Genomic DNA, 83,227 nt, shown 5'->3' with positions numbered 1-83,227 from the left:
TTTGGGCGCAGCGGGCTCAGTTCCAGCAACGGGCGGTTGGTGCGCAACCGCCCGTTCGCACATTCTGCCAAATTTTCTGGACACAAGGGCGCAGGGAAGACCGGGTGCGCGCCGCACCCGCGGTCTCGTGTGCGATTTTGATTCCTGGGCTTGACGCGATTTCTGTGCGCGCGGCAAATCAGTTCGTGGAGCCGTAGGGTGCGCAAAGCGGAAGCGCGCCCACCATCATGAAGCGTGCTCGGTGATAGATGGTGGGCACGGCGCTATCGCGCCTTTGCCCACCCTACGCGATCGAACGCATCACCGCATCCGCGAGCAATCCGGCAAACAGCAGCAGCCCTGCGTCGCGGTTGGACTTGAACAGGCGCAGGCACAGGGCAGGATCGCTGATGTTCAATCGCCCGATCTGCCAGGCCAGATGCACAGCGAACGCGATCAGCCCGATCCAGGCCGGCCAGCGCGCGCCGCCCAGAAACAGCGCGATGCCAATGAGCACCACGGCGAGCGAATAAAACACCGAAAGCGCCAGATGGGTGCGCGCGCCGAACAGCCGTGCCGTCGACTTGATGCCGATCAGCGCGTCGTCCTCGGTGTCCTGATGGGCGTAGATAGTGTCGTAGCCGATCACCCAACTGATCGAGCCGGCATAGAGGACGAGCGCGGTGAGATCGATCCGGCCGAACGTGACCGCGAATCCCATCAGCGCGCCCCAGGAGAACGCCAGCCCCAGCACGACCTGCGGCCACCACGTGATGCGCTTCATGAAGGGATAGACCGCGACGATGACCAGCGAGGCGATGCCGGTCAGAATCGCAAAGCGGTTGAACTGCAAGAGCACCGCAAGCCCAATCAGCGCCTGCAGGACCAGGAAGGCGAACGCCTGCGTTACGCTCACTTGGCCGGCGGGCAGCGGCCGGGACCGCGTGCGCTCGACGCGGGCGTCGAGGTCGCGGTCGGTGATGTCGTTCCAGGTGCAGCCCGCGCCACGCATGACGAAGGCGCCGATGAAGAACAGCACGATCACGAGCGGCAATTGCGAGATGTCGCGTGCGACGCCGGCGGCCAGCGCCGCCGACCACCAGCACGGCATCAGCAACAGCCACGAACCGATCGGACGATCGAAACGGGAAAGCCGCAAATAGGGCCGCGACCAGGACGGCGCGCGCGTATCGACCCAGTTGCCGGTCGCGTCGGCAACGCGGGCGGTCGCGTCGCTCATCGGAGCCGCATCATCGCGCGAGAACGTTGCCGTTCAGCGTATCGAAGGTGCTGCCGCCCTTCCTGACCGTCTGCGCCTCGGGGAGCGACGCCGAACCCAGCACCTCGCTGAGGCTCGGACCGGCCGGCCCGCGGGCCTGCGCCTGCTGCGCGACAGCACAGACCTGCTTCTGCATCTTCTCGGTGTTCTTGTGGCCGTTCCGGAGCTGATCGGCGATCTGCGGCGGAATTCCGCATTTGGCCGAATTGGTCTCGACGTACTTGATCATCTTCAATTCGGCCTGGCCGAAATTGCCGATCAGCTTGCAGGCTTCATCCGGCGGCGCCTTGCGGTCGCTCGCGGCCTTGATAAGCTTGCCGCGCCGCTCGGCTTCCTCGCGCAGGGGAACGAACCCCTTCATGCACGCGTCCGCCGGACCGCTGGCCTGCGGCGGCGGACCACTGAATCCGCTGGAAACCGGGGCCGCGCCCTGCGACGGGAACGACGATGGTGCGCCGACCGAAGCCGACGGCGCCGCGCCGTTCACTGGCGGAAACGGCGAATTCGCGGGTGTGGCGCTCTGGTTCGGCAAGGGCGCCGGGAACGCACCTTGCGCAAACACGTGGCCCGCGTGAACGGTCACGATTGCAGCGGTCAGCGGCACAATCAGGCGGCGGATCATCAAGGGTGTATCTCCGGCGAGGTCCAGGCAGCCCCAGCGTTTTCCGAACGAAGCGGATTTGCGGTGGGGCACTTTTTACGATTCCTGCCGACGCTTAACAACCCGTTGATTAGGGCAGCAGCGCGGCGTAACGCCCCGTCGGAACTAAAAATAGCGTCCGGATTCTAGCGCTTTAGGCTAAAAGCGGCGCCGGAAACGGAACATTATCGATGCCCGAACTCGATTTTCGCGCCCCTCGCCTGTTCGTCGATGCCCCGTTGCACGAGGGCGAAAGAATCGCGCTGGAGCGCAACCAGAGCAATTATCTGGGCAACGTGCTGCGGCTCTCGGCCGGCGAGACGATCCTGGTGTTCAACGGCCGCGACGGCGAATGGCGGGCAGCGATCGAAGGCCGCAAGCGGCCCGATGGCCTTGTGATCGCCGCGCAGACGCGGCCGCAGGACCGCCTGCCCGACATCGCCTATGTCTTTGCGCCGCTGAAACACGCGCGCCTCGACTACATGGTGCAGAAGGCGGTCGAGATGGGTGCCTCAAGCCTGCAGCCGGTGTTGACGCGGCACACCCAGGTCTCGCGGGTGAATAGCGAGCGGATGCGCGCCAATGTCATCGAGGCTGCCGAACAATGCGGGATATTGAGCCTTGCGCAGGTTGCCGAGCCGATCGCGCTGGACCGCTTTCTCGACAAGCGCGAAGCCGGCCGCCTGCTGGTGTTCTGCGACGAGGCGAGAGACGTCGCCGATCCCGTGCAAGCGCTGCAAGCGGCGCAGGTGGGCTCGGGGATCGACCTATTGATCGGTCCCGAAGGCGGGTTTGCCGCGGAAGAACGCACCCTACTGCTGCGCCAGCCCAAGATACTGCGGCTGTCCTTGGGTCCCCGCATCCTGCGCGCCGATACGGCGGGCGTCGCCGCACTGGCGCTGGTGCAGGCGGCGTTGGGGGACTGGCGGGATTAGTCAGGGGCGCACTGGTGGGCGGGTTCCCTCCCCCTTGCGGGGTCCGAGACGAGCGAAGCTCGCTCGTGGGTTAGGGAGAGGGGTACCGCTTGCTCCACTCCCAGACGAAGCGTGACACGAGGCTCTCAGCGTGGGCGTGGCGCGCGCAATGGTGCAGGTCAGCCTGATCTCTTCGTTCGAGCACGCGGCTTACCCCTCTCCCCAACCCTCCCCCGCAAGGGGGGAGGGAGCCTGAACCGCGTGCTCACCTCACATGGGTTATGGGCCAACCCCGTCCATTTCAAACCGCCTGGCTGGCCTCCAGCCACCCCGCATTAATTCAGTTGGCCAATCCCTGTCGAAACGCCGCCCCGGCCATGCTAAGGCCTGCGCCAACGAGGCCTCCGGAACTTGGGGGCCGCAAAGAACCCTGGAACCCGGTTTTTCCGGATATTTGGACGTAAGATGACCGCGACCGCTGCCGCCAGAGGTGCTGCCGGGTCCGCCGCCTGGGCGGACGCGCTGCTATTGTCGTTCGCACAAGGCGGCTACGTCCAGGCCCACCCAGCCATCCTGCAGCCGGCGGAGCCGTTTCTCGACCTCTCCGGCGAGGACATCCGTAAAAGCCTTTACCTGACGACCGACCCTTCCGGCGAGGAACTGTGCCTGCGGCCCGACCTCACCATTCCGGTGGCGCGGGACTATCTCGCCTCCGGACACGCCGGAAAGCCGGCCGGGTTCAGCTATCTCGGGCCGGTGTTCCGTTATCGCGGCGGCCAGCCCAGCGAATTCCTGCAGGCCGGCATCGAATCCTTCGGCCGGCAGGACCGCGCCGCGGCGGATGCCGAAATGCTGGCGCTGGCGCTGGGAGCGACCTCGGCCTTCGGATTGAAGGATGTCGAAATCCGCACCGGCGACGTCGCGCTGTTCAATGCGCTGATCGACGCGCTCGATCTCTATCCGGTGTGGCGGCGGCGCCTGATCAAGGACTTCAACCGCAAGCTAAGCCTCACCGAGGACATCGAGCGGCTGACGCTTGCGACAGCGCCCGGCCGCAACGAATATGAGGGCGTACTGGCGGCGCTCGCCGGCTCCGATCGCAAGGCGGCGCTGGCGCTGGTCACCGACCTGATGTCGATTGCCGGCACCACCAATGTCGGCGGACGCACGGTCGACGAGATCGCCGACCGCTTTCTCGAACAATCGACGCTGAAGGGCGGCGCACTGCCGCGCGACGCGCTCGATATCATCAAGCGCTTCCTGGCGATCGCCGGCGACCCCGATGAATCGGTGGCGCAACTGCGCGCGCTGGCCGCAGACGCCAAGCTCGATCTGACGGCGGCGATTGATCAGCTCGAAAGCCGCGTCGGCTTCATGGCCGCGCGCGGCATCGACACCAAGCTGACGCGCTTCTCCACCTCGTTTGGCCGCGGGCTCGATTATTACACCGGCTTCGAATTCGAGTTGCATGCCAAGGGCAACGGCGTCGAACCGCTGGTCGCAGGCGGACGCTATGATGGCCTGATGACGCAACTCGGTTCACCGACGCCTATCCCCGCGGTCGGATTCTCAGTGTGGATCGAAACACTGATGCAACACGCCAAGCCTGTTTCGGAAGGGAGCGCCACATGAGCGTTCCCTTCGTCCTTGCCGTTCCCTCCAAGGGCCGCCTGCAGGAAAACGCCGAGGCGTTCTTCACCCGCGCTGGCATGACGCTGGCAAAACCGCGCGGCGTGCGCGACTATCGCGGCACCATTGCAGGCCTCGACAATGTCGAGATCGCTTATCTCTCGGCCAGCGAGATTGCTTCGCAACTGGCGCGCGGCATGGTGCATCTCGGTGTCACCGGCGAAGATCTGTTGCGCGAAAGCATCCCCGATGCCGACAAGCGCGTGCTGCTGATCGACAGCCTCGGCTTCGGCAGCGCCAACGTCGTGGTCGCGGTGCCGCAGGCCTGGATCGACGTTCGCACCATGGCCGATCTCGACGACGTCACCACCGGCTTCCGCGCCGAGCATAACCGGCGGATGCGGGTCGCGACCAAATACATCAACCTGACGCGCAACTTCTTCGCCGCCCACGGCGTCGTCGACTATCGCATTGTCGAAAGCGCCGGCGCCACCGAAGGCGCGCCCGCCGTCGGCACCGCCGAGATGATCGTCGACATCACGACGACAGGCGCGACGCTCGCCGCCAACGGGCTGAAGGTGCTCGACGACGGCGTGATCTTGCGCAGCCAGGCCAACCTCGTGGCCTCCCGCGACGCCGACTGGTCGGCTGAGGCACGCGAGACCGCGCGCGTGATCCTCGATCATATTGCCGCGCGGGCGCGAGCCAGCAAATATCGCGAGGTGCGCACACGTTTCGCCGGCTGCAACGAGGCGTTGCTGACCGAGGCGCATAACCGCTTTGGTGTGGTGGCGCCGTTCGGCGGGCCGACATCGTCCGGCATGCTCACGCTGCACTGCCCACCGATGCATCTTTACGCGCTCGGCAGTTTCCTGCGCGAGCACGGCGCCGACACGGTTTCGATTGCCTCGCTCGATTATGTGCTCGACCGCGAAAACCCGCTATTTGCCAGGCTCGAGACGTTCCTGCGGCAATAAGGCTGCCGTTTCGTTCATCGTTGCGACAGCATTTCGCAGGTAACATATATGGTTGGATAATCTGGGACCTGATTGATGACGCTCGGCTCTGACGTTTCCCGCCTGACGACGACCGCAGCCAGCGCCGCGGCGAAAGGCTTGTCGGTTGTCGTGCCGCTGTACAACGAGGCGGCAGGGCTCGCTTTGCTGCACGAGCGATTGATCGGGCTCGCCAAGACGCTGAAGGCGCGCTACGGCCTCATCTGCGAAGTGGTCTATGTCGACGACGGCAGCGCCGACAATACGCTGGCGATCGCGCGTTCGCTCGCCGCCGATGCGCTCGACGTGCAGGTCGTCTCGCTGTCGCGCAATTTCGGCAAGGAGGCAGCCCTGATGGCGGGGCTCGATCATGCCCGCCGCGGCGCTATCCTGTTCATGGACGGCGACGGCCAGCATCCGCCGAGTCTGGTTGAAAAGCTCGTCGCGCACTGGATTGATGACGGCTACGACGTGGTCTATACGGCAAAGGCGCATCGCGACAATGAATCGTTCCTGCGCCGCCAGGCGGTGCACAGCTTCTACGCGCTGATCAATTGGGGCGCACGGCAGAAGATCCCCGAGGACGCCGGCGATTTCCGCCTGCTGTCGCCACGTGCGGCGGCCGCGCTGCGGCAGCTTCCCGAACGCAACCGCTTCTTCAAGGGCCTGTCGAACTGGATCGGCTTCCGCCAGATCCGCGTCGATTACGAGCCGGCGCCGCGGGCGCACGGCGTCACCACGTTCAGCCCGGGCCGGCTGATCGGCCTGTCGATCGAGGGACTGACGTCGTTTTCGGTGGCGCCGCTGCGCTTTGCAAGTTTGCTCGGCGTGCTGCTGGCCATCAGCGCCTTCCTGTTCGGCCTCACCATTCTCTGGGAGGTCTGGACCACCGGCAAGCAGGTCCCTGGCTATCCCTCGCTGATGATCGGGATGATGACGATCGGCGGCGTGCAGCTCATCATGATCGGCATCGTCGGCGAATATATCGGCAAGATTCTCTCCGAGCTGAAGGCGCGTCCGATCTATTTCGTCGCCGAGCACAACGAGAAGCGTGCCGATGGCGAGACGACGGTCAGCGCCGAGCGGACCGCCGCCGAATGAACGATGCCGCGCCGCCGCGCCGGATCTGGCTGTGCGCCGACGATTACGGGCTGGCCGAGGGCGTCAACCGCGCCATCCGCGATTTGATCGGCCGCGGCCGTCTCAATGCCACCTCTGTCATGGTGGTGGGACCTGCGATCGGGCGCGCCGAAGTCGCCGCGTTGCAGGAAGTTGCGGCGAACAGCCCGCGCTGCGCGATCGGGCTGCATGCGACGCTGACCGCGCCGTTTCGTCCGCTGACGATGCATTTTCGCCCCGTTGATGGCGGCCTGTTCCTGCCGTTTCCGAAATTGCTGCGCGCCGGCCTGTTGCGGCGGCTCGAGCCTGAAATGATCGAAGACGAACTCGCAGCCCAGCTTGCAGCTTTCAAGGACCTGTTCGGCCGCGCGCCCGATTTCGTCGACGGCCACCAGCACGCGCAACTCTTCCCTGGCGTGCGCGACGCATTCCTGCGCGCGGTCAAGGAAGCGGCCCCCGGCGCCTGGGTTCGCCAAGGCGGACGCCTCAAGCCATTGAACAAGCTGCTCGGCGCGCCCAAGGCTTTGGTGCTCGACATTCTCAGCGCGCAATTTCGCAAGCGCGCCGCCCATGCAAAAATTCCATTCAACCCGGCGTTCGCCGGCGCCTATGATTTTTCGAAAGAGCCCGATTTCGGCGTACTGATGGCTCAGTTCCTCGAAGGGCTGCCGGAAGGCGGGCTGGTGATGTGCCACCCCGGCTTTGTCGACGAAACGCTCGAGGCGCTTGATCCCCTGACCACACAGCGCGAGGCGGAACACGCATTTCTGGCAAGTGATCGATTCCCGACATTGCTGGCGGCGAATAACGTCACATTGAGGTAGCAAACATCGGCAAAAGCCGCTTGGCGTTTTGTCGCATACCAAAATTTAATTCGGCTTCCCACTACTTGCGACACAAAGCCCTCCTTACATCTTCGGGCGCGTCGATCACGATTCGACGCGAAGGAGAGGGCCATGACACCGCAAGAACGCCAACTGATTGACGATCTTTTTGACCGCCTCGCCAAGCTGGAAAGCGCCAAGCGCGATCCGGAAGCCATGGCGGCGATCATGCAGGGCCTGCGCAACGCGCCCAATGGGGTGTATGCGCTGGTGCAAACCGCGCTGGTGCAGGACGAAGCGCTGAGGCGCGCCGACATGCGCATCCAGGAATTGGAAGCGGCGGCGGGTCAGCAAACTCAATCCGGCGGCTTTCTCGATTCGATGCGCGACGCGATCTTCGGGCAGAGCCAGCCGCAAGGATCGTCGCAGGGTTCGGTGCCCAACGTCCGCGCGCCCGACATGGGCAGCCGTCCGACTTGGAACAGCGGTCAGGTGCTGCAACAGAGCCAGGCGCCTGGACAGTATAATCAGCCCGGCTACGGCCAGCCCTCTGGCGCGCAGCAATCGCCGTTCGGCGGCGGCGGCTCGTTCCTCGGAACGGCAGCGGCTGCCGCGGCCGGCGTGGTCGGCGGATCGCTGCTGGCCAACAGCATTCGAGGGATGATGGGCGGCGGCAACCAACAGGCATTCGGCGACACAGCGAACCACAGCGGCGGCGTCGAAGACCGCAGGCCGTGGAGCGATCAGTCCGGCGGCGATCTCGCGCGCGAGGCCGGCATCAACGACATCGGCTCATCGAGCCGACGCGCCGACAACAATGATGATAGTGGTTCGCGGCAGGGATTTTTTGATCAAGCCTCGCACGATGAAGGCGACGACATGGATCATGATTCCGATGGTTTTGACGGTGACGGCGGTGACAGCGATTACGCGTGACGCGCGTCAGCTATGAAAACGAAAACGGCCGCCCGATCGGGCGGCCGTTTTATTTGGGCATTCTTAGCCCGGATGGAGCGAAGCGCAATCCGGGGACTATCTCACCGCAGCGCGATCTGTCCCGGATTTCGCGGAGCCTGTCATCGGGCGCGCGTTCGCGCGACCCGTTGGCTCCATCCGGGCTACCAGAAACAATCAGATCACCACCACCTTCGCGCCGACACCGACGCGGCCGTAGAGATCAATCACGTCCTCGTTGCGCATGCGGATGCAGCCGGACGAGACGTTGGTGCCGATGGTCCAGGGCTCGTTGGAGCCGTGGATGCGATAGAGCGATGATCCCAGATACATCGCGCGTGCGCCGAGCGGATTTTGCGGGCCGCCTTCCATGTGCCGCGGCAGATCGGGACGGCGCGCCAGCATTTCCGGCGGCGGCGTCCAGGCCGGCCATTCCTTCTTCGCCGAGATCGTCTTGACGCCCGACCACGTGAAGCCGGGGCGGCCGACGCCAACGCCGTAGCGCAGCGCCTTGCCGTCGCCCTGCACCAGAAACAGGAACTTGTTTGGGGTGTCGATCACGATGGTGCCCGGGCTTTCCTTGCCGTGATACTCGACCACCTGCTTTTCATATTTCGGATCGAGCCGGTGCTGGGCGGGATCGACTGCTTCCTCCTCCTCGCGCCGCATCGACTGCTGCGGATCCATCGGCGGCAGCAGCGCGCGCCGCCCGGCATATCCGTAGTCCGGTTGCTGCTGATAGACGGGCTGCTGATAGCGCCCGCCCTGCGGCGCATCGCCGAACAGGAATTCGATGAAGCCGCCGCCCATGTTGGAGCGTTCGGCAGAAGCCATGCGCACCGGCGCCGGCTGGCGGGCGTAGATCACGGTGGGCTCAGTTGATGATGAGGCGTCGATCGCTGCAGCCTCACTGGCGAAGCAAAGGCAAGACACGCTCGCAAAGAGCGCAACAATGATTTTTCCGGACATCGACGTACTCTGTACTGTTCGTCACTTCGGGTTCGCGGGGCGCAACGATGAACGCCGCTGCGCGCGATCAATACAAATCAAAACCTAATCGGTTTGGTAAACAGAAGCCGCGTTTCGATTCACCACGTCGGCAATCGCGCACGGATTTGTCCGGTAGCGTTTATTTTGCGTGAACGCGGTCCCCTCATGGTTAATCGAGAGTGTGCGGCCGTGGGCAAAGCGCCGACATGCGATTTTGCGCCGTGAACCTGACGTTAAATCGCCATGGTTTAAAACACCCCGGCAATGAAGGGGGTGGGAAAAACTCATGTCGGTAAGTCGCAAACGTTTTCGTATCGAACAAGCCATTCTGGGCGATGCGCCAATTGTCATGCCTGCTGTTGAAGGCGGCGAGATCGGCCCGATGCATCGCGAGATCATGGCCGAGTTGCGCTCGATCCGCGCACAGATGGCGGCCTTCGGCCACACTCGCCCCGCAGCGGTCGAGGCCACAGACGTTGCGCGCGGGGTTGCCGAGAACCATGCGCTGCTGGAAACCTATCGCGCCCAGATCGAGCAGTGCGAGAAGCTGAAGGTCGAGCTCGACCTCATTCACGACGCCATCAGCCGCACCAAGCGCGAAATCGCCGTGCTGCACGGCAACAGCTTCAACGGCGAAGAAATGGCCAAGGTCAATGGCGAGCTCGGCGCCGTCGTCGGCGGCACCGAACAGGCCACCCAGCAAATTCTCGAAGCCACCGAAGCGATCGACCAGGCGGCGACCGCGCTTTCCAAGAACATTTCTCCGGATCAGCAGAAACTGCTCAGCGAGGAGATCCAGGAACGCGTCGTCTCGATCTTCGAGGCCTGCAATTTCCAGGACCTCACCGGCCAGCGCATCAGCAAGGTGATGAACACGATGAAGTTCATTGAGCAGCACATCGTCGAGATGATGGAAATCTGGGGTGGCGTCGACGCCATCAAGGCGCACGCACCCCCAATCGTCGATACCCGCGAAGGCGATGCCAAGCTGCTGAACGGTCCGAAGCTGGACGGCGACGACGGTCACGCCTCGCAGAACGACATCGACGCCCTGTTCGATTGATCGGGCTGGTTAACGCGCGCTAAACAAACGCCGGCAGCGATGCCGGCGTTTTTTGTTTCCACGATCGTCATTGCGAGCGAAGCGAAGCAATCCATTCCTCCGCTTGCGGTGCGATGGATTGCTTCGTCGCTTCCGCTCCTCGCAATGACGGTTTGTTGAATCCCGTGGGCCTCACGCCCGCGGCGCGCAGCGGACGTAGACCATATTGCCGTAACGGACCGCGGCATCCTTTTCGATGAAGCGGGTGACCATGACGCGGCCGTCGAACGAGACGATCTCGCGGTCCTGGTCGCCGCCGGCCGGGCCGGGCGGGCCGATATAGTTCTTGCCGCTCGGGCTGCCCTTGAGGCGCAGTTCCTGCGGCGTCGCCTGATCGGCCAGATGCATGACCACGCCACCATTGGCGCCGGCGCCGATCACGTAGGGCTGCTTGCACTGCCCGCGCGCCGCCGCTTCGGTGCGGGCGCGGTCATTGGGATTCTGGAACGAGGCGAGGCCCCAGCGGCCGACGATCTCGTCGGAGCGGATGGTTGCTGGCATTTCCGGCGCGACTTCGGGCTCGGGCGGCGGACTGGATGACAGCGACGGCAGGCTCATGCTGCTGCACGCCGCCAGCAAGATCGAAAGCGCCGACGCGATCGCCAGATTGGCAACCGTACGCGCATTACGTGAGCTGATCATCGCATTCCCCCGAGCAATCACTTGGCCGCTCCCGTCAAGCAGCCAACCGCAAAAAGTCTGCCGGAGCAATGACGTCGGTTAAAATTACGCCGCTGCACCGATTTGGTTTCCGAAGCACCATCCTACATTGGCCTCACCAAGGCTTTAATCCCCTTGTTTGCTTGACAGGATCGGCGCCAAGCCATATTCCCCGGCTCCACGTTTAGCACTCAAATACAACGATTGCTAAGGGTTGTGCTGCCTCGCCCGGGGCGGCGTCGAATACCCGGCATTCCCAGCCATTTTCGAGTGGTACAGACCCGAAACCTAGGCCTCCCAGAGGAACTTCAAGAGGAGACGTCATGGCCAAAACCAAATTCCGTCCACTGCACGACCGCGTCGTGGTCAAGCGCATCGATGCCGAAGAGAAGACCAAGGGCGGCATCATCATTCCCGATAGCGCCAAGGAAAAGCCGTCGCAGGGCGAAGTGATCGCCGTGGGCCCGGGGGGCCGCGATGAGGCCGGCAAGCTGCTTCCGATCGACCTCAAGGTCGGCGACCGCGTGCTGTTCGGCAAATGGTCGGGCACCGAGGTCAAGATCGAGAACGAGGAACTCCTGATCATGAAGGAGTCCGACATCATGGGCGTGCTGACTTAACAGTATGTTTCCTCACCCTGAGGAGGCAGCGAAGCTGCCGTCTCGAAGGGCCCAGCTTTCACAAATTTATCCTTCGAGACGCGGGCGATGCCCGCTCCTCAGGATGAGGACCGTTTTCTAGGAGCAATTCAAATGGCTGCCAAAGACGTTAAATTTTCAGGCGACGCCCGCGACCGCATGCTGCGCGGCGTCGACGTTCTCGCCAATGCGGTGAAGGTGACGCTCGGCCCGAAGGGCCGCAACGTCGTGATCGAGAAGAGCTTCGGCGCTCCCCGCATCACCAAGGACGGTGTCACCGTCGCCAAGGAAATCGAGCTCGAAGACAAGTTCGAGAACATGGGCGCGCAGATGCTGCGCGAAGTTGCCTCCAAGACCAACGACACCGCCGGCGACGGCACCACGACTGCGACTGTGCTGGCGCAGGCGATCGTGCGCGAAGGCGGCAAGGCGGTCGCCGCCGGCATGAACCCGATGGACCTCAAGCGCGGCATCGACATCGCGGTCCACGCCGTCGTCAAGGATATCGAGAAGCGCGCCAAGCCGGTCGCCTCCTCGTCCGAGGTCGCCCAGATCGGCACCATCTCGGCCAACGGCGACACCGCCATCGGCAAGATGATCGCACAAGCGATGCAGAAAGTCGGCAATGAAGGCGTGATCACGGTCGAGGAAAACAAGTCGCTCGAGACCGAAGTGGACATCGTCGAGGGCATGAAGTTCGACCGCGGCTACCTGTCGCCCTACTTCATCACCAACGCCGAGAAGATGACCGCCGAGCTGGAAGACGTTTACGTGCTCTTGCACGAGAAGAAGCTGTCCGGCCTGCAGTCGATGCTGCCGGTGCTGGAGGCCGTGGTGCAGTCGGGCCGTCCGCTGCTGATCATCGCCGAGGATGTCGAGGGCGAGGCGCTGGCGACGTTGGTGGTCAACCGCCTGCGCGGCGGCTTGAAGGTCGCCGCCGTCAAGGCGCCGGGTTTTGGCGATCGCCGCAAGGCGATGCTGGAAGACATCGCGATCCTGACCGGCGGTCAGCTCATCTCCGATGAACTCGGCATGAAGCTCGAAAGCGTCACCATCAACATGCTCGGCCGCGCCGGCAAGGTGGTGATCGACAAGGAAAACACCACGATCGTCAAAGGCGCCGGCAAGAAGAAGGACATCGAGGCCCGCGTCACCCAGATCAAAGCGCAGATCGAGGAGACCACCTCGGACTACGACCGCGAGAAGCTGCAGGAGCGCCTTGCAAAACTCGCCGGCGGCGTCGCGGTGATCCGCGTCGGCGGCGCGACCGAGGTCGAGGTTAAGGAGAAGAAGGACCGCGTCGAGGACGCCCTCAACGCGACCCGCGCGGCCGTGCAGGAAGGCATCGTGCCGGGCGGCGGCGTGGCGCTGCTCCGCGCCAAGAAGGCGGTCGGCCGCATCAACAACGACAATTCCGACGTTCAGGCCGGTATCAACATCGTGCTGAAGGCGCTGGAAGCCCCGGTTCGCCAGATCTCGGAAAACGCCGGGGTCGAGGGCTCGATCGTGGTCGGCAAGATCCTCGAGAACAAGTCGGAGACCTTCGGCTTCGACGCCCAGACCGAGCAATATGTCGACATGGTCGAGAAGGGCATCATCGATCCGGCCAAGGTGGTGCGCACCGCACTGCAGGACGCTTCGTCGGTGGCCGGCCTTTTGGTGACTACCGAAGCCATGGTCGCCGAACTGCCGAAGGAATCAGCGCCGGCGATGCCCGGCGGTGGCGGCGGCATGGGTGGAATGGGCGGCATGGGCTTCTGAGCCCGGCACCGTCTTCCTCAAACAGATCGAAGGCCGCCTCCGGGCGGCCTTCTTTTTTGCGATGACACCGAGGTTGCGAACGCACAGGCCGGCCACCGCAAGGGAGCGACAAGCTGCAATCTCACGTGATGCGGGCACACTGGCAGGGCTCCCTCCCCCCTTGCGGGGGAGGGTTGGGGAGAGGGGTAAGCCGCGCACTCGAACCGAAGGATCGGGCAAACCGGTGCGCGCCGCGGGCCAAGCTGAGAACCTTGTGTCGCGTTCGTCTGGCAGCGGAGCAAGCGGCACCCCTCTCCCTAACCCTCGAGCGAGCTTCGCTCGTCTCGGACCCCGCAAGGGGGGAGGGAACCCTTCCGCCGGTGCGTCCCTGACCAGTGCCAAGAAGCCGTAAGGCGACGTGAGACCGTCATGCAATGTCGAAATGTGAGGTGAGCACGCTCGCCGCGCTCCGTCCCCTTGCCGGATACGAGACGCACAAGCCTCCTCACGGCCTTCTTTTTGGCCGAAGCTAGCGAGGTTTGCTACCTAAGGCGTCTCCGATTCTGTGGTCTTAGGGATTTCTCATGCGCGCGCTCCCCCTTCTCCTGCTCGGTCTGGTGATAGCCTCCCCGAATTTCGCTATCGCCCAGATGAAACTGCAGCCCAAGACCGCGCCCGGTGCGACCGAGACGCGCTATTTCACCGCGATCGACGGGCTGATGGACGGCAATGCCGATGTCATCCTGAAGGAAACCCGCCAGGGCAAGAACGTCACCGCTGCTACGCTCGACGTCTGCTACCCCGCCGCGAAGGGCGCCGACCGCAAGGACCGCTTTGTCGCCAACCTCACCGTCAGCGGCCAGAACCTGACCGGCACCACGCAGAGCTTCGGTGACAAGCTGCCGGTCACGGTCAAGCTGTTGCGCAAGCCTGTCGGCGACACCTTCGAATTCCGCGGCCAGATCAGCATCGGCCAGACCGTGACCGAAGTGACCTCGACCGACAATTCCGATCTCAGCGAGAAGGAATTTTTGGACAACCAGACCAGCGACGACGGCATCACGCCGGCGCCGAAGGATTTTACCGACGTTTCGCCGGAAGCGATCGGCGTGCGGGTCAAGCTCGACGCCGCGTTGGACTTCCTCAAGAGTCTGAAGGGCGAGGCCGTCGAGGTCGGGCTTTCCAGCCTTTCGATCTCCTGCGACGCGCTGCGCGCCGGCGAGCAGACCATCAACCTGACGGCCGATCCGGAGCGCGCCGCCGCGCTGATCGCCAAGGCGAAGGCGGCACCAGGCGTGATCGCCGCGGGATGGACCAGCGGCAGCGTCGAAATGGACCGTACCATCCGTTTTGCAGCGGCCGATTGGCGCGACGGCGACAAGATCAACAGGGACAAAATCGCCTCGGCCATTTCAGGCGTGCTGGCGAAAACGCTTGCCGCCAAGCCGGCGGGCGCCGAGTGGGACGCCAACACCGGAAAACTGACGCTGAGCTTCAAGCGGCCGAGCCCGATCTATCCCGCGCTCGCGCTGACCGAAACTGTCGAGGTCACCGCGCTGGTCTCGCCGGATAAACCGGGCGGCACCGATCGGCTGATGCTGTGGATCTCGAGCCCGGTGATCACGACCGCGGATGAAGGCGCCGGCTCAAAACTGCATTTGTCGGAAGAGTCTACCGGCGACGAAGAAGGCGGCGAACCGAAGGACGACAATGGCTCGCTCGAAGCGCTGGCCAGGGAATTCAAGGGCCAGCGCTGGGACGCGGACAAGTCGGTGTGGAAGTAGAATGTGATAACCGAGCGCGTTACGGAGCCCGATTGTTAAGATTCGATTCAGTTTAAAGGAACATCATCGGCTAGCTGAACGTGGGCCAACGCCATGCACGACCGCGAGCCGAGTACCGTTGAAAGCATGTTGTCCGGGAATGCGGCTGGCGGGCTGGGGCCCGCGCTGCCGGCGAGCCTGTGGAATTCCCTCGATCGCGATGACGTATTGGTGGTGCGGGAGTCATTTCGCGACCGGGCGCGCAGCGCGTTGCTGGTCACCGTGGCCGTGGCGGCAAGCTTTGGGTTGGGATGGGCCGGCGGCCTGAGTTGGCCCGAGTTGGCAGGCATGCTCGGCCTTGAAACTGTTGCGCAGAAGGAAGCGCCCGCGCCGCGCATGGCTGAAGCACGGTCGAGCGGCAAGATTGAAGGCACCCGGAAGACCGCATCCACCTCAGACTCGCCCGCCGTCGTCGGAAGCATTCCCAAGCCGTCCGCCGTGTTGTCGGCCGGTGCACGCCCGTCTGCAGGCCCGGCCTCGCAGGCAAATGTGGGGCCCTCGGCGATTGCGATGCGGCCGCAGCCTTTGGTGGCGGCGCCGGAAACGAAGCCGACCACAATTTCCGGCTGGACAGTTGTCGACGTTCGGGATGGGACCGCCGTTCTCGAAGGTCCCGACGGGATCAGGATGGCCGCGCGCGGCGACACCATTCCCGGAATCGGACGTGTCGAATCCATCGTGCGCTGGGGCGGCCGCTGGGTCGTTGCCACCGCCAGCGGCCTGATCGCGACGCCCTGACCGAACTCCCGACCTAGTTCGTGTTGATGCGGAAGCGCAGCGTCTTCGCGCCGATGAACGACACGAAATCGCCCTGCCGCTTCCAGGTGCCGGCCTCGGCAAGCGCCGCGATCAGCTCATCATCTTGTTGCGCGCGATCCGGCGGACAAGTGCGGTTCTCCATCGCACCGGGAACGAAGATCACGGTATTGCCAGCCACCGAGAACTGGCCCTTGCCGCCCTTGCACCAGAGTTCGAAGATCACCTCGCCCTTGTCGCCGATCTCGAGATTGGGAATCCGCTTCGACCCGCGCTGACGATCCACGTCGAGTGTCATTTCCGAGCCGAACGGAAAGCCGTTATCGGCATTGGCCGGGCTGAGATGAAGTGTGGCGGCGATCAGCAGAATCGATGCCGCCTGTTTCGACATGCGTGCGAATGAAATCATGCAACCTCTCAAACGTCCAACATCGCGCGCCCTTCTATTGAACAACGACGTGATTGGCTAGCTGCCCGGCACTGCGAATTCGGCACTGCCCAATCGCTCACATCCTCGCGAAGTGGTCTCCGGTCCCGTGCCGTTGTGAGGATGCCAGGGTTGACTTCGACACCCGGACACGCCAACGCTGACCGCGGCACCCCGTGTGGCCTAGCCCCGTAAAATCACCAATTGTCCCGATTTTTCAGGCCTTTGAGGCCCTCCCCGGAGACGGCAATCTGTGAAAAACCTTCGCTCGATACTCGCCGCTGTATGGCGTATCTCGGTCCCCTATTTCCGTTCCGAGGACAAATGGGCCGGCCGCGGCTTGCTGGCCGCGGTCATCGCCATCGAGCTTGCGATCGTCGGCATAAACGTCCTGATCAATCAGTGGAACGCCCGCTTCTATAATGCGCTGCAGGAACGAAACTGGGACTCCTTCGTCAGCGAGATCATCTATTTCAGCGTCGTTGTGACCGTTTTTATCGTGCTGGCGGTCTATCAGCTCTATCTCAATCAATGGCTGCAGATCCGCTGGCGGCGCTGGATGACCGCGCAATATCTCGGTGACTGGCTACATCACGCCAATCACTACCGGATGCAGCTTCAGGGGGACGCAGCCGACAACCCCGACCAGCGCATGACCGACGACGTCAAGCTGTTCGTCGATCGCACGCTCAACATCGGCGTCGGCCTTTTGAACTCGATTGTCACCTTGGCGTCCTTTGTCGCGATCCTGTGGGCCCTGTCGAACGCCGCACCGCTGCACCTGTTCGGCCAAGATTACCCGATTCCGGGATACCTCGTCTGGGGCGCGCTTATCTATTCGGTACTCGGCACCATCCTGACCCATCTGATCGGCTGGCCGCTGGTCGGCATCGATTTCCGGCAGCAGCAATATGAAGCGGATTTTCGTTTCAACCTGGTCCGCGTGCGGGAAAATTCCGAGCAGATCGCGCTGTTGCACGGCGAGCAAGCCGAGCGCGAGCGCCTTATGGTTCGCTTCGGACGCGTCGTTGAAAACTGGCTCGCCATCATGAACCGGACCAAGAAGATAACGGCGTTCACGGCCAGCTATAATCAGGCTTCGGTGATCTTTCCCTATGTGCTGGTGGCACCTGCCTATTTCGCCGAGAAGATTCAGCTCGGCGGCATGATGCAAACCGCATCGGCGTTTTCGAACGTTCAGGGCGCGCTTTCGTTCTTTATCACCATCTATCGGCAACTGGCGGAGTGGCAGGCGGTGGTTAATCGTCTCGACGGATTCGAGGCGGGAATAGTGGCGGCGCGCGAACTCGCCGACCGCGACGATCGGATTCACGTCAACAAGGCAGGCGACGGCGCCATCGACCTCAAGGATTTGACGCTACGTCTGCCGAACGGAACGCCGCTTGTGAACGCAGATGGATTCAGCCTTCGCAAGGGCGAGCGTACGCTGGTAACCGGCCCGTCCGGCTCCGGCAAATCGACGCTGTTCCGCGCCATCGCCGGCATCTGGCCGTTCGGCTCCGGCTCGATCACCGTACCTGCCGGGGCGACCTTGATGATGCTGCCGCAACGCCCCTATTTCCCGACCGGAACGCTGCGAGCGGCAGTCGAATACCCCGCAAAGGAAGGGGCGTTCACGCCAGCTCAGATTAGCCAGACGCTCGAGTTGGTAGGATTGCCGAAGCTCGCTTCGCAACTGGACGAACACGGTCATTGGAATCGGACGCTTTCGCTCGGTGAGCAGCAGCGACTTGGATTGGCACGTGCGCTGTTGCATGTGCCGCAATACCTGTTCCTCGACGAGGCGACGGCGTCGCTCGACGAACCTTCGGAAGCGGCGCTCTATCGCCTGCTCGAGGCGAAATTGCCGGCCACTACCATCATCTCGATCGGGCATCGCTCGACGCTCGACGCCTTCCACGATCGCAATGTCGTGCTTGCCCGAGCCGGAGATGGATTCGCGCTGCAGGACAGCAAGAGCGCCACGGCATCGTAGCCATGTAGCCCGGATGGAGCGAAGCGAAATCCGGGACAGTCACTGCGGAGAGACGTTCCCGGATTACGCTCCGCTCCATCCGGGCTACGATTTTCCTACAGCCAGCGCCGCGGCCATGGCTGACGGCGCACCCAGCGGTGCCAGATGTAGGAGAATGCGGTTAGCAGCAGCGCGCCGGCCAGCACCGGCGCCAGCAGGAACGTCCAGGGCAGATTGCCGGAGACCACCAGCAGCGGATTGATGCCCGCCGGCGGGTGAAAAGTCCCGGTGACGTACATCGCCAGAATCGACAGGCCGACGGCGGCGGCCGCCGCCCAGGCCTGCGGTCCCGTCAGCTTCAGCACGGCGAGGCCGACCAGGGCCGACACCACATGACCGCCGATCAGGGCGCGCGGCTGCGCCGGCGCCACGTCAGGCGATCCGATCACCAGCACGATCGAGGTGGCAAACGGAATCACGGCGAGCGGACAATGCAAGGCGAGCGAGAACCACTCCATGGCGCCGATGGCGATCGCGCCGCCGAGGCCTGCGACCGCGCCCGCCAGAACGTTGCGGTGATCGTTGCGGGAGATCGCCCGATACGCCGCGCCGCCAATCCCGTTTCATCTGCGCTACCAAAAGAAAAGGGCGGCAGATTGCCTGCCGCCCCTCGTCTTCGACAGGAAGAAAGATCTTACTTCAGGTTGGTCATCGCGGTCAGGTCAGCCGAGAGCTTGACGATACCGGCGGCGCCGCACCACTTGGAGCCGACGCCAGACGGATTGATTGGGGTGAAGCTGCCGTTGAACGTCGCGGTATGATCGCTCGTGAAGGCGTTACAATCACCCTGCGACAGGTTGGTGTCGGAGTAACGGAAGTCCAGCGTGAACACCTTGTAGGTGAAGCCAATGCCGATGTTCCAGGTGTTGTAATCGGCATAGTTGATGCCGTTCGGGAACGCGGCCACGCCGTAGAAGGAGTCGGAGGTGCCGAGCCACTGACGGCCGAATTCACCGGACACATACATGCCGATGCCGCTGGCGCCAAACCAGGCGCTCGGCGCAATCGCCTTGCCGATGATCGACGCATAGGTGCCTTCGGCGCCGGTGTTCAGGAAGCTCGGCGTATAATAGACGTTACCACCGAGCGAGAAGTTGTCGTTGAAGGTGTAGTTCACCTTGCCATAGACCTCGAAGAAGCTGAGGTCCTTCTTGATGACGTTGCCGTTGAGCAGGGCATTGACCTGGCATTCGTTGCTGAGCGGCACACCCGCAGTGTCCGTTGCCGCACCGTAATGGCAGGTGCCGCCCGGATACATGTAGCCCCAGGCACCGACGTCGAAGGCGAATTGGCCGACCGTCAGGCGGGCGCCGCCATAGGCGTCGATTTCAGCCGCGGCACGGTTCGGGAAGGAGATGCTCGCACCGGCCAGACCGACATAGAGCTGGAAGTCCTTGGTGACGTTGTAGCGCGGCTCGAAATAGACGTTGACCGACGGCTTGTGGTTGGACTGGGTGATGCCGCGGAAGATGTAGTCGTTGGTGATCCCGGCGCCGAAGGCGATATCCCAGGGATCAAAGGCGACCGGCGGCGGCGCCTTGACGGCCTTCACCCGCAGATCCGCAGCGAGAGCCGAACCGGAAACCATTGCCAGCGCCGTTGCCAACAAAGCCACTTTCTTCATGTCGATCCCCATCACCCTTCTAGACAGTCCCGTTCCGGCGCCCCCCAAGGGCAAGCGATAACCGACTGCGGCCAAATGTCTTAACGTGGTCACAGAGTGGGCCGCGGCATCATTGTCGTGAAGCAAAAAAGTCAAGCACGTGCCGCCTTTTTGGGCGTTTGTGACGTTTCACGAAATCTTCTCCGCGTGTGTTGCATTCTCACAACAATTTTACGGGTTCCCGGATCCCCCGGTGGCGTCCTGACCGGAAAGGGCGGCACCGGCGACACACCGGAGGGCGGCTCTCGCGAATCAGCCCGCCCGTGAAAATACCGCTCCAATCACCTGGGCAGTCCTCACGAAAAAGGCCGCAGCGGTGGACACTGCGGCCTTTCGAAATATCGTCTCGGCGAGCGAGTTAGAGCGGGATGACTTTTCTTCGAATCGTCATCCCGCTCTAGCTTTTTGTCTGAGCATGATCTTTTCGGAAAACCGGTACCCGCTTTTCCGGATCATGCTCTAGTGCTGGTCGCCGCCGTTTGAGGAGCTCCACGACGGGTTAGACGGCTCCGGGGAAGCCCAACTCGGAGCAGACGCCGTCGCCTCGGCTTCCGGCTCAGGCGCCGCCGGCTCCGCCTTGGGAGCGGCAGGCTTGGCCGCCCTCTTTTTCTTGGCCGGGCTCTTCTTTGCAGCCTTCTTCGGTGCGGCCTTTGATTTCTTGGCCGCCTTCTTGGCGGATTTCGTCGCCGCTTTCTTGGCGCCCTTCTTCGCCGATTTCTTGGCAGCCTTCTTCGCCGACTTCTTGGCGGACTTCTTCCTCGCTGCTACGGCCTTCTTGGCTTTTTTAGCCTTCTTCGCCTTCTTACTCTTCTTCGCCATCGTAGTCCTCCTGTTGCGCTGTCCATGCTGCCGAGCGCTTCGTTAATCCGCAGGCTAGACCGGGACGACACTTCTTCGAAGTGCCCTCCCGCTCCATCCTTGTCTGGGCATGATCTCGGGCGAGACGCCTAGCGCGCCTGTCCCGAGGAAAACCGGATGCCATCCGCTATCGAGGCGCGGAGCAGGCTTTCCGGATCATGCTCAAGGGCCGATCGATCAATTCAATCCTGGCCTGGGACCTCCCGTCGCCCAATCGAGAAGCTCAATCGTGTGCACCACAGGAACTGATGTACCGCCGGCAATCTGAACCATGCATCCAATATTGCCTGCAGCGATCATGTCCGGTTTGACTGTCGCAATGTTGGCAACCTTTCGATCGCGCAACCTGCTCGCAATGTCGGGCTGGAGAATGTTGTAGGTCCCCGCCGAACCGCAACACAAATGGCTCTCAGGTACATCTTTCACCACGAATCCATTCTTGGAAAGCAATTCTTTCGGAAGGGCTGTGATTTTCTGTCCGTGCTGCAGCGAACAGGCCGAGTGATAGGCCACCGTTACGTCGCCTTTCTGGCTCGATGGCGTGAGCGCGATGCCGGCGAGATACTCGGTGATATCCTTTGCCAACGCGGAGATTTGCGCTGCGGGGCTAGCGAAATCGCGATCCTCGCGCAGCATGAAACCATAGTCCTTGATGACCGTGCCGCAGCCCGACGCCGTGATCAGGATGGCGTCGAGGCCGTCTTGTTCCGCTTCCTTTTTCCACACCTTAATGTTGGCACGCGCTCGCGCCAGCGCGTCGCCGTCCTGCCCGAGGTGGTGAGTGAGCGCGCCGCAGCATTGCTCGTCCTTGACCAGGACGACCTCGATGCCGTGGCGCGTCAGGAGATTGATGGCAGCCTGGTTGATGCGCGGTGCCAGCACCTGCTGGGCACAGCCCTGCAATAGCGCGACCCGCCCGCGCTTCTCGCCCTGGGCCGGAAACACGCTGCCGCCCGAGGGGCCCGGCGGAGGAAGGCGCTTCGGCGCGAGCGCCAGCATCGCCTTGATCCGCCGCATCAGGCCCGGGGTCTCAGCCGCCTTCGCCGGCAGCAGGGCTGCAAAGGGGCGGGCGAGCCGCGCCATGATCATGCTGGCGCGAAACAGCTCTGGCCGCGGCAGCACGAGCGCCAGCACCGCGCGCAAGGCCCGCTCGGCCACCGGCCGCGAATAGTCCCTCTCGATCCGGACCCGCGCCTGATCGACCAGGTGCATGTAATGCACGCCGGACGGACAGGTGGTCATACAGGCGAGGCAGGAAAGGCAGCGGTCGATATGCTTGACCACCTCCGCTGTCGGCGGACGGCCCTTTTCCAGCATCTCCTTGATCAGGTAGATCCGCCCGCGCGGGCTATCGAGCTCGTCGCCGAGCAGCACATAGGTCGGACAAGTCGCGGTGCAGAAGCCGCAATGCACACAGGCGCGCAGGATCTTGTCGGCTTCGGCGATGTCGGGGTCGGCCAGTTGCGTAAGGGAGAACTCGGTTTTCATGACGCAGATACCCTCACCATCCGGCCGCGGTTGAGGATGATTTTCGGATCGAAGCTGTGGCGCACGCGCTCGCTCAGCGCGGCGATGCCGCCGGATTGCGGATGGAAGACGTCGACATTTCGCCTGGTCTCCTCGGACGCGCGGATCAGCGAAGCGTGGCCGCCGGCCGCCTCGACGCGCTGACGCACCATCGCGGCCAGCGCGTCCGGCTTGGGCGGCAGCGCAGCCCAGATCAGGCCGCCGCCCCAATCATAGATCACGTCACCCCCGGTCTCGCGCGCCAGCGCCTGTCCGAGCGCGCCGCCGGACGCCGGTGGACAGACGATTCGCCACACCGGCCAAGCGCCCAGCGCGCCGCTTGCGGCGAAAGGTTCGACATCGCGGATCGCGCTCCAGAGTGTTGCCGAGGCAGCGTCCTCCAGCATTTCCACCGGGCCAAATGGCGCCAGCGTTTTGCCCAGCGAAGTGGCGCGATCCGCGACTGAAGCTGCGATGCCTTCAAGCCGCAAGAGCGTGGCCGCCCGCCCCTGAGAGGCAATATCTGCAAGCGCGCCGGTCGCGGGGCGGAACGCCGAATTCGGCAGGTGCGCCGCGCCCGAGACGTCGAACGGCGAGCCGAGTGCCGCGGTCATCGCCCGGTTCGCGGCCACATCATCGAGCCCGGATAGCACCAGCGTGCGCTCGCTCTCAGGCTTGGGCATCACTTTGAGGGTGACTTCCGTCATCACGGCCAGTGTGCCCCACGACCCCGCCAGGAGCTTGCAGAGATCGTAGCCGGTGACGTTCTTCACCACCCGTCCGCCGGTCTTGAAGCTGTCGCCGAAGCCGGACACCGCATGCGCCCCAAGCAGGTGATCACGGACGCCGCCGGCCTTGATGCGGCGCGGACCGGCGAGACCGGAGCCGATCATACCGCCGATGGTGCCATTGCCGGACACGCCTGTCAGCGCCGACGTATCGATCGGCTCGAAGGCGAATTGCTGGTTCTTGGAATCGATCAGCGACTGCACGTCGGCGAGCGGGGCGCCGGCCTGCACTGTGATGATCAGCTCGTTCGGCTCATAGGCGCTGACGGCGTTCAGCGCCGACACATCGAGCACCGCATTGGTCGCCATCGGCTGGCCGATGCCACGCTTGGTGCCTTGGCCGACGATCTCCAGCGGCTGCTCATTGCCGATCGCCGCGCGCACGATCTCCTCGACGTCCTTGGCGTCACGGACTCTTAACGTGTCCACGGCGCACCTGAATTGCACACGCCGTCTACGGTGTGATGGTGGACCAGGACAAAGCGATCAATTTCGCCGATCCTCGCCCGAGGTTTGCTGATACAGAGTCGCTGCCTGTCTCCCGTCAGCGCCCGGGGCTTACCCCTCTCCCCAGCCCTCCCCCGCAAGGGGGGAGGGAGCCCATCCGCCCGTGCGCCCCTGACGGGCTGCGATTCTCCTGTTCCTCCGCAAGACGCTGAAGCCATGAGGCAAAGTGAGGTGAGTACGCTCTTCGGGCTCCCTCCCCCCTTGCGGGGGAGGGTTGGGGAGAGGGGTAAGCCGCACGGGCGGTGTTCATGAATAAACCGCTCGAATGTGCGCATGACTTTGTTCATCACTAAAATCTCGGAATATCCGGAAACGCCAGTCTGCCGGCGTGAACATGCATGCGGCCGAGTTCGGCGCAGCGGTGCAGCGTCGGAAACACTTTTCCGGGGTTGAGCAGGCCCTGCGCGTCGAAGGCGCATTTCAGGCGCTGCTGCTGGTTGAGGTCGATCTCGGTAAACATCTCGCCCATCAGATCGCGCTTCTCGATACCGACGCCATGCTCGCCGGTGAGCACGCCGCCGAATTCGACGCAGGCCCGCAGGATATCGGCGCCGAAGGCTTCCGCCCGCTCGATCTCGCCGGGCTTGTTGGCATCGTAAAGGATCAAGGGGTGCAGATTGCCATCGCCGGCGTGAAACACGTTGGCGACGCGCAGATCGTATTTCACCGAGAGGTCGCGGATGCGCGCGAGCGCCTTCGGCAGCGCGCCGCGCGGGATGGTGCCATCCATGCAGAGATAGTCGGGCGATATCCGGCCCACCGCCGGAAACGCCGCCTTGCGGCCGGCCCAGAACAGGTTGCGCTCAGCCTCCGACGTCGAAATCTGGCAACTCGTCGAGCCGCAGCCTTGCGCGATCGCCTCGACCCGCTTGATCAATTCGTCGACCTCGACGCTTGGACCATCGAGCTCGATGATCAGAAGCGCCTCGACATCGAGCGGATAGCCGGCGTGAACAAAAGCTTCCGCGGCGTGGATTGCCGGCTTGTCCATCATCTCCATGCCGCCCGGAATGATGCCGGCGCCGATGATTCGTGCGACGCATTCGCCGGCGGCCTCGACCTCGGCAAAGCCGACCATTAGCGCCCGGGCCGTCTCCGGCTTCTGCAGGATTCGCACCGTGATCTCGGTGATGACGCCGAGCAGGCCCTCCGAGCCGGTGATGACGCCCATCAAATCGTAGCCGCAATTTTCGGCGGCCTTGCCGCCGATGTGCAGGATCTCGCCGGACATCAGCACGATCTCGCAGCCCAGCACGTTGTTGGTGGTCATGCCGTATTTCAGGCAATGCACGCCGCCGGAATTCTCCGCGACATTGCCGCCGATCGAGCAGGCGATCTGCGAGGAGGGATCAGGCGCGTAATAAAAACCGGCATGCGCCACCGCCTGGCTGATGGCGAGGTTGGTGACGCCGGGTTCGGTCACCACCACGCGGTTGTCGAAATCAATCTCGCGGATGCGCTTGAACTTGCCCAAGCCCAGTAGCACGCCGTCCACGAGCGGCAGCGCGCCGCCTGACAGTGACGTGCCGGAACCGCGCGGCACCACCTTGATGCCCTGTTCGAAGCAGTATTTCAGGACCTGTGAGACCTGCTCCGTGGTGTCGGGCAGCACCACGACCATCGGCGGCTGCCGGTAGGCTGTGAGACCATCGGACTCATAGGCCAGCATCTCGGCCGCGCTGTCGATCACGCCCTCGCCCGGCACGATCGCGCGAAGAGCGGCGACGATGGCATCCCGGCGTTCCAGAACCGCCTGATCGGAAGCCGGCATCATGATGGCCATGCGAGTCCTCCAGGCCCGGCGAATAACGATTTGTGGTGGCAAATCAAGCACGTCTACCAGGGTTTGGGTAGGCTATCCGAAGGTCGGATTGCCACGCTTAAAATGATCAGTTCTCTCTGGGACAAGTCGGCAATGGTGAAACCTGTCAAAGTTTCGTGGCTTGTCCAATCCAAGCGGGCCTGCCACAAGAAATCCGCCTCCCTGGGAAGAAACGAAGAGCACCACATGAAAACATCGACTTTGAGCGCCCTGGTCGTCGTTACCTCATTGGCCGCGGCATCGGGCGCGCTGGCGCAGGACGTCGCCGCGGGCAAAACCTCGTTCAACAAATGCCTGGCCTGCCATGCGATTGGCGAGGGCGCCAAGAACAAGGTCGGCCCGGTACTGAACGGGCTCGATGGCCGCAAGTCCGGCACCATCGAAGGTTATTCCTATTCGGAAGCCAACAAGAATTCCGGCATCACCTGGGGCAAGGATGTGTTCCTCGAATACATCAAGGACCCCAAGGCAAAAATTCCCGGCACCAAGATGATCTTCGCTGGTATCAAGAACGAGAAAGAGGCCGGCGATCTCTGGGCCTATATCGCCTCCTTCGACAAGGACGGGAAGCAGAAATAAAACCTAGGCCTCATGCTCGTATCCATCGAGCAGCTTTGAGTCAGCCTCTCGTGTCGTCCCACCCTCCCCTGGAGGGGTCCGAGACGAGCGAAGCTCGCTCGAGGGTCGGCTCACATGGAGCGCAGCGGAATGTGAGACGGGGTGGGGTGATCTCTCCACTCGGTCACTGCTGGCTGTGGAGAGACCGTCACCCCGCCCCGCCGCTACGCGGCGACCCACGAGCGAACTTCGCTCGTCTCGGACCCCTCCAGGGGAGGGTGAAGAATGCAGCCCTGCTCTGGTTGCGAGAGTTCCAGCACTCGCACCGTCAAGCCAGCGTGTGCACGATCACCGGCCCGGCCAAGGCGGTCGCCGGCCCGGTCAACAGCGGCGCCAGGTCGTGCTCGATCCACGCCAGCGCGCGCTTGTTGGATTCCTCGGCGGCCGCAAAATTGTTGAACAGGCTGATCGCGATCACGGTGTCGTCGGGCGCATAGACCACGTAATAGCCCATGAAACCTTCGACGCCGCTGATGACGGGAATCGCGCCCTCCTTGATTCTGCGTGTCAGCTCTTCTGCCTTGCCGGGCTTGGCCTTGCCCTGACGAATGGCGGCGTACATGGGGCTCTCCCTTCGAAGGTAAGCTGCCCGATATCGCAACTCCTAGGCTTCATCCCTCGCGGGACGAGCAGCGGAATCCCGCGCACGTTGATCGTATCTCATCCGATGCCGTCGGGCCACGCGCACGCTCAAGGCGCCGCTGCGGCCGCCACACTCGGCGGCAATGCGCCTATCATTGCCTCCAGTTCGGTGATGACGAGATCGGGAACCGCATTCTGAATCATGTGACCCACGCCCGGCAGTACGATCAATTTCACGTTCGGGGCGGCCGCCGCGAACGGCCGTGAGTGGATGTTGATCGATACCGTCTTGTCGGCGTCGCCGGTGATGATGGTGACGGGCGCCTTGATCTCGCCGTAGCGCGGCGCCTGCTCGGCCACCGCCGCTTTCAGCGTCACCAGATCGCGCGCATTGGCGATGAATTCGCGCGGCCGCAGCAACAGCGGCGTGGCGGTGTTTTTGACAAAACCGTCCGGCATGGTTTGCGGCAGGAACACGCCGCGCGCGCCCGAATCCGCCAGCAGCATTCCGAGCGGCAGCGTGATGGTGTAGGCGAACAGCGGTCCGACCACTGGCGTGGCGATCAGTTTGTTGTAGCGCCCGACGCCGCCGGGCCAGGGATAGGCCACCGGCGCGAGCATCACCAAGCCGGCGACCGCCTGTGGGTAGTCCAGCGCGATGCGCGCCCCCAACGCGCCGGCCCAGGAATGCGCCACGAAGATCGCTCGGCCGACGCCAAGCTTGGTCAGCGCCTCCTCGATCATGCGGGCCTGAATTTCGGGCGTGGAGTCCTCAGGGCGGGCGCGGGTGCTCCAGCCATGCCCGGGACGGTCGATCAGGATCACGCGGTGCTTTCTGGCAAGCTGCTCCCCGACTGGCTGCCGCATCACTTCCAGGTTGGAACTGGCGCCGTGCAGCATCACGACCGGCGGCCCCGCTGCATCGCGCGGGCCGATATCGAGAATATGGAGCGCCCCGCCCGCCACCTCGACCATCCTGCCCTGGGCCGGATGGGCCCGCTGCGCGAGAAAAACGCCGGCTTGCGTGATCAGCGCTAGCACCGCCAGCGCCGCCACTAAAATCACCACCAACATCGAGAGTTTCCGGCTGATTTTTTGCACCAGCGAGCTACGGCCCCGACCGGCACGGGATTCGGAGATTGTCCACAGGGGGCCAACCCTGTGGATAGCGGGGTCATACTGACGTCATCAGCAAATTTGTACAGTGACGTTGCCACTTTCGCCACGTGTGCGCGTGCCTGATTAGGGGGTAGCCAAGCGCCTGCACTGTACCCGACATCCACAGGAACAGGGTCGCTCACTACAAATTGTTCCAGCGTATCATCGGAGGACTACCCATGATTTCCGACGCAAGCGAAGCCGCCATCGATCAGATCGTAGCGAGTTGCAATGGCGACATCCGCGGCGCACTCAAGGCACTGCTGCGGGTCAACGAGCAGCTTGAGACGGAGTTGGCGCAAATCTACGCTGCGGTAGGCCTCGACGGTCTGGCCCGCGGCAGCAACGCCATACACTAGGTCTTGTGGGCCGGCGCGTTTTCCAAGCGCAAAACGGCTCAAGAGCACTCTGGTTGGATCAGTGCTCGTTTCCGGCGTCTCTGCGGGCGGCTCGTCCACCGCCGGGCATTGGCTGATGGGTCGAACGGGCCAGCTTGGCAGCGTTGAGCGACTTGTAAGGTCGGGCGCCGAATCTGATCTTTCCGCCGACCTGGGCGTCGACGACGGGATTGCATCGCGCCGGCTAGCAGCAGTGATTTCATCGCTCGCTGTGTCACGCAGTCAGCCATGATAGCGCGCAACGGCGCGACGTTACTGCCTGATGCAAGTTGCGGAAACCGGGGTTAAACCGCGAAGGTCAGATATCGCGGCCTTCGACCTTTTCGGTCAGCGTCTTGACCAGTTCCGGCACCTTCTCGAGATGCGGATTGACGGCCAGCGCCTTGCGGAACGCTTCCAGCGCGCGCTTTTCGTCGCCGATCTCCTGCATGATCATGCCGAGCCCGGCCAGTGCGCCGAAATGCCGGGGCTCGCGCGTCAGCACCTGGCGGATGTCCTCGAGCGAGCGGGTATAGTCGTTCTTCAGGTAGTACAGCGTGGCCCGGCGGTTCCATGCCTCGACGTAATCGGGGCGCAGCTTGACGAGGGAATCCAGCAACTTCAGCGCGACGTCGATCTTCTGCGCGTCCATCGCGGCCTTGGCGCGCAGCATCAACAGTGCAGCCGTGTCGCTCGGCGTCTGCATCCACAGCGCCCAGATCCGCGCCTCGACGTGTTTGGCGCTGGCTTCATCGGGGGCAGCTTTCAGGGCACCGAACAGGAAATCCAGCCCGCGGGTGCGGTCAGCGCCGACCTTGGGAAGCTTGCTCGGCGCTTCCGGCAATTTCTTCTCGGTTTTCGGCGGGGGAATGACCCTGGGGTCGTTCTGGGCAAACGCAGCCACCGGTACGGCTGCCATGGCAGCAGCGAGAACCACAATCCGGCAATTACAGGCGCCCGGGAATCTCAAAACCATGGGACAAGTCTAGACGCACAAAATCGCGCCGCAAAGCAGCAGATCGTCAAAGACCCGTGAAGCGAAGAAAAAAGCCGGCTCAGCGCCAGGATCAACCTTGGCGGGCCTTGAAGCGGCGCTGCACCTTGTTGATCACGTACACCCGGCCCTTGCGGCGGACCAGGCGGTTGTTGCGGTGGCGACCGCGCAGCGATTTCAAGGAGTTACGGACCTTCATGGGACAATCCTGATGCTTTGAAAGGCCGTGCTGGAGGCCCGAACCTGAGCTACCCGAAAGTGGCAAAATGGGATTAATCCCGAAAAGCGGCCAACCGCCCGGGACGGGGCGGTTTCTAGGGCAAGGTGGCACCGGATGTCAATGCGGAAGGGCCGTTTCGGGGCCTCTTGGCTGCAGGCCCCCCGGAAAATAGCCGCCATTCCGGGGCGATGCGCAGCATCGAACATCTCGAGATTCCGGGTCTGGTCCTTCGGGCCAGCCCGGAATGACCGCTGCGGAAGCGGCCCAACACCTGATTCACTGGCAAAACAGATCGCGCGGAAATTCGACCAGAGCCTCGCCGGTCGCGACCTTTTCGCCCGTCTGGTTCTTCACCACCACGTCGATCAACACCCAGCGGGATTTTTCGGTCACCTGCTTGGCCTTGATGATTCCCGTTGGCTGGATGGTATCGCCGGGCCGGACCGGCTTGACCCATCGCGTCTCCAGCCGGCGGTGGATCGCGCCTGCAGGGTACGCCCAGTCGGTGATCATGCGGGAGATCAGGCCGAAATTGTTCATGCCGTGCATGATGATGCCGCCGAAATTGGTCTTGCCGAAACTGCCCTTCATGTATTCGTCGTCGAGATGCAGCGGGTTGTAGTCGAGCGAGGCGTCGCAGAACAGGCGAATGGATTCGCGGCTGACCGCGAAGGCGGGACCGTCGATGGCATCGCTGGCTCTGAGCTTTTCGAACGTCGTGGTCATCGCAACCTCCCGCTCACATCGGCCGAATCGTCCAGCCACGGCCGGAACAGATTACGTCGCCGTTCTGATTAAAGAACACGTTGTCATGCACCACGAACAGCCGCTCGCGCTTGATGAACTTGTCGAGCGCGCGGGCCTGCAGGGTAATGACGTCGCCCGGCCGCGCCGGAATGTTGTAGCTCCAGGACTGCCCAGCATTGACGGTACCGGGCGAGCGCATCCAGTCATCCGCCGGCGTGCAGGAAAACATCAAGAGGATGTGGATCGAAGGCGGCGCGATCAGCCCGCCATAGCGCGTGGTCTTGGCGTAGGCCTCATCGAAATAGATCGGATGGGTTTCGCCGACCGACTTGCAGTACAGCTCGATCGCCTCTTTCGTCAGCGTGTAGGGAATGGTCTTGCGCGGCTCGCCGGGAACGATGTCGTCCCAAACCTTTCTTAAGTTGGCGTCTTTCCAGAAATCGGTCTCGAAGGCCTGCGTTTTGGCCATGCCGTGCTCCCTTATTTTCCGTCTTTTGTTTCTGCCGCCTTGCGGAATTCGTTATATAGTATAATCAATTTTCCACACCCAAAAATCAAGCCGGCGGGAAACCCAGATGCCCAAGCTCAAGCTGCCCGATATCGAGAAAGTCGTCGCGATCGACATCCACACCCATGCGGAAGAGCCCTGCGGCCTGCATGGCGACGACGGCTATGACGATTTTCAGGAGCGCATGGCAGAATATTTCAAATCGCCGCACAAGCATCCGCCGACGGTGCCGGAGACGGCGGCCTATTACCGCTCGAAGAACATTGCGGCGGTGATCTTCCCGGTCGACGCCGAGCGCGAGACCGGCTTCCGCCGCTACAACAACTACGAAATGCTGGAGGTCGCGTCCGACCATCTCGACGTCCTGATCCCGTTCGTCTCCATCGATCCGCACAAGGGCAAGCTTGGCGTACGCGAGGCGCGCAAGCTGATCGAGGAATACGGCGTCCGCGGCTTCAAATTCCATCCGACCATGCAGGGCTTTTACGCCAACGACCGCATGGCCTATCCGCTTTATGAAGCAATCAATGACGGCGGCGCGATCGCGCTGTTTCACACCGGCCAGACCGGTGTCGGCTCAGGCATGCCTGGCGGCATGGGGATGCGCTTGAAATATTCCAACCCGATGTACATGGACGATGTCGCGGCTGATTTCCCCGACCTCAAGATCATCCTCGCGCATCCCTCCTTCCCCTGGCAGGAAGAGGCGCTGTCGGTCGCGACCCACAAGCCCAACGTCTATATCGACCTCTCCGGCTGGTCGCCGAAATATTTCCCGCCGATCCTGGTGCGCTACATCAACTCGATTTTGCAGGACAAGATGCTGTTCGGCTCGGACTGGCCGGTGATCACGCCGGACCGCTGGCTGGCGGATTTTGCCAAGCTCGAGATCCGCGAGGAGATCAGGCCGAAGGTGATGAAAGCCAACGCAAGAAAGATTTTGGGTATATAGTGCGACGTCCTATTGCAGGCGGACTATTGAGCACGAGGATGGTCCGTGGCGAAGCTCGACAAAATCGCTTTCGTCACCGCGCTTCTGATCGGAAGCGCGGCCGATTGCCTTGCGGCTGACAAGCCCGCGATCGTCGTTGAAATCGAAAGCCCGCTTGCCAGCTCACAGCCGCTTCAGGGTTACCTGAGGCAAACCACCGACGCGGGCCCTTCGCCCGCCGTCATCCTGCTGCACAGCTGCAACGGAAACTGGCAGCGGACCGACGAGCGCTGGGGAAAGCGAATCGCGGCGTGGGGCTACGTGACTCTGGCAGTAGATAGCTTGGGTCCGCGCGGCATCGATAGCTGCCACAACACCACTCCCCATGATGTGGACAGGGACGCCTACCGGGCCCTGAAGTTTCTGGTACAACTTCCATCCGTCGATCCCGCCCGCGTCGCGGTGCTGGGTTTCGCGCGCGGTGGCGCGACAGCGCTCAGGGCGGTCGAACATGGCCCCTTCGAAAAGACATCGCCGCACAAGTTCGGGGCGGCTATCGCTTTCTATCCACCTTGCAGCAGCTTCAAAGGCTACATGACTGTGCCGACACTTATTCTGATCGGCGAACTCGATGACTGGACGCCCGCCGAGGACTGCCGCAATATGGTGGACGGCCGTGACGTCTGGGGAATTTCACGGCAGGAGCGCGGCGCCCCGGTCAAACTGATCGTCTATCCCGGCGCCTATCACGCCTTCGATGCGCCTAATCCAAAAATTCCGATCGAAGGGCATCACCTCGAATTCAACCAGTCGGTAATGGATCAAGCGTCCGAGGCACTTCGCGAATTTCTCGGCGCGACGATCGGCACGAAAGAGTTGTTACAGTGACCATCAAAGCCGTTGTCTTCGATGCCTATGGCACGCTCTACGACGTCCAATCAGTGGCCGACGTCACCGAGGATGCGTTCCCGGGCTACGGTGGGATCATCACCCAGGTCTGGCGCATCAAGCAGCTCGAATACACCTGGCTGCGTTCGCTGATGCGACGCTACCAGGATTTCTCGGCCGCCACGCGCGACTCGCTGGCCTACACGCTGCGCAGCCTCGGGCTGCAATATGACGACGATGCTTTCGCGCGCATCATCGAGAAGTATCTGCATCTCGATCTCTATCCGGATGCGCTTGCGGCGCTATCGGCGATGAAGGACCGCAAGCTCGCAATCCTGTCCAACGGCAGCCCCGATATGCTGGGCGCGCTGGTGCAGAACAGCGGGCTCGACCGCGTGCTCGACGCCACCATCAGCGTCGACGCGAAGAAGATCTTCAAGCCCAGCCCCGAGGCCTATGCGCTGATCGAGGAGGTGCTGCACGTGCCGCCTGCCGAGGTGCTGTTCATCTCCTCCAATCCCTGGGACGCCTGCGGCGCCAAGGCGTTCGGGCTCAACGTCGCCTGGATCGAGCGGGTGACGCCGGAAGCGATGGCGCTGGCCTGCCTTGAAAGCGAGACGCTGCCGCCCTTGACGATGTCCAAGATATTGCGCACCCAGATGGATGAGCTGGGGTTTGAGCCCGATCATCGCATCCACAGCCTCTCCGAGCTTCCCGCACTGGTGTCTGCGCAAAGGTCCTGAACAAGATGAGTCTAGAGTCCGTGCGCGCCTTCTTTGCAGAAAAGGCGCCCGAAATCTCCGTCATCGAATCCGAGATGAGTTCAGCCACCGTCGCGCTGGCGGCGGAGGCTTACGGCGTCGAGCCGGCGCGGATCGCGAAGACGCTGAGCTTGCGGATCGGCGACCGCGTCGTCCTGATCGTCGCGGCCGGCACATCGCGAATGGACAACAAGAAGGTGAAGGCACTGTTCGGCGGAAAGCCGAAAATGCTCGGCCTCGAGGAGGTCGCCGAAATCACCGGCCATGAAGTCGGCGGCGTCTGTCCGTTCGGGCTGAAGACGCCGCTGCCGGTCTATTGCGACGTGTCGCTGAAGGCGTTCGACATCGTGGTGCCGGCCGCAGGCTCGACCCACAGCGCAGTGAAGATCACACCTGCGCGCATGGCCGAGCTAACCGGCGCTGAGTGGGTCGACGTCTGCGAGCTCAGGCGGGAGCAGGAAACTCCGGCCTACTGTTCCTCATAATAAGGTGGGGGCTGCATCGGCCGCGGACGTACCACCTGCGGCTGCGGGGCGCGGGCACGTGGCGCGTTTTGTTGCAGCCCGCGCGGCGCCGGCTGCGCGTCAGCCTGCGATTCGAACACCGCACGGCAATTAGGAGAGAGCTGCGGCGTATTCTGCCGCAAGCAGACCACGATCCGGCTGACATCGGGGATCTGGTCACCGCAGAGCCGCCAGACGTCGGGCGTGCAGGCCATCTGCTGTTCCCAGGTTCCGCGATATTCCTGCGAAAAAGCGGGAACGGCAGCGCCGGTTCCGCCGCCGATCGCGAGGACGAGTGCAAGGACGATCCGCTGCGTTTGCATGGACAGGTCCCCTTCTTTTTGATTTTCACAGGCGCGGAAGCTCCGCGCGGCGACGGGCATTGAGCCTGCCGAATGAATGCGGCCACGCGACGTTAGTGCGAACAAAAAAATGTGAAGCGGGTTCCCTACTCCACCTTGCCGATCTTCTTCACCGCCGCGACCAGCCGTGCGCTGTCTTCCGCGACGAATTTTGCAAATTCCGGCGCGTCCAGGTAGGCGACGGGGCTGCCGGCGGTTTCATAGGTCTTGACCACCTCGGGCGCTTTCACCGCTTCCGCCATCGCTTCGCGCAGCCGCGTCATGATCGGAGCCGGCAACGCGCTCTGCGCGAACAGTCCCGCCCAGATGTAGAACTCGACATCCTTGTAGCCGAGTTCGCGGAAGGTCGGCAGATCGGGAAAACTCTTGATGCGCTCGGCGCCCCAATTGGCGAGCACGCGCATTTTGCCGTCGTCAACCTGCTGCTTCAGCGTGCCCGGCGCCGAGGCCACCGCCTGCACGGTGCCGCTCAAGAGTGCGGTCAACGCCGGCCCTGCGCCGCGGAACGGCACGTGCAGCAGTTTGATGCCGGCGCTCGCGGCAAACATCTCCATCGCCACATGCAGCGTGCCGTAGGGACCGGACGAGCCGTACGGAATTTGCCCCGGACGTTTCTTGGCATCGTCGACGAACTCCTGCAGCGTCTTCCACGGCGCGGATGCCGGCACGGCGAGCAGCGTCGGATCGGCGAGCACGCGCGCGATCGGCGCGAACTGCGAGACTTCATACGCCACCGGACGATCGAATAACCGGTCGGCTTCCGGCAGCACGGCGAGCGAGGACAGCGTCATCAACAACGTGTGGCCGTCGGGCTCGGCGCGCGCCGCCGCCGCATTGCCAACCGATCCGCCACCGCCGCCAGCGCGGTTGTCGACGATGACGGGCTTGCCGAGGATCCGCTCCAGCGCCTGCGCGATCGGCCGCGCCGCGAGGTCGGCTTGCCCGCCGGGCGGAAACGGCACGATCATGGTGATGTTGCGCGAGGGATAAGGGCTTTGCGCCAAGGCGTTGTCGGAGAGCGCGGTGTGCGCCAGCGGCAATGCAGCGGCGGCTTTCAGAAGTTCGCGGCGGTTCATGGTAGAAGCCTCCCGATTTATTTTCGTTATTGGGCACAGCCTAGCCGATACAAAGCATATGGCGATAGTGCGCGTCGTCTCACCCTCCCCTGGAGGGGGAGGGTCGCCGCGTAGCGGCGGGGTGGGGTGACGGTCTCTCCACGGCCACAGTGCCAGAGGGGAGAGATCACCCCACCCCCGTCTCACATTTCGCTGCGCTCCATGTGAGTCGACCCTCCCCCTCCAGGGGAGGGTAAGCGCACACTTCACGGCTTCCGCTTCTTCGCCTTCGAAAACTGCTTCATCAAAAACTCCGCCAGCACTTCGACGCGGGCAGGCCTCGGGCCGCCGGGCGGGGTGACCAGATGCACCGCGCCCTCCGGCTGCTTCCAGCCTTTGAGGATCACTTCGACTTTGCCGGCAGCGATGGCGTCGCCGATGATGAAGTCCGGCAGGTCGGCGATTCCGAGCCCTGCGATGACGGAAGGCAACACCGCCTCACCATTATTGACGCGGAGCTGCCCCGCGGGCCGAACACTCGCCTGCTCGCCTGACGCATTGGTGTAGTGCCAGACGCTTGCCGTCGAGAGATAGGCGTAGCCGAAGCATTTATGCTCCGCCAGATGCATCGGATGCGTCGGTCTTCCATGACGCTTGAGATAGGACGGCGCCGCGACCGTGTAGCGCGGCATGGCACACAGCCGCCGCGCGATCAGCGACGAGTCCGGCAGGCGCGCGATGCGCAGACCGGCATCGAAACCTTCGCCGATCAGATCCACCGTCGCGTCGCTCAAATGAAGGTCAATCGAGACTTCCGGGTAAGCCGCGAGAAACTCGGGCAAGATGGGCGCCACCGCCTTCACTCCGAACGTCATCGGCACCGCGAGCCGCACGAGCCCGCGCGGCGCCATCGATTGCGACAGGGCTTCGTTCTCGGCGTCCTCACCATCGGCCAGGAGGCGCGTAGCGCGCTCGGCGAGCCTTTGCCCGGCATCGGTCAGCGCCAGCCGCCGCGAGGTGCGGTTGAACAGCCGCGCGCCGAGCCGCTGCTCCAGCCGGCTTACGGCTTTGGAGACGGTAGCCTTGGACAGCGCCAGCTCGGTTGCGGCCGCTGCAAACGACCGTAATTCCACGACTTTTGCGAAAATCGCCAGCGCCTCGAAATCCGGGAGTTTGGACATCGGCTCGGTCCCTCAGAGCACTTTTTTTGAAACAATGAGTTTCAATAGTTTCTATTTCTATACCACGCCGGGAGACATATCCAATGGTCATCGGAATTCGAGCAACGGAGAAATCCAATGACCAAGAAGCTCTCAGGCAAGGTAGCCCTCGTCACCGGCGGCTCGCGCGGCATCGGCGCGGCGTCTGCCCGCGCCCTCGCGGCAGAAGGCGCCAACGTCGCCATCAGTTATGTCGCTTCCCCCGACAAGGCGGAAGCGGTCGTCGCCGAGCTGAAGACCAAAGGCGTCAACGCCCGCGCCTACAGGGCCGACCAGGCGTCCTCCGCCGACGTCGATCAACTGGTGAAGAACGTCGCGAAGGATTTCGGCCGGCTCGACATCCTCGTCAATAACGCCGGCGTTGCCGTCGGCGGGGCGGTCGATGATCCGAATGCGGATACCGCAGCATTGGCCCGGCAGAGCGCCGTCAACGTCGATGGCGTGATCACTGCAATTCGCGCGGCGGCGAAGCTGATGGGCGAAGGCGGCCGGATCGTCACGATCGGCTCCGATATCGCGACCCGCGCGTCGTTCCCGGGCCTTGCCGACTACGCCGCCACCAAGGCCGCCGTCGTCGGCTACACCAAGGGCGCCGCGCGCGACCTCGGCCCCCGCGGCATCACCGTCAACGTGCTGCAGCCAGGTTCGATCGACACCGACATGAACCCGGATGACGACCGCGACTTCGCCGACCTCCAGCGCAAGCAGCACGCGCTGCAGCGCTTCGGCAAGCCGGAAGAAATCGCAGCCGGCGTCGTGTTCCTCGCGAGCCCCGAAGCTTCCTTCGTGACCGGCACGGTGCTCAACGTCGATGGCGGCTTCGGCGCATAACTCAAATCCAGCGCGGCCGGGCGCATGCCGCCCGGCCCCTTAATTCAAAAACTTTCAACGAAGGAATATCCCATGATCGAACTCAGACCATTTGCAAAACTCGGCAGCGCCGATCACGGCTGGCTGAAAGCAAAACATCACTTCTCGTTCGGCAGCCATTACGATCCCGAGAATATGGGCCATGGCTCCTTGCGGGTGTGGAACGATGACGAGATCGCGCCGAACACCGGCTTTCCCGCCCATCCGCACGCCAACATGGAAATCATCACCTATGTCCGCGAAGGCGCCATCACGCACCAGGACTCGCTCGGCAACAAGGGCCGGACGGAGGCCGGCGACGTGCAGGTGATGAGCGCCGGAAGCGGCATTCGTCACTCCGAGTACAATCTGGAGCCGAGCAAGACCAAGATCTTCCAGATCTGGATCGAGCCGACGACAAGGGGCGGCCAGCCGACGTGGGGCGCAAAACCGTTTCCGAAGTCGGATCGTTCCGGCAAGCTCGTCACCATCGCCAGCGGCATCGAAGGCGACAAGGACGCGCTGCCGATCCGCGCCGATGCGCGGGTGCTCGCCACCACGCTGAAGGCGGGCGAGAGCGCAGCATACGAGGCGGCGAAGGCGCGTCACCTTTATCTGGTGCCGGCAGCCGGTAGCGTCGAAGTCAACGGCGTGCGCGTCAATGCCCGCGACGGTGCTGCGATCCGCGACGAAGCGAAGCTGACGATTACCGCGCTGGAAGATACCGAACTGGTGCTGGTCGACGCGGCGTAAGGCCAAGCCGACACACCCTCCCCGTCATGCCCGGGCTTGACCCGGGCATCCATCCTCCGCGCGAGACTCTTTCGAAGGTCGATGGATTGCCGGGTCAAGCCCGGCAATGACACCTCACAATTCACAACGAACACATCTTCAAAACCGAAGGAACCCCACCATGGCCAAAGTACTCGTGCTCTATTATTCCGCTTACGGTCACATTGAAGCGATGGCGAATGCCGTAGCCGAAGGCGCGCGCAAGGCCGGCGCCACCGTCGACATCAAGCGCGTGCCGGAGCTCGTGCCTGAAGCGGTCGCCAAGGCCTCGCATTACAAGCTTGATCAGGCCGCCCCGATCGCAACGATCGAAGACCTCGCCAATTATGATGCGATCATCATCGGCACCGGCACCCGCTTCGGCCGGATGGCGTCACAGATGGCGAACTTCCTCGACCAGGCCGGCGGGCTCTGGGCCAAGGGCGCGCTGCACGGCAAGGTCGGCGGCGCCTTCACCGCGACGGCGACCCAGCATGGCGGTCAGGAAACCACGCTGTTCTCCATCATCACCAACCTCTTGCATTTCGGCATGACGGTCGTCGGCCTGAACTACGGCTTTGCCGGCCAGATGAAGCTCGACGAAATCACCGGCGGCGCGCCCTATGGCGCCACCACGATCACCGGCGGCGACGGCAGCCGCCAGCCGAGCGAAAACGAACTCGCCGGCGCGCGCTATCAGGGGCGCGTGATCGCGGAGACCGCCAGCAAACTGCATGGCTGATGCGATATGGGCGGCGTTCTCTCTTACGAATGCCGCCCTTTCGCAACTGGCACGCCGGTCGCTGCAGGTCATGGCGCGGCGCTACCCGAAATGCACGAAATCGTGAGGCATGGTTTCTAAACGCCTGTTGAATTCGTGATAGGCCTTCGACCTCCGGTCGGCACGCAAAGGTTCCAGCATGAGCAACAATTCGCAAGTCCCGTGGCCGGAATTGCCGACCGCGGCATGGCGTGACACTTATGCGACGCTACATCTCTGGACCCAGATCGTCGGCAAGATCCGCCTCGCCAAATCGCCATGGCTCAATCATTCCTGGCACGTGGCGCTTTATGTCACGCCGCGCGGATTGACGACATCGCCAGTGCCCGACGGCGCACGAACGTTCCAGATCGATTTCGAACTCATCGACCACCTCTTGCGCATCTCGACCAGCGACGGCGCTCAGCGGCACTTTGCGCTGCCGGGTCATTCCGTCGCAAGCTTCTACACCGCCACGCTTACCGCGCTTAGCGAACTCGGCATTGCCGTTGCCATCGACGAGATGCCGAACGAGCTGCCCGATCCGATAAAATTCTCCGAGGACACCGTGCACGCCTCCTACGATCCAGATGCTGTCGGACGCTTCCTGCAAATCCTCGTCACTAGCGATCGCGTCTTCAAACAGTTCCGCACCAGCTTTCTCGGCAAGACGAGCCCGGTGCACTTCTTCTGGGGCAGTTTCGATCTCGCGGTGACGCGCTTCTCGGGACGCCGCGCGCCACGCCATCCCGGCGGCGTGCCACATTTGCCCGACGCGGTTGCACATGAAGCCTATTCACACGAAGTCAGCAGCGCCGGGTTCTGGCCGGGCGGTGGCGCTATCGATTATCCCGCCTTCTATTCCTATGCCTATCCCGAGCCGCCGGGTTTTCGCGCGGCGAAGGTGCAACCGGACGCGGCGTTCTTCAGCGAAGCGCTAGGCGAATTCATTCTGCCGTACGACGCTGTCCGGACGGCTGCCGATCCCGACAAGGCGCTGTTCGATTTCCTGCACAGCACCTATGAGGCCGCGGCAATCGCGGCAAATTGGGATCGCGACGCGTTGGAATGCGATTCCGGGCAGCCCGGCGTGGTGAGACGGGTTTGAAGCTGCTGTGTAGGGTGGCAAAGCCAACGGTCGCGCGAACGCGCGCCTGATGACAGGCTCCGCGTGCCCGCCATCTTTCTACTTCGCCGAAGATATGGTGGGCACGGCGCAACGCGCCTTTGCCCACCCTACAGAATTCGCGCCCTCAATGCGGCAGTTCCGGCTTCACGACGGTCTGCCGGACTTCGGCGCCGCAATCGGCGCATTCATAGGTGAAGTCAATCTTTGCCTGGTTCCAATGCGGTTCGACGTCCCGAACGAACATCGGTAGCCCGACGCAGCTCGGACAAAGGACGAAACCCGGCTCAATGCCATCATGATGAATATAGGCTGGCATGTTGGCTCTCCCCACGGCAGCAATTCACGAGTAGCCCTTCCACCCGAAGCGCAGCATACGCGCGTGCGGCGAAGCCGATCATCAACTCTCGCGAACACAGCAGGAACGGCTGCACAATCCTGGCATGTGTTGCAGATTTGCACGGCTGTTCCCGTGCGGCAACATTGTGTCAGCTCTTTTCGCGCGACAGTGGCTTTCCGAGCAAGCGCTTCACATGGAGGTCGAGCCGCGGATAATTGCGCAATTCTCGTACCGCGCGATCGCGCAAGGCGTACGGCCATCCGCGCCAGCTCAAGGCGGCGCTGACGTCGATCAGCGGCACGCGCGTGACGCCGAAGCGGCGCTTATAGGCGTAATTGCCGATGGAGAAGTCGAACTGGCGCACGCCGTCTTTGTGCAGAGCTGCCATGGTGCGCTCGATGATCAGCCGGCCCGGCGAACAGTTCGACCATTTCTCGCCGGCATTGCTGATGCGGATCATCACGTAACGTGAGCCGGTCCTGATGCCGAGCAGCGTCGCCACGATTTCGTCGCCGACTGCGAGGGAGGAGACCAGCGCATAGCCGGTGCCGACGCCGTCGCGCACCAGGTTGCGGTAGAACGCCGCGCAGGCTTCGTCATTGAGGATGTAATTCAGCCCGAGGCTCTGCATTCGCGTACCCTGCTGCACCTCGGTGGTCGAGAGAATCCGCAGAGCCTCGTCGGGATCGGTGACGATCGCAAAGGACGCAGCCGGGTCGCGCGTGAACACGCGCCAGCTCCGCTCCAGCTCCTTGCGCACGGTCCTTCCCAGCGAGTGGCGCCAGGCGTCGTAGTCCTCGCCCGTCGTGACGAGATTGCCGTTGAGCGAGCACGCTCCGGCAGCGTCGAGCAAGGCAACAGGATTGGGTTTGCCGTCGAGATCGACAGGCACCTTGCGAAGGCGGATGAGATCGGCCGCGTCGGGCATCCGCTGCAGCGCCGATGAGAGGCTGCGCCACAGCGCGCGCGCCATCTTGGCATCGCGAGGCGCGGCGCTGCCCAGGATCGGCGCGTTGTAATCAGTCAAATCGAGATCGGCGAATTCGACGATGGCGATCTTGCCTTGCTGGCGGCGGATCAACGGCAGCAACGCTGCCGGCTCGCCGCTCGATGCGTCTGTGACAATCGCGATCAACGGCGCCACGCCCTCGGCCGCGGCGAAGGCGCCGTACCAGGCGTCATACCATTGCGGGTGCTGGAACGGCGTCGACGGGCTGATGTCGCGCCAGCGCGCGACGGCCTGTTGCCAGTCGCGCACCAGTTCGACGCGGAATCCGGCCGCATGGCTTGTTGCGCGCGCCGCCAATTGCCCCGCACTGGTCGTCAGCACTGTCATCGGCGTTGTGATCTATGCCGCCTTCGGCAGATCGACGATCTTGCCGGGTTCGTTCGCATCGAGGCGGAAATCGATCGCGCGGCGGGCACTCCGCTCGCGCTTAACCCACTTGCTGTCGCGCACCAGCTTCTGCACCACCTTCTTGGCGAGGAAGGACAGTCCGCGCAGATTGCGGCTCTTCGGCGCGTAACCGAAGCGATGGCGCAGCAGGCCATTGGCGAGATGAATGATCTGGGCGCGACGGATGTCGTCGTTACCGTATGACACCGTCATCGAGATGTTGACGGTGCCGAGATTCTCGACGCGGTGCGGCGCGTTCAGCGGCCAGTTCAGCATCTGGCCGGGCTCGAGGTCGAACACCTGCGCATGCGCGTCGTACCAGGGCGCATAGGGCAGATCGACCTCGACGTCGAACAGCGCGATGTCCTCGAGGTGCTCCGGCTTGAGGAACGGCGGCGTGTTCGGATAGACGTAGACCCGCTTGCGGCCGGCGATCTGGATCAGACCCTGCCCGGGTAAGTCGGCATGATAATAAACCTGCGCGTCCGGCGAGGAGACCAGAATGCCGGCCTGGTGGTGCGGCACTACGAACCCAGGAACCTTGGCCGCGATCTCCCCGAACATCCGGTCGATCAGCTTGCGGTAGCGGCTGTCGACCGCGCCGACATCGCGCATGTTGAGCCAGAGCCCGCCGCGGGAAATCGCTTCGATGACCTGCCGGCCGGAGAGGTTACCGATATCGCCCTCACGCCACACCCGGCTGGAGCCCTTGGCCCCGGTCTTCACCAGGCTGTAGTGCTCGCGTGGATAGCTCTCGATCAGTTGGGCGAGTTCGTCCATCGAGAAGGCAGGCGATTTGTGCATCTCGTGTTGCAGCCGGATCGGCTGATGGCTCCAAAGCTCGGAATGCGTCTCATCCCATGTGCTGAAGATCTTGCCCGTCATCGCCGCGCTCCTGCTGACTTCCTGTTGCCTGGCGCACGGCCTATTCCGGCTGTCCCGAAATCGCGGCTTGGCGCCATGCGTGACCGCCCGATGTCCCGTTATGAGACGGCCGGACGATCTTCACGGTAGAATTGGCAAGAACGGTGCCGGGCGGAGGCCGCCGCTTACCGGAAGCTAATGTCTGGCAGGTATGGCTAACGCCGATAGTCCCTGGAAACCCGCCGCCGCACGATGACTGGAGAAACCCGATATCGGGCGCTGTTTCTCGGCGCAGGACCGCAGATGCATTGCGGCATCGGTCAGTTCACCCGGCTGTTGCAGGAGACGATCGAAAAGCTCGAGCCCGGCGCTAGCGCGACGTTCACCCTGACGCGCAGCGAGGGTTCGCTGACCGAGATCTGGCACGCGGTCGGCGTGGCGCAAAGCGTGGTCTGCAACTTCCCGATCGTGGCCTGGAAACGCGTGATCTTCGCGCCGCTCGTGGCGCTGGCGATTGGCTGGCTGCGCCGGCGCAAAATTATCCTGATTCAACACGAATGGGGCGGGCTGCACTGGCTGCGCCGCATCACCTACATTCCGGCGCTGCTGCTGGCCGACACCATCATCATGTTCTCGCCGCTGGTCCGGCGCGAGCTGGCCGACGATCGCCTGCTCGGCTGGACCGCGAAAAAAATCGTGCTGGCGCCGCTGCCGCCGAACATTGAAGCCCCGGCAGGCATTGAGGACTCGAAATTGCGCCATCGCCTCATCACCGCCAAAGGCGACGGGCGGCTCTTGATCGGTCATTTCGGATCGATCTATCCGAGCAAGCAACCCAATGCGCTGCTCGAGATCGGCGCCATCCTGAAGCAACGCGGGCTCAAGCCGCTGCTCGTCTATATCGGCTCCTTCATTCGCGGCGTCGACAAGGTCGAGGAGGAGTTTCATGCCCGCGCCCGAGAACTCGGCATTGCCGAAGATGTAATCGTCTCCGGCTTCGTCGCCTCCGATCACGAGGTGTTCGGCCTGTTCAGCGAGATCGACGTATTCTGCTATCCGCTTGACGAGGGGATCACCGCGCGGCGCTCCAGCATCCTCGCCTGCGTGCAATCCGGCCATCCGCTGATCGTCGCCGGGCCTGCGCTGCCCGAGGAATTCGACCATCATCCGCGGTTCAAGGAACTGATCAGCCGCGGCGCTGTCGTGCTGGTCGCGCGCGGCTCGGACAACGAGGCCTATGCCGACCGGATTGCCGCGGTGGTAAAGCGGCCGCCGGTGCCATTGCCGTTCGATTTCGACGGCTGGTGGAAGGATGTTGCCGAAGCGGTGCGGGCGCAATTGTGAGCTGCGTTCCCCGGACGCAGCGCAACGCGCCGCCTTTGCGGCGTGGTGCGCTGCTGATCCGGGGTCCAGGAAGTTGCGGGAGGAATGGGTCCCGGCTCTGCGGCGCAGCGCCAAAAGCGCTGCACCGCGTCCGGACACGCCACCATCAAACTCGCGCCCGGAACCGTGCGAGATAATGCAGGCCGAATACCGCCATCAGGAACGTGAACCACAGCGGATCGGAACGGTCTAAGAAGAAGCTTTCCATCGCCGACAGATAGAGCCCGAACAGCCAGATCCGCAGCAGCATCATGGCGAGCGGACCGTTGTTGCCGCCCTCCTCCGCCCGTTGGAAATTCCTCAACGGCAGGATCACCAGCACCAGGATCAGCAAAAGAAGCCCGGGAACGCCCATACCCAGCGCCGTATCGAGATAGCCATTGTGGCTGTGGGCGGCGAAGCTGGCCCACTCTTTGCCTTCGGGAAGGCTTTGAATGGCGCTGCTGCCCCAGAAGGAAGCAAAGCCGTATCCGGTGAGCAATCGTGCCTGCAGCGACTGCAATGCGAACGCCCAGATGTCAGTGCGCCCGGTGAATGTCGAATCGAACGGCAGCAGTTTGGAGATTCCGGCGAGGCTTTCAAACATCACCATGCCGACGCTCAGCAGGTTCAGCAACACCAGCGGTGTAAGCAAGATGGTCGCGCGAAACCAGAATGAACGGATGAAGGAGGTGACCGACGTCAGCAGAAGCACCGCAAAGCACAGCGTCAGCGAGCTCTTTCCGGCCGAATACAATAGGAACAGCGAGGCAAGCGCGGTGATGGCGGCCCCGGATATCCATAGACCGGAGCGGATGATGTAGACGCCGAGAAACAGCACCATCACCATGATGGCTGCGGCCTGGTTCTTGTGGCCGAACGTGCCGCGCCAGTTGCCGGCAAGTCCCGGCTCCAGCGGGTCGGTCGCCAAGTGAATCGAAAGATCCGGGGCCAGCAATATTCCGAGATAGCAGATCGCCAATAGCGTGAGCGCCGCGATCGTGAACCAATGCATCAATTCCTGCTGTGACCGCGGCAGCAGCATCAGCGCGGCGGTCACTGCGACAACGCAGATCGTCAGAGAAAGACGCCTGATCGACGTTGTCGGATCGAACGACAAGACGACGGTCACCAGCACCCAGGCGCCGAACAGGACAAACGCCGGCGACAACAATGTCGCCAGTCCCCGGGCGTCATTTCGCATCGCGAGCGCAACTGTCAGCACGCTGAGCGCGCCGAACATCGCATAGGTCGCGAGCTCGTTGCCGGTGCCGACGTCACCGATCTGTATGTCGCCGAGACTGACGAACGGATGTAGCGAGATCCAGCCAAGCAGCAACGTGCCGACAAAGGTCACGCCGCGAACGACATCCATCACCTGCTGGCGCTCAATCCCGGCGGCAACGTTGCGGATTTCGGATGCGTCGATGAACTGGGTCATGAGACGATCTTCGACGCCTTGTAGGGCTGCGGCTCGAGGCCGAGCGCGGCCAGCACGCTGCCGATTGCCACGATTACGGGATGCATGGCAATGGTCCACTCGCGCTCGGTGAAGACCGCGTGCAGGGCATGGATGAGCGACAGCGGCAAGGCTGCCAGCAATTTGGCGGTCAACTTCGCCCGCAAGCGGAACGTCGGCGTCGCCTTGCGCTGGACGTGATAGTTGATCGCGCCGATCCGTAAGCCCCGCGTCACCAGCCATTTCAGGCTGGTCCGGCTTTGCGGCACGGTCTCCCTGATCGCGGCTTCGGCTACCCAATGAAACCGCAAGCCAAGTCTCTTGCAGCGATAGAAGAAATCGGTGTCTCCGCCGCCAAGAAAATTGAAACGGAGGTCGAACGCCGGCGTGTCCAACCGGTCGAACACCGCGCGCCGGATCAGGCAATTGCCGCAGCCATAGATCACCGGCACTGGACCTGAGGCGTCGTAGGCCGGCGCAAATGCGGGGTGACGACGCAGCCCACGCTTCCGTTCGTCATCGAATTCAGGAAATACCGGTCCGCCGACGATGTCGGCGCCTGTCGCTTCCGCCGTCCCGACCATCTGCTCCAGCCAGTCCGGCGAAGCGATTTCGTCATCGTCGATCATCAGGAAACTGGTCGCAGAAGGGAACATCTTCAGCGCGGTCTCGAAGGCGGCGTTGATCGCATAGCAGTTTCCCTGCCGCGGCTCGATCACGCAGAGTCCTGAGAACTTCCCCGACGCCAGATATTCGGCGGCCACGGGCACGCTCTCGCTCCTCGACGCATCGTTCTCCACCATCACGATGGCGAAGCGGCGGCTAGTGCGTTGAGCGGCAAGCGACTGCAGCGTCCGGCGCAGGTGTTGAGGACGACGAAAACAGGGGATGCACACCACCGTTTCGATTCCCGAATCGAGCGCCGGCGAAACTGCCACCAGTGCGCGCAGAGCCCTGACCGCCGGTTCAGACCGCTCCATCCGGCGATCGCTGGTCGAAATCCCTGCCATGAAAGTCTGGTCGTTCACGAATATGTCTCATCGTCCCGAAACGGGATGGCCGGACTAATCCGGCACACTTCCGTCTCGATAAAACCGCTCGCTCCGGGATCTCTCCGGGCGTTGCGGACGTAACGCGCACCGTGGTGCAAATTTCGATCCGGCAGCGAAACGTGAGGCACCGAACTTCGGCGACGGTTAATGGACGGGGTTAATCCGCGCTGAACGAACGTCGAGTGCGGATCAACGGCTGAACAATTTTCGGAACAGCCTTTGCGAGTTCGGAAACTGGCCGTTGTCGATCTGGGTAGGCCACGCCCCGTTGACGTCGAAATAGGCGGCGTAGGCGATCCTGTCTTCGTTCTTCATGAACCAATCGTACATCTGCTGAATGAAGAACGGATTGTCGCCGAAATTGCCCACGCCCCATTCGGGATAGCTCATGCGCTTGCCGTGCCGATGCGCAAAGTCGCGGTGCCATTCGAGGCCGAATGGCGCCTTGACGTAGAAGGTGTTCCAGCGCTCCTCGGCGGAGCCTTCATGCTTGAAGTCGTAGACGTCGAGGCCGATGTAATCGACGACGTCGTCGCCGGGATAGCTCGCGTCCGCCGGCATGTCCTGCGGCCCCCATCCCGGACACCAATCGAACTTGAAGCCTGAGGAGTGACGGCGGAATATCTCTACGACGCGGCGGAACGCCTTGATGTAATCGGCTTCATGCCCCTTCGCGAACCACGCCATTTCAGCCAGATTCATTTCCCAGCCGAGCCGGATGATCGCCTGGGGATGGGCTGCCGAAATCGCCCGGGCTGCCGCTTCGAAGTCGGCATCATGCAAGCCTTGGGCAACGTCGGCGAGAGGCGTGCCCTTCATGGTCAGTGGGATCGACCAGACCACGTTGCGCGCGGGGTTGAGCTTCTTCCAGACGCCGGGAACCCAACTCAGTTTGGAGAAGTCCTCCCAAGTCGTTTGTCCATAGAAGTCGACGCCGAGCACCGAGGACGGCTTCTGCTTCAGCCATTTTTCCCATGCCTGCAGCGTATGCTCGCGTCCCACGGGGCCCCAGTTGACGAAGGCGCCTGCGAACTTCGCCGGACTAGAGAAGGCGCGTGAGGCAGCATTGCTGTCGACGCGCGCCAACAACAGCACGGTCAGGACGAATGCCGCCAGAAACAGCACCAGCCGCTTCAGGCCGTGTTTCTTGCGCCGCCTCGGATCAGTTCGAAACATCGCCCACCCACGCGTGCTTTCTGGCAAAGCCGGACATCACGGCGTTAGCACACCGCAGGAAACGGTTGGGATGATGAGCTCTCGCCGTCGCAAAAAGATACAGGCCGGACAAGATCGCTGTCCCAAAAGGAACAGGACCCTTGCAGCGCCCTTCTTGTGGAAAGAGATTTTGTTGAAAGCAATCTAACCAAACGCTCATCGGCAATCCATTCGCCGAAAAAGGCCGGCGATCTCGGCAACCGGCTTTGCAATATCCAGTCCACCGCGACCGCACGCACGAGCGCGTGCGGTCGAAATGGTTACCGCGCAACTCAGAGCGGCCCAGCCTGTCGCAAACACGGACAGCCCGGACAGATCGGATGTGCCGAAAACTCTCGGCCTCGTCGTCTATCGGTAAGAGCCGACGGGAAACCTTAGAGTTAACCACGCTGACGCACCGCAAGACGTGCCGCACCGGTTCGGCACTGATCTTGCTCCAATGGGCACGCGAGAGATTGCGCCTGACAACGAGGAGCCTCCGGCAGATTGTTGAGATGAATTGTACCGTGTCGTTAACCCTGAACCCATTGCCGAAGTAATGCTCAGCCAAACATTCCATTACTCGGTTGCGAGCGTCGTATCGGCCGCTATTGGTTTGCTGAGCGCGGTCGTATTCACGCGCCTGCTCTCGCCGGACGAATATGGCGTCTATGTCGTCGGTCTGAGCACCGCGGGCATCGTTTCGGCGTTGCTGTTCACCTGGGTTCGCGTCGCCGCGCTGCGTTTTCAGTCGGAGGGCGGCACGGTCGACGTCAGGAAGACCATTTTTCTCGCCTATCTCATCTCCGCCCTCGCCGCGCCGATCGCACTTCTTGTCGCCACGCTGGCGACGTCGGTCTCGCTGGAACGAAATGTCGCCGCCATCTTCTTTGCGCTGGGGCTCGGCCTGTTTGAACTCGGGCAGGAACTGCTCAAGGCACGGCTGCAATCGCTTGCGTTCATGACGGCGTCGATCGTCCGCGCCTGCCTGGCGTTTACGCTGTGTCTGGCCGCGGCGCTGCTGGGCGGCGGCGGACTGTACCAGCTCGCGATGGTCGCCATCACCTATTTCGTCACGACGACGTTGTTTGCGAGCACGATCCTGCGGTCGCCCGTCGCGGGACCAAAGCTTTCCGATTTGCGAACGTTTGCGGCCTTCGGGATTCCGATCACGCTATCCGGCATCGTCTTTGCGATTCATGCTGCGCTCGACCGGATGCTGGTGTTTCATTTCATGGGCGACCACGCGGCAGGCCAGTACGGCGCGTCCGCAGACCTCGTCCGGCAGATCATCCTGATTCCGGCGGTAAGCATCGCATCCGCGACGATCCCGCTGGCGTTGCGCGCTTACGCCAACGGCGGCGCGCGCGAAGCGCGGCCGCATCTGGAACTCAGCCTCGAAATCCTATTCGCCGCCGTCCTGCCTGCTGTCGTCGGCGTGGCGCTGACAAGCAGCTATATCGCCGGCGTGATCCTCGGCAGCGAGTTCAGGGAGACCGCGGCGCAGATCATGCCGATCCTGGCATTCGCTTGGCTGTTCCAGTCATTCTCCCAGTCCTACATTCACGCGAGCTTTCATCTTGCCAAGACGCCGTTCATGATGATGATGCAAAGCATCGCGATGCTGATCGCGAACTTGCTGGTCATGCCGGTTCTGCTTGCCAGATTTGGCCTGATTGGCGCGGCGGCGAGCCTTGTCATCGTCGAAGCATTCGGCGCGGGTTTCGGCTGGTATCTCACCCGGAAGGCGTTTCCGCTTCCGTTCAACGCATTCCGGCTCATGCGCATCGTCTCGGCGACGGCGATCATGGCGCTGGTGCTGACGTTCCTGAAACCGCTGCTTCCGATCGGCATCGTCTCGTTTGGCGTGCTGGCCGCGACCGGCTGCCTCGTGTACGTCGTAGCCGCCTTCGCGTTCGACGTCGCCGGCTTGCGGCAGGCCGTCATCGCCTACGGCGCGCATCGCAAACTCTGGCCGGCCAGCAAATCGACGCGTGAAGCACACGCCCTTCCGATCCCGTCGATCACCGCCCGGTCCACGGGACTCCCCAGCATGTCGATCAGAAAACCATGATGCGGCTCGCCAGCAAAAGCCCGGTCGTTGCAACCGACAATCGACATGTTATTTGTCGAACTAACCCGGTGTCGCTGTCGGACTTTACCGACAAGCGGCGCGAGGCGACCCGCCCGCTCGCGTTCCGGGGCGAGAATTTCGACCGCGACTTCGACAGCAATACGCTGTTCTACGATGCAGTGCAGGTCAGCAAATCAAAGATTGCGCTGTTTGCACCGCCCTTCCTCAACCTCGCGCGGGACGTTGCGACAACAACCTTCATCAGCGGCGCCGGGACCTGCAAAGCGCGGACAAGGCAGCTCGACCGTCACGCTCAGTTGTGGCTGGACATTCCCGAGAATGCCAGCCCGGTCCAGGCATTGGGCGACCTGGGCAGCTTCACCTTCTCGGTGTCGCCGAACCATTCGGAAATGTTCAGGGATCGCCGCGTCATCTTCACGATGTCGAAGGACAATCCGATCGAATGGATCCTCGATTGGGTGAGATTCAACCGCGACATTCACGGCGCGGACGCCGTTCTCATCTACGACAACGGCTCCAGCGCCTACGACAGCGCCACCTTGAGCGCCGCGCTTCGATCGATCGCGGGCATCCGATGCTCGGTCGTGATGGAGTGGCCCTTCAAGTACGGCCCGCAGGGCGCCAATAGCTGGGATCACTGGGATTCCGATTTCTGCCAGCTGGGAGCCTGGGAGCACGCAAGGTGGCGGTTCCTGCAGCATGCCCGAAGCGCCATGAATTCCGACATCGACGAGCTGGTACTCTCGAAGACCGGCAAGTCGGTGTTCGAAGCCGCCGAACAGTCGTGGACCGGGCTTGTCCGATACCGGGGACGATGGATTATCGGCATCGATGACGGTCTCCGCGACGACATGCGCATTCCGCATCGCCACGCCGACTTCTCGGTCTTCATGCCGCCGAAATACGAATTCTCGCGGCTCGTGATGCGGCGTGACGCCAACGCGTGCCTGCCGAAATGGACGGTGGTTCCCGGCCGGTGTCCGACGCATGCGCAATGGCACATTCATTCGATCTTCTCCTGGTGGGCCTCGTACTTCTGCACCAAGGACTTTTCGTTCCGGCATTTTCGCGAGATCGGCAGCAACTGGAAATATCAACGCACCAACCGCGTGCCGTTCGATCCTTCGATTCACAAGGCGGACCAGGCGTTGTTGCAAGCGTTTCAGCGGGTGGATTGGAAAAACTAGAATGAACAGGGCACCCCCCACGTCAGAATGGATAGATTCGATGAACGAGGCAGTCACGATCGGCCGCGCGCCGGCGACAGCAAACGCTCCGCAAACCGTGCAGCATCCGCAGGCGCTTCTCGAGCTAGTGCATGGCGAAGCGCGGCAGAGCCTGCTCACGGTTCACGCCATCCTCGAAGCGACGCTGCCTGAAGGCGAACTCTCGATTTACGAAGCCGGCGGCGGCTCGACCAGCTTCCTGCCGCTCAAAGTGCTGCATCGCGCCAACGTCACCGTGGTCGATATCGACGAGGACCAGATCCGCAACAACGATTACGCGCAGCAGGCCATCCTCGGCGACATCCAGACCCATCGCTTCCGGCCCAACAGCTTCGACCTGGTGATCTGCTACAACGTGATCGAGCACGTACCCGACGTCGAAGCCGCATTGCTGCGCTTCTGGGAAGCGCTGAAGCCGAACGGCCTGATCCTGATCGGCGCGCCCAATCCGCGCTCGCTGTCCGGCTTCGTTACCAAATACTCGCCTCACTGGTTCCATGTCTGGTTCTACCGCCATGTCCGCGGCGACAACAAAGCCGGCCTACCCGGCCACGCACCGTTCCCAACGCTATTCCATCCGCTGGTCACGCTTTCCAATCTGGAAGCATTCGCCGAACAGCACGGCCTGCAGATGATCTATCGCAAACAGTATGAGAGCCCTCGCTATCCGGAGATGCGGCTGCGCATGCCCGCCTGCGCTGCGCTGATCGATGCCGCCGCGCGCGCCATGAACTTCTTCCTGCCCGGCCGCACCGATGTGCGGCAGGGCGACTACCACGTGATCCTGCGAAAGCGCTGAACCATGAACGCGATGTGGTCAGAGGCAAGAGCAAAGCTCGGCCACCGGCTGGCGATGCATTTGCACGTCGATCTATTCCGGCTGCGCAACAGCGCACCGATGGTCAGTTTCACCTTCGACGATCTGCCAAAGAGCGCGGTGACGACCGGCTCTGCGATGCTCGAAGCGCATGGCGCGCGGGGAACGTTCTATGTCTCGGGCAGCCTGGTCGGCGCCGATGGGCCGGACTGGGTGACGGGCGATGGCGAGGATGTGGTCTCGCTTCACCATAGGGGTCACGAGATCGGCTGCCACACGTTTTCGCATCAGCGCGCCTGCGACCTCGACGAGGCCGCGATGCGGCAAGAAATCATGCGCAACCGCGCTTACCTTCACGCGCTCGATCCGTCGATACGAATCGATAGTTTTGCCTATCCGTTCGGGTACGGCTCCTACGCTCGGAAGCATCAGCTCAGGAGGGAATTCCAGACCTGCCGCAGCATCGTCCAGGGCGTCAACAGCGGCGGCGTGGATCTGCAGTTCCTGCGCGCGATGCCGCTGATCGATCGCGAGATGGATCGTGACGGGATTGAACGCGCATTTGACGACGCGCAAGCCAATAATGGATGGTTAATTTTCTACAGCCACGACGTCACCGACCGCCCGAGCCCCTATGGCTGCTCGCCTGCCCTGCTCGAGCATGCGCTCGCAGCAGCATCGCGGCGGAAAATTCCGATCCTCACCGTGGCGGAGGCGATGCGATGCGCCCGCGGTTAAACGCTTTGTTTGCCATTTCGGTGAATAGTGCCTCGGTGAGTATGGTTAATTTTCCCTGTTGCGTTTCTTCAGCGCTTGTTTCCGGCGCGCCTGGTGTGATCCGAAGAGTAACCCCTCAGCCGATGCGTGCGGCACTTCGAATGGATGCTGGGGTCGATGCTTATCTATGACCAGCCGATAAAGCCAGACGCCAGGCCCGCCGCGGTGACCGCGCCGGCCGGCTTCAGCGTGCTCGATCTGGCCCAGCTGCTGTGGCAACGGAAGGCTGCGATCGCATCAGCGGCACTGATCTCCGCCTGCATTGCCGTTGCGGTCGGCAAGAGCCTGACGCCGAAATACACCGCCTCCACCCAGCTCTACGTCGATCCCCGCGAATTGCAGTTGGTCGATCGCGAATTGACGCCGCGCGCCCAGGATATTTCCGGGCTCGCGATGGTGGTGGAGAGCCAGGCGCGCGTCATCACCTCGAACAACGTGCTGCTGCAGGTGATGCGCGACACCAATCTGGAAAAGGATCCGGAGTTCGGCGGCGGCGATGCCAAGGGCCTCCTCGGATCGCTGCTCGGCCTGTTCGGGATCGAGCTGCGCCCGACCGCCGAGCAGCAGAAGCAAATTCAGATGAGCGCGCTGGAAGCGCTCAATCGCCACGTCAACGTCAAGAAGACCGATCGGACCTTCATCGTCGACATCGACGTCTGGTCGTACGAGCCCGCCAAAGCGGCGATGCTCGCCAACGCGATCTCAAAAGCCTATTTGGCCGAATCCAAACAGTCGCAGGCCGCCGCCGCGCGGCGCGCGACCAGCGATCTTTCCGGCCGGCTGAAGGAGCTGCAGGAACGGCTTCGCAATGCCGAGAACACGCTTGCGGTCTACAAGGCGCAGAACAACTTTGTCGGCAGCCAGGACACGCTGATCAGCGACCAGCAGCTCTCCGCCAGCAACCAGCGGCTCGCCGCGGCGCGTGCGCTGACGCTCGACGCGCAGGCCAAATACGACCAGATAGCAGCCAGCCGCAAGGCATCAAGCGACGCCGGCGCCATTCCCGAGGCGCTGCAGTCGCCGACCATTGCCAATCTGCGCGCGCAATTTGCCGAGGCGCGAAAGCGCCAGGCTGAACTGCAAAGCGAACTGGGACCCCGTCATCCGGCGCTGCGCCAGATGGAGCAGCAGGTGCAGGACCTGCGCCGCGCCATCAACGAAGAGGTCGAGCGCTTCGCGCAGGCTGCGAAGAACGACCTGATCCGCGCCCGTGATTACGAAGCATCGCTCAACAAGGCACTGGAAACCCAGAAGCGCCAGAGCGTCCAGATGAGCCAGGCTTCGGTGCGCCTGCGCGAGCTCGAACGCGAGGTCGAGGCGAGCCGCAACGTCTACCAGTCGTTCCTGAAGCGATCGCGCGAAACCGAAGAGCAGGAAAGCCTGAACACTTCGAACGCGCGCATCATCGGCGAAGCCACCGTGCCGCAGCGGCGCACTTTCCCGCCGGCCATGAGCCTGCTCATGATGATCGGCTTTGCCCTTGGCGGGCTCGCAGCCGCGGGCTGGATCGTGGCGGCCAATCAGTTGATGCCGGGCACGAACCCGCTTCAGCCCCGGGACAAGGCGCCGTCGGAAGCTACGAAAGAGCCCGCCGCGGTTGAGGCTGCGAGGGAGCCGCCTGCCGCCGAATTCCGGGCGCAACCCGCCGTCAGCCTGATCGAAAAGCCGCTGATCGCACGGCTGCAGGAAACCGACGTGATGCGCACGCTCAGCAGCATTCTTGCGACTGATGGCACCGCCGACGTCACGCGGTTCGGTTGGCCTACGCTGCGCGCCGGCTTTCCCTTGATGACCGTCCTCAATGCTATGCGCGAGATGCGCGCAGCGCTGGCCAGGCGCGCCGGGCAAACGCCACCCGTGATGGCCGTGATCGGCGCAGGTTCGGATCAGGACCGCAGCATCGCCGCGCTGAACATCGCGCTCGCCGCGGCGCGCGACGGCGCCAAGGTGCTGTTGATCGATGCTGACCTCAAGCGACGCGCGCTGTCGGACAAGGTGAGCCACCTGGCCAAGAGCGATTCAAGCCGCTTCGGTTGGCTCAGCATCGGCGCCAAGGCCCCCCGCGCGATCCAGACCGCCAACGGAATTTCGATCCTGCCGGCCATCAAGGCGACGGACGCGAAAGCGGGTGACGCCATTCGAAAGGCAATTGCGCAGGCCCGTTCCACCGATGGCCATGACCTCGTGATCCTCGACGGGCCGGCGATGCCGTGGAACCCGATCGACCGCAAACTGCTGGAGATGGCCGAGGGACTGGTTGCGATCCTGCCGGTGCACCTCGACATCAACGACAGCATGGAAGACATTATCGCAGCCCTCGGTGGGGCCGAGCACAAGCTGGTCGGTGTCGTTCTCTGCGAAGTCGACCCCACCGCCGTCGGCCAGCAGCGGGACAAGCAATATGCTTGAGCGCCGCGCGAATCCCGTCGGCCGAGCGGCTACGGCCAGCATACCCCGCATCACGCTCGGTGGGCTGCGGCTCGCCGTGCTGGATCTCGAGCAGACTGCGAACTTCATGATCGACATGGTGTTCCCGCAACGCCGCATCAATCGTCCGCTCTATCTGACCTCGGCCAATGGCGAGGTGCTGGCGCGCTGCTCCACCGAGCCGATGACCGACCGGCTGTTCCGGGCCGCCGATCTGATCAATGCCGACGGCCAGCCGCTGGTGGCCGTGTCGCGGCTCAAATCGAGGACACCGCTGCCCGAGCGCGTCGCGACCACCGACCTGTTCCACGTCGTCGCCCGCAAGGCGCAGGCGGCCGGCCTGACCTTCTACATGCTGGGTGCGGACGAGACCGAGAACGCCGTCGCGGTCGCCAGCGTTCGCAGGCAATATCCCGATCTCAAGATTGTCGGCCGTTACCACGGCTATCTCCGGGGCGAGGCGCTGCGCACCAAGGTCGCCGAAATCAACGCGCTGGCACCGGACTATCTCTGGGTCGCGCTCGGTGTTCCCTATGAACAGGCCTTCGTCGAGGAATTCGCGCCCGCCCTCTCCAATGTCGGCGTTATCAAGACGGCGGGGGGACTGTTCAATTTCCTGTCGGGCAGCCGCACCCGCGCGCCGCTGTGGATGCAACATGCGGGCCTCGAATGGGCCTGGCGCATCTGGCTGGAGCCGCGCCGCCTGTTCTGGCGCTATTTGACCACCAATCCCCGCGCGCTGTATCTGTTGCTGAACAGGAGCCGATCGAGGGACATCGGCGGGACACAAAGCCGATGAGCAGCCGTCCAACCATTCTCGTCACCGGCGGAGCGGGCTATATCGGCTCGCATTGCTGCAGGGCATTGGATAGCGCGGGCTACCAGCCCGTTGTCTACGACAATCTTTCGACCGGCCATCGCAGCTTCGCCGCGGGCACGCTGGTGGTCGGCGACATCGCCGACAGGGCGACGCTGGCGCGGACCTTTGCCGAGCATGACATTGTGGCGGTCATGCACTTCGCCGCGTCGAGCCTGGTCGGCGAATCCGTTGCCGATCCGCAGAAATACTACGTCAACAATCTCGCCGGCACGCTGTCGCTGCTCGAGACCATGCGTGCGGCCGGCTGTAACCGCCTGGTGTTTTCATCGACCGGCGCGGTCTATGGCAATGCCGACAGCAAGGCGCTGCCCGAAAACTATCCCTGCGCGCCGATCAATCCCTATGGCGCCTCGAAATGGATGATCGAGCGCATGCTGGCGGATTATCGCACAGCCTATGGCTTCGGCTCGTTCGCGCTGCGCTACTTCAACGCTGCAGGCGCCGATCCCGCCGGCGGCATCGGCGAATTGCGCGAGGTGGAAACCCACCTGATCCCCCGCGCCATGATGGCGCTGCAGGGACATGTGCCTGATTTCGCCGTGTTCGGCGACGATTACGACACGCCCGACGGGACCGCGATCCGCGACTACATCCACGTAACCGATCTGGCGACCGCCCACGTGCTTGCGCTCGAGCTTCTGCTGCAGGGGCATGCCGGCGGCGCCTTCAATCTCGGCACCGGCGATGGCTTTTCGGTGCGCGAGATCCTCGCGGCGATCGCCGCCGAGACCGGCCGCGAAGTCCCGCATGTCGTCAAGCCCCGTCGACCAGGCGATCCGACCTATCTGGTCGCCGATCCCTCCGCCGCGCGCGCGACATTGAACTTCCGTCCGGCCCATTCGGATCTGGCCACGATCATCCGCACCGCCTGGGCGTGGCACAAGAAGGCCCACCCGCTGAAGACGGATGCGCTTGGTGAGGATTGAGCTTCCGCCACGCAAACGGCAGGCGATCCCGATGCGGCGGCACCCCCACCCCGACCCTCCCCCGCAAGCGGGAGAGGGAGTTCAGAACGCAGCGCAAGTTATCGCTCAACTACCTACAGCGGCTTGATCTGCACCTTGCGGAACTTGACCACGCCAGAGCCGTATTGCAGGGCAAACGGGCCGCTGGCGTGTTTTGAATCCTGGACGTCGGCGGTCTTCTGGCCGTTCAGTACGACGACGAGATGCGGCCCCTTGGCCGTGATTTCGAAAGTATTCCACTTGCCGCCCGCCTTCGGCATCGGGTCGACCTTGGCCAGGTCGACGATTGCGCCGGTGCCGTAGGTCGGATCGGGCCGCTTGTCGAAAATGTTGACCTCATAGCAGATCTTGGAATCGATTTTGGCCGACTGGTCGCAGCGAATGAAAATTCCGCTGTTGGCGTCATCGTCGGCCCAGAACTCGACCTTCATTTCGAAATCTTTGTAGGACTGCTTGCTGACGAGATACGAGGGATCCTTGCCCTCAGTGATCTTGTCTGCGACCAGCGCACCGTCCTTCATCGCCCAATTGGCCTTACCGACCTCGGTCCAGTCGCCCATCTTGGTGCCGTCGACGAGCGTCACCCAGCCATCGCTCTGGCCGGATGCTACGCTGGAAAATTGAACGGCGGCTGCGCCCATCAACAGGCCGGCCGCAAGTACCGACAAACGCTTCATGAACGTAACCCTCCCGTGGCTGCTTTTTAGTTGGGCGGCAACGTAGCATCACATTGACCAGCGTAAATCCGTTTTTCATGCTGCAGATGCGTTGTGCCAAGGATGAAGACGCCGTACTGCTGATCATGGGCGAAGGTCCGGCGACCCCGACGGTGGCAGAAGACAGATAACCGCTGTATTGCAAGCGCTCGGGAGCAATGCTGTGTGGCTGGCGTACCGGCCGGCGGACAGCGGCAGGCGGCTCCGCAACCATTTCGGCGGCGGTGCGTTTCATGCTCTCAACCACGTTACGGACATGAAACATGACTGTTACCGCGCAGATCAAGGAACACATGGACGTCATCTCGTCGGACAGGAAGACGGTCGGAAAAGTCGACCATCTGGAAGGAACCGACAAGATCAAGCTGACCAAGCAGAGCTCGCCCGATGGTGAGCATCACCACTTCATTCCGGTGTCATGGGTTGATCATGTCGATCAGCACGTGCATCTCAACAAATCGGGCGCGGATGTGACCGCGCACTGGCAGCACGGCCGGCAATGACCCACTGACGCGCATTGCGCCGCGTGCGGATGCGGATATCATCTGATGACAGGAGATGGGATGCATCCGGCGGCGCAATTGCAGTTCGAACGCTTGGTCGGCGAATACGCGCGCTGGCGGGCTGTCCCCGAAGCCGAACGATCGCCCGCCCCGGCATGGTGGTGGGGACCAGCGATAGAGTTGCGCAACGCGCCGCAATCGCTGCCGGCGGAATGGTGTGCCGAACTCTGCCTGCCCAACCAGGCGACGTATGCCGCCGCAGCAGAACTCCTCCTCAAAGCCTTCGCGGGGCAGACGTCCCTGCCTTGGCCGTACGACTTTCCCCGCAAGATCGACTTCTCGGACCCGACGGTCCGCGAGCTGCATCCACAACCGTCAGACGATAGCGCCTTTCAACCCTGATCCGGCTTCCGGCTGCAACGGCGGCGAGGCGAGCCGCGGTTCGGCCCGAAGCAGGTCAGCCATTTGCGTTGCGGGCAGCGGCTTGGAGAACAGGAAGCCCTGCATCTCGTCGCAGGCGTGGTTGCGCAGGAAGGCCTCCTGCTCCACAGTCTCGACGCCCTCCGCAATGACGGTCATGCCAAGCGCCTTGCCCATGCTGATGATCGCCTGCGCAATGGCCTGGTCTTCGGAATCGACCGGCAGGTCGCGAACGAAAGAGCGGTCGATCTTGATGGTATCGATCGGGAACTGCTTCATCAGCGACATCGACGAATAGCCGGTTCCGAAATCGTCGATCGCGAGGCGAATGCCGCGGCTCTGGATCGCGTCGAGAATCTTGATCGCGCGTGAGACATTCCGCATCACCATGCTTTCGGTGACTTCGAGCTGCAGCAGCACCGGCGACATGCCGCTTGCCAACAGCGCCTCGTCGACGTCGTGCAGCAGATGTGGATCGGCGAATTGCCGCGGCGACAGGTTGACGGCCATCGTCACCGGCCGCAGGCCGCGGCGCTGCCAGGCCATGTTCTGCGCACAGGCTTCCTTGAGCACCCAGCGGCCGATCGGAACGATGAGCCCGGTTTCCTCGGCGAGCGGAATGAATTGCCCCGGGGAGACGGTGCCGAGCTCGGGATGATTCCAGCGCAAGAGCGCTTCGACGCCGGTGATCTGTCGACTCTCCATGTCGATCTTGGGCTGGTAGTGCAGCGAGAACTGGTCGCGCTCCAGCGCGCGGCGCAGCGCGCTCTCCAGCGTCAGACGCTCGATCGACTGCGTCTTGATTTCCTTGGTAAAGAAGCGGAAGCCGTTCTTGCCGTCCTCCTTGGCGAGATACATCGCCATGTCGGCATTCTTGGTCAGCGTCTGCATGTCGGTGCCATCGGACGGGTACATTGCGATCCCGATCGAGGCTGTGGTCTGGCATTCGTGACCGCTGAGTTGCAGCGGCTGGCCCAGTACGGAGAGAAGCTCGCCGGCTATGCGCTCCACCTCGTGCCGCTCGGCCGCCTCCTCCAGGATGACAACGAACTCGTCGCCACCGAGCCGCGCCACGACGTCGCTCGAGCGCAGCGCGCGGCGTAGCCTGTCGCCGATCTCCACCAGCAACATGTCGCCGGCGTCATGCCCTAGCGAGTCGTTGATGACCTTGAACCTGTCGAGGTCGATGAACAGCAGCGCAAACTGCCGTTGGTAGCGCGCGGCGGCGTCGATCGCGCGGCGAAGCATACCGTTGAACATCTCCCGGTTCGGCAGGTTGGTCAGGCTGTCGTGCGACGCCAGGTACTCGATCCGCTCGTCCGCGCGGGTCTTTTCATCCGCGCGATCGAAATTCTCCAAGGCAAAGGACACGTTGTCGACGAGCCGCTGCAACAACTCGGCAAACTCAGGCGTGAATGTATCCGTCTCGCGCGACATGAACGACATCACGCCGACGGCTTGCCCATGCACCAGCAGGGGGAACGAAGCGCCGGAATTCGTGCCATCGAGACGCGCTCTGTGGTGAAACGCCTCGGCATTGGGATCAGCGAGGTAATCGTTGATGATGCACGGCCGCTGCGAACGGATCGCCTGACCGCACAGCCCACGTCCCTCCGGGTGCGCCTCACTTGCCGATATCTTTGCCAGACGTGCGCTGAGGGCAGTCGGACCCGCGGCAGCAACAACTTCGAGATCATCGCTGTCGGGTTTCGCCAATACGATGGAGGTCAGAGTGAACTTGCCGCCGTTGGCGGCGGCTTCGCACACCAGGTCGAACAGTTCTGTCCGGGAGGTCGCGCGGATGATCGCCTCATTGGTCGCGCTCAGCGCCGCGAGCATGCGCGTCAGGCGCTCCTTCTGGACTTCGGTCCTGGCCTTGTCCTCGGCACGATCGAAGTTCTCCAGCGCGAACGAGACATTGTCGGCCAGTCGTTGCAGCAGTTCGACGAATTCGGCGGTGAAGGTGTCCTTGTCCAAGGACATGTAAATCATAACGCCAACTGGCTCGTCCCGGACCAAGAGAGGAAAGGCGGCGCCTGACTGGGCGCCATAGCTACCTACGACGGCCTGGAAGGCGGCAACGCGCTGGTCGCTAACATAATCATTGGTGATGCATGGACGCCCGGTTCGAAACGCCGTTCCGCTGAGCCCCCGTCCCTCGGGACGGCTTTCATCCGTCGATAACCTGACGTGCCGCGTCGTCTCGGCTGCCGGGCCGGAGGCGGCCACGATTCTGAGAAGGTCGCTGCCGGGGGTGGCCAGCGCAATGGTGGTCGACGTAAACCTGCCGCCATTTGCCGCAGCCTCGCACACGAGATTAAAAAGCTCCGTGCGGGATTTGGCGCGCATGATGGCTTCGTTGGTTCTGCTCAAAGCAGCGAACATCCGCGTCAGGCGTTTTTTCTGACTTTCGGTCCTCGCCTTCTCGTCCGCCCGGTCGAAATTTTCCAGCGCGAACGACACATTCTCCGTGAGTCGCTGCAGCAGTTCGGAAAATTCGGGCGTGAACGTATCTTTCTCGGACGAGATGAAGAACATCACACCGAAGGGCTGACCGGAAACGAGCAGCGGAAACGCAGCGCCCGACATAGCACCATCGCTGTGAATGAACTGATGAAATGCCGATCCTCGCGGATCGGCCCGCAAGTCGTTTGCGATGCAAGCTCGCTTGGAGCGGAACGCATTGCCGCAGAGACCACGCCCTTCAGGCAGATCCGCGTTGGTCGAGACCTTGACCCGCCGCATGTTGTTTGCCGTCGGTCCCGCAACGGCCACCAGATCGATGTCGTAGCTGTCGGGGCGGGCCAACAGGATACTGGTCGAGTTGAACCGTCCACCGTTCGCGGCAGCTTCGCACACCAGTTCGAACAGCTCGGTGCGCGACGTCGCGCGGACGATCGCTTCGTTGGTGGCGCTGAGCGCCGCCAGCATGCGCCCCAAACGTTGCTTCTGGGCGTCGGCCCGCGCCTTTTCGCTGGCACGCTCGAAGTTTTCCAGCGCAAAGGAAACGTTTTCTGCGATCCGCGCCATCAGCGCGACGATCTCTTCATCCTCCGCCCACAGCTTTCCGACGAAGAACAGCAGCACGCCGACGCTCTCATCTGCCTTGATCAGGGGAAGGGCGACGCAGGCGGTAACGCCCGTTTCGCGGGCGGTCTGGTGCCAGGGCTGCCCCTGTGTCGAGCTGAGAATGTCGTTGTTGACGGCAGGCTGCTGCGTCCGGAATGCCTTGCCACAGACGCCCGTTCCATACGGGTTGCCCGCGTCGATCGAGAACGGCGCACGCATGATCTGTTCGACGATTGCGCCTGTCCCAGCGACCGGCTTCAGCCAGATCGAGTCCGGCTCTGCAAGCAGGATCACCGTGGCCGCTGACTTTCCGCTGTATACCGCTGCGTCGCAAACGCGCTGATAGAGTTCCTGTTCAGTCTTGGCGCGAAGAATGGCTTCGTTGGTCGCGCTGATGGCGCCGAACATCCGATTCAACCGCCGCATGGTGCGCTCGCCGTTCTTGCGCGCAGCTTCATGGTCGAAATTGTCGAGCGCGAACGAAATGTTTGCCGAGACACGCTCCAGCATCGCGACGAGTTGTGCGTCGATCGAGTGCGCCTCGCGGCGTGAGACCAACAACACACCAACGCTCTGGCCATTGCAGATCAACGGCAGCGCCGCCGCCGCGCCCACGTGGTTGGCCTTGGCGCCGTCGCGCCAAGCCAACGAGCGCGGATCGTTCAGGAAATCGTTGCTGACGCATACGCGCCCGTCGCGGAACGCTTGTCCGGCAACACCGGATCCCTCGGGCGTCCCGGCCAGAACCGAAATGTCGATGCTGCGCAGGCGGGGCACGTCATCGCCGCAGCCGGCGGCGAAGCGCAGGAAATTGGTTTCCCTCTCCAGCAGGAAGACCGATACAGCCAGGAAGTCGCCGACCGAGAACGCGGCGTCGCAAACCTTCGCATACAGTTCCTCGGGCGATTTGGCGTACAGAATCGCTTCGTTGGTCGCATTCAACGCCGCGAGTGTGCGCGCGATGTCGGTCTTCACCGTCCCCAAGCTCCCTGCCGGCAGCGCCGGGCTGCCCCTTGCGGATTTTATGCGTGCAACAGGCCTAAATGCTCGTTATTGGCGGCCGGGAGTTGCGATTCAGAGTAAATGTCAGACCAACGACGAACGACGCCGCTCCGGAGAACTACGGCCCATTCACGATTTGTCAGCCATACCACTGGCGCGCGCCGGCCGGGATGCGGCACCCGCCGCAACCAGTTTTGCAGGATGAAAATCCTGATACGTGAGGGCCGTGCTGACGGCATGGCTAACAGGATTTTTCCACGCTTGCCCTGCCGCGGGCGCTTTGAGAGCATGCCGGCACCAAGCACGACCCGCGGTTCGCGCGGGCGCTCAAGGTGAGGAAATTCCCATGCCGATGGTCCAGGCCGACCGTCTCACGCGTATCGGCGAGGTTCTGCTTAGGGCTGCCGGTGCAACTGAAGAGGAAGCCAGTGCGGTCGCCGTCGGCTGCGTCAACGCCAACCTCGCCGGCCACGATTCGCACGGGGTGATCGCGATCCCGACCTATATTGACCGCATCAAGGCCGGTCATATCGTGCCCGGCGCCCAATGGACCATCGTCCAGGAATCGCCGACCACGACGGTGATCGATGGCCATTGGGGGTTCGGCTTTCACGTCAACGCCCAGGCAATGGCCTTGACGATCGAGAAAGCCAAGACTGCCAATGTGGCGGCCTGCACGGTGTTCCGGCAAAGCCATGTCGGGCGTCTCGCCGCCTATCCATTGATGGCGATACGGGCCGGCATGATCGGGATTGCCGCCGCCGATTCCGGCCGCTCGCCGAAGCATGTCGCGCCGTTTGGCGGCCGCGAGGCAAGGCTCGGCACCAACCCGATCTCGATTGCGGTGCCGTCCGATCTTGAGGCACCGTTCTATCTTGACATGGCGACCTCAGCGGTGGCGGCCGGAAAGATTGCACTGTCGGTCGCGCGCGGCGAACAGATCCCGCAAGGCTGGATCATCGACGCCGAGGGACGGCACACCACCGACCCCACCCAGTATCGCAAGGGCGGCGCGCTGCTGCCGCTCGGCGGCAGCGAGGGGTACAAGGGAAGTGGGCTGGCAGCGATGGTGGAAGTGCTCTGCGGGCTGCTCACGGGACTTGGGTTTGGCGTTGAACCGACCGGCCGGCACAACGACGGATGTTTCATGGCGGTGTTCAACGTCGCAGCCTTCCGTCCCCTGAAGGATTTCGAGAAGGAGGTCGGCGAGTTCGCGCGTTATCTCAAATCGACGCCGCCGTCGGAAGGCTCGCCCGGCGTGTTCTATCCCGGCGAGATCGAATATATCCGCGAGCAGCAGCGCAGGCGCGACGGTATCGAGGTCGAGGACGCCACCTGGGAAAAATTGAAGGCACTCGCCACCGACTACAAGCTCATCGCTGAGCTCGACCTGAAATGAAATCCAAACCAGTCCGCACGAGGAGAACGGCATGACACGGCAAATGGCGCTGGTGGGATTTTTGCAGGCGCAGAACTGCACCAATCTGCCGAGTTCATGGCGGCACCCGGAATCGCGTGACGATTCGATGTCGGCCGACTACTACCAGGAGATCGCCCGGATCCTCGAAGCCGGCAAATTCCACATGGCGTTCTTCGACGACCGCCTGGCGATGCCGGACCGCTACGGCAATGACCACGCCCACACCGTCGAGTACGGCATCCGCTGCGTGAAGATGGACCCGCTGATCGTGCTGACCACGATGGGCATGGTCACCGATAAGCTCGGCCTGGGATCGACCTGCTCGACCACCTATTACGAGCCGTTCGATGTCGCGCGCCGTTTCGCCACCCTCGATCTGATGTCGGGCGGACGCGCCGGCTGGAACGTCGTCACCTCGCTCAATGACGGCGAGGCCCACAACATGGGCAAGGACGCCCATCTCGAACATGACTTCCGCTACGATCGCGCCGACGAGTTCATGGAAGTCGTGCTCGGCCATTGGGACACCTGGGAAGACGGCTCCTTGCTCATGGACAAGAAGAGCGGCCGCTTCGCCGATCCTGCCAAGGTGAAGCGGCTCGACCACAAGGGACAATTCTTCAAGTCGCGCGGGCCGTTCACCGTGCCCCGTTCGCCGCAGGGCCATCCCGTCATTATCCAGGCTGGCGCGTCCGGCCGCGGCCAGCGTTTTGCAGGGCGATGGGGCGAAGTGATCTTCACTGCCGCTCGCAATTTGGCCGCCGCCAAGGAAAGCTATGCGGCCGTCCGCAACGAAGCGGCAAAAGCCGGCCGCGATCCCGACCAGATGTTCCTCTGCAACCTCACCACCCCCGTCTGCGGTGCGACCAAGGCCGAGGCCGAGGACAAGATGGCCGTAATCAACAAGCTGCCGCTGGAAATCGATGCGCTGTCGCTGCTCGCGGAAGCGCTGAACTACGACTTTGCTTCCAAGCCGCTCGACGAGCCACTGACCACGGAAGAGCTCAAGAGCATGCAGGGCATCCTCGGCATTCGCGACGGCGTGCTCAAGGCATCAGGCAAAACCAACCCCAGCGCGCGCGACTTCGTCACCTTCTCCGGTCGCGGCCAGGTGCAGGACGCGATCGTCGGTGGCCCGAAGGAGATCGCGGACAAGTTAGAGGAGATGTTCGTCGAGCGCGGCTGCGACGGCTTTGTCATCGCGGCCACCATCGTGCCGGGCTCCTACGCCGATTTCGTCAAGCATGTGGTGCCGGAACTGCAGCGCCGCGGCCTGTTTCACAAGGATTATGCCGGCAAGACCCTGCGCGAGAATCTCGGCCTGAAGCGGCCCGCCGCCGGCGCCTGGAAAGCCAGTCCGCGGGTTGCCGCCGAATAAGAAAAGGAAGAATCATGCGTTGGCTGAAATTCGCTGCCGCCGGCAAGACATCCTGGGGCATTGTCGAGGGCGAGCGCGTGATCGCGGTCGATGGCGATCCGTTCGGTGAATGGCAGCGCGGAACGCAGTCGCATGCGCTGAAGGACGTCAAGATCGAGCTGCCGCTGATCCCGCGCACCTTCTATTGCGTCGGGCTTAACTATCTCAAACACCTCAAGGAAGCCGCCGACAAGGCCGGCACGGTGCCGAACGTGCCCGATCGACCCGAGATCGGCTATCGCGCGCAAAACGCGCTGATCGCGCATGACGAGGACGTGGTGATCCCGGCGAGCGCGACCGAGAAGATTCATTACGAGGGCGAGTTGGTGGTCGTGATCGGCAAGAAGGCAAAACACCTCACCGAAGCCAACGCGAGGGACTGTGTGTTCGGTTACACGATCGGCAACGACGTCAGCGAGCGCACCTGGCAGAAGGCCTACCGCAGCCTGTGGCGCTCCAAGAATGCCGATACATTCAAGCCGATGGGCGCGTGGATCGAAACCGATGTCAACCTCGACAGGATGGAAACGGTAATCCGGGTCAACGGCAAGGAGACCGGCCGCTTCCGCACCAACGACATGATCTTCGGCATCGTGCCGTTCCTCGTCGAACTCTCCAAATATTTCACGCTGTCGCCGGGCGACGTGATCTGGATGGGCACCGACGGCACCTCGCCTGATCTCAGGGACGGCGACGTCGTCGAGATCGACATCACCGGGATCGGCACGCTGCGGAACAGGTTTGTGAAGGAGATGGCTTGAAGCGCCGCGGCGACGACACCGGACTAAACCGCCGTCGCCTTCGCAAATTCCACATAAATCTCACGCAGCCGGTTCGTCATCGGGCCCGGCTTGCCGTCGGCGACCTGCTTGCCGTCGATCGACACCACGGCCTGTACGAACACACTGGCGCTGGTGACGAAGGCTTCCTTGGCGGACAACGCTTCCTCGACCGAGAACGCCCGTTCCTCGACGCGGAGCTGCCGTTCTTCGGCCAGCGCGACGACGGCCTTGCGGGTGCAGCCGGGCAGGATCTCGCTGCCGTTCTGCCGGGTTACGATCACATCATCCTGCGTGAGAATGAAACACGACGACGAGCCGCCCTCGGTCACCTTGCCGTCCTCGATCATCCAGGCCTCGCCGGCGCCGGCCACCGCCGCGGCCTGCTTGGCAAGCACCTGCGCCAGCAGCGCGACGCTCTTGATATCGCGGCGGGCCCAGCGCAGGTCGGGCACCGTGATCACCTTGATGCCGGTCTTGGCCGAGGGCGCGTTGATGATGTCCTTGGTTGAGGTGAACATGATCAGCGTCGGCTTTACGTTCTTCGGAAACGCAAAATCGCGTCCGGTGTCGGCGCCGCGCGTTACTTCCAGATAAACCATGCCGTTGACGAGATTGTTGCGCGCGACCAGTTCCTTCTGGATTTCCTGGATACGCGCCGTCGTCTCCGGCAGCGCCAGCTCGATCTCGCCGACCGAGCGCTCCAGCCGCGCCAGATGCGAGGCGTTGTCGATCAGCTTGCCGTCGAGCACGGCAGCAACTTCATAGATGCCGTCGGCAAACAGGAATCCGCGATCGAGGATCGACACCTTCGCCTCTGAAAGGGGCACGAACGAGCCGTTGACGTAAGCGATCTGTTCCAAAGTAGAGTCTCCTGGAGGTACTAAAGCTGTTGCGGTGAACCTTATCGGAAAACTGTTAATGGCGAGAACCTCTCGCCGCGTCATCGCAGATTTCGATGCCACCATCGTCATTGCCTGCGACAAACGCGAAGCGTTTGTGCAAGGGAGCGCAAGCGACGAAGCAATCCACCCATCCGCTACGCCGCCCTATGGATTGCTTCGCTTCGCGCAATGACGGTGGCGGCCACCGCGCCTAATGCGACAAAATCTTCGACAAGAACTTTTGCGCGCGCTCGCTGCGCGGGCTGCCGAAGAAATCGGCCTTCAGCGCATCCTCGACGATCTCGCCCTTGTCCATGAAGATCACGCGATGCGCGACCTTGCTGGCAAAACCCATTTCGTGGGTGACGACCATCATGGTCATGCCCTCATGGGCGAGATCGACCATCACGTCGAGCACCTCGCTGATCATTTCGGGATCGAGAGCCGAGGTCGGCTCGTCGAACAGCATCGCGATCGGGTCCATCGCAAGCGCGCGGGCGATCGCGACGCGCTGCTGCTGGCCGCCGGATAGTTCAGCCGGGTACTTGTTTGCATGCACCGTCAACCCGACGCGTTCGAGCAGCTTGTTGCCCTTGGCCACGGCCTCATCATGCGAGCGACCCAATACCTTCTCCTGCGCGAGGCACAAATTCTCGATAATGCGCAGATGCGGGAACAGCTCGAAATGCTGGAACACCATGCCGACGCGGGCGCGCAGTTTCGGCAAATCGGTTTTGGGATCGTTGACCTTGATGCCGTCGAGAATGATCTGGCCTTCCTGAAACGGCTCCAGCGCGTTGACGCATTTGATCAGCGTCGACTTTCCCGAGCCTGACGGACCGCACACCACCACCACCTCGCCCTTGGCGACGCTGGTGGTGCAGTCCTTCAGCACCTGGAAACTCGGCCCGTACCATTTATTGACGTGGCTGATTTCGATCATGGGCTCTCACCGAACAATAGCAATGCGCGCCTGCAGGCGCCGGACGCCATACGACGCGACACAGGAAATCACGAAATAGACCGCGGCCGCGAACAGATACATCTCGACCAGCCGGCCGTCACGCTGCGCCACCTTGCTGGCGGCACCCAGGAAATCCGGGATCGACAGCACATAGACCAGCGAAGTGTCCTGGAACAGCACGATGGTCTGCGTCAGCAGCACCGGCAGCATGTTACGAAACGCCTGCGGCAGCACGATGTAGCGCATGGACTGCGCGTAAGTCAGGCCGAGCGCACTTGCCGCAGCCGGCTGGCCCTTCGAGATCGACTGGATGCCGGCGCGCATGATCTCGGAGAAGTATGCCGCCTCGAACATGATGAAGGTGACGAGTGACGAGGTGAACGCGCCGACGCGAATGGGTCGCGATGCGCCGGTCAGCCACTGGCCGATATAAGGCACCAGGAAATAGAACCAGAAGATGACCAGCACCAGCGGCAGCGAGCGCATGAAGTCGACATAGAGCCCGGCGACGCGGCCGAGCAGCTTGTAGCCGGACAACCGCATCAGCGCGATCAGCGTACCGAAGACCAGGCCGCCCAGCGCCGACAACCCGGTTAGCATCAGCGTAAAACTCATGCCGTCGAGGAACAGATACGGCAGTGAACGGCGGATGACATCGAAATCGAGATTGTCGAACATCGCTATTTCCCCGTGATGTAGCCGGGGATCGCCAGGCTGCGTTCGAGGAAGCGCATGCCGGTGACGACGACGATGTTGATCGCGAGATACATTACGGTTGCGGCGGTGAAGGCCTCGAACACCTGGAACGAGAACTCCTGCATCGCCCGCGCCTGGCCGGTCAGTTCAATCAGACCGATGGTGATCGCGACAGACGTATTCTTGATGGTGTTGAGGAATTCGGAAGTGAGGGGCGGCAGGATGATGCGGAACGCGATCGGCAGCAGCACGTAGCGGTAGCCCTGCGCCGTCGTCAGCCCGAGCGCGGTCGCGGCATTCTTCTGTCCACGCGGCAGCGAGGCGATGCCTGCGGCCAATTGCACGGCGACGCGCGCCGACATGAACAACCCGACCCCGATCGCCGCCGTCCAGAACGGCGCATTGGGAAGCTGCTTCAGCCACAGGCCTGCGGCGCGCGGCAGCAGTTCCGGCAGCACGAAGAACCAGAGGAATAGCTGCACCAGCAGCGGCATGTTGCGGAAAAATTCGACATAGCAAAAGCCGATCCAGGACGCGGTTTTTGACGGAAGGCTCCGCAGAATGCCGACGATCGTGCCGAAGATCAGCGCAATGACCCAGGCGAGCAGCGCGGTCTTGATGGTCAGCAGCAGTCCCGACACCAGCATGTCGAGATAGGTGCCGGCCCCGGTCGGGTTCGGCTCGAAAAAGATGTGCCAGTTCCAGTTGTAGTTCACGCTGCACCTTGTCCCCGAAAGTGCCGGTAAAGCTCTTGGTTATGACTGCGTATGCAAATGTCCGGCCATCTTTATCGCAAAATGGCCGGACCTTCGACTTTCACCCCTCATCCTGAGGAGCTGCGCATTGCGCGGCGTCTCGAAGGATAGAGGCCCGATTGGGGCCTCATGGGTTCGAGACGGCGCTGGCGCGCCTCCTCACCATGAGGATCTGCGTTACTTATACGAATCCGGATCCGGCGAATCCGACGGCTTGGCGAACTGGTTCTTCAGTTCGGCGCTGATCGGCGAGTTGAGGTTCAGCCCCTTGGGCGGGATCTTCTGCGTGAACCATTTGTCGTAGATCTTCTGGCCCTCACTGCTCGTGTAGAGCGCGGCGGTCGCGGCATCGACCACCTTCTTGAAAGCCGGATCGTCCTTGCGCAGCATGATGCCGTAGGGCTCGGGCTTTGAGAACGCATCCTTGGAGATGACGTAATCGCCGGGCGCTTTTGAGCCGGCAACCAGGCTCGCGAGCAGGATGTCGTCCATCACGAAGGCCACCGCGCGATCGGTCTCGACCATCAGGAATGCCTCGGCGTGATCCTTCGCCGGGATGATGTTGATGTTGAGGCCGCGCGCCGCGTTGGCTTCGGTGAGTTGCTTGATATTGGTGGTGCCGGCGGTGGAAACCACTGACTTGCCCTTGAGATCGTCGATCGAATTGATCTTGCTCGCCTTCTTGGTGACGTAGCGGCTAGCGGTCAGGAAGTGGGTGTTGGTGTAGGAAATCTGCTTCTGGCGCTCGGCGTTGTTAGTGGTCGAGCCGCATTCGAGATCGATCGTGCCGTTGGCAAGCAGCGGGATGCGCGTCGACGACGTCACCGGGTTGAGCTTGATCTCAAGCTTGTCGAGCTTGAGCTCTTTCTTCACGGCATCGACGATCTTGTAGCAGATGTCCATGGCGTAGCCGATCGGCTTCTGGTTATCGTCGAGATAGGAGAACGGAATCGACGAGTCGCGGTAGCCGAGCGTAATGGCGCCGGTCTCCTTGATGTTCTTCAGCGTCCCGGTGAGCTCCTGGGCCGTTGCCGGTCCGGCGCACAACGCACCCGCGACCAGACAGCCGATAATATGACGGTGTTTCACGTAACTTCTCCCTCCAAAGGTTTCAGATGATTGCTCATCCACCCTAACTCAGCAACTTGCCGGGCCGTTTGGCCGGCGGTCTCGAACCTGTCCTGGCAAGACCGCCCCCGGCGTGCCCGGCACTATGCCTGCACAATTCGGACCAAAACAGATTTAGCGCCCGTTGGCCATCATGCATTCGGCCCCTGAATGCGACTAAAGACAAAGGCAACGCCCATTTGTCGCGGCCGATCGGGACCAGCCGCTTCCGGCCGGAAGCCGCCACGGTGCCCTCCGTTAACCAAGCCACGCCGCGTCCGCTGAGCGCCATCCCGCACAGCACATCCGACATATCGCTTTCAATGACCCGCACACCGAAAACGGGGGCGGTCTCCAGGATAAGATCGACCAGCCGGGCGAAATAAACGCCGGGCGAATACATCAAAAGCGGCACCGGATGCGACGCCCGGCCGGGCAGCGCCGCGCCGCCCTTCGTCACCAGCGCTTCGCTGGCATAGGGCCGAAGGAATTCGGTGCCGAGGGTGACGCGTTCGTAGCGATCCGGATCGAGATGGATCGGCTGCTGGGCGTGGTGGTAGCAGATCATCAGGTCCACGTTGTCGGAGACGAGCGAGGTGACGAGATCATGGATGTTGCCCACGACCACCGAACAGCTCAACCGCCGCTCCTGTGACCAGGCCTGCCACCAATGCGGCAGCCGCGCGGTGGCCATGGCGAACGGCAAAGCGATGCGGATATGTTCATTGCGGCGAAGCGGCTTGCCGCCCAGCTCGACGCGGCTGTCGAGCATCTGCCGCAGCAACTCGCCGGCATGCTCGCGGAAGCGCTCGCCTTGCGGCGTGAGCTGCGTCGGGTAGACGCTGCGGTCGATCAGGCTGAAACCGAGCCAGGCTTCGAGCGATTTGATCCGGCGGCTGAACGCGGCCTGCGACGTATTCCGCTTCTCCGCCGCGCGCGTAAAATTGCCGGTCTCGGCCACCATCAGAAAGTCCTGAAGCCAGCGAAGCTCCATCACGCTCCCCGTATTGCAGGCGATCGCGGCGCGGCCGCCACGACGGTCGCCTTGTGGCCGCGCATGGCCGCACGCGCCAACCGGCGCCAGTTCTCGACAGGAAATGTGAAGCTCCATGCCGGCAAACGTAGCGGGTCGCCACGCGGCATGACCAATGCAAGCTTTGCATCGCCTCGGCTCGCTTTCGCTTCTGCGGCAGTCCTCATCAATTCTCGCCCGCTCATATCAGCCGTTCCGCATTCTGCCATGACGCAGCTTCCTTAGCCCGCCAAGGTTCCGGCAGGTTATGCAATTTTTGCATCATGCAGACTTGGCATCAATAGCGATGTTCGGGGGCCTTAAAGCTGGTGAGCAACTTCGTCCGATCGGTTCTCCCGTTTCGATCGGACGATCACCAGGACGAGCCCTCGAAATGAAGATCTGTGTACTTGGCGCCGGCGTTATCGGCCTGACGACCGCATGGTGCCTTGCCGAGGCCGGGCACGACGTCATCATCGTCGACCGGCATGCCTCCACCGCGAAAGGGTGCGGCAGCGCCGCCAATGGCGGCCAGCTCTCTTACGCGTTCGTGGCGCCGCTGGCGTCTCCGGCAACACTCAAGAAGCTGCCATCGCTGCTGCTGTCGCCGGATGCGCCGATGCGCATCCGCGCTAGCCTCGATCCAGCCTTGATCTCCTGAGGCGCGCGATTCCTGCTTGCCTGTCGGCCGGCGGCCGTGCGCGAGACGGTTGCAGCCCAGCTCGCCCTCGCCGCCTTGAGCCGGAGCGAGCTGGCGCGGCTGACGCAAAGCCTGATGCTCTCATTTGGATTGCGAACCGCCGGTAAGCTGGTGGTGTTCAGGAGCAAACGGGAATTCGACGCGGTGCGGCGGGCCGTCATGGCCACCGGCGAGGATGGCGGGCAGCAGGTCCTGACGCCGACCGAATGCCTGGGACTCGAGCCCGCGCTCAGACTTGACGCAGGCAAACTCGCAGGCGGGATTTTTACGGCCTCCGAGCAGGTCGGCGATTGTGCGGCGTTTTGTGCAGGGCTGACGTTCCGACTGCGACGGCAGCGCAATGTCGAATGGGTACTCGGTACGGAAGTTGTCGGGCCGGTTCGATCCGGCGGCCGGCTGGCCGCCATCAACACCGGCCAGGGGCCTGTGCAGGCAGACCATTTCGTTTTGTGCATGGGCGCGGCATCAGGTGCATTTGCGAAGGCGTGCGGATTCTATCTGCCGATCTATCCGCTCAAAGGCTACAGCATCACGCTTTCACCGGCGCCGGAGGCGCGCCCTCTTCGGCACAGCGTCACGGATATGGAACGCAAGCTGGTGTTTGCGCCGCTCGCGCGCGACGGGCGCACGGCCATAAGGGTTGCCGGCATCGCCGATCTCGAAAGCGACACCCAGATCGACGCAGGACGCGTCGAAGTCCTGCGCCGCGCCTCGGCCGAATTGCTCGGGATCGACACAGCCGGTGACGTCGAGCCCTGGTGCGGGCTCCGTCCGATGACGCCGGACAGCCGGCCGATCATCGGCTGGTCGCCGCTCGACGGCCTCTTCATCAATTCAGGACACGGCATGCTGGGCTGGACGCTGGCGTGCGGCAGCGCGCGGCTGACGGCGGACATGATCGATCGCAAGCGCTCGGTCGCGCCGGCCGGGGCGTTTGCCCTGTGCCGCGCCGCCTAACAAGCGGTAACGTTGCCAACGAACGGCCCGACAATCCAGGCTAGTCGTGATTGCCTGAATTCGCATGGTGCGGCGGCGGCCAAATTCCGTAGTCCGGGATGCCGCGGCAGACCGATTGACCCTTACGGCATTTTCCAGCCTGTTGCGACGCGGACGGCGCCCCTCAGCCGCCAACACGCTTTTCTTCCTGGGCGATTTCAGGGAAGATCGAGCCCGGAAATAAACAAGCGGCTCTCGTATCAAGGGAAGCTGCAGGGGAGTGTTGCATATGTTCAGACGTAGCCATTTGGCGACCGCCATTGCTGCCTTCATGCTGATATCCGCAGCCGCCGGCGCGCAAGAATATCCGACCAAGCCGATTACACTGATCGTCCCATGGCCGGCGGGCGGTTCGACCGACATTTCGATGCGCGCGATCGCCGAGAGCGCTTCGAAGGTTCTGGGGCAGCCGATCGCGATCGACAACAAGGCCGGCGGCTCCGGCACCGTCGGGCCCGCCACCATGGCGGCAGGCGCCAAGCCTGACGGTTATACCATCGCACAGATTCCGATCACGGTGTTTCGGCTGCCGCTGATGCAGGAAGTCTCGTGGGATCCGGCCAAGGACTTCGCCTACATCGTTCACCTCACCGGCTACACGTTCGGTGTCACCACCAGCGCCGAGTCGCCGTTCAAGACCTGGCAGGACGTCGTCGATTACGCCAAGCAGAATCCCGGCAAGGTGACCTATGCGACGCCGGGCGCCGGCACGTCGCTGCATATCGGTATGGAACAGATCGCCTCCATGGCGGGGATCAAGCTGACGCAGGTGCCGTTCAAGGGCGGCGCGGAGACCAATGCCGCGGTGCTGGGGCAGCACACCATGCTGCAGGCGGACTCGACCGGTTGGCGCCCCTTGGTCGACGCCGGCAAGCTGCGGCTCCTGATGGTGTGGACCTCGGCACGCTCGCCGAACTATCCCAACGTACCGACGCTGAAGGAGCTCGGCTACCCCATGGTCTATGACTCGCCTTTCGGCATTGCCGGACCGAAGGGCATGGATCCGAAGATCGTCGCCAAGCTGCACGACGCCTTCAAGAAGGCACTGGACGATCCGGCCGTGATCGCCACGCTCGCCAAATTCGACATGGTGCCGAACTACAAGAACACCGAGGACTACAAGAAATTCGTCGTCGAGGTGACCGAGTCCGAGCGCAAGGTGGTCGACAGGCTCGGGCTGGCGAAGAAGACGAACTGAAAACCGCCGTGTCCCGGGCGATGCAGCGCGCAAGCGCTGCTTCGCAGAACTGGGACCCCATGAGGCCACGTGTGGATCCCGGCTCTGCAGCACACCGCTCCGCGCTGCGCTGCGTCCGGGGAACGGCTGAGAGTTATCTATGAGTAACGACAGCAACGTCAAATTCCGCTTCAACAATTCCGAACTGTGGGGCGGGCTGATCGGGCTCGCGCTTGGCGGTTTTGTCGTCTGGTCCGGGCTCAAGCTGAAGCTCGGCACCATCAACGATCCCGGCGCCGGCTTTGTGCTGTTCTACACGGGCATCCTGATTTGCCTGTTCGCTATCTCGATCATCGTCGCGGCGTTAACCGAAGGCGGGCCTACCTTCGGTTCGCGCTGGGAGAATGCGCGCTGGACCAAGCCGGTGATCATCATCGCCTGCCTCATCGCGTTCGCCTTTTCACTCAATACGTTCGGTTTTTTGCTGTCGTCGATTCCATTGATGGTGCTGCTGCTGCGCCTGGTCGATCCGGTGCGCTGGCAGCTGACCATTCCGATTGCGCTGCTGGTCCCGCTCGGCATGTGGTGGATCCTCAAGCGCCTGCTCCTGATCCAGTTGCCTTCCGGCATCTTCGAAATCGGCTGACCGAACCATGGACACGCTCATCAACGTCGCGCATGGCTTCGGCGTCGCGCTGCAACCGATCAACCTGATCTATTGCTTCCTAGGCGTCTTCATCGGCACGCTGGTCGGTGTCCTACCCGGCATCGGTCCGATTTCGGCGATGTCGCTGCTGCTGCCGATAACACTGTCGGGAACGCCGGAATCCGGCATCATCATGATGGCCGGTATCTATTACGGCTCGATGTATGGCGGATCGACCACCTCGATCCTGGTCAACATTCCGGGCGAAGCCGCTTCCGTTGTCACCTGCATCGACGGGCACCAGATGGCGAAACAAGGCCGCGCCGGCCCGGCGCTCGGCATCTCGGCGTTCGGCTCGTTCTTCGCCGGCACCTTCGCCCTGATCGCACTGATGCTGGTGGCACCCAAGCTCGCCAGCGTTGCGATCGCCTTCGGACCGGCCGAATATTTCAGCCTGATGGTGCTCGGCCTCGTCGTTCTGACGTTCCTGACGCAGGGCTCGATGGCGAAGGCGCTGTTGATGGCTTGCATTGGCGTCGTCCTCGGCGTGGTCGGACTCGACAGCATCACCGCGCAACCGCGTCTGACCTTCGGCCGGTTGGAGTTGATCGACGGCATCGGCCTTGTCCCGGTGGTGATGGGCTTGTTCGGCGTCGCCGAGGTCCTGATTAACGCCGAGCACGTCATCAAACGCGACGTCATCAACACGAAGATCACGCACCTGCTTCCAAGCAGGGAGGACTGGAAAGCCAGCGCAGGCCCGATGTCACGCGGAACGATCCTTGGATTTCTTCTCGGCATCCTGCCCGGCGGCGGCGCAGTGATCTCGTCATTCGCGTCCTATGCGCTCGAGAAGCGGCTGTCCAAAACGCCGGAGCGGTTCGGCCGCGGCGCAATAGAGGGCGTCGCGGGTCCCGAAGCGGCCAACAATGCCGCTGCCGGCGGCGCCTTCATTCCGCTGATGACATTAGGCATTCCACCGAATGTGGTGATGGCACTGCTATTGGGCGCTTTCGTCATTCATGGCTTGCAGCCGGGACCGCTGATGATCACGCAGAACCCCGGCCTGTTCTGGGGCATCGTCGCCAGCATGTATATCGGAAATCTGATGCTGCTGGTGCTGAACCTGCCGATGATCGGCATGTGGGTGCAGCTCCTGAAATTGCCCTACAACATCCTGTTCCCGCTGATCATCCTGTTCACCATCATCGGGGTCTATTGCAGTAGCAATAACGTGTTCGACGTCTACGTGATGATCGCGTTCGGCATTATCGGCTATTTCATGCGCAAGCTCGGCTACGAGCCGGCCCCATTGGTGCTGGCCTTTGTGCTGGGGCCGATGCTGGAGAACAATCTGCGCAAATCGCTGATCCTATCGCAGGGCAATCTGATGACCTTCGTCGAGCGGCCTATCTCGGCCGCCTGCCTGGCGTTCGCTGTGATGCTGCTCGTCGCGCCGCTGCTGCCGGCGCTGCGCAGGAAGCGCGAACTGGTCGCGCTGGATGAAGGGGTGTGAGGGGCCGGAGCAGTGCCGCGCCGCGTACACCTGCTGCTAGAGCGGGATGATTTTTGGTTTGATCGACTTGGCCGCGGACGCGCTTCACCTCTCCCGTTCGCGGGGGTCGAGACGAGCGAAGCTCGCTCTTAGGTCGGCGCGAAGCCCCGGGTGGGGGCTCTCTCCACTCGGGTAGTGTCGCCCGCGGAGACGCCCCCACCCCATAGCCGATGCTCCGCATCGGCGTTCTACTAAAGAACGGCGGCCATGGGCCGCCTATGCCTCCCCCGCAGGCGGGAGAGGGAGCGCACCTTCTTCGTGGTCGCAATCAAACCCAATTTCATCATGCTCTCTAGTCGCCCGCTTGTTCCGCCGCTTCGCGGCACGACAGGCACCAACCATCCTCATGTAGCCAGCAATTCTCCTCTTGTTCATGAGGGTCGCTGCGCAGCGACTTGACGCCGGCGCCGCGATCATGCGCCAACGCTTCTGCGAGGCGCTTACTCACCTCATCATCGCGTGCACCCGCGAATTCATAGAATAGAACCCGACACAAGAACCGCGCGCTGAACTTGTCAGCGCGGAGGCGCGTGACCAGCAACATGCCGCCGAAACCTTCAGTTGGCGTCATGGGAAACAATAGGCGTCCGCCGGGCTTCAATGCGTCCAGCCAGGCCGGAAGCGGATGCGTCGCTCCAGCACTGGCGACAATCACGTCCGCGGGCGTGAGAGGATGACCGGTGCCGTCGCCATTCGCGACTATGACCTGCGGCCATGGTGCGAGGGCCGCACGCGCCAGCTCTGCAAGTCGCGGCTCGATTTCGATCGCCTCCACGGCGCCATCACGACCGACGAGTTCAGCGAGAATGGCAGTGTAATAGCCCGTGCCGCAACCGAGATGCACCACATGTTCGTTGGCCGCGATATCAAGCTTGTCGAACACGAAAGCCCAAAGGCTGGGCTGGCCGTTGTTGAGGCTGCGGCTTTCGTCGAGCGCGATCAGCACATCATGATAGACGTGACATGGATCGTCATCGGGTGTGGTTCGATAATCCGCCATGTTCCAGGAGCTTTTGATCCGCCAAGGCCCGGGGCCGACGAACCTCTCCCGCGGCACGTCCGCAAAGGCCGCCTTCACCGCGGCTGAACGCATATCGGCGACAAACCAAAGGTCTTCTGCATAGTGTCGGCGCTGGACTTCTACGGAATCGGACATCAAGGCCTCTCAACCAGGGGGTGAGCAGTCAGCGTAGCACATCAAAGATGCAGCCGCTGTAGCCTCATCACACTTTTGCTCGCCCGGATTGAGCTGTGGCCTATCTGTTCGTGATGCACTCGGGCTGGTCCCGGGCGTCCACGTTCTTGGTCATCCCGCGCAAGGGCGTGGATGGCCGGGACGAGCCCGGCCATGACGCAAGGTGAGGCATTTTCGTTCAAGCCTTGCGCTTGATCTCGCCGAGATCCCAGAAGATCCCCGCCATGATCGCCAGCGCCTCTTCCGTCACGGGCAGCAGGATGTGCTCATCCGGCGCATGCTGCGAGCAGCCGGGATAGGAATGCGGCACCCAGATGGTCGGCAAGCCCAGTCCTTCGGCGAACACGTCGTTGGGCAGCGAGCCGCCGAAATTCGGCAGGATCGCCGGCGCTTTGCCCGTGGTCTGCCTGATCGAGTTCGCCGTCCAATTCACCCAGGGGCTGTCGACATCGGTGCGCGAGGCGGCGAAACGCTGTGTGCCGCTGACTTCCACCATCGGAAAGCCATTGGCATGCAGGTGCGCGCGCACGGCGTCGATGACCTCTTGATATCTGGTGCCGACGACGAAGCGGAGCTGCAGCACGGCATTGGCGCGTCCAGGAATGGCGTTGGCCGGCTTCTCGATACTGCCCGACGACATCGCCAAAACTTCCAGCGTATTCCAGGCAAACAGTCGCTCCGCCGGTGACAATCCCTCCTCGCCCCAGTCGGGCGCCAGCGCCGGCTCGTCCTCGGTCGGCTCGATCTTCACGTCCGCAAGCGCCGCGCGGACGGCGTTTGAAATGCGCGGCGGCTTGAGCGCGTCGAGCTTCATTCGCCCCTTGCCGTCGACGAGGCTCGCGATGGCATTGCAAAGGATCGTCGCGGGATTGGCGAGCACGCCGCCCCAATTGCCCGAGTGATGGCCGCCTTCACGCAAGTTGACGTCGAGGTGGATGCGGTTTCCGCCGCGGCAACCGAGGAAGATCGTCGGCCGATCGGCCGAGAGCCGCGGCCCGTCTGACGCCAGGAACAGATCGGCCTTCAACTCCTCACGATGGGCTTCGCACACCTGCCGCAGATCGGGCGAGCCTATCTCCTCGCCGGTCTCGATGATGAATTTGGCGTTGAAGCCAAGCTTGCCGCCGCGTGCCTCGCGCACGGCGCGCAACGCCGCGAGGTTGATGCTGTGCTGTCCCTTGTTATCCGCGGTGCCGCGTCCATAGACGCGCTCGCCCATGGTCGTGACCCGCCATGGATCAAGATTGTCGCGCCATTCGCCTTCCATGCCGTCGACGACGTCGCCATGGCCATAGGTGAGCACGGTCGGCAGCGAGGCATCCTCGCGATAGTCCGCGAGCAGGTACGGACCCTTGCCAGTTGGCGATTCGATCAGGCGGGTGGAGAAGTCGAGCGCGGCGAAGGCCGGCTGAAGGTCGTCGACAAGATAGGCGCGCAACGGCTCGCCGCTGCCGGGGTTCTGGCTTTCGGTCCGATATCCAACCCGGCGGCCGAGTTCGGCGAGAAACGCGCCGGAATGGAGATGCTCGCGTACCCGCGCAATCGCGTCGGCTCTATCAGCCATGTTTCTTTTCCTTTGTTCGCTAGCGTGTGGGGCCGCAACCTATCGGGATAAGCCGCCCGCTGGAAGTGGCAGGGCCTGTCGAATGGGCCTTGCTAAACGCAGCGAGGATGCAACAATTTCAGGCAACAGCCCGGCGTTTAACCGGGCAAATGCGCGAGGGAACTGCGCGCTACGAGGTTCGCGTCATGACAAAACAAATCCGGCTCAATGCCTTCGCCATGAACTGCGTGGCGCACCAATCGCCGGGGCTCTGGACCCACCCACGCGACCGCACGCTGGACTACAACCGCCTGCCCTACTGGCTCGATCTGGCGAAAACGCTGGAGCGCGGCCGGTTCGACGGACTTTTCCTCGCCGATGTGCTCGGCGTCTACGACGTGTTCGGCAACAGCCCGGATGCGGCGGTGCGCAATGCCGCGCAGACGCCGGCGAACGAGCCGCTGATGCTGATCCCGGCGATGGCTGCGGTGACGCAGAATCTCGGCTTCGGCGTCACCAGCAATCTCTCCTTCGAGCCGCCCTACCCGTTTGCGCGGAGAATGTCGACGCTCGATCACCTCACCGAAGGACGGATCGGCTGGAATGTCGTGACCGGCTATCTCGACAGCGCCGCCCGCGGCGCCGGCAAGGATAGGCAGACAGCGCATGACGACCGTTACGAGATCGCGGATGAATACATGGAGCTGGTCTACAAGCTCTGGGAAGGAAGCTGGGAGGACGACGCCGTGCTACGCGACCGCGCGCGCGGGATTTTTGCCGATCCTTCCAAGGTGCATCGCATTCAACACGAGGGCCGTAACTACCGGCTCGACGCCATCCATCTTAGCGAGCCGTCGCCGCAGCGGACGCCGGTGCTGTACCAGGCCGGCACCTCGCCGCGTGGCCGTCAGTTCGCGGCCCAACACGCCGAATGCGTGTTCATGTCGGGCCCGTCGGCCAAGATCATCGGGCCGCGGGTCGCCGCGATTCGTGCGCTGGCGCAGGAGATTGGACGCAACCCGGCCGAAATCCTGATGTTCTCGATGATGACGATCATTCTCGGCCGCACCGAGGCGGAGGCGAAAGCGAAATATGCGGACTATCGGGCGCACATCGCGACCGAGGGCGCGCTGGCCTTGATGTCGGGCTGGATGGGCGTCGATTTCTCAAGCTACGACCTCGATCAGGAAGTGCGCCATGTCCAGAACGACGCCGGCCGCACCGCGCTCGACAACGTCACCCGCGCCGATCCTGATAGGGTCTGGACCGTGCGCGAAGTCGTCGAGCATGTCGGTATCGGCGGCGCGGGCCCGGTCGTGGTCGGCACGCCCGAGAAGGTTGCCGACGATATCGAGGCTTGGTTCGAGCAGACCGACGTCGACGGCCTCAACGTCGCGTTCGCCACTTCGCCCGGCGATTTCGAGGATATCGCCGACATGCTGGTGCCTGAATTGACAAGGCGACGACGGTACAAGAGCGAATATGCGAAGGGAACGCTGCGGGAGAAGCTGTTCGGTGCAGGTCGCGCGCGGCTGACGGAGCAGCATCCGGCGGCGAGATATCGCCCGCATGTACAGGCGGCGGAGTAGAGCGATGCTGGGCCCGCCGTCATTGCGAGCGAAGCGAAGCAATCCATCGCGCCGCAAGCGGAGGAATGGATTGCTTCGTCGCGTTGCTCCTCGCAATGACGGGGCGATCAATTCACCGCATTATTCACCACGACCTCGATCAGCTTCGCGCCGGGGCGGCTGAAGGCCGACGACAATACGGATTTCAATTGCGAGGGATCAGTCACCTTCGTCGCCTCAAGACCCAGCGATTTCGCCAAGCCGGTAAAATCCACCGGGGGATCGACAAAATCCATGCCGACGTAGTGATCGTCGCCGTGGAAGGCGAGCAGCCGCTGCTTGATGATGCGGTAGCCGCCATTGTTGACGATGACGAAGGTCAACGGCAGCTTGTGGTTTGCGGCCGTCCACAGCGACTGGATCGAGTACATCGAGCTGCCGTCGCCGGAATAGCAGACCACTGGCCGCTGCGGATTGGCGAGGCTGACGCCGACGGAGGCCGGCAATCCCCAGCCGATGCCGCCTGAGGCGAGCGCATGATAACCGTAGCGGTCGCGATGCGGGCGCAGCGCGATTATCTGCCGCGACGACGTTAGTCCTTCGTCAACCAGGATGGCGTTGTCGGGCATTGCCTCGACCACTTGCAGCGCCAGCCAGTCCGGATCGATTGGCGAGGTGTTGGCATGTTTCGAAATCTGCTCGACCAGCGGCTGGCGCCGCGCCGTCCAGTTCTTCGAGGCAAGTGCGTCTAATCCCTCCCTTGCGCGCGCCTCGAGTGCACTGCCACCCGCGGCCTTCAGCGCCGGCACCAGCGCGCGCAGCGTTTCCCGCACGTCAGCCTTGAGCGCGATGTCTGCGCCGTAATTCCTGGCGAGGTCGTGGTCGACCAGGCCGATCTGCACGATCGATAGCCCATCCGGCAACGGATCGACTTCGCTGTAGACCGACATCCGCAAGGGATCGCCGCCGAGCGCGATGATAAGATCGTACGGCGACAGCGCGTCACGGGCGATCTTCTGGATGCGCGCCAGCGCACCCATGAAGCACGGGCTTTCCGACAGGAAATGCGCGCCATAGGGTGTCGGCGACTGGTAGGCTGCGCAACCCAGCGTTTCCGCGAGTTGAGCAGCCTCCCCCAACGCATCGCTTTTCACGATCTCGTCGCCAACGATGATCACCGGCCGCTCTGCTTTGAGAATCCGCGCGGTGAGCGCCTGCAACGACTCCTCCGACGGTTTGACGCGCGTATCGACGCGGGTTGAGCGGCCAAGCTCGATGCCCGCCTCGGAATTGAGGATGTCGCCGGGCAGCGAGATGAACACCGGCCCCGTCGGTGGCGTGGTCGCGATCTTGGCGGCGCGGCGCACGATCCGTGGCAGATCCTCCAGCCGCGTCACCTCCACCGCCCATTTGACCAGCGGCGCAGCCATCTGCACCAGCGGACCATAAAGCACCGGCTCCGTCAGGCCGTGGCCCTGCTCCTGCTGGCCGGCCGTCAGGATCAGCGGCGTGCCGGTGAAGCTGGCATTGTAGAGCGAACCCATCGCGTTGCCGAGGCCGGGCGCGACATGGACATTGCAGGCGACGAGTTTTCCGGAGGCGCGGCTGAAGCCGTCGGCCATCGCGACGACCAAGCTTTCCTGCATCGCCATCACATAGGTGAGGTCGGGATGGTCCTTCAGCGCGTGCATGATCGGCAGTTCGGTGGTGCCGGGATTGCCGAACAGATGCGTAACGCCCTCGTCCTTTAGCAGTGCAAGGAATGCCGAACGGCCGGTGATCTTGTTCTTCATTTTTCCTCCCGCCGCCGCTTCGTTGACGTGCGGGGCGGAGGCAGATGATCAAACTTGGCGCGTGTAAGCAATGGAGGGCGGGTATGGCTGCTCTGCACAGGATTTTTCCGTGTCCCGGACACGGTGCAGCGCGGCAGCGGTACACCGCGGGACCCGGACACAAAAGCGCGAAAACAACCCCATGCAAAGTAGAATGGGACCCGGCTCGCAGCACTCAGGCCGCTTGCGTCCGACGCACGAGATGGTCCGTCGTCACGGCCTCATCCCGCTCTAGGCCGTGTACTCATCTGTGGACGCCCCGCGAGATGCAAGCGATTTTTGAAGCGCATTGGCGCGTAGTCGGATGCTGCCATCTGTCCGGCCTCTGATGCAGCGATA

General features: G+C 62.9%; 79 protein-coding genes. 42 read left to right on the top strand and 37 right to left on the bottom strand.

Annotated features, from left to right (window positions below):
• Window positions 1-197, top strand: a 197-nt coding sequence (locus IVA95_RS38510; protein WP_247515285.1) for a hypothetical protein, incomplete at its 5' end; no start/stop codon positions are given.
• 86 nt (window positions 198-283) lie between these two features.
• Here the strand turns inward: IVA95_RS38510 and ubiA are convergent.
• Window positions 284-1,219, bottom strand: coding sequence for a 4-hydroxybenzoate octaprenyltransferase (ubiA, locus tag IVA95_RS38505; protein ID WP_247515284.1), 936 nt, complete (start codon window positions 1,217-1,219; stop codon window positions 284-286).
• A gap of 10 nt (window positions 1,220-1,229) precedes the next feature.
• A complete protein-coding gene (locus tag IVA95_RS38500; protein WP_247515283.1) occupies window positions 1,230-1,880 on the bottom strand; it encodes a hypothetical protein in 651 nt (216 codons plus the stop codon).
• Window positions 1,881-2,089: 209 nt separating this feature from the next.
• Here IVA95_RS38500 and IVA95_RS38495 point away from each other — a divergent pair, with 209 nt between their 5' ends.
• From IVA95_RS38495 to IVA95_RS38470, 6 genes are all read left to right on the top strand, one after another.
• A complete protein-coding gene (locus IVA95_RS38495; RefSeq protein WP_247515282.1) occupies window positions 2,090-2,833 on the top strand; it encodes a 16S rRNA (uracil(1498)-N(3))-methyltransferase in 744 nt (247 codons plus the stop codon).
• Between the two features lie 444 nt (window positions 2,834-3,277).
• On the top strand, window positions 3,278-4,444 hold the full coding sequence (locus IVA95_RS38490) for an ATP phosphoribosyltransferase regulatory subunit (RefSeq protein ID WP_247515281.1): 1,167 nt from the start codon (window positions 3,278-3,280) through the stop codon (window positions 4,442-4,444).
• On the top strand, window positions 4,441-5,418 hold the full coding sequence (hisG, locus tag IVA95_RS38485) for an ATP phosphoribosyltransferase (RefSeq protein WP_247515280.1): 978 nt from the start codon (window positions 4,441-4,443) through the stop codon (window positions 5,416-5,418). Before IVA95_RS38490 ends, hisG begins: the two co-directional genes overlap by 4 nt.
• Before the next feature lie 75 nt (window positions 5,419-5,493).
• The gene (locus tag IVA95_RS38480; protein ID WP_247515279.1) at window positions 5,494-6,537 is read left to right on the top strand and encodes a glycosyltransferase family 2 protein; all 1,044 of its coding nucleotides are present in this window, start codon (window positions 5,494-5,496) and stop codon (window positions 6,535-6,537) included.
• Window positions 6,534-7,379, top strand: a complete 846-nt coding sequence (locus tag IVA95_RS38475) for a ChbG/HpnK family deacetylase (protein WP_247515278.1) — start codon at window positions 6,534-6,536, stop codon at window positions 7,377-7,379. Before IVA95_RS38480 ends, IVA95_RS38475 begins: the two co-directional genes overlap by 4 nt.
• A gap of 132 nt (window positions 7,380-7,511) precedes the next feature.
• On the top strand, window positions 7,512-8,315 hold the full coding sequence (locus tag IVA95_RS38470; protein ID WP_247515277.1) for a DUF2076 domain-containing protein: 804 nt from the start codon (window positions 7,512-7,514) through the stop codon (window positions 8,313-8,315).
• A 195-nt stretch (window positions 8,316-8,510) separates the two neighbouring features.
• Here IVA95_RS38470 and IVA95_RS38465 read toward each other — a convergent pair whose 3' ends face one another.
• Window positions 8,511-9,302 carry a L,D-transpeptidase gene (locus IVA95_RS38465; protein WP_247515276.1) on the bottom strand — a complete coding sequence of 264 codons (792 nt, stop codon included), beginning with the start codon at window positions 9,300-9,302 and terminating at the stop codon, window positions 8,511-8,513.
• A gap of 307 nt (window positions 9,303-9,609) precedes the next feature.
• Here IVA95_RS38465 and IVA95_RS38460 point away from each other — a divergent pair, with 307 nt between their 5' ends.
• Window positions 9,610-10,386 (top strand): protein phosphatase CheZ, encoded by a 777-nt coding sequence (locus IVA95_RS38460; RefSeq protein WP_247515275.1) that lies wholly within the window; start codon window positions 9,610-9,612, stop codon window positions 10,384-10,386.
• Between the two features lie 171 nt (window positions 10,387-10,557).
• Here the strand turns inward: IVA95_RS38460 and IVA95_RS38455 are convergent, their stop codons facing one another.
• Entirely contained in the window at window positions 10,558-11,067 is a 510-nt protein-coding gene (locus IVA95_RS38455; protein ID WP_247515274.1) for a hypothetical protein, read from the bottom strand.
• A gap of 341 nt (window positions 11,068-11,408) precedes the next feature.
• Between IVA95_RS38455 and IVA95_RS38450 the strand changes: the two genes are divergently transcribed.
• The 4 genes from IVA95_RS38450 to IVA95_RS38435 all read left to right on the top strand — a co-directional run bounded on the left by IVA95_RS38450 (window position 11,409) and on the right by IVA95_RS38435 (window position 16,024).
• Window positions 11,409-11,705, top strand: a complete 297-nt coding sequence (locus IVA95_RS38450) for a co-chaperone GroES (RefSeq protein WP_247515273.1) — start codon at window positions 11,409-11,411, stop codon at window positions 11,703-11,705.
• A gap of 132 nt (window positions 11,706-11,837) precedes the next feature.
• Window positions 11,838-13,484, top strand: coding sequence for a chaperonin GroEL (groL, locus tag IVA95_RS38445; protein ID WP_247515272.1), 1,647 nt, complete (start codon window positions 11,838-11,840; stop codon window positions 13,482-13,484).
• 563 nt (window positions 13,485-14,047) lie between these two features.
• Window positions 14,048-15,247, top strand: a complete 1,200-nt coding sequence (locus IVA95_RS38440) for a hypothetical protein (protein ID WP_247515271.1) — start codon at window positions 14,048-14,050, stop codon at window positions 15,245-15,247.
• A 129-nt stretch (window positions 15,248-15,376) separates the two neighbouring features.
• Window positions 15,377-16,024, top strand: a complete 648-nt coding sequence (locus IVA95_RS38435) for a hypothetical protein (RefSeq protein WP_247515270.1) — start codon at window positions 15,377-15,379, stop codon at window positions 16,022-16,024.
• Window positions 16,025-16,037: 13 nt separating this feature from the next.
• Here the strand turns inward: IVA95_RS38435 and IVA95_RS38430 are convergent, their stop codons facing one another.
• The gene (locus IVA95_RS38430) at window positions 16,038-16,451 is read right to left on the bottom strand and encodes an META domain-containing protein (protein ID WP_247515269.1); all 414 of its coding nucleotides are present in this window, start codon (window positions 16,449-16,451) and stop codon (window positions 16,038-16,040) included.
• A gap of 271 nt (window positions 16,452-16,722) precedes the next feature.
• On the opposite strand from IVA95_RS38430, the gene IVA95_RS38425 reads away from it, so the two are divergent.
• On the top strand, window positions 16,723-18,465 hold the full coding sequence (locus IVA95_RS38425) for an ABC transporter ATP-binding protein/permease (RefSeq protein ID WP_247515268.1): 1,743 nt from the start codon (window positions 16,723-16,725) through the stop codon (window positions 18,463-18,465).
• A 95-nt stretch (window positions 18,466-18,560) separates the two neighbouring features.
• Here IVA95_RS38425 and IVA95_RS38420 read toward each other — a convergent pair whose 3' ends face one another.
• The 6 genes from IVA95_RS38420 to IVA95_RS38395 form a co-directional block, all read right to left on the bottom strand.
• Entirely contained in the window at window positions 18,561-18,962 is a 402-nt protein-coding gene (locus IVA95_RS38420; RefSeq protein WP_247515267.1) for an HPP family protein, read from the bottom strand.
• Window positions 18,963-19,138: 176 nt separating this feature from the next.
• Window positions 19,139-20,128 (bottom strand): TorF family putative porin, encoded by a 990-nt coding sequence (locus IVA95_RS38415; protein WP_213248002.1) that lies wholly within the window; start codon window positions 20,126-20,128, stop codon window positions 19,139-19,141.
• A gap of 498 nt (window positions 20,129-20,626) precedes the next feature.
• A complete protein-coding gene (locus tag IVA95_RS38410) occupies window positions 20,627-20,986 on the bottom strand; it encodes a hypothetical protein (protein ID WP_213248000.1) in 360 nt (119 codons plus the stop codon).
• 216 nt (window positions 20,987-21,202) lie between these two features.
• Entirely contained in the window at window positions 21,203-22,513 is a 1,311-nt protein-coding gene (gene glcF, locus IVA95_RS38405) for a glycolate oxidase subunit GlcF (RefSeq protein ID WP_247515266.1), read from the bottom strand.
• Window positions 22,510-23,748 carry an FAD-binding protein gene (locus IVA95_RS38400; RefSeq protein WP_247515265.1) on the bottom strand — a complete coding sequence of 413 codons (1,239 nt, stop codon included), beginning with the start codon at window positions 23,746-23,748 and terminating at the stop codon, window positions 22,510-22,512. Before IVA95_RS38400 ends, glcF begins: the two co-directional genes overlap by 4 nt.
• A gap of 367 nt (window positions 23,749-24,115) precedes the next feature.
• Window positions 24,116-25,609 (bottom strand): FAD-linked oxidase C-terminal domain-containing protein, encoded by a 1,494-nt coding sequence (locus tag IVA95_RS38395; protein WP_247515264.1) that lies wholly within the window; start codon window positions 25,607-25,609, stop codon window positions 24,116-24,118.
• Window positions 25,610-25,834: 225 nt separating this feature from the next.
• Between IVA95_RS38395 and cycA the strand changes: the two genes are divergently transcribed.
• Window positions 25,835-26,227 (top strand): cytochrome c-550 CycA, encoded by a 393-nt coding sequence (gene cycA, locus IVA95_RS38390; protein WP_247515263.1) that lies wholly within the window; start codon window positions 25,835-25,837, stop codon window positions 26,225-26,227.
• Between the two features lie 307 nt (window positions 26,228-26,534).
• Here the strand turns inward: cycA and IVA95_RS38385 are convergent, their stop codons facing one another.
• Together IVA95_RS38385 and IVA95_RS38380 are read right to left on the bottom strand one after the other, a co-directional pair.
• Entirely contained in the window at window positions 26,535-26,828 is a 294-nt protein-coding gene (locus IVA95_RS38385; protein WP_247515262.1) for an antibiotic biosynthesis monooxygenase, read from the bottom strand.
• A 128-nt stretch (window positions 26,829-26,956) separates the two neighbouring features.
• Window positions 26,957-27,922 carry an alpha/beta hydrolase gene (locus IVA95_RS38380; RefSeq protein ID WP_247515261.1) on the bottom strand — a complete coding sequence of 322 codons (966 nt, stop codon included), beginning with the start codon at window positions 27,920-27,922 and terminating at the stop codon, window positions 26,957-26,959.
• Between the two features lie 263 nt (window positions 27,923-28,185).
• Here IVA95_RS38380 and IVA95_RS38375 point away from each other — a divergent pair, with 263 nt between their 5' ends.
• A complete protein-coding gene (locus IVA95_RS38375; protein ID WP_213247988.1) occupies window positions 28,186-28,365 on the top strand; it encodes a hypothetical protein in 180 nt (59 codons plus the stop codon).
• Window positions 28,366-28,702: 337 nt separating this feature from the next.
• On the opposite strand, the gene IVA95_RS38370 is transcribed toward IVA95_RS38375, so the two are convergent.
• The 4 genes from IVA95_RS38370 to IVA95_RS38355 form a co-directional block, all read right to left on the bottom strand.
• On the bottom strand, window positions 28,703-29,302 hold the full coding sequence (locus IVA95_RS38370) for a tetratricopeptide repeat protein (RefSeq protein ID WP_247515260.1): 600 nt from the start codon (window positions 29,300-29,302) through the stop codon (window positions 28,703-28,705).
• A 148-nt stretch (window positions 29,303-29,450) separates the two neighbouring features.
• Entirely contained in the window at window positions 29,451-29,576 is a 126-nt protein-coding gene (gene ykgO / locus IVA95_RS38365) for a type B 50S ribosomal protein L36 (RefSeq protein ID WP_002718645.1), read from the bottom strand.
• A 297-nt stretch (window positions 29,577-29,873) separates the two neighbouring features.
• Window positions 29,874-30,323 carry a MaoC family dehydratase gene (locus IVA95_RS38360; RefSeq protein WP_247515259.1) on the bottom strand — a complete coding sequence of 150 codons (450 nt, stop codon included), beginning with the start codon at window positions 30,321-30,323 and terminating at the stop codon, window positions 29,874-29,876.
• 13 nt (window positions 30,324-30,336) lie between these two features.
• Complete coding sequence (locus tag IVA95_RS38355; protein ID WP_247515258.1) at window positions 30,337-30,813, bottom strand: MaoC family dehydratase N-terminal domain-containing protein; 477 nt, start codon at window positions 30,811-30,813, stop codon at window positions 30,337-30,339.
• 106 nt (window positions 30,814-30,919) lie between these two features.
• On the opposite strand from IVA95_RS38355, the gene IVA95_RS38350 reads away from it, so the two are divergent.
• Genes IVA95_RS38350 through IVA95_RS38335 form a run of 4 tightly spaced genes read left to right on the top strand, consistent with a single transcriptional unit; the run spans window position 30,920 to window position 33,917 of the window.
• On the top strand, window positions 30,920-31,804 hold the full coding sequence (locus tag IVA95_RS38350; protein WP_057838072.1) for an amidohydrolase family protein: 885 nt from the start codon (window positions 30,920-30,922) through the stop codon (window positions 31,802-31,804).
• 45 nt (window positions 31,805-31,849) lie between these two features.
• Complete coding sequence (locus tag IVA95_RS38345) at window positions 31,850-32,671, top strand: dienelactone hydrolase family protein (protein WP_247515257.1); 822 nt, start codon at window positions 31,850-31,852, stop codon at window positions 32,669-32,671.
• Window positions 32,668-33,414 carry a haloacid dehalogenase type II gene (locus IVA95_RS38340; RefSeq protein ID WP_247515256.1) on the top strand — a complete coding sequence of 249 codons (747 nt, stop codon included), beginning with the start codon at window positions 32,668-32,670 and terminating at the stop codon, window positions 33,412-33,414. The genes IVA95_RS38345 and IVA95_RS38340 overlap by 4 nt, the downstream gene beginning before the upstream one ends.
• A 5-nt stretch (window positions 33,415-33,419) precedes the next feature.
• Window positions 33,420-33,917: a YbaK/EbsC family protein gene (locus IVA95_RS38335; RefSeq protein ID WP_213247976.1), complete on the top strand. Its 498-nt coding sequence runs from the start codon at window positions 33,420-33,422 to the stop codon at window positions 33,915-33,917.
• Here IVA95_RS38335 and IVA95_RS38330 read toward each other — a convergent pair.
• The 3 genes from IVA95_RS38330 to IVA95_RS38320 form a co-directional block, all read right to left on the bottom strand.
• Window positions 33,902-34,258 (bottom strand): hypothetical protein, encoded by a 357-nt coding sequence (locus tag IVA95_RS38330; RefSeq protein WP_247515287.1) that lies wholly within the window; start codon window positions 34,256-34,258, stop codon window positions 33,902-33,904. The genes IVA95_RS38335 and IVA95_RS38330 overlap by 16 nt on opposite strands.
• 125 nt (window positions 34,259-34,383) lie before the next feature.
• The gene (locus IVA95_RS38325) at window positions 34,384-35,373 is read right to left on the bottom strand and encodes a tripartite tricarboxylate transporter substrate binding protein (protein ID WP_247515255.1); all 990 of its coding nucleotides are present in this window, start codon (window positions 35,371-35,373) and stop codon (window positions 34,384-34,386) included.
• Window positions 35,374-35,618: 245 nt separating this feature from the next.
• A complete protein-coding gene (locus IVA95_RS38320) occupies window positions 35,619-36,533 on the bottom strand; it encodes a LysR family transcriptional regulator (protein ID WP_247515254.1) in 915 nt (304 codons plus the stop codon).
• Between the two features lie 117 nt (window positions 36,534-36,650).
• Between IVA95_RS38320 and IVA95_RS38315 the strand changes: the two genes are divergently transcribed.
• The 4 genes from IVA95_RS38315 to IVA95_RS38300 all read left to right on the top strand — a co-directional run bounded on the left by IVA95_RS38315 (window position 36,651) and on the right by IVA95_RS38300 (window position 40,060).
• Entirely contained in the window at window positions 36,651-37,403 is a 753-nt protein-coding gene (locus IVA95_RS38315) for an SDR family oxidoreductase (RefSeq protein ID WP_247515253.1), read from the top strand.
• A 72-nt stretch (window positions 37,404-37,475) separates the two neighbouring features.
• Window positions 37,476-38,174 carry a pirin family protein gene (locus IVA95_RS38310; protein ID WP_247515252.1) on the top strand — a complete coding sequence of 233 codons (699 nt, stop codon included), beginning with the start codon at window positions 37,476-37,478 and terminating at the stop codon, window positions 38,172-38,174.
• 160 nt (window positions 38,175-38,334) lie between these two features.
• Window positions 38,335-38,934 (top strand): NAD(P)H:quinone oxidoreductase, encoded by a 600-nt coding sequence (gene wrbA, locus IVA95_RS38305; RefSeq protein WP_247515251.1) that lies wholly within the window; start codon window positions 38,335-38,337, stop codon window positions 38,932-38,934.
• Between the two features lie 178 nt (window positions 38,935-39,112).
• Window positions 39,113-40,060, top strand: a complete 948-nt coding sequence (locus IVA95_RS38300) for a DUF5996 family protein (protein WP_247515250.1) — start codon at window positions 39,113-39,115, stop codon at window positions 40,058-40,060.
• Window positions 40,061-40,205: 145 nt separating this feature from the next.
• Here IVA95_RS38300 and IVA95_RS38295 read toward each other — a convergent pair whose 3' ends face one another.
• The 3 genes from IVA95_RS38295 to IVA95_RS38285 form a co-directional block, all read right to left on the bottom strand.
• Window positions 40,206-40,397: a hypothetical protein gene (locus IVA95_RS38295; protein WP_247515249.1), complete on the bottom strand. Its 192-nt coding sequence runs from the start codon at window positions 40,395-40,397 to the stop codon at window positions 40,206-40,208.
• A 169-nt stretch (window positions 40,398-40,566) separates the two neighbouring features.
• Window positions 40,567-41,754: a GNAT family N-acetyltransferase gene (locus IVA95_RS38290; protein WP_247515248.1), complete on the bottom strand. Its 1,188-nt coding sequence runs from the start codon at window positions 41,752-41,754 to the stop codon at window positions 40,567-40,569.
• Window positions 41,755-41,766: 12 nt separating this feature from the next.
• The gene (locus IVA95_RS38285; RefSeq protein ID WP_247515247.1) at window positions 41,767-42,699 is read right to left on the bottom strand and encodes a cupin-like domain-containing protein; all 933 of its coding nucleotides are present in this window, start codon (window positions 42,697-42,699) and stop codon (window positions 41,767-41,769) included.
• 231 nt (window positions 42,700-42,930) lie between these two features.
• Here IVA95_RS38285 and IVA95_RS38280 point away from each other — a divergent pair, with 231 nt between their 5' ends.
• Entirely contained in the window at window positions 42,931-44,022 is a 1,092-nt protein-coding gene (locus IVA95_RS38280; RefSeq protein ID WP_247515246.1) for a hypothetical protein, read from the top strand.
• A 145-nt stretch (window positions 44,023-44,167) separates the two neighbouring features.
• Here IVA95_RS38280 and IVA95_RS38275 read toward each other — a convergent pair whose 3' ends face one another.
• From IVA95_RS38275 to IVA95_RS38265, 3 genes are all read right to left on the bottom strand, one after another.
• Window positions 44,168-45,481, bottom strand: coding sequence for an O-antigen ligase (locus tag IVA95_RS38275; protein ID WP_247515245.1), 1,314 nt, complete (start codon window positions 45,479-45,481; stop codon window positions 44,168-44,170).
• A complete protein-coding gene (locus tag IVA95_RS38270) occupies window positions 45,478-46,527 on the bottom strand; it encodes a glycosyltransferase family 2 protein (RefSeq protein WP_247515244.1) in 1,050 nt (349 codons plus the stop codon). The genes IVA95_RS38275 and IVA95_RS38270 overlap by 4 nt, the downstream gene beginning before the upstream one ends.
• A gap of 213 nt (window positions 46,528-46,740) precedes the next feature.
• Complete coding sequence (locus IVA95_RS38265; RefSeq protein ID WP_247515243.1) at window positions 46,741-47,727, bottom strand: hypothetical protein; 987 nt, start codon at window positions 47,725-47,727, stop codon at window positions 46,741-46,743.
• Between the two features lie 538 nt (window positions 47,728-48,265).
• Here IVA95_RS38265 and IVA95_RS38260 point away from each other — a divergent pair.
• From IVA95_RS38260 to galE, 7 genes are all read left to right on the top strand, one after another.
• Window positions 48,266-49,819 carry an oligosaccharide flippase family protein gene (locus IVA95_RS38260; RefSeq protein WP_247515242.1) on the top strand — a complete coding sequence of 518 codons (1,554 nt, stop codon included), beginning with the start codon at window positions 48,266-48,268 and terminating at the stop codon, window positions 49,817-49,819.
• A 68-nt stretch (window positions 49,820-49,887) separates the two neighbouring features.
• Window positions 49,888-51,027 (top strand): hypothetical protein, encoded by a 1,140-nt coding sequence (locus IVA95_RS38255; RefSeq protein WP_247515241.1) that lies wholly within the window; start codon window positions 49,888-49,890, stop codon window positions 51,025-51,027.
• 40 nt (window positions 51,028-51,067) lie between these two features.
• Entirely contained in the window at window positions 51,068-51,865 is a 798-nt protein-coding gene (locus IVA95_RS38250) for a class I SAM-dependent methyltransferase (protein ID WP_247515240.1), read from the top strand.
• Between the two features lie 3 nt (window positions 51,866-51,868).
• Window positions 51,869-52,621, top strand: coding sequence for a polysaccharide deacetylase family protein (locus IVA95_RS38245; RefSeq protein WP_247515239.1), 753 nt, complete (start codon window positions 51,869-51,871; stop codon window positions 52,619-52,621).
• Between the two features lie 156 nt (window positions 52,622-52,777).
• Entirely contained in the window at window positions 52,778-55,069 is a 2,292-nt protein-coding gene (locus IVA95_RS38240) for an exopolysaccharide transport family protein (protein WP_247515238.1), read from the top strand.
• The gene (locus IVA95_RS38235) at window positions 55,062-55,886 is read left to right on the top strand and encodes a WecB/TagA/CpsF family glycosyltransferase (RefSeq protein ID WP_247515237.1); all 825 of its coding nucleotides are present in this window, start codon (window positions 55,062-55,064) and stop codon (window positions 55,884-55,886) included. The genes IVA95_RS38240 and IVA95_RS38235 overlap by 8 nt, the downstream gene beginning before the upstream one ends.
• Entirely contained in the window at window positions 55,883-56,893 is a 1,011-nt protein-coding gene (gene galE, locus IVA95_RS38230; RefSeq protein ID WP_247515236.1) for a UDP-glucose 4-epimerase GalE, read from the top strand. Before IVA95_RS38235 ends, galE begins: the two co-directional genes overlap by 4 nt.
• Before the next feature lie 113 nt (window positions 56,894-57,006).
• Here galE and IVA95_RS38225 read toward each other — a convergent pair whose 3' ends face one another.
• Window positions 57,007-57,609, bottom strand: coding sequence for a DUF1080 domain-containing protein (locus IVA95_RS38225; protein WP_247515235.1), 603 nt, complete (start codon window positions 57,607-57,609; stop codon window positions 57,007-57,009).
• A gap of 302 nt (window positions 57,610-57,911) precedes the next feature.
• Between IVA95_RS38225 and IVA95_RS38220 the strand changes: the two genes are divergently transcribed.
• Window positions 57,912-58,151, top strand: coding sequence for a DUF2171 domain-containing protein (locus IVA95_RS38220; protein ID WP_247515234.1), 240 nt, complete (start codon window positions 57,912-57,914; stop codon window positions 58,149-58,151).
• Window positions 58,152-58,211: 60 nt separating this feature from the next.
• Window positions 58,212-58,553, top strand: coding sequence for a hypothetical protein (locus tag IVA95_RS38215; protein WP_247515233.1), 342 nt, complete (start codon window positions 58,212-58,214; stop codon window positions 58,551-58,553).
• On the opposite strand, the gene IVA95_RS38210 is transcribed toward IVA95_RS38215, so the two are convergent.
• Window positions 58,527-62,615, bottom strand: coding sequence for a GAF domain-containing protein (locus IVA95_RS38210; protein ID WP_247515232.1), 4,089 nt, complete (start codon window positions 62,613-62,615; stop codon window positions 58,527-58,529). The two genes, IVA95_RS38215 and IVA95_RS38210, sit on opposite strands and share 27 nt — an antisense overlap.
• 373 nt (window positions 62,616-62,988) lie before the next feature.
• Between IVA95_RS38210 and IVA95_RS38205 the strand changes: the two genes are divergently transcribed.
• From IVA95_RS38205 to IVA95_RS38195, 3 genes are read left to right on the top strand one after another with little or no spacing between them, the layout of a single operon-like run.
• Window positions 62,989-64,041: an Ldh family oxidoreductase gene (locus IVA95_RS38205; RefSeq protein ID WP_247515231.1), complete on the top strand. Its 1,053-nt coding sequence runs from the start codon at window positions 62,989-62,991 to the stop codon at window positions 64,039-64,041.
• Between the two features lie 31 nt (window positions 64,042-64,072).
• Window positions 64,073-65,440 carry an LLM class flavin-dependent oxidoreductase gene (locus IVA95_RS38200; protein WP_247515230.1) on the top strand — a complete coding sequence of 456 codons (1,368 nt, stop codon included), beginning with the start codon at window positions 64,073-64,075 and terminating at the stop codon, window positions 65,438-65,440.
• Between the two features lie 14 nt (window positions 65,441-65,454).
• Window positions 65,455-66,240, top strand: coding sequence for a fumarylacetoacetate hydrolase family protein (locus tag IVA95_RS38195; protein ID WP_247515229.1), 786 nt, complete (start codon window positions 65,455-65,457; stop codon window positions 66,238-66,240).
• 23 nt (window positions 66,241-66,263) lie between these two features.
• Here IVA95_RS38195 and IVA95_RS38190 read toward each other — a convergent pair whose 3' ends face one another.
• From IVA95_RS38190 to IVA95_RS38165, 6 genes are all read right to left on the bottom strand, one after another.
• Entirely contained in the window at window positions 66,264-67,121 is an 858-nt protein-coding gene (locus tag IVA95_RS38190; protein ID WP_247515228.1) for a D-amino-acid transaminase, read from the bottom strand.
• 232 nt (window positions 67,122-67,353) lie between these two features.
• On the bottom strand, window positions 67,354-68,085 hold the full coding sequence (locus IVA95_RS38185) for an amino acid ABC transporter ATP-binding protein (protein ID WP_247515227.1): 732 nt from the start codon (window positions 68,083-68,085) through the stop codon (window positions 67,354-67,356).
• 6 nt (window positions 68,086-68,091) lie between these two features.
• A complete protein-coding gene (locus IVA95_RS38180; RefSeq protein WP_247515226.1) occupies window positions 68,092-68,784 on the bottom strand; it encodes an ABC transporter permease subunit in 693 nt (230 codons plus the stop codon).
• Between the two features lie 2 nt (window positions 68,785-68,786).
• On the bottom strand, window positions 68,787-69,518 hold the full coding sequence (locus IVA95_RS38175; RefSeq protein WP_213247913.1) for an amino acid ABC transporter permease: 732 nt from the start codon (window positions 69,516-69,518) through the stop codon (window positions 68,787-68,789).
• 216 nt (window positions 69,519-69,734) lie between these two features.
• A complete protein-coding gene (locus IVA95_RS38170; protein ID WP_247515286.1) occupies window positions 69,735-70,631 on the bottom strand; it encodes an amino acid ABC transporter substrate-binding protein in 897 nt (298 codons plus the stop codon).
• Between the two features lie 58 nt (window positions 70,632-70,689).
• On the bottom strand, window positions 70,690-71,775 hold the full coding sequence (locus tag IVA95_RS38165) for a LysR family transcriptional regulator (protein ID WP_247515225.1): 1,086 nt from the start codon (window positions 71,773-71,775) through the stop codon (window positions 70,690-70,692).
• A gap of 295 nt (window positions 71,776-72,070) precedes the next feature.
• Here IVA95_RS38165 and IVA95_RS38160 point away from each other — a divergent pair, with 295 nt between their 5' ends.
• The 5 genes from IVA95_RS38160 (at window position 72,071) to IVA95_RS38140 (ending at window position 76,711) form a co-directional block, all read left to right on the top strand.
• The gene (locus tag IVA95_RS38160; protein ID WP_247515224.1) at window positions 72,071-72,337 is read left to right on the top strand and encodes an FAD-dependent oxidoreductase; all 267 of its coding nucleotides are present in this window, start codon (window positions 72,071-72,073) and stop codon (window positions 72,335-72,337) included.
• A gap of 36 nt (window positions 72,338-72,373) precedes the next feature.
• Window positions 72,374-73,333 (top strand): FAD-dependent oxidoreductase, encoded by a 960-nt coding sequence (locus IVA95_RS38155; protein WP_247515223.1) that lies wholly within the window; start codon window positions 72,374-72,376, stop codon window positions 73,331-73,333.
• A 268-nt stretch (window positions 73,334-73,601) separates the two neighbouring features.
• On the top strand, window positions 73,602-74,570 hold the full coding sequence (locus tag IVA95_RS38150) for a tripartite tricarboxylate transporter substrate binding protein (protein WP_247515222.1): 969 nt from the start codon (window positions 73,602-73,604) through the stop codon (window positions 74,568-74,570).
• A 139-nt stretch (window positions 74,571-74,709) separates the two neighbouring features.
• Window positions 74,710-75,195: a tripartite tricarboxylate transporter TctB family protein gene (locus tag IVA95_RS38145; RefSeq protein WP_247515221.1), complete on the top strand. Its 486-nt coding sequence runs from the start codon at window positions 74,710-74,712 to the stop codon at window positions 75,193-75,195.
• A 7-nt stretch (window positions 75,196-75,202) separates the two neighbouring features.
• Window positions 75,203-76,711 carry a tripartite tricarboxylate transporter permease gene (locus IVA95_RS38140; RefSeq protein ID WP_247515220.1) on the top strand — a complete coding sequence of 503 codons (1,509 nt, stop codon included), beginning with the start codon at window positions 75,203-75,205 and terminating at the stop codon, window positions 76,709-76,711.
• A gap of 331 nt (window positions 76,712-77,042) precedes the next feature.
• Here the strand turns inward: IVA95_RS38140 and IVA95_RS38135 are convergent, their stop codons facing one another.
• Together IVA95_RS38135 and IVA95_RS38130 are read right to left on the bottom strand one after the other, a co-directional pair.
• A complete protein-coding gene (locus IVA95_RS38135) occupies window positions 77,043-77,696 on the bottom strand; it encodes a methyltransferase domain-containing protein (RefSeq protein WP_247515219.1) in 654 nt (217 codons plus the stop codon).
• 427 nt (window positions 77,697-78,123) lie between these two features.
• Entirely contained in the window at window positions 78,124-79,509 is a 1,386-nt protein-coding gene (locus IVA95_RS38130) for a M20 family metallopeptidase (RefSeq protein WP_247515218.1), read from the bottom strand.
• A 185-nt stretch (window positions 79,510-79,694) separates the two neighbouring features.
• Between IVA95_RS38130 and IVA95_RS38125 the strand changes: the two genes are divergently transcribed.
• Complete coding sequence (locus IVA95_RS38125) at window positions 79,695-81,077, top strand: LLM class flavin-dependent oxidoreductase (protein ID WP_247515217.1); 1,383 nt, start codon at window positions 79,695-79,697, stop codon at window positions 81,075-81,077.
• A 107-nt stretch (window positions 81,078-81,184) separates the two neighbouring features.
• Here the strand turns inward: IVA95_RS38125 and IVA95_RS38120 are convergent, their stop codons facing one another.
• Window positions 81,185-82,849, bottom strand: a complete 1,665-nt coding sequence (locus IVA95_RS38120; RefSeq protein WP_247515216.1) for a thiamine pyrophosphate-dependent enzyme — start codon at window positions 82,847-82,849, stop codon at window positions 81,185-81,187.
• Between the last annotated feature and the right edge of the window lie 378 nt (window positions 82,850-83,227).

The sequence above is a fragment of the Bradyrhizobium sp. 157 genome (assembly GCF_023073815.1).
Classification (GTDB): domain Bacteria; phylum Pseudomonadota; class Alphaproteobacteria; order Rhizobiales; family Xanthobacteraceae; genus Bradyrhizobium.
The sequence above is the reverse complement of the archived record's forward strand: the minus strand, read 5'-3'. Positions and strand labels throughout refer to the sequence as shown.

Excerpts from the sequence above, each read along its gene's own strand:
- ubiA (WP_247515284.1), bottom strand. The coding sequence starts at position 1,219 with ATGAGCGACGCGACCGCCCGCGTTGCCGACGCGACCGGCAACTGGGTC.
- IVA95_RS38500 (WP_247515283.1), bottom strand. The coding sequence starts at position 1,880 with ATGATCCGCCGCCTGATTGTGCCGCTGACCGCTGCAATCGTGACCGTT.
- IVA95_RS38495 (WP_247515282.1), top strand. The coding sequence starts at position 2,090 with ATGCCCGAACTCGATTTTCGCGCCCCTCGCCTGTTCGTCGATGCCCCG.
- IVA95_RS38490 (WP_247515281.1), top strand. The coding sequence starts at position 3,278 with ATGACCGCGACCGCTGCCGCCAGAGGTGCTGCCGGGTCCGCCGCCTGG.
- hisG (WP_247515280.1), top strand. The coding sequence starts at position 4,441 with ATGAGCGTTCCCTTCGTCCTTGCCGTTCCCTCCAAGGGCCGCCTGCAG.
- IVA95_RS38480 (WP_247515279.1), top strand. The coding sequence starts at position 5,494 with ATGACGCTCGGCTCTGACGTTTCCCGCCTGACGACGACCGCAGCCAGC.
- IVA95_RS38475 (WP_247515278.1), top strand. The coding sequence starts at position 6,534 with ATGAACGATGCCGCGCCGCCGCGCCGGATCTGGCTGTGCGCCGACGAT.
- IVA95_RS38470 (WP_247515277.1), top strand. The coding sequence starts at position 7,512 with ATGACACCGCAAGAACGCCAACTGATTGACGATCTTTTTGACCGCCTC.
- IVA95_RS38465 (WP_247515276.1), bottom strand. The coding sequence starts at position 9,302 with ATGTCCGGAAAAATCATTGTTGCGCTCTTTGCGAGCGTGTCTTGCCTT.
- IVA95_RS38460 (WP_247515275.1), top strand. The coding sequence starts at position 9,610 with ATGTCGGTAAGTCGCAAACGTTTTCGTATCGAACAAGCCATTCTGGGC.
- IVA95_RS38455 (WP_247515274.1), bottom strand. The coding sequence starts at position 11,067 with ATGATCAGCTCACGTAATGCGCGTACGGTTGCCAATCTGGCGATCGCG.
- IVA95_RS38450 (WP_247515273.1), top strand. The coding sequence starts at position 11,409 with ATGGCCAAAACCAAATTCCGTCCACTGCACGACCGCGTCGTGGTCAAG.
- groL (WP_247515272.1), top strand. The coding sequence starts at position 11,838 with ATGGCTGCCAAAGACGTTAAATTTTCAGGCGACGCCCGCGACCGCATG.
- IVA95_RS38440 (WP_247515271.1), top strand. The coding sequence starts at position 14,048 with ATGCGCGCGCTCCCCCTTCTCCTGCTCGGTCTGGTGATAGCCTCCCCG.
- IVA95_RS38430 (WP_247515269.1), bottom strand. The coding sequence starts at position 16,451 with ATGATTTCATTCGCACGCATGTCGAAACAGGCGGCATCGATTCTGCTG.
- IVA95_RS38420 (WP_247515267.1), bottom strand. The coding sequence starts at position 18,962 with ATGGAGTGGTTCTCGCTCGCCTTGCATTGTCCGCTCGCCGTGATTCCG.
- IVA95_RS38415 (WP_213248002.1), bottom strand. The coding sequence starts at position 20,128 with ATGAAGAAAGTGGCTTTGTTGGCAACGGCGCTGGCAATGGTTTCCGGT.
- IVA95_RS38410 (WP_213248000.1), bottom strand. The coding sequence starts at position 20,986 with ATGGCGAAGAAGAGTAAGAAGGCGAAGAAGGCTAAAAAAGCCAAGAAG.
- glcF (WP_247515266.1), bottom strand. The coding sequence starts at position 22,513 with ATGAAAACCGAGTTCTCCCTTACGCAACTGGCCGACCCCGACATCGCC.
- IVA95_RS38395 (WP_247515264.1), bottom strand. The coding sequence starts at position 25,609 with ATGGCCATCATGATGCCGGCTTCCGATCAGGCGGTTCTGGAACGCCGG.
- cycA (WP_247515263.1), top strand. The coding sequence starts at position 25,835 with ATGAAAACATCGACTTTGAGCGCCCTGGTCGTCGTTACCTCATTGGCC.
- IVA95_RS38385 (WP_247515262.1), bottom strand. The coding sequence starts at position 26,828 with ATGTACGCCGCCATTCGTCAGGGCAAGGCCAAGCCCGGCAAGGCAGAA.
- IVA95_RS38380 (WP_247515261.1), bottom strand. The coding sequence starts at position 27,922 with ATGTTGGTGGTGATTTTAGTGGCGGCGCTGGCGGTGCTAGCGCTGATC.
- IVA95_RS38375 (WP_213247988.1), top strand. The coding sequence starts at position 28,186 with ATGATTTCCGACGCAAGCGAAGCCGCCATCGATCAGATCGTAGCGAGT.
- IVA95_RS38370 (WP_247515260.1), bottom strand. The coding sequence starts at position 29,302 with ATGGCAGCCGTACCGGTGGCTGCGTTTGCCCAGAACGACCCCAGGGTC.
- ykgO (WP_002718645.1), bottom strand. The coding sequence starts at position 29,576 with ATGAAGGTCCGTAACTCCTTGAAATCGCTGCGCGGTCGCCACCGCAAC.
- IVA95_RS38360 (WP_247515259.1), bottom strand. The coding sequence starts at position 30,323 with ATGACCACGACGTTCGAAAAGCTCAGAGCCAGCGATGCCATCGACGGT.
- IVA95_RS38355 (WP_247515258.1), bottom strand. The coding sequence starts at position 30,813 with ATGGCCAAAACGCAGGCCTTCGAGACCGATTTCTGGAAAGACGCCAAC.
- IVA95_RS38350 (WP_057838072.1), top strand. The coding sequence starts at position 30,920 with ATGCCCAAGCTCAAGCTGCCCGATATCGAGAAAGTCGTCGCGATCGAC.
- IVA95_RS38335 (WP_213247976.1), top strand. The coding sequence starts at position 33,420 with ATGAGTCTAGAGTCCGTGCGCGCCTTCTTTGCAGAAAAGGCGCCCGAA.
- IVA95_RS38330 (WP_247515287.1), bottom strand. The coding sequence starts at position 34,258 with ATGCAAACGCAGCGGATCGTCCTTGCACTCGTCCTCGCGATCGGCGGC.
- IVA95_RS38325 (WP_247515255.1), bottom strand. The coding sequence starts at position 35,373 with ATGAACCGCCGCGAACTTCTGAAAGCCGCCGCTGCATTGCCGCTGGCG.
- IVA95_RS38320 (WP_247515254.1), bottom strand. The coding sequence starts at position 36,533 with ATGTCCAAACTCCCGGATTTCGAGGCGCTGGCGATTTTCGCAAAAGTC.
- IVA95_RS38315 (WP_247515253.1), top strand. The coding sequence starts at position 36,651 with ATGACCAAGAAGCTCTCAGGCAAGGTAGCCCTCGTCACCGGCGGCTCG.
- IVA95_RS38310 (WP_247515252.1), top strand. The coding sequence starts at position 37,476 with ATGATCGAACTCAGACCATTTGCAAAACTCGGCAGCGCCGATCACGGC.
- wrbA (WP_247515251.1), top strand. The coding sequence starts at position 38,335 with ATGGCCAAAGTACTCGTGCTCTATTATTCCGCTTACGGTCACATTGAA.
- IVA95_RS38300 (WP_247515250.1), top strand. The coding sequence starts at position 39,113 with ATGAGCAACAATTCGCAAGTCCCGTGGCCGGAATTGCCGACCGCGGCA.
- IVA95_RS38295 (WP_247515249.1), bottom strand. The coding sequence starts at position 40,397 with ATGCCAGCCTATATTCATCATGATGGCATTGAGCCGGGTTTCGTCCTT.
- IVA95_RS38290 (WP_247515248.1), bottom strand. The coding sequence starts at position 41,754 with ATGACAGTGCTGACGACCAGTGCGGGGCAATTGGCGGCGCGCGCAACA.
- IVA95_RS38285 (WP_247515247.1), bottom strand. The coding sequence starts at position 42,699 with ATGACGGGCAAGATCTTCAGCACATGGGATGAGACGCATTCCGAGCTT.
- IVA95_RS38280 (WP_247515246.1), top strand. The coding sequence starts at position 42,931 with ATGACTGGAGAAACCCGATATCGGGCGCTGTTTCTCGGCGCAGGACCG.
- IVA95_RS38275 (WP_247515245.1), bottom strand. The coding sequence starts at position 45,481 with ATGACCCAGTTCATCGACGCATCCGAAATCCGCAACGTTGCCGCCGGG.
- IVA95_RS38265 (WP_247515243.1), bottom strand. The coding sequence starts at position 47,727 with ATGTTTCGAACTGATCCGAGGCGGCGCAAGAAACACGGCCTGAAGCGG.
- IVA95_RS38250 (WP_247515240.1), top strand. The coding sequence starts at position 51,068 with ATGAACGAGGCAGTCACGATCGGCCGCGCGCCGGCGACAGCAAACGCT.
- IVA95_RS38245 (WP_247515239.1), top strand. The coding sequence starts at position 51,869 with ATGAACGCGATGTGGTCAGAGGCAAGAGCAAAGCTCGGCCACCGGCTG.
- IVA95_RS38240 (WP_247515238.1), top strand. The coding sequence starts at position 52,778 with ATGCTTATCTATGACCAGCCGATAAAGCCAGACGCCAGGCCCGCCGCG.
- IVA95_RS38235 (WP_247515237.1), top strand. The coding sequence starts at position 55,062 with ATGCTTGAGCGCCGCGCGAATCCCGTCGGCCGAGCGGCTACGGCCAGC.
- galE (WP_247515236.1), top strand. The coding sequence starts at position 55,883 with ATGAGCAGCCGTCCAACCATTCTCGTCACCGGCGGAGCGGGCTATATC.
- IVA95_RS38225 (WP_247515235.1), bottom strand. The coding sequence starts at position 57,609 with ATGAAGCGTTTGTCGGTACTTGCGGCCGGCCTGTTGATGGGCGCAGCC.
- IVA95_RS38220 (WP_247515234.1), top strand. The coding sequence starts at position 57,912 with ATGACTGTTACCGCGCAGATCAAGGAACACATGGACGTCATCTCGTCG.
- IVA95_RS38215 (WP_247515233.1), top strand. The coding sequence starts at position 58,212 with ATGCATCCGGCGGCGCAATTGCAGTTCGAACGCTTGGTCGGCGAATAC.
- IVA95_RS38205 (WP_247515231.1), top strand. The coding sequence starts at position 62,989 with ATGCCGATGGTCCAGGCCGACCGTCTCACGCGTATCGGCGAGGTTCTG.
- IVA95_RS38200 (WP_247515230.1), top strand. The coding sequence starts at position 64,073 with ATGACACGGCAAATGGCGCTGGTGGGATTTTTGCAGGCGCAGAACTGC.
- IVA95_RS38195 (WP_247515229.1), top strand. The coding sequence starts at position 65,455 with ATGCGTTGGCTGAAATTCGCTGCCGCCGGCAAGACATCCTGGGGCATT.
- IVA95_RS38185 (WP_247515227.1), bottom strand. The coding sequence starts at position 68,085 with ATGATCGAAATCAGCCACGTCAATAAATGGTACGGGCCGAGTTTCCAG.
- IVA95_RS38180 (WP_247515226.1), bottom strand. The coding sequence starts at position 68,784 with ATGTTCGACAATCTCGATTTCGATGTCATCCGCCGTTCACTGCCGTAT.
- IVA95_RS38165 (WP_247515225.1), bottom strand. The coding sequence starts at position 71,775 with ATGGAGCTTCACATTTCCTGTCGAGAACTGGCGCCGGTTGGCGCGTGC.
- IVA95_RS38160 (WP_247515224.1), top strand. The coding sequence starts at position 72,071 with ATGAAGATCTGTGTACTTGGCGCCGGCGTTATCGGCCTGACGACCGCA.
- IVA95_RS38150 (WP_247515222.1), top strand. The coding sequence starts at position 73,602 with ATGTTCAGACGTAGCCATTTGGCGACCGCCATTGCTGCCTTCATGCTG.
- IVA95_RS38145 (WP_247515221.1), top strand. The coding sequence starts at position 74,710 with ATGAGTAACGACAGCAACGTCAAATTCCGCTTCAACAATTCCGAACTG.
- IVA95_RS38140 (WP_247515220.1), top strand. The coding sequence starts at position 75,203 with ATGGACACGCTCATCAACGTCGCGCATGGCTTCGGCGTCGCGCTGCAA.
- IVA95_RS38130 (WP_247515218.1), bottom strand. The coding sequence starts at position 79,509 with ATGGCTGATAGAGCCGACGCGATTGCGCGGGTACGCGAGCATCTCCAT.
- IVA95_RS38125 (WP_247515217.1), top strand. The coding sequence starts at position 79,695 with ATGACAAAACAAATCCGGCTCAATGCCTTCGCCATGAACTGCGTGGCG.
- IVA95_RS38120 (WP_247515216.1), bottom strand. The coding sequence starts at position 82,849 with ATGAAGAACAAGATCACCGGCCGTTCGGCATTCCTTGCACTGCTAAAG.